118 protein-coding genes and 1 tRNA gene are annotated in these 105,770 nt (G+C 64.6%); 54 read left to right on the top strand and 65 right to left on the bottom strand.

The window, feature by feature from the left end:
- Window positions 1–253: 253 nt before the first annotated feature.
- From ACLGL5_RS29155 to ACLGL5_RS29125, 7 genes are all read left to right on the top strand, one after another.
- The gene (locus ACLGL5_RS29155) at window positions 254–688 is read left to right on the top strand and encodes an EF-hand domain-containing protein (protein ID WP_019859406.1); all 435 of its coding nucleotides are present in this window, start codon (window positions 254–256) and stop codon (window positions 686–688) included.
- A gap of 40 nt (window positions 689–728) precedes the next feature.
- Window positions 729–1,112 (top strand): hypothetical protein, encoded by a 384-nt coding sequence (locus ACLGL5_RS29150; protein ID WP_038648036.1) that lies wholly within the window; start codon window positions 729–731, stop codon window positions 1,110–1,112.
- A gap of 91 nt (window positions 1,113–1,203) precedes the next feature.
- On the top strand, window positions 1,204–1,800 hold the full coding sequence (locus ACLGL5_RS29145; RefSeq protein ID WP_069092614.1) for an RNA polymerase sigma factor: 597 nt from the start codon (window positions 1,204–1,206) through the stop codon (window positions 1,798–1,800).
- Window positions 1,797–2,228: a hypothetical protein gene (locus ACLGL5_RS29140; RefSeq protein ID WP_038648032.1), complete on the top strand. Its 432-nt coding sequence runs from the start codon at window positions 1,797–1,799 to the stop codon at window positions 2,226–2,228. The genes ACLGL5_RS29145 and ACLGL5_RS29140 overlap by 4 nt, the downstream gene beginning before the upstream one ends.
- 29 nt (window positions 2,229–2,257) lie before the next feature.
- Window positions 2,258–2,626 carry a periplasmic heavy metal sensor gene (locus ACLGL5_RS29135; RefSeq protein WP_236951998.1) on the top strand — a complete coding sequence of 123 codons (369 nt, stop codon included), beginning with the start codon at window positions 2,258–2,260 and terminating at the stop codon, window positions 2,624–2,626.
- A gap of 81 nt (window positions 2,627–2,707) precedes the next feature.
- Window positions 2,708–3,868, top strand: a complete 1,161-nt coding sequence (locus ACLGL5_RS29130; protein ID WP_069092613.1) for a hypothetical protein — start codon at window positions 2,708–2,710, stop codon at window positions 3,866–3,868.
- The gene (locus tag ACLGL5_RS29125; RefSeq protein ID WP_064981865.1) at window positions 3,861–4,619 is read left to right on the top strand and encodes an ATP-binding cassette domain-containing protein; all 759 of its coding nucleotides are present in this window, start codon (window positions 3,861–3,863) and stop codon (window positions 4,617–4,619) included. Before ACLGL5_RS29130 ends, ACLGL5_RS29125 begins: the two co-directional genes overlap by 8 nt.
- A gap of 63 nt (window positions 4,620–4,682) precedes the next feature.
- On the opposite strand, the gene ACLGL5_RS29120 is transcribed toward ACLGL5_RS29125, so the two are convergent.
- From ACLGL5_RS29120 to ACLGL5_RS29110, 3 genes are all read right to left on the bottom strand, one after another.
- On the bottom strand, window positions 4,683–5,687 hold the full coding sequence (locus ACLGL5_RS29120; protein ID WP_069092612.1) for a zinc-dependent alcohol dehydrogenase family protein: 1,005 nt from the start codon (window positions 5,685–5,687) through the stop codon (window positions 4,683–4,685).
- 45 nt (window positions 5,688–5,732) lie between these two features.
- On the bottom strand, window positions 5,733–6,005 hold the full coding sequence (locus ACLGL5_RS29115) for a hypothetical protein (RefSeq protein WP_064981861.1): 273 nt from the start codon (window positions 6,003–6,005) through the stop codon (window positions 5,733–5,735).
- Between the two features lie 96 nt (window positions 6,006–6,101).
- The gene (locus tag ACLGL5_RS29110) at window positions 6,102–6,851 is read right to left on the bottom strand and encodes a DUF899 domain-containing protein (RefSeq protein WP_010910518.1); all 750 of its coding nucleotides are present in this window, start codon (window positions 6,849–6,851) and stop codon (window positions 6,102–6,104) included.
- 387 nt (window positions 6,852–7,238) lie between these two features.
- Here ACLGL5_RS29110 and ACLGL5_RS29105 point away from each other — a divergent pair, with 387 nt between their 5' ends.
- The 3 genes from ACLGL5_RS29105 to ACLGL5_RS29095 all read left to right on the top strand — a co-directional run bounded on the left by ACLGL5_RS29105 (window position 7,239) and on the right by ACLGL5_RS29095 (window position 10,251).
- Window positions 7,239–8,459, top strand: coding sequence for a helix-turn-helix domain-containing protein (locus ACLGL5_RS29105; RefSeq protein ID WP_069092611.1), 1,221 nt, complete (start codon window positions 7,239–7,241; stop codon window positions 8,457–8,459).
- Window positions 8,460–8,647: 188 nt separating this feature from the next.
- Window positions 8,648–9,280 carry a Vgb family protein gene (locus ACLGL5_RS29100; protein WP_019859397.1) on the top strand — a complete coding sequence of 211 codons (633 nt, stop codon included), beginning with the start codon at window positions 8,648–8,650 and terminating at the stop codon, window positions 9,278–9,280.
- A gap of 140 nt (window positions 9,281–9,420) precedes the next feature.
- The gene (locus ACLGL5_RS29095) at window positions 9,421–10,251 is read left to right on the top strand and encodes an aldo/keto reductase (protein ID WP_069092610.1); all 831 of its coding nucleotides are present in this window, start codon (window positions 9,421–9,423) and stop codon (window positions 10,249–10,251) included.
- 481 nt (window positions 10,252–10,732) lie between these two features.
- Here the strand turns inward: ACLGL5_RS29095 and ACLGL5_RS29090 are convergent, their stop codons facing one another.
- Entirely contained in the window at window positions 10,733–11,041 is a 309-nt protein-coding gene (locus ACLGL5_RS29090; protein ID WP_019859393.1) for a hypothetical protein, read from the bottom strand.
- A 167-nt stretch (window positions 11,042–11,208) separates the two neighbouring features.
- Here ACLGL5_RS29090 and ACLGL5_RS29085 point away from each other — a divergent pair, with 167 nt between their 5' ends.
- Both ACLGL5_RS29085 and ACLGL5_RS29080 read left to right on the top strand, forming a co-directional pair.
- A complete protein-coding gene (locus tag ACLGL5_RS29085; RefSeq protein WP_069093470.1) occupies window positions 11,209–11,862 on the top strand; it encodes a glutathione S-transferase family protein in 654 nt (217 codons plus the stop codon).
- 311 nt (window positions 11,863–12,173) lie between these two features.
- Window positions 12,174–13,676 (top strand): helicase HerA domain-containing protein, encoded by a 1,503-nt coding sequence (locus ACLGL5_RS29080; RefSeq protein WP_069092609.1) that lies wholly within the window; start codon window positions 12,174–12,176, stop codon window positions 13,674–13,676.
- A 50-nt stretch (window positions 13,677–13,726) separates the two neighbouring features.
- On the opposite strand, the gene ACLGL5_RS29075 is transcribed toward ACLGL5_RS29080, so the two are convergent.
- Window positions 13,727–14,362, bottom strand: a complete 636-nt coding sequence (locus tag ACLGL5_RS29075; RefSeq protein WP_069092608.1) for a class I SAM-dependent methyltransferase — start codon at window positions 14,360–14,362, stop codon at window positions 13,727–13,729.
- 190 nt (window positions 14,363–14,552) lie between these two features.
- Between ACLGL5_RS29075 and ACLGL5_RS29070 the strand changes: the two genes are divergently transcribed.
- Window positions 14,553–16,085, top strand: a complete 1,533-nt coding sequence (locus ACLGL5_RS29070) for a bifunctional AfsR/SARP family transcriptional regulator/alpha/beta hydrolase (protein ID WP_069092607.1) — start codon at window positions 14,553–14,555, stop codon at window positions 16,083–16,085.
- 283 nt (window positions 16,086–16,368) lie between these two features.
- Here the strand turns inward: ACLGL5_RS29070 and ACLGL5_RS29065 are convergent, their stop codons facing one another.
- The 9 genes from ACLGL5_RS29065 to ACLGL5_RS29025 form a co-directional block, all read right to left on the bottom strand.
- Complete coding sequence (locus ACLGL5_RS29065) at window positions 16,369–17,241, bottom strand: hypothetical protein (protein WP_069092606.1); 873 nt, start codon at window positions 17,239–17,241, stop codon at window positions 16,369–16,371.
- A 248-nt stretch (window positions 17,242–17,489) separates the two neighbouring features.
- Complete coding sequence (locus tag ACLGL5_RS29060; protein WP_069092605.1) at window positions 17,490–18,476, bottom strand: ABC transporter permease; 987 nt, start codon at window positions 18,474–18,476, stop codon at window positions 17,490–17,492.
- Window positions 18,477–18,722: 246 nt separating this feature from the next.
- Window positions 18,723–19,694, bottom strand: a complete 972-nt coding sequence (locus ACLGL5_RS29055; RefSeq protein WP_019859386.1) for an ABC transporter permease — start codon at window positions 19,692–19,694, stop codon at window positions 18,723–18,725.
- Window positions 19,691–21,232 (bottom strand): sugar ABC transporter ATP-binding protein, encoded by a 1,542-nt coding sequence (locus ACLGL5_RS29050; protein WP_038648003.1) that lies wholly within the window; start codon window positions 21,230–21,232, stop codon window positions 19,691–19,693. Before ACLGL5_RS29050 ends, ACLGL5_RS29055 begins: the two co-directional genes overlap by 4 nt.
- A gap of 239 nt (window positions 21,233–21,471) precedes the next feature.
- The gene (locus ACLGL5_RS29045; protein ID WP_027047068.1) at window positions 21,472–22,506 is read right to left on the bottom strand and encodes an ABC transporter substrate-binding protein; all 1,035 of its coding nucleotides are present in this window, start codon (window positions 22,504–22,506) and stop codon (window positions 21,472–21,474) included.
- A 119-nt stretch (window positions 22,507–22,625) separates the two neighbouring features.
- A complete protein-coding gene (locus tag ACLGL5_RS29040) occupies window positions 22,626–23,540 on the bottom strand; it encodes a sugar phosphate isomerase/epimerase family protein (protein WP_019859383.1) in 915 nt (304 codons plus the stop codon).
- Between the two features lie 44 nt (window positions 23,541–23,584).
- Entirely contained in the window at window positions 23,585–25,120 is a 1,536-nt protein-coding gene (locus ACLGL5_RS29035; protein WP_069092604.1) for a mannitol dehydrogenase family protein, read from the bottom strand.
- Window positions 25,117–25,899 carry an SDR family oxidoreductase gene (locus ACLGL5_RS29030; RefSeq protein ID WP_038647996.1) on the bottom strand — a complete coding sequence of 261 codons (783 nt, stop codon included), beginning with the start codon at window positions 25,897–25,899 and terminating at the stop codon, window positions 25,117–25,119. Before ACLGL5_RS29030 ends, ACLGL5_RS29035 begins: the two co-directional genes overlap by 4 nt.
- 78 nt (window positions 25,900–25,977) lie before the next feature.
- Window positions 25,978–26,871 (bottom strand): MurR/RpiR family transcriptional regulator, encoded by an 894-nt coding sequence (locus ACLGL5_RS29025; RefSeq protein WP_064981839.1) that lies wholly within the window; start codon window positions 26,869–26,871, stop codon window positions 25,978–25,980.
- Window positions 26,872–27,137: 266 nt separating this feature from the next.
- Here ACLGL5_RS29025 and ACLGL5_RS29020 point away from each other — a divergent pair, with 266 nt between their 5' ends.
- A complete protein-coding gene (locus ACLGL5_RS29020; RefSeq protein ID WP_069092603.1) occupies window positions 27,138–28,325 on the top strand; it encodes a Gfo/Idh/MocA family protein in 1,188 nt (395 codons plus the stop codon).
- Between the two features lie 48 nt (window positions 28,326–28,373).
- Here ACLGL5_RS29020 and ACLGL5_RS29015 read toward each other — a convergent pair whose 3' ends face one another.
- Window positions 28,374–28,844, bottom strand: coding sequence for an NUDIX hydrolase (locus tag ACLGL5_RS29015; protein WP_027047067.1), 471 nt, complete (start codon window positions 28,842–28,844; stop codon window positions 28,374–28,376).
- A 186-nt stretch (window positions 28,845–29,030) separates the two neighbouring features.
- Between ACLGL5_RS29015 and ACLGL5_RS29010 the strand changes: the two genes are divergently transcribed.
- Window positions 29,031–29,561 (top strand): sterol desaturase family protein, encoded by a 531-nt coding sequence (locus ACLGL5_RS29010; RefSeq protein WP_019859376.1) that lies wholly within the window; start codon window positions 29,031–29,033, stop codon window positions 29,559–29,561.
- Between the two features lie 18 nt (window positions 29,562–29,579).
- Here ACLGL5_RS29010 and rsgA read toward each other — a convergent pair whose 3' ends face one another.
- Complete coding sequence (rsgA, locus tag ACLGL5_RS29005; protein ID WP_245307180.1) at window positions 29,580–30,602, bottom strand: ribosome small subunit-dependent GTPase A; 1,023 nt, start codon at window positions 30,600–30,602, stop codon at window positions 29,580–29,582.
- Here rsgA and ACLGL5_RS29000 point away from each other — a divergent pair.
- Window positions 30,492–31,136, top strand: coding sequence for an excalibur calcium-binding domain-containing protein (locus tag ACLGL5_RS29000; RefSeq protein WP_245307178.1), 645 nt, complete (start codon window positions 30,492–30,494; stop codon window positions 31,134–31,136). The two genes, rsgA and ACLGL5_RS29000, sit on opposite strands and share 111 nt — an antisense overlap.
- A 1-nt stretch (window position 31,137) precedes the next feature.
- On the opposite strand, the gene dinB is transcribed toward ACLGL5_RS29000, so the two are convergent.
- Window positions 31,138–32,385, bottom strand: a complete 1,248-nt coding sequence (dinB, locus tag ACLGL5_RS28995) for a DNA polymerase IV (RefSeq protein WP_069092600.1) — start codon at window positions 32,383–32,385, stop codon at window positions 31,138–31,140.
- A gap of 207 nt (window positions 32,386–32,592) precedes the next feature.
- Between dinB and ACLGL5_RS28990 the strand changes: the two genes are divergently transcribed.
- Entirely contained in the window at window positions 32,593–33,303 is a 711-nt protein-coding gene (locus ACLGL5_RS28990; protein ID WP_027047066.1) for a DUF899 domain-containing protein, read from the top strand.
- 65 nt (window positions 33,304–33,368) lie between these two features.
- Here the strand turns inward: ACLGL5_RS28990 and ACLGL5_RS28985 are convergent, their stop codons facing one another.
- Window positions 33,369–33,791 (bottom strand): winged helix-turn-helix transcriptional regulator, encoded by a 423-nt coding sequence (locus ACLGL5_RS28985; protein WP_064981832.1) that lies wholly within the window; start codon window positions 33,789–33,791, stop codon window positions 33,369–33,371.
- A 111-nt stretch (window positions 33,792–33,902) separates the two neighbouring features.
- Here ACLGL5_RS28985 and ACLGL5_RS28980 point away from each other — a divergent pair, with 111 nt between their 5' ends.
- From ACLGL5_RS28980 to ACLGL5_RS28965, 4 genes are all read left to right on the top strand, one after another.
- Window positions 33,903–34,490: a dihydrofolate reductase family protein gene (locus ACLGL5_RS28980; RefSeq protein ID WP_069092599.1), complete on the top strand. Its 588-nt coding sequence runs from the start codon at window positions 33,903–33,905 to the stop codon at window positions 34,488–34,490.
- A 122-nt stretch (window positions 34,491–34,612) separates the two neighbouring features.
- Window positions 34,613–35,494 carry an SDR family oxidoreductase gene (locus ACLGL5_RS28975; protein WP_069092598.1) on the top strand — a complete coding sequence of 294 codons (882 nt, stop codon included), beginning with the start codon at window positions 34,613–34,615 and terminating at the stop codon, window positions 35,492–35,494.
- A gap of 105 nt (window positions 35,495–35,599) precedes the next feature.
- A complete protein-coding gene (locus ACLGL5_RS28970; RefSeq protein ID WP_019859366.1) occupies window positions 35,600–36,553 on the top strand; it encodes an alpha/beta hydrolase in 954 nt (317 codons plus the stop codon).
- An 88-nt stretch (window positions 36,554–36,641) separates the two neighbouring features.
- Window positions 36,642–37,634 carry a sigma-70 family RNA polymerase sigma factor gene (locus ACLGL5_RS28965; protein WP_019859365.1) on the top strand — a complete coding sequence of 331 codons (993 nt, stop codon included), beginning with the start codon at window positions 36,642–36,644 and terminating at the stop codon, window positions 37,632–37,634.
- On the opposite strand, the gene ACLGL5_RS28960 is transcribed toward ACLGL5_RS28965, so the two are convergent.
- From ACLGL5_RS28960 to ada, 4 genes are all read right to left on the bottom strand, one after another.
- On the bottom strand, window positions 37,619–38,362 hold the full coding sequence (locus ACLGL5_RS28960) for a 2OG-Fe(II) oxygenase (protein ID WP_069092597.1): 744 nt from the start codon (window positions 38,360–38,362) through the stop codon (window positions 37,619–37,621). The two genes, ACLGL5_RS28965 and ACLGL5_RS28960, sit on opposite strands and share 16 nt — an antisense overlap.
- Complete coding sequence (locus ACLGL5_RS28955) at window positions 38,359–38,913, bottom strand: methylated-DNA--[protein]-cysteine S-methyltransferase (RefSeq protein WP_069092596.1); 555 nt, start codon at window positions 38,911–38,913, stop codon at window positions 38,359–38,361. The genes ACLGL5_RS28960 and ACLGL5_RS28955 overlap by 4 nt, the downstream gene beginning before the upstream one ends.
- A 119-nt stretch (window positions 38,914–39,032) precedes the next feature.
- A complete protein-coding gene (locus tag ACLGL5_RS28950; RefSeq protein ID WP_069092595.1) occupies window positions 39,033–39,251 on the bottom strand; it encodes a hypothetical protein in 219 nt (72 codons plus the stop codon).
- 9 nt (window positions 39,252–39,260) lie between these two features.
- Complete coding sequence (gene ada, locus ACLGL5_RS28945; protein WP_069092594.1) at window positions 39,261–40,388, bottom strand: bifunctional DNA-binding transcriptional regulator/O6-methylguanine-DNA methyltransferase Ada; 1,128 nt, start codon at window positions 40,386–40,388, stop codon at window positions 39,261–39,263.
- A gap of 85 nt (window positions 40,389–40,473) precedes the next feature.
- Here ada and ACLGL5_RS28940 point away from each other — a divergent pair, with 85 nt between their 5' ends.
- A complete protein-coding gene (locus tag ACLGL5_RS28940) occupies window positions 40,474–40,695 on the top strand; it encodes a transcriptional regulator (RefSeq protein ID WP_494372816.1) in 222 nt (73 codons plus the stop codon).
- 31 nt (window positions 40,696–40,726) lie between these two features.
- On the opposite strand, the gene ACLGL5_RS28935 is transcribed toward ACLGL5_RS28940, so the two are convergent.
- Window positions 40,727–41,419 carry a winged helix-turn-helix transcriptional regulator gene (locus tag ACLGL5_RS28935; protein ID WP_019859358.1) on the bottom strand — a complete coding sequence of 231 codons (693 nt, stop codon included), beginning with the start codon at window positions 41,417–41,419 and terminating at the stop codon, window positions 40,727–40,729.
- A gap of 177 nt (window positions 41,420–41,596) precedes the next feature.
- On the opposite strand from ACLGL5_RS28935, the gene ACLGL5_RS28930 reads away from it, so the two are divergent.
- Both ACLGL5_RS28930 and ACLGL5_RS28925 read left to right on the top strand, forming a co-directional pair.
- A complete protein-coding gene (locus ACLGL5_RS28930; RefSeq protein ID WP_027047064.1) occupies window positions 41,597–41,923 on the top strand; it encodes a DUF1330 domain-containing protein in 327 nt (108 codons plus the stop codon).
- 121 nt (window positions 41,924–42,044) lie between these two features.
- On the top strand, window positions 42,045–42,581 hold the full coding sequence (locus ACLGL5_RS28925) for a hypothetical protein (protein ID WP_171903303.1): 537 nt from the start codon (window positions 42,045–42,047) through the stop codon (window positions 42,579–42,581).
- A gap of 81 nt (window positions 42,582–42,662) precedes the next feature.
- On the opposite strand, the gene ACLGL5_RS28920 is transcribed toward ACLGL5_RS28925, so the two are convergent.
- Together ACLGL5_RS28920 and ACLGL5_RS28915 are read right to left on the bottom strand one after the other, a co-directional pair.
- The gene (locus tag ACLGL5_RS28920) at window positions 42,663–43,733 is read right to left on the bottom strand and encodes a phosphatase PAP2 family protein (RefSeq protein WP_069092593.1); all 1,071 of its coding nucleotides are present in this window, start codon (window positions 43,731–43,733) and stop codon (window positions 42,663–42,665) included.
- Window positions 43,734–43,998: 265 nt separating this feature from the next.
- On the bottom strand, window positions 43,999–44,448 hold the full coding sequence (locus ACLGL5_RS28915) for an ester cyclase (protein WP_069092592.1): 450 nt from the start codon (window positions 44,446–44,448) through the stop codon (window positions 43,999–44,001).
- 233 nt (window positions 44,449–44,681) lie between these two features.
- Between ACLGL5_RS28915 and ACLGL5_RS28910 the strand changes: the two genes are divergently transcribed.
- The gene (locus tag ACLGL5_RS28910) at window positions 44,682–46,781 is read left to right on the top strand and encodes an EAL domain-containing protein (RefSeq protein ID WP_069092591.1); all 2,100 of its coding nucleotides are present in this window, start codon (window positions 44,682–44,684) and stop codon (window positions 46,779–46,781) included.
- On the opposite strand, the gene ACLGL5_RS28905 is transcribed toward ACLGL5_RS28910, so the two are convergent.
- A complete protein-coding gene (locus ACLGL5_RS28905; RefSeq protein ID WP_019859353.1) occupies window positions 46,782–46,973 on the bottom strand; it encodes a hypothetical protein in 192 nt (63 codons plus the stop codon). It lies immediately after the preceding gene.
- A gap of 190 nt (window positions 46,974–47,163) precedes the next feature.
- On the opposite strand from ACLGL5_RS28905, the gene ACLGL5_RS28900 reads away from it, so the two are divergent.
- Window positions 47,164–47,889 carry a 3-keto-5-aminohexanoate cleavage protein gene (locus ACLGL5_RS28900; protein WP_019859352.1) on the top strand — a complete coding sequence of 242 codons (726 nt, stop codon included), beginning with the start codon at window positions 47,164–47,166 and terminating at the stop codon, window positions 47,887–47,889.
- A gap of 13 nt (window positions 47,890–47,902) precedes the next feature.
- Here the strand turns inward: ACLGL5_RS28900 and ACLGL5_RS28895 are convergent, their stop codons facing one another.
- Complete coding sequence (locus tag ACLGL5_RS28895; RefSeq protein ID WP_083246807.1) at window positions 47,903–49,423, bottom strand: AMP-binding protein; 1,521 nt, start codon at window positions 49,421–49,423, stop codon at window positions 47,903–47,905.
- Between the two features lie 45 nt (window positions 49,424–49,468).
- Window positions 49,469–50,284, bottom strand: a complete 816-nt coding sequence (locus ACLGL5_RS28890) for a p-hydroxycinnamoyl CoA hydratase/lyase (protein WP_069092590.1) — start codon at window positions 50,282–50,284, stop codon at window positions 49,469–49,471.
- A 140-nt stretch (window positions 50,285–50,424) separates the two neighbouring features.
- Here ACLGL5_RS28890 and ACLGL5_RS28885 point away from each other — a divergent pair, with 140 nt between their 5' ends.
- Window positions 50,425–50,889 (top strand): MarR family winged helix-turn-helix transcriptional regulator, encoded by a 465-nt coding sequence (locus ACLGL5_RS28885; protein ID WP_069092589.1) that lies wholly within the window; start codon window positions 50,425–50,427, stop codon window positions 50,887–50,889.
- Between the two features lie 3 nt (window positions 50,890–50,892).
- On the opposite strand, the gene ACLGL5_RS28880 is transcribed toward ACLGL5_RS28885, so the two are convergent.
- The 3 genes from ACLGL5_RS28880 to ACLGL5_RS28870 form a co-directional block, all read right to left on the bottom strand.
- On the bottom strand, window positions 50,893–51,576 hold the full coding sequence (locus ACLGL5_RS28880) for a YoaK family protein (RefSeq protein ID WP_069092588.1): 684 nt from the start codon (window positions 51,574–51,576) through the stop codon (window positions 50,893–50,895).
- Window positions 51,573–52,706, bottom strand: a complete 1,134-nt coding sequence (locus ACLGL5_RS28875; protein ID WP_069092587.1) for an NAD(P)/FAD-dependent oxidoreductase — start codon at window positions 52,704–52,706, stop codon at window positions 51,573–51,575. The genes ACLGL5_RS28880 and ACLGL5_RS28875 overlap by 4 nt, the downstream gene beginning before the upstream one ends.
- A 147-nt stretch (window positions 52,707–52,853) precedes the next feature.
- Window positions 52,854–53,849 (bottom strand): ornithine cyclodeaminase family protein, encoded by a 996-nt coding sequence (locus tag ACLGL5_RS28870; RefSeq protein WP_069092586.1) that lies wholly within the window; start codon window positions 53,847–53,849, stop codon window positions 52,854–52,856.
- 131 nt (window positions 53,850–53,980) lie between these two features.
- Between ACLGL5_RS28870 and ACLGL5_RS28865 the strand changes: the two genes are divergently transcribed.
- Window positions 53,981–54,442 (top strand): Lrp/AsnC ligand binding domain-containing protein, encoded by a 462-nt coding sequence (locus ACLGL5_RS28865; protein ID WP_019859344.1) that lies wholly within the window; start codon window positions 53,981–53,983, stop codon window positions 54,440–54,442.
- 91 nt (window positions 54,443–54,533) lie between these two features.
- On the opposite strand, the gene ACLGL5_RS28860 is transcribed toward ACLGL5_RS28865, so the two are convergent.
- Together ACLGL5_RS28860 and gcvA are read right to left on the bottom strand one after the other, a co-directional pair.
- Complete coding sequence (locus ACLGL5_RS28860) at window positions 54,534–55,043, bottom strand: DUF2867 domain-containing protein (protein ID WP_064981809.1); 510 nt, start codon at window positions 55,041–55,043, stop codon at window positions 54,534–54,536.
- 187 nt (window positions 55,044–55,230) lie between these two features.
- Window positions 55,231–56,130 carry a transcriptional regulator GcvA gene (gcvA, locus tag ACLGL5_RS28855; protein ID WP_069092585.1) on the bottom strand — a complete coding sequence of 300 codons (900 nt, stop codon included), beginning with the start codon at window positions 56,128–56,130 and terminating at the stop codon, window positions 55,231–55,233.
- A gap of 127 nt (window positions 56,131–56,257) precedes the next feature.
- Here gcvA and ACLGL5_RS28850 point away from each other — a divergent pair, with 127 nt between their 5' ends.
- Both ACLGL5_RS28850 and add read left to right on the top strand, forming a co-directional pair.
- On the top strand, window positions 56,258–56,962 hold the full coding sequence (locus ACLGL5_RS28850; protein ID WP_069092584.1) for an SDR family oxidoreductase: 705 nt from the start codon (window positions 56,258–56,260) through the stop codon (window positions 56,960–56,962).
- 112 nt (window positions 56,963–57,074) lie between these two features.
- On the top strand, window positions 57,075–58,067 hold the full coding sequence (gene add, locus ACLGL5_RS28845; RefSeq protein WP_069092583.1) for an adenosine deaminase: 993 nt from the start codon (window positions 57,075–57,077) through the stop codon (window positions 58,065–58,067).
- A gap of 39 nt (window positions 58,068–58,106) precedes the next feature.
- Here add and ACLGL5_RS28840 read toward each other — a convergent pair whose 3' ends face one another.
- From ACLGL5_RS28840 to ACLGL5_RS28830, 3 genes are all read right to left on the bottom strand, one after another.
- The gene (locus ACLGL5_RS28840) at window positions 58,107–60,542 is read right to left on the bottom strand and encodes a putative bifunctional diguanylate cyclase/phosphodiesterase (RefSeq protein WP_038647957.1); all 2,436 of its coding nucleotides are present in this window, start codon (window positions 60,540–60,542) and stop codon (window positions 58,107–58,109) included.
- A 162-nt stretch (window positions 60,543–60,704) separates the two neighbouring features.
- Window positions 60,705–61,985, bottom strand: a complete 1,281-nt coding sequence (locus ACLGL5_RS28835; RefSeq protein WP_069093467.1) for a cytochrome-c peroxidase — start codon at window positions 61,983–61,985, stop codon at window positions 60,705–60,707.
- A gap of 67 nt (window positions 61,986–62,052) precedes the next feature.
- Window positions 62,053–62,535: an Lrp/AsnC family transcriptional regulator gene (locus tag ACLGL5_RS28830; protein ID WP_069092582.1), complete on the bottom strand. Its 483-nt coding sequence runs from the start codon at window positions 62,533–62,535 to the stop codon at window positions 62,053–62,055.
- 109 nt (window positions 62,536–62,644) lie between these two features.
- Here ACLGL5_RS28830 and ACLGL5_RS28825 point away from each other — a divergent pair, with 109 nt between their 5' ends.
- Complete coding sequence (locus ACLGL5_RS28825; RefSeq protein ID WP_069092581.1) at window positions 62,645–63,178, top strand: RBBP9/YdeN family alpha/beta hydrolase; 534 nt, start codon at window positions 62,645–62,647, stop codon at window positions 63,176–63,178.
- 10 nt (window positions 63,179–63,188) lie between these two features.
- Here the strand turns inward: ACLGL5_RS28825 and ACLGL5_RS28820 are convergent, their stop codons facing one another.
- Window positions 63,189–63,782, bottom strand: a complete 594-nt coding sequence (locus tag ACLGL5_RS28820; RefSeq protein ID WP_069092580.1) for a DUF922 domain-containing Zn-dependent protease — start codon at window positions 63,780–63,782, stop codon at window positions 63,189–63,191.
- A 106-nt stretch (window positions 63,783–63,888) separates the two neighbouring features.
- Here ACLGL5_RS28820 and ACLGL5_RS28815 point away from each other — a divergent pair, with 106 nt between their 5' ends.
- Window positions 63,889–64,386, top strand: coding sequence for a hypothetical protein (locus ACLGL5_RS28815; protein ID WP_019859335.1), 498 nt, complete (start codon window positions 63,889–63,891; stop codon window positions 64,384–64,386).
- A 4-nt stretch (window positions 64,387–64,390) separates the two neighbouring features.
- Here ACLGL5_RS28815 and pdxR read toward each other — a convergent pair whose 3' ends face one another.
- Window positions 64,391–65,833 (bottom strand): MocR-like pyridoxine biosynthesis transcription factor PdxR, encoded by a 1,443-nt coding sequence (gene pdxR / locus ACLGL5_RS28810; RefSeq protein ID WP_069092579.1) that lies wholly within the window; start codon window positions 65,831–65,833, stop codon window positions 64,391–64,393.
- Window positions 65,834–65,838: 5 nt separating this feature from the next.
- Here pdxR and ACLGL5_RS28805 point away from each other — a divergent pair, with 5 nt between their 5' ends.
- From ACLGL5_RS28805 to ACLGL5_RS28795, 3 genes are all read left to right on the top strand, one after another.
- Window positions 65,839–66,594: a pyridoxamine 5'-phosphate oxidase family protein gene (locus ACLGL5_RS28805; protein ID WP_069092578.1), complete on the top strand. Its 756-nt coding sequence runs from the start codon at window positions 65,839–65,841 to the stop codon at window positions 66,592–66,594.
- 200 nt (window positions 66,595–66,794) lie between these two features.
- On the top strand, window positions 66,795–67,247 hold the full coding sequence (locus ACLGL5_RS28800) for a GNAT family N-acetyltransferase (RefSeq protein WP_069092577.1): 453 nt from the start codon (window positions 66,795–66,797) through the stop codon (window positions 67,245–67,247).
- Between the two features lie 171 nt (window positions 67,248–67,418).
- Entirely contained in the window at window positions 67,419–68,606 is a 1,188-nt protein-coding gene (locus ACLGL5_RS28795; RefSeq protein ID WP_069093466.1) for an aminotransferase-like domain-containing protein, read from the top strand.
- Between the two features lie 23 nt (window positions 68,607–68,629).
- On the opposite strand, the gene ACLGL5_RS28790 is transcribed toward ACLGL5_RS28795, so the two are convergent.
- Window positions 68,630–68,884, bottom strand: coding sequence for a hypothetical protein (locus ACLGL5_RS28790; protein ID WP_236952002.1), 255 nt, complete (start codon window positions 68,882–68,884; stop codon window positions 68,630–68,632).
- A 334-nt stretch (window positions 68,885–69,218) separates the two neighbouring features.
- Here ACLGL5_RS28790 and ACLGL5_RS28785 point away from each other — a divergent pair, with 334 nt between their 5' ends.
- Complete coding sequence (locus ACLGL5_RS28785; protein WP_069092576.1) at window positions 69,219–69,647, top strand: VOC family protein; 429 nt, start codon at window positions 69,219–69,221, stop codon at window positions 69,645–69,647.
- A 36-nt stretch (window positions 69,648–69,683) separates the two neighbouring features.
- On the opposite strand, the gene ACLGL5_RS28780 is transcribed toward ACLGL5_RS28785, so the two are convergent.
- Both ACLGL5_RS28780 and ACLGL5_RS28775 read right to left on the bottom strand, forming a co-directional pair.
- A complete protein-coding gene (locus ACLGL5_RS28780) occupies window positions 69,684–70,205 on the bottom strand; it encodes a hypothetical protein (RefSeq protein ID WP_069092575.1) in 522 nt (173 codons plus the stop codon).
- A 38-nt stretch (window positions 70,206–70,243) separates the two neighbouring features.
- Window positions 70,244–70,810, bottom strand: coding sequence for an RNA polymerase sigma factor (locus tag ACLGL5_RS28775; protein ID WP_069092574.1), 567 nt, complete (start codon window positions 70,808–70,810; stop codon window positions 70,244–70,246).
- 163 nt (window positions 70,811–70,973) lie between these two features.
- Here ACLGL5_RS28775 and ACLGL5_RS28770 point away from each other — a divergent pair, with 163 nt between their 5' ends.
- The 3 genes from ACLGL5_RS28770 to ACLGL5_RS28760 all read left to right on the top strand — a co-directional run bounded on the left by ACLGL5_RS28770 (window position 70,974) and on the right by ACLGL5_RS28760 (window position 74,867).
- Entirely contained in the window at window positions 70,974–71,591 is a 618-nt protein-coding gene (locus tag ACLGL5_RS28770) for a cysteine peptidase family C39 domain-containing protein (protein WP_064981792.1), read from the top strand.
- Between the two features lie 16 nt (window positions 71,592–71,607).
- The gene (locus tag ACLGL5_RS28765; protein ID WP_064981789.1) at window positions 71,608–72,681 is read left to right on the top strand and encodes a D-alanine--D-alanine ligase family protein; all 1,074 of its coding nucleotides are present in this window, start codon (window positions 71,608–71,610) and stop codon (window positions 72,679–72,681) included.
- 209 nt (window positions 72,682–72,890) lie between these two features.
- Window positions 72,891–74,867, top strand: coding sequence for an AI-2E family transporter (locus tag ACLGL5_RS28760; RefSeq protein WP_069092573.1), 1,977 nt, complete (start codon window positions 72,891–72,893; stop codon window positions 74,865–74,867).
- A gap of 102 nt (window positions 74,868–74,969) precedes the next feature.
- Here the strand turns inward: ACLGL5_RS28760 and ACLGL5_RS28755 are convergent, their stop codons facing one another.
- Window positions 74,970–76,454: a hypothetical protein gene (locus ACLGL5_RS28755; RefSeq protein WP_494372815.1), complete on the bottom strand. Its 1,485-nt coding sequence runs from the start codon at window positions 76,452–76,454 to the stop codon at window positions 74,970–74,972.
- A 276-nt stretch (window positions 76,455–76,730) separates the two neighbouring features.
- Here ACLGL5_RS28755 and ACLGL5_RS28750 point away from each other — a divergent pair, with 276 nt between their 5' ends.
- Window positions 76,731–77,627: an aminoglycoside phosphotransferase family protein gene (locus ACLGL5_RS28750; protein WP_171903302.1), complete on the top strand. Its 897-nt coding sequence runs from the start codon at window positions 76,731–76,733 to the stop codon at window positions 77,625–77,627.
- Window positions 77,628–77,754: 127 nt separating this feature from the next.
- On the opposite strand, the gene ACLGL5_RS28745 is transcribed toward ACLGL5_RS28750, so the two are convergent.
- Together ACLGL5_RS28745 and ACLGL5_RS28740 are read right to left on the bottom strand one after the other, a co-directional pair.
- A complete protein-coding gene (locus tag ACLGL5_RS28745) occupies window positions 77,755–79,971 on the bottom strand; it encodes a glycosyltransferase family protein (protein WP_494372814.1) in 2,217 nt (738 codons plus the stop codon).
- A complete protein-coding gene (locus tag ACLGL5_RS28740; RefSeq protein WP_069092571.1) occupies window positions 79,968–80,423 on the bottom strand; it encodes a hypothetical protein in 456 nt (151 codons plus the stop codon). The genes ACLGL5_RS28745 and ACLGL5_RS28740 overlap by 4 nt, the downstream gene beginning before the upstream one ends.
- A 333-nt stretch (window positions 80,424–80,756) precedes the next feature.
- Here ACLGL5_RS28740 and ACLGL5_RS28735 point away from each other — a divergent pair, with 333 nt between their 5' ends.
- Window positions 80,757–81,002 carry a hypothetical protein gene (locus tag ACLGL5_RS28735; RefSeq protein ID WP_069092570.1) on the top strand — a complete coding sequence of 82 codons (246 nt, stop codon included), beginning with the start codon at window positions 80,757–80,759 and terminating at the stop codon, window positions 81,000–81,002.
- 90 nt (window positions 81,003–81,092) lie between these two features.
- Here the strand turns inward: ACLGL5_RS28735 and ACLGL5_RS28730 are convergent, their stop codons facing one another.
- Window positions 81,093–83,240 carry a caspase family protein gene (locus tag ACLGL5_RS28730; protein ID WP_064981967.1) on the bottom strand — a complete coding sequence of 716 codons (2,148 nt, stop codon included), beginning with the start codon at window positions 83,238–83,240 and terminating at the stop codon, window positions 81,093–81,095.
- 95 nt (window positions 83,241–83,335) lie between these two features.
- Window positions 83,336–83,500: a hypothetical protein gene (locus ACLGL5_RS28725; protein ID WP_019859315.1), complete on the bottom strand. Its 165-nt coding sequence runs from the start codon at window positions 83,498–83,500 to the stop codon at window positions 83,336–83,338.
- Between the two features lie 176 nt (window positions 83,501–83,676).
- On the opposite strand from ACLGL5_RS28725, the gene ACLGL5_RS28720 reads away from it, so the two are divergent.
- Window positions 83,677–83,907, top strand: a complete 231-nt coding sequence (locus tag ACLGL5_RS28720; RefSeq protein ID WP_069092569.1) for a hypothetical protein — start codon at window positions 83,677–83,679, stop codon at window positions 83,905–83,907.
- A gap of 155 nt (window positions 83,908–84,062) precedes the next feature.
- On the opposite strand, the gene ACLGL5_RS28715 is transcribed toward ACLGL5_RS28720, so the two are convergent.
- From ACLGL5_RS28715 to ACLGL5_RS28705, 3 genes are all read right to left on the bottom strand, one after another.
- A complete protein-coding gene (locus tag ACLGL5_RS28715) occupies window positions 84,063–85,013 on the bottom strand; it encodes a DUF1236 domain-containing protein (RefSeq protein ID WP_494372813.1) in 951 nt (316 codons plus the stop codon).
- A gap of 62 nt (window positions 85,014–85,075) precedes the next feature.
- Window positions 85,076–86,080, bottom strand: coding sequence for an aldo/keto reductase (locus tag ACLGL5_RS28710; protein ID WP_069092567.1), 1,005 nt, complete (start codon window positions 86,078–86,080; stop codon window positions 85,076–85,078).
- Window positions 86,081–86,266: 186 nt separating this feature from the next.
- Window positions 86,267–86,551, bottom strand: a complete 285-nt coding sequence (locus ACLGL5_RS28705) for a hypothetical protein (protein ID WP_223217711.1) — start codon at window positions 86,549–86,551, stop codon at window positions 86,267–86,269.
- A 291-nt stretch (window positions 86,552–86,842) separates the two neighbouring features.
- Between ACLGL5_RS28705 and ACLGL5_RS28700 the strand changes: the two genes are divergently transcribed.
- Together ACLGL5_RS28700 and ACLGL5_RS28695 are read left to right on the top strand one after the other, a co-directional pair.
- Window positions 86,843–87,082 (top strand): hypothetical protein, encoded by a 240-nt coding sequence (locus ACLGL5_RS28700; RefSeq protein ID WP_069092566.1) that lies wholly within the window; start codon window positions 86,843–86,845, stop codon window positions 87,080–87,082.
- 78 nt (window positions 87,083–87,160) lie between these two features.
- Window positions 87,161–88,333: a sensor histidine kinase gene (locus tag ACLGL5_RS28695; RefSeq protein WP_069092565.1), complete on the top strand. Its 1,173-nt coding sequence runs from the start codon at window positions 87,161–87,163 to the stop codon at window positions 88,331–88,333.
- 183 nt (window positions 88,334–88,516) lie between these two features.
- On the opposite strand, the gene ACLGL5_RS28690 is transcribed toward ACLGL5_RS28695, so the two are convergent.
- The 5 genes from ACLGL5_RS28690 to ACLGL5_RS28670 all read right to left on the bottom strand — a co-directional run bounded on the left by ACLGL5_RS28690 (window position 88,517) and on the right by ACLGL5_RS28670 (window position 91,541).
- The gene (locus tag ACLGL5_RS28690) at window positions 88,517–88,750 is read right to left on the bottom strand and encodes a DUF378 domain-containing protein (protein WP_019859308.1); all 234 of its coding nucleotides are present in this window, start codon (window positions 88,748–88,750) and stop codon (window positions 88,517–88,519) included.
- Between the two features lie 119 nt (window positions 88,751–88,869).
- Window positions 88,870–89,115 (bottom strand): DUF982 domain-containing protein, encoded by a 246-nt coding sequence (locus tag ACLGL5_RS28685; RefSeq protein WP_069093464.1) that lies wholly within the window; start codon window positions 89,113–89,115, stop codon window positions 88,870–88,872.
- Window positions 89,116–90,247: 1,132 nt separating this feature from the next.
- Window positions 90,248–90,321, bottom strand: a tRNA-Gln gene (locus tag ACLGL5_RS28680).
- A 37-nt stretch (window positions 90,322–90,358) separates the two neighbouring features.
- The gene (locus ACLGL5_RS28675; RefSeq protein WP_064981965.1) at window positions 90,359–90,655 is read right to left on the bottom strand and encodes a hypothetical protein; all 297 of its coding nucleotides are present in this window, start codon (window positions 90,653–90,655) and stop codon (window positions 90,359–90,361) included.
- A gap of 403 nt (window positions 90,656–91,058) precedes the next feature.
- On the bottom strand, window positions 91,059–91,541 hold the full coding sequence (locus ACLGL5_RS28670) for a pyridoxamine 5'-phosphate oxidase family protein (RefSeq protein WP_019859304.1): 483 nt from the start codon (window positions 91,539–91,541) through the stop codon (window positions 91,059–91,061).
- Window positions 91,542–91,697: 156 nt separating this feature from the next.
- Between ACLGL5_RS28670 and ACLGL5_RS28665 the strand changes: the two genes are divergently transcribed.
- The gene (locus tag ACLGL5_RS28665; protein ID WP_069092564.1) at window positions 91,698–92,234 is read left to right on the top strand and encodes an MgtC/SapB family protein; all 537 of its coding nucleotides are present in this window, start codon (window positions 91,698–91,700) and stop codon (window positions 92,232–92,234) included.
- Here ACLGL5_RS28665 and ACLGL5_RS28660 read toward each other — a convergent pair.
- Window positions 92,231–93,133, bottom strand: coding sequence for an alpha/beta fold hydrolase (locus ACLGL5_RS28660; RefSeq protein WP_069092563.1), 903 nt, complete (start codon window positions 93,131–93,133; stop codon window positions 92,231–92,233). The two genes, ACLGL5_RS28665 and ACLGL5_RS28660, sit on opposite strands and share 4 nt — an antisense overlap.
- A 159-nt stretch (window positions 93,134–93,292) precedes the next feature.
- Between ACLGL5_RS28660 and ACLGL5_RS28655 the strand changes: the two genes are divergently transcribed.
- Both ACLGL5_RS28655 and ACLGL5_RS28650 read left to right on the top strand, forming a co-directional pair.
- Complete coding sequence (locus ACLGL5_RS28655; protein ID WP_038647916.1) at window positions 93,293–93,592, top strand: hypothetical protein; 300 nt, start codon at window positions 93,293–93,295, stop codon at window positions 93,590–93,592.
- A gap of 91 nt (window positions 93,593–93,683) precedes the next feature.
- On the top strand, window positions 93,684–93,821 hold the full coding sequence (locus tag ACLGL5_RS28650) for a hypothetical protein (protein WP_019859300.1): 138 nt from the start codon (window positions 93,684–93,686) through the stop codon (window positions 93,819–93,821).
- Window positions 93,822–93,871: 50 nt separating this feature from the next.
- Here ACLGL5_RS28650 and ACLGL5_RS28645 read toward each other — a convergent pair whose 3' ends face one another.
- The 4 genes from ACLGL5_RS28645 to ACLGL5_RS28630 all read right to left on the bottom strand — a co-directional run bounded on the left by ACLGL5_RS28645 (window position 93,872) and on the right by ACLGL5_RS28630 (window position 95,338).
- Window positions 93,872–94,117 (bottom strand): DUF982 domain-containing protein, encoded by a 246-nt coding sequence (locus tag ACLGL5_RS28645; RefSeq protein WP_019859298.1) that lies wholly within the window; start codon window positions 94,115–94,117, stop codon window positions 93,872–93,874.
- A gap of 29 nt (window positions 94,118–94,146) precedes the next feature.
- Window positions 94,147–94,383, bottom strand: a complete 237-nt coding sequence (locus ACLGL5_RS28640) for a DUF982 domain-containing protein (RefSeq protein ID WP_019859297.1) — start codon at window positions 94,381–94,383, stop codon at window positions 94,147–94,149.
- Between the two features lie 116 nt (window positions 94,384–94,499).
- Complete coding sequence (locus ACLGL5_RS28635; protein ID WP_019859296.1) at window positions 94,500–94,955, bottom strand: GFA family protein; 456 nt, start codon at window positions 94,953–94,955, stop codon at window positions 94,500–94,502.
- A 203-nt stretch (window positions 94,956–95,158) separates the two neighbouring features.
- On the bottom strand, window positions 95,159–95,338 hold the full coding sequence (locus ACLGL5_RS28630; RefSeq protein ID WP_010910426.1) for a DUF3606 domain-containing protein: 180 nt from the start codon (window positions 95,336–95,338) through the stop codon (window positions 95,159–95,161).
- Between the two features lie 834 nt (window positions 95,339–96,172).
- Between ACLGL5_RS28630 and ACLGL5_RS28625 the strand changes: the two genes are divergently transcribed.
- Window positions 96,173–97,132, top strand: coding sequence for a prohibitin family protein (locus ACLGL5_RS28625; RefSeq protein ID WP_081295932.1), 960 nt, complete (start codon window positions 96,173–96,175; stop codon window positions 97,130–97,132).
- 55 nt (window positions 97,133–97,187) lie between these two features.
- On the opposite strand, the gene ACLGL5_RS28620 is transcribed toward ACLGL5_RS28625, so the two are convergent.
- Window positions 97,188–97,556 carry a VOC family protein gene (locus ACLGL5_RS28620; RefSeq protein WP_027047052.1) on the bottom strand — a complete coding sequence of 123 codons (369 nt, stop codon included), beginning with the start codon at window positions 97,554–97,556 and terminating at the stop codon, window positions 97,188–97,190.
- A 226-nt stretch (window positions 97,557–97,782) separates the two neighbouring features.
- On the opposite strand from ACLGL5_RS28620, the gene ACLGL5_RS28615 reads away from it, so the two are divergent.
- Entirely contained in the window at window positions 97,783–98,208 is a 426-nt protein-coding gene (locus ACLGL5_RS28615) for a DoxX family protein (RefSeq protein WP_038647909.1), read from the top strand.
- Window positions 98,209–98,240: 32 nt separating this feature from the next.
- Here ACLGL5_RS28615 and ACLGL5_RS28610 read toward each other — a convergent pair whose 3' ends face one another.
- The 3 genes from ACLGL5_RS28610 to ACLGL5_RS28600 form a co-directional block, all read right to left on the bottom strand.
- The gene (locus tag ACLGL5_RS28610) at window positions 98,241–98,993 is read right to left on the bottom strand and encodes a hypothetical protein (protein WP_141700953.1); all 753 of its coding nucleotides are present in this window, start codon (window positions 98,991–98,993) and stop codon (window positions 98,241–98,243) included.
- Between the two features lie 259 nt (window positions 98,994–99,252).
- Window positions 99,253–99,558, bottom strand: a complete 306-nt coding sequence (locus tag ACLGL5_RS28605; protein ID WP_019859293.1) for a hypothetical protein — start codon at window positions 99,556–99,558, stop codon at window positions 99,253–99,255.
- A gap of 115 nt (window positions 99,559–99,673) precedes the next feature.
- Window positions 99,674–99,943 (bottom strand): hypothetical protein, encoded by a 270-nt coding sequence (locus ACLGL5_RS28600; protein ID WP_019859292.1) that lies wholly within the window; start codon window positions 99,941–99,943, stop codon window positions 99,674–99,676.
- 330 nt (window positions 99,944–100,273) lie between these two features.
- On the opposite strand from ACLGL5_RS28600, the gene ACLGL5_RS28595 reads away from it, so the two are divergent.
- The 4 genes from ACLGL5_RS28595 to ACLGL5_RS28580 all read left to right on the top strand — a co-directional run bounded on the left by ACLGL5_RS28595 (window position 100,274) and on the right by ACLGL5_RS28580 (window position 102,947).
- Window positions 100,274–100,651, top strand: a complete 378-nt coding sequence (locus ACLGL5_RS28595) for a hypothetical protein (RefSeq protein ID WP_069092561.1) — start codon at window positions 100,274–100,276, stop codon at window positions 100,649–100,651.
- Between the two features lie 4 nt (window positions 100,652–100,655).
- Complete coding sequence (locus tag ACLGL5_RS28590; RefSeq protein ID WP_069092560.1) at window positions 100,656–101,051, top strand: hypothetical protein; 396 nt, start codon at window positions 100,656–100,658, stop codon at window positions 101,049–101,051.
- Complete coding sequence (locus tag ACLGL5_RS28585) at window positions 100,939–101,703, top strand: terminase large subunit domain-containing protein (RefSeq protein ID WP_069092559.1); 765 nt, start codon at window positions 100,939–100,941, stop codon at window positions 101,701–101,703. The genes ACLGL5_RS28590 and ACLGL5_RS28585 overlap by 113 nt, the downstream gene beginning before the upstream one ends.
- Window positions 101,704–102,011: 308 nt before the next feature.
- Window positions 102,012–102,947 (top strand): IS110 family RNA-guided transposase, encoded by a 936-nt coding sequence (locus ACLGL5_RS28580; RefSeq protein WP_010910050.1) that lies wholly within the window; start codon window positions 102,012–102,014, stop codon window positions 102,945–102,947.
- A 402-nt stretch (window positions 102,948–103,349) separates the two neighbouring features.
- Here ACLGL5_RS28580 and ACLGL5_RS28575 read toward each other — a convergent pair whose 3' ends face one another.
- The gene (locus ACLGL5_RS28575) at window positions 103,350–103,586 is read right to left on the bottom strand and encodes a Y4oE-related protein (RefSeq protein ID WP_095203861.1); all 237 of its coding nucleotides are present in this window, start codon (window positions 103,584–103,586) and stop codon (window positions 103,350–103,352) included.
- 812 nt (window positions 103,587–104,398) lie between these two features.
- Here ACLGL5_RS28575 and ACLGL5_RS28570 point away from each other — a divergent pair.
- Window positions 104,399–104,869, top strand: a complete 471-nt coding sequence (locus ACLGL5_RS28570) for a GNAT family N-acetyltransferase (RefSeq protein WP_069092558.1) — start codon at window positions 104,399–104,401, stop codon at window positions 104,867–104,869.
- A 99-nt stretch (window positions 104,870–104,968) separates the two neighbouring features.
- Here the strand turns inward: ACLGL5_RS28570 and ACLGL5_RS28565 are convergent, their stop codons facing one another.
- On the bottom strand, window positions 104,969–105,676 hold the full coding sequence (locus ACLGL5_RS28565) for a hypothetical protein (protein WP_019859283.1): 708 nt from the start codon (window positions 105,674–105,676) through the stop codon (window positions 104,969–104,971).
- Window positions 105,677–105,770 lie beyond the last annotated feature (94 nt).

Genomic DNA, 105,770 nt, shown 5'->3' with positions numbered 1-105,770 from the left:
TGGTCTCCGCATTGGGTCGGATGGTCCGCCGCGGACCGTCCTTGCAGAGCCTTCTACGCAGGCCCTTTTGTGCTCCTACGCGCGATCGGGAGATTTTTCTCGAGATGCTGCGGGCGCAACTGCCGAGCGATGCCGCGACGCAGATTGGCGCGTTCGAAAAGAATCTCCCGTGTCGAGCGTAGGGTCCGGCCCGGTGCTGCGTATCGGTCAGCAGTCGCCCCCCCCGCGACCCGACCACGAAAGGATCATCATCATGAAACGTTCAGCACTCATTGCGGCCTTGCTTGTCGGACTTGTGCCGCTCCGCGCGGCGCAGGCACAAGACATGCCGGGCCAGCGCATCCTGCAACGCATCGATACCAATGGCGACGGCGCCATCTCCAAGGACGAGATGACGGCCGCCCGCGAGCGGCTGTTCAGGCGGCTCGACCGCAATGGCGACGGCGTCATCGACGAGAAGGAGATCGACAGCGCCCGCCAGGCGATCGAGGATCGCGCCGAGGTGGCGCAGGCGCGGCTCGGCAATCGCTGGCGCCGCCTCGACACGAATGGCGACGGCAAGGTGTCGCAACAGGAATTTGCCAGCAGCATGCCGTTGTTCGACCTCATTGATCGCAACGGTGACGGCAGGCTTTCCGCGGACGAGATCGCAACCATCCGCAAGCTGATAGCCGAGCGTGCCAACTAATCGGCAGCGATCATTCCCTTTACAAAACAAGGAGTACGACATGTTGTTTTCAGTAAAGATTCCGGCGCTCTGTATCGGCGCGGTGCTTGCCTGGTCGGCCGCTTCGCCGGCCTCGGCCGAGGAGTGGCGGCGTCCGACCGCGCATGGCGGCGAGATCAGCCGCAGCGTGACCCGGGACGGCAATGTCTATACCGGCTCGACCACCCGCACCGGGGCCAATGGCGGTGCCTACACATCGAGCTCCAAATGCATTGGTGGCGTTGTTGATCGCTGCGCCAGAAGCTATTCTGGCACCGGCCCGAATGGGCAGACCTTCTCCGGCAAGCGTGTATCGGCGGCGGGGCCGTTTCGAGGCCGTTCGGCAGGTAGCTTCACCGGTCCTAACGGCAAGACCGTCTACGGCATTCGCCGCTGGCGCCGCTGACATCTGGTGATGGATTTGAGCCCGAAATTCGTTTCTGCGCCGATCCGGATCGATGCGAGGTTCGGACTCGCCATCGAAGTCTTGCCAACCGGTGGCCGCCACCGTGCAGCATGACCAGCCCAGAGGCGACGACGAGCTTCTGGCCCGCATCGCCGGGGGCAACCAAAGCGCGCTGTCCGAGCTCATCGCTCGCCATGGCCGCGGGTTGCGAATGTTCGCGGCGCGTTATCTCGGCAATGCCGGCGACGCCGAGGATGTGGCGCAGGAGGTGTTCGTGACCGTCTGGAAACAGGCCGCGCGGTTTGATCCGGCCAAGGGGCGGGCTTCGACCTGGCTCTACCGGATCACCGCCAACCGATGCATTGACCAGCGTCGACGTAGGGCGCTACGCAGCTTCATCGGGCTGGACGACATAAGGGATGAGGTCGCCGCGCCGGAGGCGGACGCCGAGGCGACGACCGCGGCGCGGCAGGAACTGGCGATCGTCCGCGACGGGCTCTCGCGCCTGCCGGAACGGCAGCGCATGGCGGTACTGCTGAGAGCCGTCGGCGACCTCGACATCGCGGCGATCGCCGAGGTGATGGGCGGCAGCATCGGCTCGGCCGAGCAATTGCTGGTGCGCGGACGGCGTGCGCTCAGGGATCATTTGGCAATGGCGGCCGTGAGCCGCGAAAGGGAGTCCTCATGACACGGGACGAATTCGAACGACACAGCCTGCGCTTTGGCGCTGCGGTCGAGACATGGCCGGCGCCTTTCCGCCAGCAGGCGCTGGCGCTGCTGGCGGCCGAGCGCAAGGACGACCCGGATGCCGCGCTCGATCGTCTCGTGCTCGAAGCGGCGCTGACCGATGGCGACGACCAGGCACTGGCGCGCAAGGTGCTGGCCCGTATCGAAGCCGGCTCGGCACGCCCGTCTCTCTTGCCGCGCCTGCTCTTCAGTCCGGCCGGGTTCGCGGCCTGCGTCGCTGCCGTGCTGGTGGCGGCAACGTTGGCAGGCTACCAGGTGGCGCGGCTACAGGATGATCCGTCCGATACGGAGCTTCTGGCGCTGGCGTCCGGTTCGTCGCTGGCCGATGGCGGTATCGCGGCCGACGCGGAAGGGGAGGGCTCGCTTTGAAGCGTCCCTGGATATGGACGGCGACGCTGGTGCTGCTCGCCCTTTCGCTCGCCGTCAACTTCTTCCTGGTCGGTTATGCCATGCACGGGTTGCGCCAGGGCGCGGCGGCGCGCGTACTGTTGTCGGAAATTGCCAGCAGCTATCCGCCCGAGGTGAGGAAGGAGTTCCGCGGCATTCTGCGCGACAACCGCTCGCGCACCTTCCAGGCGTTGCGCGACTTGCGCAGTGCTCGCGCCAATCTGGCGGCGGCACAAACCGCCAAACCCTTTGATGAAGCGGCGGTGAAGGACGCGATGGCGGCGGTGCGCAGCGCAACGACCAACCTTCAGGCGACCATGCAGGATTATCTCCTGACCGCGCTGAAGAACGTTAACGCCAAGCCCGCCGCGGGAGGCTAAGCCGCGACGGCCCTACTGACGGCACAATCGTCGCCGACCTATGTCGATGTCCAACCGGCTTGCGATCGCAAAGATGGAACAATGCGGCACGACAGGCTTGTCCTGACCCTGATTTGGCGCGAGCTCTCGGCTGGCCTGCGCTCGATGCGCCGACGCGATCTCGTTTGGATCGTCGCTGGCGGTGGGGCGTTGCTCGCCTACGCCATTGCCGACATCGTCGTCGCCTTGCATGCGGTATCCGCCACCCTGCGTCAGGCGCAGGCGCTGTGGGCGGTCGGCTTGCCGGGGGTGCTTCTTTGCCTTGGCGGCTTCGCCGGCAGCGCGATCGCAAGACTTTGCCTGTCGCGCGCCTTCGCGCCGTTCCTGAAAGCATTGCCTCTTTCACTCATGGAGCGCCGGCGCATGGCGGCCGTGGCGGCATGTGCGCTGGGCGTTCCCCTTGCCTTCATCGCGGCGGCGGCCGTGGGCCTTGGGTGTTTCGTCATCGCAAAACCACTGGCGCCGGCCTGGGGTCTCGGTGCCGTGATGCTGTTTGGCGCCGGCTTTGGCGCGGCGGCGGTGCTGCGCCTGCGGAGCGCTCGCGACCTGGTCCTCAGCGATAGTGCCGATCCGGTGAGCGATCCGGGCGGGCGCAAGCCTTGGCTCGGCGCCTTCGATCGTTCGACGCCGGCCTGGCTCTCAAGCTGGGCCTGGGGCCTGCCCGCCGGGCGCGTAAGGCTTTCATGGCGGCTGGCGGGGGCAGCCATCCTGTTCGGCCTCGCGGCAGTCGTTGCCGGCTCCATCAGCCTTGCCCGCCATGATGCCGTGCCGGCGGCGATGGCCGGGCTGACCGGCGGCCTTCTGGTGTTCATGTTGAGCGCGCGGTTCCATCCACTCGGCTCGCCGGTGCTGCGCACGGCTCCGCTCGGCTTCGTCAGGGCCTGGCTGCGCCTGGCGCGGCTGCCGCTGCAATTGTCGCTCGCCTTCTTCCTCCTGCCGGCGGGAGCCGCCCTGGCGGCGGAACCGTCGGCCTGGGCGATGCCGCTCGCCAGCGGCTTCTGGCTGCTGGCGCTGAACGGCGCCTATGCGGTGTTTGCCGCCTATTTCATGACCGCGCCGTTCGTCGCGGCGCTGAGCTTCCTCAGCGCCATCGCCTACGCCAGCTACGAGACGCTCGAATATGGGCGCACGGTGCTGATCGGTTTTGCCGCCCTTGTGCTGTTTCTGTGGCACCAGGCGCAACGGAGATATCGCCATGGATAGCAGCATCGATCCTGCCGAAATCCTCGCGGTTCGCGGGCTCAGCGCCGGCTATGCTGGCCGCGCGGTCGTCAGCGGCATCGACCTGTCGCTCGACAGGGGCGACATCCTCGGCCTGCTCGGCGCCAACGGTTCGGGCAAGTCCACCTTGCTCAGGGCCATCACCGGCCAGATTCGGCCGCTCGGGGGGACCGTGGCGATCGATGGCGCCGACCTTGTCAGGGCACCGGAACGCGCCAAGTCAGGCTTCGGCCTTGCCGTGGATCCATTCGACCTGCCGGCGGCGCTGAGCGGGCGGCAATATCTCCAACTCGTCGCCTCGATCCGCGGCTGCGCCGAAGACGACTGGCCTGGCGTCGATGTCACTGATCGGCTTGGGCTCAATCGCTGGATCGAACGGCCGATAGCCGAATATTCGCTCGGCACGCGGGCCAAGATCGCCATTGCCGCGGCCCTGCTCGGCACGCCACCGCTACTGATCCTCGATGAGTCCCTGAACGGCCTCGATCCGCTTGCCGCCTTCGAGGTGAAGCGCATCATCCTGGCCCTGGCTTCCAATGGCCGCCATGCCGTCATCATCTCCACCCATGTCGTGGAAGCAGTGCCGGGCCTGTGCAACCGCGCCATCCTCCTGGCCGATGGCCGCATGGCACGCGCGTGGCACGCAAGGCAACTGGCCGAGGCCGGCCAGATGCCCGGCGCCTTCGAAGCCGAAGTCATGCAGGCGCTGGCGGTCCAGGCGGCCGATGGGTGATGGCACGTCGCGCCTGGACGGCTGAAACCCAGGCGTTTCGCAACGGCTGCGGTCACGCAGGGCTCAAACCTCCAGGCAGACCTTGCCGAAATGCTTCCGCGCTGCGTAGTGCGTGAAGGCGGCGGCTATCTCGCGCAGCGGGAAGCGACGGTCGATGACGGGCTTGATGCGATTGACGTCTATGGCGCGGATCATGTCCTCCTGGTCCGCCCGGCTGCCGATCGAAATGCCGCTGATGCGGATCTGGTTCGAGAATATGGCCGGGATCGAGACATCTGCCGCAAAGCCGGTCAGCACGCCAATCAGGGCGATGTGGCCGCCTGTCCGGCAGGCGCTTATGGATTGCGCCAGCGTGGCGGGGCCGCCGACTTCGATCACGTGATCGACGCCGCGGCCATCCGTCAGCTCCCGAACCTTGCGGCTCCAGTCCGGCACGGCCTTGTAGTTGATGACGGCGTCGGCGCCGAGGCGGCTCAGCCGCTCCAGCTTTTCCTCGTCGGAGGAGGTGGCGATGACCCGGGCGCCGGCGGCCTTGGCGAATTGCAGCGCAAACAACGACACGCTGCCGGTGCCCAGAACCAGCACCGTGTCGCCGGGCCTGACCTTGCCGGATACGACCAGGCCTCGCCAGGCGGTGACGCCGGTGCAGGTCAGCGCCGCGGCTTCCCCGTGCGTATAGCCCGCGGGAGCTTTGGTGAAGGCCTGCGCGGGCATGCAGACATATTCGCTGGCGAAGCCGTCGAAACTCTCTCCTGGAATGTCGCGCCTGGTGGCGGGCGTCATGTCGCCGTCAAGCCACCGGGGATAGAAGACACTGACGACGCTGTCGCCGGGCTTGAGCGCATCGACTTTGCTGCCGACGGCGATCACTTCACCCGCACCGTCGGACAGCGGCACGCGGCGGTCGGCCAGCTTTGTCTTGCCCTGCACCGCGAAATCGTCGCGCATGTTCAACGAGCAGGCGCGGATCCTGACCATCACGTCGCCGGGTCCCGGCTGCGGCGGATCTTCCTCGACCAGGTCGAGCCTGTCCAAGCCACCTGGCGCTCTCAGCCTGACAAGCCTCATTGTCTTCTCCGATGTGTGGGGATGTTTGATGCAGGCGCGCCGGCTCTATCGGACCTGGCGGCCGGAAATCACCCGCAGCCAGGGTGCCAGATGAAAGGCGCTCATCAAGAGATACATGGCCGGCATCCCGGTCAAAGACGGGCCGGTCAGCGGGGAGGCGCCCATGCACAGCATGGCCGCGTCGCCGCCTTGCAGGCAGGACAGCAGGGCCATCAGGGCGAAGGTGGGCGCCGCGGCGAGGCAGAGCCAGTCGGCGACGCCAAGGGTGGTGGTGCTTTCACGGGTCGCGCTGGCGGTGCTTATGTGGGTATCGCTCATGATCTTAATTCCTTGATGGTCGCGGTCCTTCAGGATTTGGGCTCCTCTCCCTCGCCAAGAGCGAGGGAGAGGAGCGCTTTCCTGTCCAGTCCCTGCTTACTCACCCTTATCCCTGAAGGCGGCTTCGCCGGCGGCGGCCACTTCGGCCCATTTCTTGTCCGCCCCGGCTTCGTAATTGTCGTGCCAGTTCCACCAGCTGTAGAGCGGGGTCTGGGGATAGCCTTCGGGCGAATCCTCCCAGATCTCCTGGCGGCCGAGCGGGGTAGCGTCGAGATAGCTCCAGACCGTGCCCATCTGCTCGTCGCCGCGGCTGTTGATGAGATAGGTGCGGAAGACGCGGTCGCCGTCATGGATGAAGACGTTGTGGCCGTGCCACTCGTCGACGCCGAAATCCTTGTCGAAGCTGTCGGTGATCGTGTACCAGGGCATCTCCCAGCCCATCCGCGCCTTCAGCCTGACAATGTCGGCCTGCGGTGCCCGTGAGGCGTAGGCCAGCGTGGTGTTGCGGGCGTTGAGATGGGCGAGGTGGCCGACCTGGTCGGCGCCGAGTGAGCAGCCGCGGCAGGCATGATCGGGCCAGCCATAGACGCCCGGCTCGAAGAAGGCGCGGTAGACGATCAGCTGGCGGCGGCCTTCGAACAGGTCGAGCAGGCTTGCCTTGCCGTTGGGGCCTTCGAATACATAGGCCTTGTCCACTTCCATCCACGGCATGCGCCGGCGTTCGGCGGCGAGCGCGTCCTTGGCGCGCAGCGTCGCCTTCTCCTTCACCAGCATCTTTTCGCGGGCGGCGTCCCATTCCTGCCGCGAAACGATCGGTGGGGTCTTCATCGTCATGTGCTTGGTCATTGGTCTTCTCCTTTGTCAGTCATGGTGCCGTCGCGGGCCGTGATCGCCTTGGGATCCAGGCTAGAGCGATGAGGCTGGGTGAGGTGAGTTACATCTGCGACGGGATTTGAATCATCCGGCACGGCGCAGCAGGGGTGGCGGGGGCGTGCGGTGTGTTCGAGATTGTCGGTTGCAGGCATTTTCAACTATCCCTAATGAGATGCTTACTATTAATACCTGAGATGCTCAGGCTAACGAGTGCCGGAATTGGCGTCAACGGTGCCGATGGCGGCCTCAGCCACATGGCTAGGTCTCCATCGGGCCAACGCCGCTTGCTGACCGGCGGTGGTGATTTAAGTTAGGGCGCAAACGTGCCGGGGTGGGAGTTACAAGTGTGACGGGATTTGAATGGACTCGTTGATCACCGCGGCGGCGCTGGCGCTGGCGGCGGGTGATCCGCTCGGGGCGCTCGACCGCGTCGCCCTGCGCGAGGACGCGCCGGCGCTGGCGCTGCGCGGCATCGCCATGGCGCAGCTCGGCGACTTCGATCGCGCCAAGCTTCTGTTGCGGCGGGCCGCGCGCGCCTTCAGCCCGAAAGAGGCTGTCGCGCGCGCCAGATGCGTCGTCGCCGAGGCCGAGATCGCGCTGGTCTCGCGTGATTTGGGCTGGCCGGCCAAGGCGCTCGACGCGGCGCGCACGACGCTGGAAAAGCATGGCGACCGGCTGAACGCGGCGCATGCCGGACACCTCAAGGTGCGGCGCCTGCTGCTGATCGGCCGGCTCGATGAGGCCGAGCATGTGCTGGCCGGGCTCGACCCGACGCCGCTGCCACCGGCCGCGCGGGCCGCGCATGAGCTTGCCGTCGCCGGCATCGCCATGCGGCGGCTCAGGACCCGGCCGGCGCGCGCGGCGCTGGAATGGGCACGCAACGCCGCCCGCCAGGCCGGCATTCCAGGCCTTATGGCCGAGGTGGCCACCGCATCCCTGGCGCTGGAAACGCCGGCGGCGCGGCTGATCACGCAAGGCAGGGAGCAGCCGCTGCTGCTCGAAGAGGTCGAGGCGCTGCAGGCATCGCCGGCGCTGGTCGTCGATGCCTTTCGCTACACCGTGCGCGCCGGGGACCGAACAGTCTCGCTGGCGAGCCGGCCGGTGCTGTTCGCGCTGGCGCGCGCACTCGCTGAAGCCTGGCCCGGGGATGTGTCGCGAGAGGAGCTCGTGGCGCGGGCCTTTGGCGGCAAGCATGCCGATGAATCGCACCGCGCCCGGCTGCGCGTCGAGATCGGCCGGCTGCGCGCCGAGCTTGCAGCACTTGCCGACATCAGCGCCACCAAGCGCGGTTTCACGCTGGCGCCGCGCCTGGCGCGCGCGGTGATGGTGCTGGCGCGGCCGATCGAGGAACGCCACGCCGCCGTGCTGGCCTTGCTGGCCGACGGCGAAGCCTGGTCGAGCTCGGCGCTGGCGCTGGCGCTCGGAACCGGCCAGCGCAGCGTGCAGCGGGCGCTGGAGCCGCTCGCCGAGGCCGGCAAGGTGCAGTCTTTCGGCCATGGCCGGGCGCGCCGCTGGATGACGCCGCCGGTGGCCGGATTCACGACCACCTTGTTACTCCCGGCGCCGCTGCCAAACGGCTAAGGTGTGGCGATATTCAGGTGAGGCCGGTCTGCAAACGGCGGCTTCCTGCGCTTCCGGTGCTCACGTACGAAAAGTACGCTCCGCTCCGGTTCTCGGAAGCCACCATTTTCGACTCGGCCTGACCTGAATCTCGACACACCTAAATCCCGTAACGTAGATCAGCGGATGACGACCACGAGGATCAAGACATGAAGCATTCACCGGCCGAAATCCTGCGCGAATACGGACCCTTTCCCGGCGTGGAGCGGATACATGGGGTGAGCTTCGACGGCGAGAACGTCTGGTTTGCCTCGGGCGACAGGCTGAACGCCTTCGATCCGCAAAGCGGGCAGACGCTGCGTTCGATCGATGTCGCCGCACACGCCGGCACCGCCTTTGACGGCCGGCATTTCTTCCAGCTCGCCAATGATCGCATCCAGAAGATCGATCCCGATACGGGCGCGGTGCTCGCCACGATCCCGGCGCCCGGCGGCGGCCGTGACTCCGGGCTGACCTGGGCCGAAGGCACGCTGTGGGTGGGGCAGTACCGCGAGCGCAAGATCCACCAGATCGACCCCGAGACCGGAAAAATCCTGCGCAGCATCGAATCCAGCCGCTTCGTCACCGGTGTGACCTGGGTGGATGGCGAATTGTGGCACGCCACCTGGGAGGGCGACGAGAGCGATCTGCGCCGCGTAGACCCGAGAACCGGCAAGCTTCTGGAGAGGCTCGACATGCCGGCCGGCATGAGCGTCTCGGGGCTGGAATCCGACGGCGCCGACCGCCTGTTCTGCGGCAGCACATCCACTCCGGTGGTGCGGGCGGTGCGCCGGCCGAAATGAGCCGGTTCCCCTGACGAAGACATCAAGTCTGTGAAGTCGCCGGCGAATTTGTCCGCCGGCGACTGGTCGTCGTCCCGGCACGTGCCTAGATAGGCTGGGTCGGGCGACCGCCCGGACATTTCTTCGCAAAGGATCCGACCATGCCAGAACTGATGACGTTGAACGACGGCACCGCCATTCCCCAGCTAGGCCTTGGCGTGTGGCAGGTCGATCACGGCATCACCGCCGATGTGGTGGGCTGGGCGATCAAGGCCGGCTACCGGCTGATCGACACCGCGCAGGGCTACCGGAACGAGGAAGGCGTCGGCGAGGCGATCCGCGCCGCCGATGTGCCGAGAAGCGAGCTGTACATCACCTCGAAGCTGCGCAACGGCGCGCATGAGCGCGACGCGGCGCTCCGCGCTTTCGACGACACGATGGAAAAACTCGGCATCGAGCAGCTTGACCTGTTCCTGATCCACTGGCCGGTGCCCAGCCGCGACAAATATGTCGAGGCCTGGAAGACCCTGATCGAGCTGAAGCAGGCCGGCCGCATCAAGTCGATCGGCGTTTCGAATTTCAACAGGGATCATCTGGAACGCATCATCGGCGAGACCGGCGTGGTTCCGGTGGCCAACCAGATCGAGCTGCATCCGCGCTTCCAGCAGCGCGCGCTCAGGGAATTTCATGCCGGGCATGACATCCAAACGGAGAGCTGGAGCCCGCTCGGCAGCGGCCGGCTGCTCGGCGACCCGACGATCGCGGGCATTGCAGCGAAGCATGGCAAGTCCGCCGCGCAGGCGATCATCCGCTGGCATCTCCAGCAAGGGCTGATCGTCATCCCCAAATCGATCCACCAGGACCGCATCGCGGCCAATTTCGACGTCTTCGACTTCGAACTGGACACGCAGGACCTGAAGACGATCGCGGGCATGGATTCGGCCGACGGACGGGATGGACCGAACCCGGCGACGGCGGCGTTTTTGTTTTGAGGTCAGGCTCTTGCCAAAGCAGCAGTGCTAATAAGGGCGCGCCGACGGCAAAACTGCCGATCTCCCCCTTGTGGGGGAGATGCCCGGCAGGGCAGAGGGGGGGCGCTGGCCCGCCGGCCTCTCAGGATCTGGTTCCTCGCCCCCGCGAAGCGGGGGGAGAGGTGGCCGCGAAGCGGTCGGAGAGGGGGCCTTCGTAAGGCGCTGGCACTCCTGCCGGAGCATTCCAGCACAGGTCAGCGCCATTCCGCTATCCGTCTCGGCTTCGCCGAGCCACCTCTCCCCACTTCGTGGGGCGAGGAACCCAAGCTGGACTTCTGTCCTGCCGGACGTTCGTCGTTCAGAAAGCCAAGCGATTGGCTTTCTGTCCGCTACGCGGACCACTCCTCAACCCCCACGAGGGGGGAGATCGGCGGCTTCACCGTCCGCGCTCGCTAAATTCCGACCCATCCTAGGGGACAGATCGGCCGCTTACGCCTTTGCGCTAAATCCCAGACCCGTCCAGTTGTTGCGCGTCGTCGCCTTCCCAGGGGGCGGGCATCGAGCCGCCGCGGCTGAGGTTGGCCGAGGGCATGGGCATCCAGCATTTCAGCTCGGGTTCGGCATATTCGACGACGCGGCCGGGCGAGGAATCCGATGCGCGCCAGCCTTCACCGGCGAACTGGTCGCCGCGCGACCAGTAGGCGAGGTCGACTTCCGCCGGCCCCTGTTCGGAGGGTCGGACCGTGACCAGGATCCGGCTGCCGTCCTTGGGTGCCGTCGACATGTGGCGCCACCGTTCGGGCTCGTCCATCGCAATTCCTCCTGCCTTGGTGCGAGATGAAGTGTCGCCTTGCCATCGATGGTGGTCAACCCACACTTTGTCGGATTGCACCTGCCGGGCGCGTCCTTGGTCTGGCATGTTCGCCAGGACCAGGAGTGACACTCATGAATGACAAGGTCGAGCCGAAGCCGGGCGGAATGAAACTCTATTTCAGCCGCAACCCCAATCCGCGCCTGGCGGTCGCGGTGGCGCGTCATCTCAAGGCGCAGGTGACTTTCGAATTCGCCTCACCCTTTGCGCCGGGGCAAGCGGAGCGATTCAGGCCGCTCAATCCCAATCTCTCCATTCCTATCCTGGCATGGCCTGGCGGCAGCCTGTGGGAGGCCGACGCCATCGCCTGCCGGCTGTCGCGCGCGGCGCGTTCCGATTTCTGGCGCACCGGCGAGGACGAGCCCGAGATGATTCGCTGGCTGAGCTGGGGCAAGGAGAATTTCATGCGCGCCTGCGACACCGTGCATTTCGAGCGCGGCACCAAGCAGCGCTATGGCATCGGGCCGATCGACGAGGACAAGGTCAGGGAAGGGCTGGAAGAGTTCCACAAGGGGGCCGCGATCCTGGAGGCGGAACTGGCCGACCGGCAATGGCTGGTCGGAACGTCGCTTTCCTATGCCGATTTCCGCATGGCGGCCTTCCTGCCCTTCAACGATGTCGCCGGCCTGCCGCTCGGCGACTATCCCGCGCTCATCAGCTGGTATCGCCGGCTCGAAGCCATCGAGGCCTGGCGCGACCCGTTCAAGGGGCTGGGTGCACCGCCCCTGGCACCGGTGCCGAGGCAAGCCGCGGCGCTGTAACGGGTAGGCTGACGACCGGCGCATACAGAAACGAAACTTGAAGACGCCGGCCGCCATTTGGGGCGTTGGGGTGCATCTCGTTGGGGCGCGATGCAAGGTCAGGCTAAACGGATGGCCGGCCTCCGCAACCGCAACGCCGGCGCATGGTGAATAACAGGTTACTATCCACAGGGCCGGCTGACGGCGGCCCTTCCTGCTGACCCTTCCCTCACAACTGTGCGCAACAGCCGGCCGCCGGCCATCGGTGCTCGACGGGCCGCGCCTGGGTTGCTAAGCCCCATGCCGCGCAGGAGACCTTTTTGAGTCGAGACATGACCGTTGCGATCGAGATGGGACACACCACGGCGGGCGCCCCAGCGAACCTCGATCTCGAGGAACTGCTGGCGACCCGCCTTCTGGTGCAGGGCAATTCGGGCTCCGGCAAGTCGCATCTGTTGCGCCGCCTGCTCGAGCAGAGCGCGCCCTGGGTGCAGCAGACCATCGTCGATCCCGAAGGCGACTTCGTCTCGCTCGGCGAGCGCTACGGCCATCTGGTGATCGATGCCGAGGAGCACACCGAGCGCGGCCTGCAGGCGGCCGGCGAGCGGGCGCGCATCCACCGTGTCTCCACCGTGCTCAACCTCGAAGGGCTCGACGCCGAAAACCAGATGCGGCGCGCCGCCGCCTTCCTCGGCGGGCTGTTCGAGGTTGCCCGCGACCACTGGTACCCGATGCTGGTGGTGGTCGACGAGGCGCAGCTGTTCGCGCCGGCGGTGGCCGGCGAGGTTTCCGACGAGGCGCGCAAGCTCTCGCTCGGCGCCATGACCAACCTGATGTGCCGCGGCCGCAAACGCGGGCTCGCCGGCATCATCGCCACGCAGCGTCTGGCCAAGCTCGCCAAGAATGTCGCGGCCGAAGCCTCCAATTTCCTCATGGGCCGCACCTTCCTCGACATCGACATGGCGCGTGCCGCCGACCTCTTGGGCATGGAGCGGCGCCAGGCGGAAGCCTTCCGCGATCTGGAGCGCGGGCAGTTCATGGCGCTGGGGCCGGCGCTGTCGCGGCGGCCGCTCGGCCTGCGCATCGGCCCGACCGACACCAGCCCGCGCAACGGCACGCCGCGGCTGATGGCGATGCCGGAGGCGGCGCTCGAGGATGCCCGCGCGATCATCCTGGCGGCGCCGCCGCCCGAGACGGTGCGCACGCCGCGCCGGGTGGCGTCACCCGACCTGCTCGACCAGCTGATGGCGGCAAAGTCGGCGGCGCTGGAAATCCGCCCCGAACCGGCGGAACCGCAAATCAGCGCCGAGGACCTGGCGGAGCGGCGCGAGCGGGTCGACCGCGTGCTGCGCGCCATCCTGGCGCAGCCCGATGCGGGTTTTCGCGTCATTGGCGTGCTCTACCAGGAATTCGTGGTGCGCTGCCGCATCGAGGGCCTTGCCTCGGTGGTGCCGGACCTCGCCGAATTCCGCCGCATGCTGACGCGCGCCCGCGCCGGGCTCGGTTCCGAGACGACGCAGGACGATGCGTGGCGGGACGTTTCCGTGCGCGCCTCGCTGCTGCCCGACGACATGCAGGGCGTGTTCATGATGATCGCGCGCGCGGCCAAGGAGGGCTGGCCGTGCCCGAGCGACGCCGCGATCGCGCGCGCCTATGGTTCGCACTCGCTGCGCCGCGCCCGCCGCCTGCTGACCTATATCGAGGAGCAGGGCCTGATCGTCTGCCAGCTCGACGGCACGGGAAGGCGCACCGTGACGCTGGTCGAACTCGCCTGGGCCACGGCCCCCGGCGACCCCAATGCCGAGGAGGCGGAGCAGGGGAGCCTGGCGCTGTGAGGGTGACTATGACGCGTGCGACTCCTGGTGAGGCGCCCGGCGAAGACCGGTCAGCCCGCCGCCGCAATGCCGGCGTGGTGGCTGCCCAGCTGCCATAGGGGCAGGGGGAAGCGGCCGTGCTGCACTTCGAGCAGGCGAAAACCCGCCCCGCCGATCAGGCGCAGCGGATCGCGGTTGAGGTGGCAGCCGCCTGCGATCGATCCCCACAGCCGGTTCAGCCGCTGCTGCCAGCGGCGGCAGCGCGGGCCTTCGGCCTGGCCGTGCTCGATGAAGATCAGCCGGCCGGTCGGCTTCAGGACGCGGCGGATTTCGCTGAGCGCCGCCTCAGGGTCCGGAATGGTGCAGAAGGCATAGGTGACGACCACCGTGTCGGCGATGCCGTCGGCCAAAGGCAGGCTTTCGCCTCCGGCGCGGATGCATTCGACGGCGAAGGGCATGGCGCGGCTCTTGGGTGCTGCGAGGCCAAGCATGGTGCCATCGGGGTCGACGCCGACCAGCCGCTCCACCTTGGCGGCGTCGTAATAGGGCAGGTTGAGGCCCGAGCCGAAGCCGACCTCGACGACGACACCTTCGGCCCTCGGTATGACGCGCCTGCGCATTTGCGTGAAGGCGCCGGCCGAACAGCCGGCATGGACGAAATAGGGCGCGACGCAGCGCGCGTACCAGGAGAGGCAGGTCTGGCACATGGCTCAGCCTCCATGTCTGGTGTTGGCGCCTAAGGTAAGCCGTTCTGGCGTGCGATGGCTTGATGTATTGACCGGTGACATTTCTCGCTCCAAGGGAGTTGATCGGGCCGGATCGGCGCGATTTCGCGGGGATGGATAGAAGGCCGGCGTCCCCTCAACGTCCTCTCCTTGCGCGGCCGCGTGCGGATCGATGGAGCTGATACAACTCAGGCTTCTGGGTTTTCCGGAGTTCCGGCTGGACGGGCGGCGGATAGAGCTCGCCTTGCGCAAGGCGGCCGCGCTCGTCATCTACCTGGCCGAGGCCGGCGGACCGGTGGCGCGCGACGTCGCCGCCACGCTGCTGTGGCCCGAGGCCGACGCGCAAGCCGCACGCGCCCGCCTGCGGCGCACGCTCTTCAAGATCCGCGTCGCCTTCGGCGAGGAGATCATATCAGCCAGCGCGGCATCGCTCAGCCTGCGCCCGGCAGTCGAGGCCGACGCCATCGCCTTCGACCATGCCTGCGACGCCGGGCGTCTCGACGAGGCCGCCGGCCTCTACACCAGCGACTATCTCGCCGGCTTCGCGCTACCTGATTGTCCCGAATTCGAGGAATGGGTGTTCTTCCGGCGCGAGGCCTTGCGCAGCCGGCTGATGCAGGCGCTGGAGCGGCTGGTGGAAGCCAGGATCGCCGGGGGCGCTGCGCGGACTGCCGTGCTGCACGCGACGCGCCTCGTTGCCCTCGACCCTTTGAGCGAAAGCGCGCACCGCCATCTGATCCGCGCCCATCTGGCGGCCGGCGACCGGGCGGCGGCCGAGCGCCAGGGCGAGACCTGCGTGCGGCTGCTGCGCGACGAACTCGGCGTGGCGCCGGATCCGGCGACGCTGGCTCTGCTACGTGCAAGCGATGCCGAAGCGGAGATGCCGAGAACCCACTATGTCGCCGTGGACGGCATCCACATCGCCTACCAGACCATAGGCAGCGGCCCGGCCGATATCGTGCTGGTTCCGGGCTTCATCTCGCATGTCGAGCGGATCTGGGAAGACAGGAGCTGCCGCGCCTGGCTCAGCGCCGTGTCACGGCTCGGCCGGCTGATCCTGTTCGACCGGCGCGGCATGGGCCTGTCCGACCGCGTCGGCGCCCGCCCGACCGTCGAGGCGACCGCGCGCGACATATTGGCTGTCATGGATGCGGCCGGCAGCCGCAAAGCCGTGCTGGTCGGCGCCTCGGAGGGCGGGCCGGGCTGCATCCGCTTTGCCGTCGACCACCCCGACCGCCTGACCGGCCTGGTCCTGTGGGGCTCGCTCGCCAAGGGCAGCCGCGCGCCTGACTACCCCTTCGCGCTCACCTCGGCGCAGTACGACCTCTGGCAACAGCGCCTGCTTGCCGGCTGGGGCGGCCCGGCGGAAATCGAAACCTTCGCGCCGAGCGTCGCCCAAGACCGCCAGGCGCGCGCCTGGTGGGCCGGCCTGCTCCGGGCCGCCTCCAGCCCCGGCGCCGTTGCCGGCCTGCTGCAGGCGCTGCGCGACGCCGACGTGCGTCCGCTGCTGTCAAAAGTCTCGGCCAGGACGCTTGTGCTGCACCGCAGGGGTGACCGGGCCGTGAGGGTCGAGGCGGGGCGGTATCTGGCCGCGAAGATTGCGGGGGCGCGGTTTGTCGAGGTGGAGGGGGAGGACCACTGGTTCTGGGTGGGCGAGCAGGGGGCGCTGCTGGAGGGAATTGGGGGGATGGTAAGGGGTGGGTGATTAGCCGATGAGGCATGTAAAAGTGCACTGTCACCGTAGATTCAAAGTGCACTGTCACCGTAATTCGCCAATGATGGGTGTTGCCGGCGATGACGCCCGCCGCCACCGAAGGCAGCACCAGGGGTTCGGCGAGTGATAGGGACGGGCCTTGATCAGGCCGATAGGAGCAGTCCGCCGACGAGCAGGCTCGAGGTGACGTGGAGCGCCGTAACGGCCTGCCAGTATTTCACGCCGGACGGCGGGTCTCGTGCTCAACGCCGGGGAAGCCGCCGACGCGCGGCGTTCAGAATGCCTTGAACGTATCCCTGGAGGTCAACATCACTTGGCCGTTGAATGAGATCGAGAAATCACCAAGCTGGTACTGGCCCTGGCCGTTCTTGACCAGAATGGCGCCATCGACCTTGTTGGAGCCGCTCTCGACGCTTCTGACGATCCTGTCGACGTAGCGAAGGCTGCTCCTGGCGGAAAGCATGTCGTTCTTGGCCACCTGTTGCGCCAGACGTTGCAGCTTCGGGTCGTCGCCGACACTTTGCATGCGCTCCTCAACTGCCTTGGGGGTCAGACGCGCGAGCGTGTCGTTCAGAGCCGGCAACGCCTTTTGCAGGCTAAACAAGGCATCGGATGCCATCCTGGTGGCGTCGCCATAGTTCAGGCCCTGGTTGGCAATCGTCTTGTTGCCCTGCGCCTGCGGGCTGCGGTCGGCGGCGGCCTCCATCTCGTCCTGGACGGCCCACATATAGGCATGTTCGTCCATGGCCATCACCGTCTCCCGCGTCTCGCCGGCAGGGATGAAGTGGCGCTCGACGGTGGAGTCCTTATGCTGGCGGTCCGCCTCGACCATCGAGGCGATGAAGCGCGTATACTCGGCATAGAGCTCGCCATAATTGGCCTTGCCGGCATGCATGTAGGGGTCGTCCGCCGTGGTGGTGGAGGAGGCGGACGAAGTCGCCGGCACATTGGATGCCTGGCCGAAGCTGCCGAACAGATCGTATTCGGTGCCATCCTCGTCGCCGGTTGCGCCCGGACGAATGACCGGGGCCTCGGTCCGCAACGCCGTGCCCGCTTTGGCGAATGTCTGCTGGCTGGAGCCAACAAGGCCGCTCCTGGCCGACAGCAGCTTCTGTATCGTAACGGTGAGGTCGGAACTGATCTGCATCGAGCAATCCTTGAATGCCTTGCCTGCAATTCGCAGAATGAAGCATGGCCGTTAAGCAAGGGTTGAAAGTGAGTGCCGGAAGGAAATAGTTATTCTGACACCAGTAGCGCTCGCCAAATATAATTCAACGACAACTAATATAATTGGCAAATCCGCTGAAGCGACGATTTTCTGGAAGCTGATTGTATTGCGACGAGATCTGGACGCGTGCAGGCGATAAATTCATGGCCTGCCGCTCAACGTCCTTGTCACCGCTCCTCCACGATCCGCAGATACGCCGCCGTCACGAACAGCACGATCAGCCCGAACAGGATCCGCCTCGCTCCCTCCGGCATCTGCAGGATCGTCAGCAGCGTCGTCAGCACGGTCAGGATCAAGGCGCCGACGATGGTGCCGGTGTAGCCGCCGCGGCCGCCGAAGATGGAGGTGCCGCCGATGACGGCGGCGGCGACCGAGGGCAGGACGAGCGGCTCGGCGAGCGACAGCGATGGGGCCTTGATCAGGCCGATATAGAGCAGGCCGGTGATGCCGGCGAGCAGGCTGGAAGTGACGTAGAGCGCCGTGATGACCTGCCAGTATTGTACGCCCGACAGACGCGTCGCGTGCTCATTGTCGCCGACGGCGTAGAGCAGGCGGCCGAAGCCGGTGCGGGCGAGCGTGAAGACGATCAGTGCCGCCAGCGGCACGAACAGCAGCAGGGCGTTGGGAAAGCCTGATGTGACGCCGGTACCGAGCCAGGCGAGGAAGTCGGGGATTTTCGCGCCCGACGCGATCACCGTGCGCTGGTAGACCTGCAGGCAGCCTGTGCCGATCAGGCTGGTGCCCAGCGTCATGATCAGCGGGTGGACGCGGAAGACGCCGACGCCGATGCCGTTGACCAGGCCGATCAGCACCGCCGGCATCATCGCCAGCAGGAAGGCGATAGCCGGGTCCTGGTTGACGATCTGCGTGGCCATGATGAAGGCGCTCATCGTCGCCACCGTGCCGACCGACAGGTCGATGCCGCCGGTCAGCATGGTCATGGTCTGGCAGCCGGCGAGGATCGCCAGCGGAATGGCGAATTTGATGGTGTTGGCGATCCAGCGCTCGTTGACGATGCCGGGGCGCAGGATCTGCAGGATCACCACCAGGATGACGAGCAGGATGATCAGCGGGACGAGCGGCCGGTCGGCCATGAAGCGTTTTATGCGGCGGCCGAGGGGGACGGGGGGAGGCGTAATCGCGGTGGTGCTCATGGGGTGGGTCCGGTTCGCGATGGGGTGATGTTCTGCGAGGCTAGCGCCCTACGGCGCCCCCCTCTGGCCTGCCGGCCATCTCCCCCACGGGTGGGGAGATCGGCTGTTGTCGCGGCTTTCGCCAATCTCCAACGTTGCTGAGAAGAGTGGGGCGCCAAAGCTGCTGATCTCCCCCCTCGCGGGGGAGATGTCCGGCAGGACAGAGGGGTGCGTCGTAGGGCGCAGCGCTTCATTTCATACCCACCCTCATTGCCGCCCCCGCATCGTAATAAACGCCCCGAACATCACCACGGCCACCATGATGGCGCCTTCGATGATGGCGGTGACGTTGGGGTCGATGGCGAGCAGGGTGAGGTCGGTGCGCACCAGGCGCAGCACGAAGACGGCGACGATGGGGCCGAGCAGGCCGCCCTTGCCGCCGCCGAGCGCCACGCCGCCCAGCACCACGGCGGCAACGCTGGCCAGGAGATAGGGGCCGGGGATGGGCGCGCCGATGCCGGTGCTCATGGTCAGCGCCAAGCCGCCAAAGGCGGCGAACAGGCCCGACAGCGCATAGGCGATGATGCGGGTGCGCTTGACCGGCACGCCTGAGCGGAACGCCGCCAGCTCGCTCGAGCCGATGGCATAGATGGACAGGCCAAGGCGCGAGCGCCTGAGCGGTATCCATATCACGCAGAGGCAGACGATCAGCACCAGCAGTGCCTTCGGGACCCAGGCGTCGATGGCGTCGGGCAGGCCCGGGATCGGCACGGTGCCCGAGATCAGCGCCTTCAGCCATTCGGCGGCGGCGCCGCCCGGCGCGTCGAGCACCAGCAGGGCGGCGCCCTGCAGCACGAACAGCATGGCGAGCGTGACGACGATGTCGGGCACGCGTGTGACGACGATCAAGAGGCCGTTGAGCGCGCCGAGGACGAGACCCATGGCGAGCACGAAGGGCACCACGAACAGCGCGTATTCCTCGCTAGCGCCCGCCATCATCGAGGCGGCGGTGACGCTGGTCAGCGCCATCATGGCGGCGACCGACAGGTCGATGCCGCCGGCGATGACCACCACCGTCTGCGCCGCGACGGCGAAGGCATAGGGCAGCACGGCCCGCGCCAGCGAGCCGAAATCGCCGCTGCCATAGCCGGGCTGGATGATCCTGGTGGCGATGAACAGCACGATGAGCAGGGCGAACAGGCCGATGACCCAGCCCTGGCGGCGTAGGAAATGGCTCATGGCGCCGTCCCCGAAGACGGGGACTGAGGATCGGCCAATATACCGATATCGGCCTTGGCGCCGCGCGGCAGGCCGTAGGCGGCGCGCATCAGTGCCGGCTCGTCGGCCTCCTCCACGGCGAAAATGTCGACGAGACGGCCGCCGAAGATGACGATGACGCGGTCGCAGACGCGCTGCACCTCTTCCAGTTCCGAGGTGTAGAACAGCACCGACTTGCCGTGGCCGGCGAGCTCGCGCAGCAGCTTGTAGATCTCCTGCTTGGTGCCGACATCGATGCCGCGCGTCGGGTCGAAGCACAGGATGGTGCGGGCATCCGCCGCGATCCAGCGGGCGATCGTCACCTTCTGCTGGTTGCCGCCGGACAGGCGCTGCACCTCGCCCTGCGCGCGTGTGTCGATCTGCAGGCGCTCGATGGCGCTGAGCACCTTGGCGCGCTCGCGGCGCATGGGGATCGGGCCCCAATTGCGCAGCGCGGCACTAAAGGGCAGCGCGATGTTTTCACGCACCGAGCGCTGCATGGCGAGCGCCTCGGAACGGTCGCCCGGCACATAGGCGATGCCCGAGCGGATGGCGTCGATCGGGTGCGAAAACTTCACTGGGCTGCCATCGACCTCGATCGTGCCGCCCGAGGGGCGGATCGAGCCGGCAAGGGCTGCGAACAATTCGTCCTGGCCCTGGCCTTCGAGCGCCACGACGCCGGCGACTTCGCCATCCCTGAGATCGAAGGAGACGTCGTTGAGCTTGGCGCCGACGCGCAGATTGTGCACGGAGAGCCGCGGCCGGGCAGGGGTGGGTGCCGCCTTCTCGGCGGCGCTGCGGGCGGCGACATGGGTTTTCACGATGCGGGTGCCGAGCATCAGCTCGACGATCTTTTCCTCGACGCCGGGCACGATGTCGACGACGCCGACGGTCTCGCCGTCGCGCAGCACGGTGGCGCGGTCGCACAGCGCCGAGATCTCGACGAAGCGGTGCGAGATGAAGATGACGGCGCGACCGGCATCGCCCTGGCGGCGCACCACTTCCAGCACTTTTTCGGCAAGGTTGGCGGGCAGCGCCGCCGTCATCTCGTCGAGCAGCAGCACGTCGGGCTCGACGGCGAGCGCACGGGCGAGGTCGAGCACGCGCAGCACGGCCAGCGGGATGTCGCGCGCGGTGTCGCGCAGGTCGAGGTCCGCAATGCCGAGCTCGCGCACCCAGGCGCGGAACGGCTCGACCGGCGTGCCGGTCAGCCGCAGATTGGACAGAACGTCGAGATCGGGGATCAGCGACGGCTCCTGGTAGACGGGCAGCAGGCCCGCGCGGCGGGCGGCGGCGGGCGAGCGTATGTCGCGCGCCTCGCCCCGGATCAGGATGCGTCCGGCATTGGCCGATATCGCGCCGGTCAGGATCTTCACCAGCGTCGACTTGCCGGCGCCATTGGCGCCCATCAGCGCATGCACTTCGCCCGGCAGGACGGAGAGCGACGCGTTGCGAAGGGCGGCAACCGCGCCGTAGTTCTTGGCGACGCCAGTGGCGTCGAGGAGGGGGCTTTGCGGCAACGGGTTTGTTGTCAAAATGTGTTGTTCTCGATCTCTGCGGCGGTGCGGCAAGTCGGCCGAAGGCGGCGACTTTCCTTCCCCCCTTGTGGGGGAAGGTGGATCGGCGCGTAGCGCCGAGACGGATGAGGGGTGTTCCAGCGGAGTGAGACGTCGGCATTCCCTGGAGCACCCCTCATCCGACCTCGCTTCGCGAGGCCACCTTCTCCCACAAGGGGAGAAGGAAGAAGCGCGTCCAGCCCTTACTCGCCCGGCCCCTTGCAGGCGACGATCTGGTCCTTCGTGTAGGTCGTCCAGTCCGGGATCGAGATCGAGACCGGCCATTCGGGGCTGAGCGACGGGTCGGCGGCAGCCTTCAGCTTGGCCTTGCCTTCCTCGGTGGCGTTTTCCCAGAGCTGCGGCTGCACCAGAACGGTCTGCTGTGCCGGCTTCTTGCCGTCGAGGATCTGCAGCGCCAGCGTCACGCCCGCGCCGCCGATCGAGCCGGGGTTGGTGACGGCAGCGCCGACGAGGCCCTTTACCGAGCTCAGCTGGCCGACGAAGCCGGCATTGTCGGCACCGACGATCGGCACCAGCGGCGCCTGCGATTCCACCAGCGCGTCGACGATGACGTTGTCGATGCCGGAGGTCCAGATGCCGTTGATCGGCGTTCCCGTCGACAGGAAGGAGAGGATCTGCTGCTTGGCCTGGTCTTGCTGCCAGCCGGTGAAGACTTCCTGCGCCACCTTCACGTCGGGGAATTCGGCCAGCGCCTTCTTGAAGCCTTTGTCGCGGTCGGAGTCAGCCGAAGCGCCGGCGGCGCCGCGCATGTAAAACACCTCGCCCTTGCCGCCCATCTGCTGGAACAGCCATTTGGCGCCGAGATAGGCATATTCCTCCTGGTTGTTGGAGATGATGTAGGCCGACGGCTCGGTGACCGCCTGGTCGACGGCAACGACGACGATGCCGGCCTTGGTGGCTTCCTCCAGGCCCGCCTTGATGCCGGCCGGATCGGCCGGGTTGACGACGATGGCGTCGACCTTGGCGCTGATCAGGTTGCGGATGTCTTCCAACTGGCCGGCGGCATCGGTGTTGCGGTGGGCGATGTTGAGTTTTGCCACCTCGCCGGAAGCCAGCGCCTGCGCCTTCATGGCGCAGACCATCTCCTCGCGCCAGCCATTGCCCTGCACGGTGTTGGAAATGCCGATCGTGTATTTGCCGGCGGCCGACGAGACGCCCATTGAGGCCAGCAAGGCAGCGCCCGCAAGGAGCGGGACCATGGTCAGGATTTTCTTCATTTCAGACTTCCTCCACATTGTTTTTCAGTTTCAATTCCAAGTCGTTGAGGCATGCCGTTCAGAAAGAGAGTCAGGCGGCTCAACTCGTTGTTCTCCGCATGTCGTTACCGGCATGCTTTTCACTTGACGTAGGGCCGCAGAACGTCGCGGGCGAGCAGAAAACCCCGCTTCACCTGCTCGTCGCTGCCTTCAAACCGCCTGTCCTCATGTTCGATGATGACCGATCCGTCATAGCCGGCGCGGTAGAGGCCGGAGAAGAAGCCGCTCCAGTCGACATCGCCCAGCCCCGGCATGCGCGGCACCTGCCAGCCTATCCCGGCCGAGAGGATTCCGCGCTCGTACAAACCATCATGATCAATCATCAAATCCTTGGCGTGGACATGCAGCATGTAGGGGCCGAATTCCCTGATGAAGCGGGCCTGGTCGATCATCTGCCAGACCAGGTGCGAGGGGTCGAAATTCATGCCGATATCGCCGCCCCAGGTCTCCAGGATGCGGCGCCAGACCTGCGGCGAATAGGCGATGTTGTGCCCGCCCGGCCATTCGTCATAGCTGAAGATCATCGGGCAATTCTCGAAGGCAAGCTTGATGCCATGGCCGCGCGCAAAAGCGACGATTTCGGGCCAGACTTTCAGCGCGTCCTGCCAGTTGACGTCGACGGTCTTGGACGCATCGCCGCCGCAGAAGGTGTTGACCACGGGCACGCCCATATTGGCGGCCAGCACGATCACCTTCTTCAGATGGCCGATCACCGCCTCGCGATGCGCGGCGTCGGGATGCAGCGGATTGGGATAGTAGCCGAGGCCTGAGATGGTCAGGTGCCTTTCCGCCAGCGAGGCGGTGATTTCTTTCGCCTTTGCGGGCGAGGTGGAGGCCGCGTCGATATGGCTGGTACCGGCATAGCGCCGCGTCGCACCGGAGGTTTTCGGCCAGCAGGCGATTTCCAGCGCCTCGAAGCCGGCAGAGCTGGCCCAGGCGGCGACATCGGCAAGCGGCGTCTCCGCGAAGGGTGCGGTGAGCAGTCCAAGTTTCATAGTGCCTCCCCTGGCCGTGTCTTCACGGTCGATGTTTATAATGCCTATTGTTTGGATCGTTTCAACCTTGCGGCCTCATCATGTTCGAGACTGTGCCGGACAGCCACCATCGGATCGTCCGAAAGCAGCTCGCCCAGCGCCGAAGTCACGGCCGCGCGAAACGCAGCGTTCGCGGCAAGGCCAGGGTCGAAGATCGTGTCGATGGCAAGGATGGCCGAAGCCAGAGCCGGTGCATCGCGGCCAGTGGCGTCGGCGATCTTGGCGACTTTGCCGGCATAGGGATCCGACACCGGCCAGCGTTTGCCGAAGCGGTCCGAGGCCTGGATCAGATAGGCCATCCAGCCGGAGACCGGCACCGACAGCAAGCCGATGGAGGCGCCCTGGCGCAGCCGGTCGCGGATCGGGTTGAGCAGGCGTTGCACGATCTTCTGCGAGCCATCGGTGGCGATCTGGTGGTTGCGGTGGCGGATCGCGGTGTTCTTCAGCCGGCCGAGGCTCTGCTCGACATAGGCCGGTGGATCCATGCCGGGCACCGGCATCAGCGTCGGCAGCGTCTGCTCGACCAGCATGCGCCTGATGAAGGCCGACAGCAGCGGGTCGGCGATGGCATCCGATGTATGCTCCAGCCCGGCCAGCACGCCGAGCGTGGCGAGCGTCGTCTGGGCGCCGTTCAACACCCGCATCTTGAGATGCTCGAACGGCGTGACGTCGTCGACGAAGGTCGCGCCGACCAGGTCCCAGCGCGGCACGCGGCCGGCGAATTTCTGCTCGATCACCCATTGCCGGAACGGCTCGCCGACGGCGACGGCGGCGTCGCGGTAGCCGAACCATTGCTCGACACTGTCGAGATCATCCTGCGTCACCGCCGGCGCGATGCGGTCGACCATGGCCGACGGGAAGGCGGCATTGGCCGCGATCCAGTCGGCAAGGCCATTGCCGCGCCGTTCGGCAAAGCTCCGCACGACGGTTTCCAGGATGACGCCGTTGGCCGGGATGTTGTCGCAGGAGAGCAGCGTCAGGGGCCGGCCATGCGTGGCCCGGCGCAGCTCCAGCGCCCGCGCGAGGATGCCGGGCACGCTGCGCGGCGCATGAGGTTTGGCGAGATCATGGACGATGTCGGGATGATCGAGATCGAGCGCGCCGCTCGACGGGATGTGGCAATAGCCTTTCTCCGTCACGGTCATCGTCACCAGTTCGATATCGCGCGAGGACAGCACCGTGAGTGCCGGTGCGGCACTTGCCTGGCTGTCCACCACCTTCACGATGCTGCCGATGACGCGAGCCTCGATATGGCTGTTTTCGCGAATCAGCCTTGTGTAGAGCCCGCTCTGCCGGCCGAGCGTGTCGGCAAGGGTGGGCGGACGGATATTGATGCCGACAACGCCCCAGCGGTCGAACTGGCGCGCCAGCAAATCATCGGTGTATTCGGCCTGGTGGCAGCGGTGGAACGCGCCGACGCCGAGATGCGCCATGCCAGGCGCAAGAGTTGCCCGGTCATATCCAGGCGTCCGGACAGCGGCCGGAAGCTGATCCAGCAAGGCCGGCCCGAGCGTTTCCGGCGCTGTCGAAGCGGCGTTCACCGGTTCGCCCCGATCACCGACTGCTCCTGGTCGATCACGGCGCCGGTCATCGGCCCGGCCGCGTCGGAAAGCAGGAAGACGGCAAGGTTGGCGATATCGTCCGGCTTGAGCAGCCTGCCGAAAGGCTGCGCGGCATTGGCGGCGTCGAGCCAGCCCGGACCGTGGCCCAGCGTCTCGGCCTGCATCACGCGTTCGGCCGGCGTGTCGGTCCAGCCGACATTGATGCCGTTGACGCGGATGCGGTCGAAACGGTGGGCGTTGGCGGCGTTCTTGGTCAGCGTCGCAAGCGCACCCTTGGTGGCGGAATAGACGGCGAGTTCGGGGGAGCCGCAATGGGCGTTGATCGACAGGATGTTGACGATGGCGCCGGGCTCCCCGCGCTTCCTCATGTCGGCAATCGCCGCCTGCATCAGGAAGAACGGCGCGCGCGCATTGACGGCGAACAGCGAAGCCCAGTCGTCGAGGCTGGCATCGAGGAAGGAAGCGCGGTCGGTCAGGCCGGCGGCGTTGACGAGGCCATCGATGCGGCCGAAGCGGTCGATGCAGGCCTGCGCCAGCAGGACAGGGGCCTGCGGGTCTCCAAGGTCGGCGGCGACGAAGACGGTCGGCGTCCCGATGGCCGACAGTTCCGCCGCCACGGCGTCGCCGCGCTTGCCGTCGCGTCCGGTGATCAGCAGCCCGCCGGCGCCGGCGTGCGCCAGCGCCTCGGCGATGGCGCGGCCGATGCCTTGCGTCGCGCCGGTGACCAGCACGACCTTACCTTGGAGATGAAGCTCCATTCCTCCTCCCGGAACAAAGTTTCTATTTTTTAAAATATGGAACGGCAATTCCCGATAGTCAATTGTGCCAGCAGCGCCTCATGCGCCGCGTTTTGCCGCGACGCCTTGGACCAGCGCCATGCCGACCGCCAGAGACGCCGCCAGCGAGCGGAAGCCGGCGAAGTCGGACTCCACGACTTCCAGCCAACTGTCCGACAAAGCGATCAGCGGGCTGAAGGTGCTGTCGGTGATGGTGACGATGCGGGCCTTGCGTTCATGCGCCACCGCGACAAGGTCGGGCGTGATCGAATTGTAGGGGCTGAAGGAAACGGCCAGCACGGCATCTCGGCCGCCGATGCAGCCGACCTGGTCGAGCGCGGAGGAGCCGACATTGTCGACCAGCACATTGCGCACGCCTTGCTGCGACAAGGTCAGCGACAGATAGGCGGTGACCGGGAAGGCGCGCTTGGAGCCGATGACATAGATCAGCTCGGCCGCCGCCAGCAGCGTCACCATCTTCTCGAAGCTCTCGACGTCGAAGCCGGTCTCGATGCGGCCGAGCGAGGCCTGCGAGGCGCCGACCATGCCGCGCAGGAAATGCATGGCGGCGTTGGGTTCGACCTCGGCGCGCGGCTCGCCGCGCGCTTCCGGCCAGGAGCCCTTTACGTGTTCCTTGAACAGGCCCTGGAAATCGGAAAAGCCGGAATAGCCGAAGATCTGGGCAAAGCGCACCAGCGTCGAGGGCTGCACGCCCGCCTGTGCCGCCACCTGGGCGATGGTGCCGAGTGCGACATCGCTCGGATGCTGCCACATGAAGATCGCCACCTGGCGCAGCCGCTTGGGAAAATGCACGGTGCCGGAGGAGAGCACAGCGCGCAGTTCCTCATAGGTCTGCGGCTTGATGTAGCCCAACGCCGCCAGCGAGCGCCCGCGCTTGCGCGTCGCCGCCTCGTCGGCATGAGATCGTCCCGAAGATTTGCCCGCCCCACTCATGATCGCAGGCTAGCGTGGCACAATCGTATTACAATACGGAAATTGGAAATTGTGTTCGAAAGTGTTAGGCCTCACCGTCGTCATCCTAGGGCGAAGCAGGAGCGAAGCTCCGTCGCGGAGACCCTAGGATCCATGCCGTGACGGAAGGGAAAATTCCGCACCGTCGCAACGCCTTGAAGTCACGGCATGGATCCTGGGGACTGCGCCGCGTCGCTGCGCTCCTTGCTCCGCCCCAGGATGACGAAGTGATAGGTGGAGGAGAAAACATGGTCTACGCAACATCGGATGGGTCGGCGGGCAAGCGCCTGAGGGTCGGCATGGTCGGCGGCGGCCGCAATGCCTTCATCGGCGCCGTGCATCGGCTGGCCATGCGCCTCGACGACCAGATCGTGCTGGTGGCCGGTGCGCTGTCCTCCGACCCGGAGAACGCCGCCGCCTCGGCCGCCGAGATCGGCATCGCGCCGGAGCGCAGCTATGCCGATTATCACGCCATGGCGCTGGCGGAAGCCGGGCGCCCTGATGGCATCGAGGCGGTCGTCATCGTCACGCCCAACCATCTGCACGCACCGATTGCCACCGCCTTCCTCGAGGCGGGCATCGATGTGATCTGCGACAAGCCGCTGTCGACGACGCTCAGCGACGCCGAGGCGCTGGTGACGCTGGCGCGCGCCAAAAAACGCCGCTTCGTCGTGACGCTGAACAACACCGCCTACGCCATGGTCCGGCAGGCGCGCGAAATGGTGATGGCGGGCGAACTCGGGCGGATCGTGTCGGTGCATGGCGCCTACATCCAGGACTGGCTGACCAAGCCGATCGACGCCGAGGGCCAGAAGCAGGCGGAATGGCGCACCGATCCGGCGCGGGCAGGGCAGTCGGCGGTGCTGGCCGATATCGGCGTGCATGCCTTCAATCTGGCGAGCTATATTTCGGGTCGTGAGGCCGAGGCGGTGTCGGCGGACCTGTTCACCGCGGTGCCCGGACGCCGGCTCGACGACAATGCGCATGTCATGGTGCGCTGGGCTGATGGAGCACGCGGCACGATCCTGGCCAGCCAGACATCGCCCGGCCACTACAATGATCTGTCCGTGCGCATCTATGGCGACAAAGCCGGGCTCGAATGGTCGGGCGGGCGGCCGGAGGAACTGCGCTTCTCGCGCTATGGCGAGGAAACCCGCACGCTGGTGCGCGGCGGCCATGGTTCGACCGAAGAAAGCCGGCGCGTCTCGCGCATGCCGGCGGCGCATCCGGAAGGCTATATCGAGGCCTTCGCCAATTTCTACCGCGACGCCGCCGACATCATCCGCGCGCATCGCTCCGGTGGCGTGCTCGATGCCGCGCGTGCGGCGCGGGTGCCGGACGTTGTCGATGGCGCGCGTGGCGTGAAGTTCGTCGCGGCGGCGGTGGAGTCGAATGCGGCGGGTGGCGCGTGGACTGCGGCGCGGTTTGCGGGGTGACAGCCGATCTCCCCTACGAAGGGAGATTGGCAGCTTTGCCGCCGGCAATCACCCGATCCCCAGCCGCTTCGCCAGATCCGACAGCATCGGGCGCTGGCCCTGCAGAAGTTTTACCTCCGCCTCCGGCAGGCTGAACCAGCCGGCCCTGTCGACCTCCGGAAATTCTTTCATCGACCCAGATCGCGGCGGCCATTCCATGGTGAAGCTGTTGCTCTTGATCGTGGCGACATCGATCTCGGTGCTAGCCTCGACCGACCAGGCAATGACGATCTTGCCGCCCGGTTGCTTGTAGTCGCCGAGGCGCGCGAAGGGGCCGTCGATTGTGATGCCGAGCTCTTCCCCGGTCTCGCGTTGCGCTGCCGCCAGTTCGTCCTCGTCCTCGTCGACGAGGCCTTTCGGGATCGACCAGGCGCCGTCGTCCTTCTTTGCCCAGAACGGGCCGCCCGGGTGAACCAGAAGCACCTGGATATCCCCATCGTTTCGACGATAAATCAGCAGGCCCGCACTGCGTTTTGCCATTTTTGCATGTCCGTTTGCGGCGCCGGTGCAGGCCCGCCGATTCTTCGAGTCGATCATGCGTGCTGAACTTGCACCGGGAAATTGCGACGCTATGTCAGATGCATCTGCATTGCACCTCATCCGCGAGTTCGGCAATCTGATAGCATCGATTCTGGGGCGGCGTCGAAATCAGTTGGGGCGTCCGGAATGCAACTCGGTCTGATCGGCTACTACAGCGATTTCGTGGTCTATCCGCTGGTGATCGCCCTTCTGGGCGTGGCCGGGCTGATCGAGGCCGGGGAGGAGAGTGCGCCGGACTGGATCGGCACGGTGGTGATCTGTCTCGGCCTTTGGACGTTGATCGAATACGTCCTGCACCGCTTCGTCCTGCATCATGTTCCCTACATCAGGGATCTGCACGACCGTCATCACGTCGAAGAGCGCAGTCCGGTGGGCACGCCGACCTGGCTCAGCCTGGGCGTGCATGCGTTGATCGCGCTGCCCATCTGGTTGCTCTCGGATTTCGCGACCGCCAGCGCGGTCGGCTGCGGGCTGATGCTGGGCTATCTCTGGTACATCAGCGTCCACCACATGATCCACCACTGGCATCCCGCCCATCCCAGCTATCTCTACACGCTCAAGCGCCGCCACGCGGTGCATCACCATATCGACGACAACGCCAATTTCGGCGTGACGTCGCTTTTCTGGGATCGGGTTTTCGGCACGGCCCGGCTTTGAGGGCAGTAGAGCAGCCGTTCAACGTCGCTTGCCGCGGCCGGCGGGTGACTTGGCGCCGCGAGGTCCCGTCTGAACCGGCGTGTTGTTCTGGTTTTCGTCGGACAGTTTGCGCCAGCGGGCCAGGCGCTCCGGATCGAGCGTGCCGGCCTTCGACGCTGCCTGCACCGCGCAGCCCGGCTCGTGCATATGCGTGCAGTCGCGGAACTTGCACAGCGGCGCCAACTCGGTGATTTCGGCGAACAGCGTGTCGATGCCGTAGGCGACGTCGCTGACCTGCAGCGTGCGCATGCCCGGCGTGTCGATCACCCAGCCGCCACCGGCAATGGCATGCAGCGACCGCGCCGTGGTGGTGTGGCGTCCCTTGGCGTCGTGTTCGCGAATGGCGCCGGTCTGCTGCGGTGATTGCTGCGCGGATCCGGCCAACGTGTTGACCAGTGTCGATTTGCCGACGCCGGAGGAACCGATCAGCGCCACCGTCTGCCCCGCGCCGCACCAGGCCGCGAGTGCGCCCGCGGCGTCCGCGATGCGCGGGTTCAGCGTCACCACGGCCAATCCGCGCTGCAGCGCGGCGGCTTGCTTCCGGTACGCCTCGGCGTCCTCAGCCGTATCGGCCTTGGTCAACAGGATCACAGGCGTCGTTCCGGCCTCGTTGGCCAGCGCCAGATAGCGTTCGAGCCGGGCGATGTTGAAGTCGGCATTGCAGGACGTGACGATGAACAGCGTGTCGACATTGGCGGCGGCCAGCTGTGGCCCCCTGCCGCCCTGGACGCGGCGTTCCAGAACCGTCTTGCGGGTCAGGCGACGCCGCAGAAGGTGACTGTGCGGCTCGACCAGCACCCAGTCGCCGACGGCGTAGTCGCCGGTGGTGGCCTGCGGCGCCAGGGACAGGTCGGTTTGTCCCGTCTGCGACAGGCCGCTCAGCCGGTCTCGATGGACCATGGCAATGCGGGTCGGGATGAGGTCTGCATCGCCCGGTTCAAGCTGGTCGCCGAAAAATTCCGACCATCCAAGGCCGGCAAGGGAGGGGGAAGAGGCCGTCACGGCTTCGACCAAGGGCACGGCGTCGCTGACATCGGACAGTATTCCCGGCAGGATGGGAGAGGCGCGGACCTCTCGGGATGGGCGATCCGCCCGTCCCGCTGTATGGGCGGCACGGCGGGGTTTGGCAAGCGTTGCCGGTTGTCGCAACAGCCCGGTGAAGATAGATTTGTGTCGGGGTCTGAAGCAGGGGGCGCGCCGGGAATGCTTCTGCCATTCTTGCATTGGCCTGCAACTCGTCGCCACGGCAGGCTGAAATATCTGGCTCTTTTCGCGCCGTTCATCCTCTTGTCCGGCTACATCGCCTATGGCTTTGTCGGCATCCAGATTGACTCGCCGCTCGCCGCCTTAAGGCACTTTGCCGCGTTCCCCAACTGTGCGGCCGCCCGCGCCATCGGGCTTGCTCCCGCGCGCAGGGGACAGCCGGGCTATTGGCCGACGCATGATGCCGACAAGGACGGGATCGCCTGTGAGCCTTGGCATGGGGGAAGCGGCAGCGGCGTCAGCGTGCATCGCTATTGGCGGACCGGCAGATAGCTCACAGTTCCTTTTCCGCCAGTTCCCTGAATTCGTCGGGCACGGAGCGCGCCGCTTCCAGCGCCACCGTGCCGTAGCCGACGGCCTGCTTGCCGAAGCGTTCGCGGATCTTGTCGATGGCGCGGTCGGCGCCGAAGCGGGCGAGGCCTTTTTTGCTGCCGGGCCGGCGCTTCTCGTCGGCGAGGCCAAGCGGCAGGTCGAGCTGCAGTTCCGCGCTTTCCTCCAGATGCGAGACCGAGATCGCCAGCAGCGAGATGGTCTTTTCGCGTGAATGGTCGGCGAGCACGCCGCGCACAAGGTCGCCGGCGATCTCGGCCAGCATGGTGGTCGCCGAGATAGGCTGATCCAGCGTGATCGAACGCGTGACGGCGCTGAGATCGGCAAAGCGCACGCGCACCGTCACCGTGCGGCCCGGCCGCGCCTTGGCGCGTAGCCGGCTGGCGACGCGGTCGGCCAGATGCAGCAGCGTCGGCACGATCACCTGCGCCACGGCAGGCTTTTGCCCAAGCGCCGATTGCGCGCCGGCCGAGTGTGCCCGGCGCCCGGTCTCCAGTTTCCGCGGATCGCGGTTCCATGCGAGAGCGGCGAGCTTTTCGCCGGCGGCGGGACCGAGCAGCCGCGTCAGCGCGCCGCTATGCGTCCTGGCCAGCTCGCCGATGGTCTCGATGCCGATTTCGGCCAGCCGCGCCTTGGTCGCCGGACCGACGCCCCACATCAACGAGACCGGCAAATCGTGCAGGAAGGCCAGTTCGTTGCCGGGGTCGACCACCACCAGCCCGTCGGGCTTGGCGACCTGCGAGGCGATCTTGGCCAGATGCTTGGTGCGGGCGACGCCGATCGAGATCGGCAGGCCGAGTTCGGCCCGTACGCGGCGGCGGATCGCCGTGGCGATCTCTTGCGGCTGCCCGAACAGATGCGTGCAGCCGGCGACATCGGCGAAGGCCTCGTCGATGGAAATGCGCTCGACCACCGGCGTGAAATCGTCGAGCACCTTGATCGCCGCGTCGCCCAGCCGCTGGTAGTGGCTGAAATTGCCGCCAACGAAGATCAGTTGCGGGCAAAGCTCGCGCGCCTTGCGCCCCGGCATGCCGCCGCGCACGCCGAAGGCGCGCGCTTCATAGGAGGCGGCGAGCACCACGCCGCCGCCGACCGCGATCGGCTTGCCGCGTAGCGACGGGTCGAGCAGCTGCTCGACCGAGGCATAGAAGGCATCGAGATCGGCATGCAGGATGGTGGCTGTCGTTTCCATCCGGCTGCATATCCGCGGTTGCTGATGGATCGGAACAAATAGAGAACATAACATGTACATCTGTCAAGCGGCATGTCCGTGTCCGGCTGTATCGCCTGCTATCTTCCCGCGAAAATTGCGCGGCCCATGTCGGATCGCGGTTTTCAACTACGTCTTCAAGACGGGCAACGAGGCTGTCAGCATGCCTGAATGCGGAAGGAGCACGACATGACCGACCACATCATCGCGCCTTACTCGGACTGGTTTGAAGCGCACAAATCGCATCTCGCAAAGGAGAAGGCGTTGACCCGACAGCGTCAACAACTCGCGGCGGAGCGGCGCGCGCTGCCGTGGCTGCGCATCGACAAGCTCTACGAGTTCGATACGACCCAGGGCAGGAAATCGCTGGCCGATCTCTTCGGGGGTCGCAGCCAGTTGATCATTTATCACTTCATGTTTCCGCCCAATGCGGACTATCGCTGCACCGGCTGTTCATTCCTTTGCGACCACATCGACGCCGCCAACCAGCATCTCAGGCATCACGACGTCTCCCTGGTCGTCTGCGCGCGCGCTCCCCTGGCCGAGCTCATGGATTTCAAGGCGCGGATGAATTGGCAGTTCGATTGGGTTTCGTCATTCGGCAGCGATTTCAATTTCGACTTCCAGGTGTCGTTCACCGAGGACCAGATCAAGTCGGGCAAGGTGCTGTTCAATTTCGAAGAGGTCGCGATGAAAGGCAGGGATCGCGGCGGCGCGACCGTTTTCTACAGGGATGACGATGGCACGATCTACTGCACTTTCCAGGTGCGGAGCCGGGGCGGCGAGAACCTGATCGGGACCTATAGCTATCTCGACCTCACTCCCATCGGCCGCAATGAAAACGGGCCGTCACATACGCTGGGCGATTGGGTTCGCCTTCACGACGAGTATGATGGCTGACGATCCGTTATCGCCGCGCGGTTGGGGCGCCTCGGCCTCGCGGCATCCTTCAAGAGTTTCGGCGATCATGTGTTCGCCAGATGTTCGGCCCGCAGCGCCGCCTTCATCCGTTCCAGCGCCGGCTCGCCGCCGGCCGCCAGTTCGTCGGCGGTGCGGGCGAGCTGATCGTCGGCCTTGCGGTGCTTGCTGCCCCACGCGCCGAGCGTGGCCAGCACCGGCAACAGGTCGATGCCGGCTTCCGTCAGCCGGTAGATCGCCTTCAGCCCGTGGCTCGGATCGTCGCTGCGGGTGAGGATGCCTTCGTCCTGTAGGGTCTGCAGCCGCTCGGCCAGCGTGCGCGAGGAGATGCCTTCATCCGATTGCAGGAATTCGCGAAAATGCGTTTTCCCGGCGAAGACCAGATCGCGGATGATGAGCAGCGTCCAACGGTCGCCGAGCAGTTCCAGCGACAGGCTGATGGGGCAGCCGGACCTTTCGCGCGTCGACATGTCTATGGTTCCATTTTTAAATCACTTTACTCTTGACACCATTTTTGCCTTGCGTCAATGGTTCCAAAAGTAAAGCAATTTTCTTTGAGCCGGACAGACGAGGAGACGTCGATGAAGAAGCTTATCTTGCAGATGCAGATCTCGGTCGACGGTTTTGTCGGCGCCAATGACGACCATCGCTGGCAGCTCTGGGAATGGGGCGACGACATCGGCTGGGACGAGGAGCTGAAGCAGGATTTCAACACAGTCTTCGCCGGCATCGACACCATCCTGCTCAGCCGCAAGATGGCCGAGGAGGGCTATCTCAGCCATTGGGGCAATGCGGCGAAGAAGTTTCCACGCGATCCGTTCTACGCCTTCGCCCGGCGCGTCGTGGAGGTCCGGAAGGTGGTGCCGAGCGACAGGTTGAAAACCTCGCGCTGGGAGCGCACGGCGGTGGTGAGCGGCGACCTGCCGCGTGAGGTCGAGGCGCTGAAGGGAGGCGAGGGCGGCGACATCATCGTCTTCGGCGGCGCCGGCTTTGCCTCGTCGCTGATCGCGGCCGGACTGGTCGACGAGTTCCAGCTGTTCATCAATCCGGCCGTGCTGGGTGCCGGCCGCCGCATCTTCGACCAGGGCGGTTTTCGTAACCTCCGGCTGCTCGGCTCGAAAGCCTATGCCTGCGGCATGGTGGTCAACCGCTACGCCCCGGCGCGGTGAGGGGGCACGGCGAAGGTTCCCGTCAAAAGACTGTGTGGGCAGAATCCTTTGCCCTCGTCTCTTCGTCTTCAAGGTGCGGTCGCCGGTGGGGCGGCCGCCTCAATCCAGACGGAGAGATGACGATGATCCTGGTGACGGGTGCCACGGGGCTGAACGGCAAGGCGATCGTGCACGAGTTCGCGCGGCAGGGGCATGAGGTGAGGGCGCTGGTGCGCGATGCGGACCGGGCGTCAGTGGCGGGGCTCGGCGGCCTTGTCGGCGTCGAACTGGTCGAGGGCGACATGCGCCTGGCGGACACGCTGGGCGCGGCACTCGACGGCATCGACCGCGTGCTGATGATTTCGACCGCCGCCGACGACATGACGGAAACGCAGTGCCGTTTCATCGATGCCTGCGGCCGGGCCGGCGTCGCGCATGTGGTGAAGTTCTCCGGCGCCGAATCCAACATCGGCTACGATGCGACGAGGTTCCGCTTCACCCGCATGCATGAGGAGGTCGAACGCTATCTGGAGGGGGCCGGCATGGCATGGACGCATCTGCGCCCCAGCCAGTTCATGCAGGTCTACCTGCGCGATGCACCGACCATTGCCGCCGAGGGCGCCTTCTATCTCGCGCTCGGCGAGACCGAACTGTCGCCGGTCGATGTCGAGGATATCGCCAAGGTGGCCTTCCGGCTGCTGCGCGATGGCGGCCATGAAGGCGAGAGTCTCGATATGACCGGGCCGCAGGCGCTGACGATGAGCGATATCGCCGCACTGATATCGCAGGCGATCGGCAAGCCGGTTCGCTATGTCGATGTCAGCCCCGCAGAGCGGCGGCGCAACCTGCTGGCCAGCGGCGTCCCGGCCGGCTTTGCCGATGCGCTGGACGAACAACTGGCCGAGCGGCTGCGACGGCCGAAATCGCGGGTGCATCTGGTGACGCACGACATGTTCGGTGTGCGGCCGACTCCGTTCGTCGAATTCGCCCAACGCCACGCCGCGATGTTTCGGGGTGAGGGCTAGCCGGGGCGGAAAATCGTCCGCGGCGACGTATCCTTTTTGTCGGCCCATCCGTCTCTGCTTCTCGAAAGGTCGCGCGGTCCGCGATCCGTAACCCAGGAGAGCATCATGGCGAGCATCGAGAGCGAAGCAAACAGGAACCACTACGCGGCGATCGGCGCCAATGCCGGCAAAATGAGCCCGCAGGCGTTCGTCGAGTTCAACGATGCCAGTTGGACGGCGCTGACCGGCGAACCCGGCGGCGTCGACTATGTCGAGGTGGATGCCGGCGGCGTGCCTGCGCTATGGGTCGTGCCGAAGGGCGCGGACGAGCGGCGGGTGCTGTTTTATGCGCATGGCGGCGGCTTCGTCGGCGGCTCGATCTACACCCATCGCAAGCTGGTCGGCCATCTGGCCAAGGCCGTCGGCTGCCGGGCCTTGCTCTATGGCTATCCGCTGGCCGACCAGGCCAAGTATCCGGCCCAGCTCGAGGCGGCGATGACAGCCTGGGACTGGCTCATAGACCAGGACTTCGACACCAGGCGGATCGCGCTTGCCGCGGATTCCTGCGGCGCGGTGCTGACCTATGGCGTCCTGCAGCGGCTGCGCGCGCGGGAGCGGCCGCTGCCGGCCGCCACGCTGATCATCTCCGGCTGGTTCGACATGGCGCTGACCGCCACCAGTTACGAAACCAACCGTGAAAAGGATCCCTTCTTCGCCAAGGGAGGCGTCGACTGGCTGGTGACCAACTTCATCGGCGACTACGATCGGCTCGATCCGGAGGTCAGCCCGCTCTATGCCGATTTGAGTGGCTTTCCGCCGGTCTTCCTGCAGGCCGGCGCCGACGAGACGCTGGTCGACGAAAGCCGCATGTTCGCCGAGCGCGCGCGGCAGGCAGGCGTCGAGACGCGCCTCGACGTCTTCGACGACATGCTGCACTCCTTCCAGATGATGGCCGGCCGGGCGCCGGAGGCCGACGACGCGATCGGCCGCCTCGCCGCCTGGGTGCGGCCGAGGCTCGGGCTGCCGGATGCCGGTGACAATGCCGTCAGCGGCAAGGTCGCCGGCGGCAAGGCGGCGTAGGCATGAGAGGGCCGATCGGGTCGCACTTCGGGCTTGTGGATGCGCAGCGCTTGCGCAATGCTGCGGTGACGCTGAGCGACGTGCCGCGATGAACCAGCAGATCCGCAATTCCCCTGAGACGAGGCAAGGCATCGAGCCGCGCCTCGACCCCGAAGGCCTGTTCGACCTGCGCTACAGGGCGTTCCTGGAGACGGTCTCGCATTTGCGCGTCCGTCTGCACCGCTATTGCGCGCGCATGACCGGCTCGGCCCTCGATGGCGAGGACATCATGCAGGAGGCGCTGTTCGAGGCCTATCGCAAGATCGGGCTGCTCGACGACACACAGGCGCTGCGGCCGTGGCTGTTCCGCATCGCACATAACAAGTGCATCGACTTCATCCGCACCCGCCGCACGCGGCTCAAGGCCGAAGCTGGCTATGCCAGCGATGAGATCGTGCTGCCGGTCGAACCCGCCGGTGCGGGCGCCGGCCGCGCCATCGAAAGGCTGGTGGTGCACCTGCCGCCGAAGGAGCGCGCCTGCGTGCTGCTCAAGGATGTCTTCGACCATTCGCTGGAGGAGATTGCCGGCCTGGTCGGTTCGACATCGGGGGGCGTCAAGTCGGCACTCAATCGCGGCCGGGCCAAGCTCGCCGCCTTGCCGGCGCAACCGGTCGCGGCGCCGGCGCACGATCCCGAACTGGAGCGGCTGCTTGGCCGCTATGTCGAGCTCTTCAATGCCAGGGACTGGGACGGGGTGCGGGCGCTGACCAGCGCCGACGCCCAGTTGCGGGTTTCGGACTGCTACAACGGCCTGCTCTCCGACTCGCCCTATTTCGTCGAGTATGAGCGCGGCGAGCCCTGGCGCATGCGGCCAGATACGATCGAAGGGGAGGCCGTGCTGGTCGTCGACAGGCTGCATGGCGAGGTCTGGCGGCCAGCCTATTTCGTGCGCGTCCACGCCGACGGCGGCGTCATCGACCGCATTGCCGACTATTATGCCTGCCCGTGGATCCTGGAGATGGTCTTCGGCGACGCGGAACGAGGCGGCGCTTTCCCTTCTCCACAAGGGGGGAAGGTAAGAAACGCTCACTTCGCATCGTGAAAAATGATGCCGACCGTGTGGCGCATGCCTGAGCGCAGGCGGCTGACACCGTGGCGCAGGTTGACGCGGTAGTTGCCCTTGGTTCCCTGCACCGGCCGGTTGTGGACGGCGAAGGCCACGGCGTCGCCCTGGCGCAAGGGCACCACCTCGACCCGGCTCTGCATGCGCGGCCGCTGCTCGGTCAGTGCGAATTCACCGCCGGTGAAATCTTCGCCCGGCTCGGAAAGCAGGATCGCCACCTGCAGGGGAAAGGCGAGGTCGCCATAGAGATCCTGGTGCAGGCAGTTGAAGTCGCCGGGGACATATTGCAGCAAAAGCGGCGTCGGCCTGACCTGGCCCGCGGCGTGGCACTGGTCGAGAAATTCGGCATGCGTGGCGGGGTAGCGCAGGGGGATCGCCATGCGCTCGTTCCAGCGGTTGGCGACCTCGGCCAGCCTGGGATAGAGCGCGCTGCGCAGGCCGCCGACGAGGTCGGGCAAGGGATAGCGGAAGTAGCGGTATTCGCCCTTGCCGAAACCGTGCCTGGCCATGTGGATGTGGCTGCGGAAATGCTCTTCCTTGATGTAGAGGCCGGCGATCTGCCGGCACTCCTCAGGCGAGAGCAGTTTTTGCATCACCGCGCAGCCGAAGCCGTCGAGCTCGGCGGCCAGCGCTGGCCAGTCGTAAATGGCGACGCGTGTTTCGGCGGCTTCCACCGCCGCTGTGGCAACCTTGGCATGGGCGTTCATATCGCGGCCTCCTTGTCGAGCAGAGCGCGCTTGCGTTCGATGCCCCAGCGGTAGCCCGACAGCGTGCCGTCGGCGCGGACCACGCGGTGGCAGGGAATGCCGAGCGCGATGGCGTTGGCGGCGCAGGCGGTCGCCACGGCGCGCGCGCCGTACGGCTGGCCAAGGCGCCGGGCAAGCGCGGTGTAGGTGATGGTGGCGCCGCAAGGGATGGCGCGCAGCACCTCCCACACCCTTTGCTGGAATGGCGTGCCGTGGCGTATGTCGAACGGCAGGTCGAGGCCGGCGCCCGGCGTTTCGATGAAGCGGGCAATCGCGGCGAGATCATCGTGGAGGGCACCCTTGTCTTCGACCAGCACCTTGCCGGGAAAGCGGTCGGCGAGGTCCTGCTCCAGCGCGTCGGCGTCCGAGCCGATCAGGATGGCGCAGACGCCGATCGCGCTGCGCGCCGCGAGGATCTTGCCGATCGCGGATTGGCCGACGGCGTAGGCGATGGCGTCGAGGGTGGCAGCGTTGCTGGCTGTCGCGGGCATGTGGGTTTGCATCGGGTTCATTGTCTTCACTCCTGTGTCTGTGGCTGAACCCTAGCTGTGTGCCTTGCGTCCCTCACTCCGATGCTTGCTTTCAAATTCAAATTGCCGCGTTCGAGGATAAGAACGCGAAGGTAAGCGCTTCAGGCAACACGCGTGACGGACACCTCACCCAGCACGAACACCTCCCCACTCAGCAGCCGCAGCTCAACCTCGCCACTCGCAGTGCGGCTCCATACTGCCTTACCATCATCGACCAGTTCGCCGATGGCGGCCAAGACCTGTGTCTTCGCGTCTATGGCAGCACCGTTGGCGATCTCGATGTTCGCACCGGCGGCGGAAGGCCTTGCCATCGTGCGCATCGCCGGTCGTCACGCCCGCGAAGACCAGTAGGCCCGGTCGGCGGCCTTCGCCGACCCGTGGGCCTCGCGGTCGAGCAGCGCGCGCTTGCGCTCGGCGCCCCAGGCGTAGCCGGACAGCGCGCCGTCCTTGCGGATCACGCGGTGGCAGGGAATCGCGACCGCATGGGCGTTGGCGGCGCAGGCGGCGGCGATGGCGCGGGTTGCCTTGGGAGCGCCGATGCGCTCGGCGATCTCTGCATAGGAAACCGTGTTGCCGACCGGTATGTCCTGCAAGGCCTGCCAGACGCGCTGCTGGAAGGCGGTGCCGCGCACGTCGAGCGGCAGGTCGAGGCCGAGCTGTGGGGCCTCGACGAAGCCGACGACGCGGGCGACCAGCGCCTCGTAGTCTTGGTCGCCGCCGATCAGCCGCGCCTTGGGGAAACGGTCCTGCAGGTCGCGCACCAGCGTGTCCGGATCGTCGCCGAGCAGCATCGAGGCGACGCCCTTGCGGCTCGACGCGACCAGTATGGCGCCGAGCGAGGTCTCGCCGACGGCAAAGCGTATGTCCTCATTGGCGCCGCCCGCACGATAGCGCGTCGGCGTCATGCCGAGCATGCCGGTGGATTTCTCGTAGAAGCGCCCGCTCGAATTGAAGCCGGCATCGTAGATCGCCACTGTGACGCTGGCGCCGTCTTCCAGGCCCTGGCGGACCCGGGCGGCACGGTGTGCGGCGGCATAGTCCTTCGGCGTCAGCCCGGTGATTGCCTTGAAGACGCGGTGGAAATAGCCGGCGCTGCGGCCGGCGGCATCAGCCAGCTCGGCGAGCGAGGGCTCTTCCTCGCTCTGTTCGATCCTGCGGCAGGCATCGGCGACCATCGCGGCATTGCCGGCCTCGAGCGAAGGGCCATCCGGGCTGCAGCGCCGGCAGGCGCGAAAGCCGGTCGCCTTCGCCCGAGCCAGCGTGTCGTGCAGTTGCACGTTGACGGGATTGGCGCGCCGCGACGGGCAGGAGGGCCGGCAGTAGACGCCGGTCGTCGCCACCGAATACCAGAATTGTCCGTCCGCCGATTTGTCGCGCGCCACGATGCGCGCCCAGCGCGGGTCGTCGGTGACCGGCAGCGGCGTGGATTTCAGGTCTTTGGCGAGAGTGATGAACATGCCGCATTGGAGCCGCTGGAAGCCGGCCCCGCCACCCGTTTCCTGCCAACAAAGAATATGACAAGATCGACCCGGAGGAGGTGCGATGGAAAACATTCGATCCCTTAAGACCGAAGCCGATTACGATTGGGCGATCGTCGAAATCACAAGATATTTCGATAACGAGCCGGAGGTCGGCTCGCTCGATGGTGACCGCTTCGATGTTCTCGCGACCCTGATCGAGACATATGAGAACAAGCGCTACCTGATTGAGGCATCCGATCCCGATGACGGGTCGCGTCCAGCCGGATTCAAAAACTCGCTGTAAGCCTTTGTTTTCGCGGCATGGACCGGTTCTCCTACGCTGCCCGCTTGGGCTCCACCGCGAACGGGCTGAGCCCGAGCCAGGTCTGCATTTTCTTGCCGATAGCCTGGTCGCCGGTCAGGGAAACCTTCGCGCCGGCCTTCTCGACGGTCAGCAACCCCATCCAGATTGCCGTCATCGTGTGCAGGTCCGTCGCGACGTAAAGGTCGACATCAAAGCCCGGATCGTACCAGCACAAATCGACCTCGCCGTGCTTTTCGACGATCAGCCACCATGAGCGTTTGGACGCCGGCAGATCCTGATACAGAAATTGTATCACCGTGCGTCCTTCAGGGAGCGGCGAGGGGTTAAGATTGCGCCGCATGTCCCACATCAGCAGCGACGGATCGAGGTTCTTGAGCGACAGCCGGGACTCGACCCATTTCTGCCCCCAGAACCCCATGGCTTCGACGACGGGGCGCAAATCGCGGCCGGCCTCGGTCAGCCGGTAGTCGAAGATGCCTTTCTCGCCCGGCACCTCCTTGCGCTCGACGATCCCCGCCAGCTCGAGCTCCTTCAACCGTTGCGACAGAAGGGTCGGCGACATTTTGGGGACACCGCGGCGCAAATCGTTGAAGCGGGTCGAACCCGCCACCAATTCGCGCATCAGCACCATCGTCCAGCGGGTGCACAGCACCTCGGCGGCCATCGATAGCGGGCAGAACTGCTTGTATCCGTGCTGGGTCATGATAGGTGCTCCTCCCTCGAAGCTCGGCCGAACATTAGGCCCTCATGAATGAAGCGGCCAGTACGGAAACTGTACCACCCCAGTACAGATCGCGGACTGGTTGACGACTGCCATGCCATGCGAGCCCTTTGACCGGTTGCACGGGATACCCCTGTGCGCCGCAACCAGGAGACGACCATGACTGCCTACGTTATCGCGGACATCAAGATGAACGACCCGAAATGGGTGCCGGCCTACGCGGCCTCGGTGCACGACATCGTCCACAAGCATGGCGGCAAATATCTGTCGCGCAGCGGGAATGTGAAGACGCTTGAAGGCAAGCCGCTCGAGACCACGCTGATCGCCCTGATGGCGTTCCCGTCGGAAGCGGCGGCGCGCGCCTTCACCAACGATCCGGCCTATGCGCCTTTCGTTTCGGCGCGCCGGGGCGGCAGCGACAGCCGCTTCCAGCTGATCGACGATACCGATCTGGCCGGAACGATCCCGTATCTGCCGAAGGGATGATCCTCCCCGGCATTCCTCTCAGCGATTTCGGGATCTCCAAGCAACAACAGCCACAGCGCTTGCCTGCCGGGCCTCCGTATTTCCGGCGGCCGGCCAGCTGTGCTTTTTCAAGAAGAATGGAATGGACATGATGTCAAATCTTCGCAACAGGCTCGTCATGGCGGGGGCCATGCTGGCAGTCTGCGCCACCTTCGCACAGGCGCATCAGGAAGCGGCCAGCACCGAGACGGATTCGAATCCGCTGGCCGAGAAGGTACGGGCGGCCAGCAGCCGGTTCCTCGACGTCAAGGCGGCGACGGCCGAGGGCTACGCGCCCATTCCCTGCGCCAGCGGCATCAGCGGCGGCGCCATGGGCATCCACTACGTCAACGGCCAGTATCTGAAGGACGACAAGATCGACATCGCCCGTCCCGAGGCCGTGATGTACGAGCCGATGGCCGATGGTACGCTGAAGCTGGTGGCGGTCGAATACATCACCTCGAAGGGGCCGGCGTCACTGGAAGGCCAGCTGTTCAACTTCAACAGCGCCCCCAATCGCTATGGCCTGGGTGAATTCTACGAGCTGCATGTCTGGGCCTGGAAGGGCAACCCGACCGGCACGTTCGCCGACATGAACCCGAAAGTGTCGTGCGAACACACGATGGCGCCGAGCCAGTAGCCGGCAAGGTCAGGCGGCGCCAATGCCGTCTGGCCTTCCGAAAGGCGGTGGGGTTGTTCGCCCGGCCTCAGCCAGGCCCGGTCATTGCGGCGCCGGTTCGGGCAGAGGCAGGCGCATCCCGATGGTGTCGCGGCTCGTCCGCGGCAGAACGAAACGGCCGGTCAGGTACCAGATCACGGACACGACAAGGATCGAAAGGTAGCCGTCCACGGCATAATGCCAACCTGTGTAGACCGAGCCGAACAGGATGAGCGCCGCGAAAGACCAGCCGGCGACGGCCCAGCGGCGGCCGAAACCGCTCAGGAAGAACGCGTTGAGCGTGACGAAGGCGACATGCATGCTTGGCATGGCGGAGATGCCGCCGCCCAGATCGGGGCGGCCGCTTGTGTAGGCTGTGAGCAGATAGCTGGCATACATACGGACCGGCGCGGCGTAGCCGTTCCGCGCCAGGGCGGTCCGCAATCCGGCAAACCGGTCGCCGCCGTAGAACTGGTCGTGAAATATCGGGCCGGCGGAAGACAGCGCCATGGCCAGAACGGTGCCGCACAGGATCGTGGTCAGCGCGAGCGCCCAGAGATAACGCAGACGCGCTGCCGGGCTGTTCCAGAAGGCGACGAACAGCAAGGTGCCGAACCATTGCACGTGCCAGCCATATCCGTAAGCGATGAAGATGACAGCCGAAATGGATTCGGGAACGACGCGATGCGCCCATGTCCAGGGATCGGCGCCATGCAGCCCAACATCGAGCTCCACCAGCATGCGGTCGGCATAGAATGGCACGATGTCGGGGATGGCGATCTTGAAGGCGGTAAAGGCGGTTATGCCGAGAAAGGACAGGAGGATCACCGGTGCGGCGCCAAGCCAGCGCTGCCTGAGCATGTCGAGCATGAACCGTGTCGGGCTATGCCTGGCAAATGTCAGCGCCATGACGCCGAGGCCGGCGGCAAGAAGCGTCGGCAGGAAGAAGACGAATGGCTCCGCGTAGGATTGCGCCAGGTGCATATACCGGCCCGGCTGCAGGCAAAGCGCGGCCAGGGAATAGGCCAGGCACAATGCGGTCAGCAGCCAGCCGCTCCTGGTCGCGGCGATGTCCAGGTCAAAAACGCCAAGCGGGCGGCGTTCGCCGTTCCGCTGCGCGGTGTGCGCACTCATTGAGGAAACCCGCCAACTGCCCAAGCATTAACAGGGGTATTTCGTCGATGAAGTATTACTATTCGATTACACTTTGGGGTGGATAAAAAATACAAATATTGAATGCTTATATTTCTTCCCTTTCCGTCAAGGATTCGTTGACGAAGATGTCATCGTTGAATGCAGAAGTAGTGTCTGCGCCGGAGCGGTTTCCAAACCCGAAAGGTTGCCGGGCTTCGGCCGCAGTCGAAGCGGGCCATCGCCTGGTCGGCGATGGCCCTGCGGATCAGGCGGCCCTGATCAGGCCGAGCTGGGTCAGCGCCGCGACGCCGTCGTCGAGGCCGATCTCCTCAACGATCCTGCCGTCGATCACCTTCAGCACCGTGGTGCCGGTGAAGCGCATGGCGTGGCCGGTGGCGGCGGGCAGCGAACCGGCGAGGAAATCGCCGAAAGCCGGGCCGGTATGCGTGCCGCCGCCCTCCCACTGGCCGACGACAAAATCGCCCTCGGCGATGAGATCGGCGGTGGCCCAGAAGTTGAGATCCGGGAAGGCGGCGCGGAAATCGGTCATGAAGGCCTTGATGTCGTCGCGGCCCCGGCGTGGCTCATGCAGCGAATATTTGAGCAGCATGTCGGGCGCGGCGATGTCGTCGACGACGGACAGATCGCAGGTTTCACCCCAGAAGTCGGTGAACCATCTGACGACGACGGCCTTGTTGTCTTCCTGTTTGGTCATTGGGAGCGTCCTTTCGTGTTTTGCTGGGTCATCCGCGTACCAGTGTCGCTGATGACCTGAGCCATCCCTAGGACCATCGGGGGAGCGCAAAACTCCGGTTCTTGCCGGCCAATCGAAAGACGAGGCGCCACGAAATATTGCAGGCGGGAAGGCATGCCTGCCGGGTCCCGGTAACTGTTTCTTCTCTGGTTTTGTCGCAGATTGCCCGCGGGTGGAGCAGGCGAAAACAGACGATGGCGCGTCAGGGCAAGAAAAGTCGCAATGGAGCGTTCTGGGCCAAGGCCCTGGAGCGGGCCCATCTTGGCGTCTGGGATTGGGATCTTCGCACCGGCGACTGCTTCTATTCGCCGACCTGGGCGCGAATGCTGGGCTACGAGGAAGATGAACTCGCCAACACCAGCGATCTGTGGCTGCAGCTCACCCATCCCGACGACCGCGAGCGGGCGCTGGCCAGCGGCGACCGCCACATTGCCGGGCTGACCGATGCCATCGAGACCGAACTTCGGCTGAAGCACAAGCAGGGCCACTGGGTGTGGGTGCTCGACCGCGGCGGCATCGTCGAACGCGGCGCCGATGGGCGGCCGCTGCGGCTGATGGGCGTGCAGACCGATATTTCGAAGCAGAAGGCGGCCGAGGCCGCGCTCGAACAGGTCACCATGCGCTTCCGCCTGGCACTCGCCGCCAGCGGCACCGGAATCTGGCACCACGACATCGCCACCCACAAGAGCTATTGGGATGCTCGCACCAGGGACATATTCGGGCTCGTTGCCGACACCGACGAGGTGACGGCCGACCTTTGGCACAGCTTTCTGCACCCGGACGACAAGGAAGCCACCGAGCAGGCGCATTTGCCGCCTCCGGGCTCGGACGCGGTCACCGCCTGGCAATACCGCATCATCAAGCGTGACGGTGAGATCCGCCATGTCGAATCGCTGGTGCGCTTCGTCGCAGCCGCGGGTGCCGCCGGCCAGGTCCTCGGCACGGTGCGCGACATCACCGAGGACAAGCTGCGCGAACAGGAGCTTGCGTTCGCCGCCCGCCACGATGCGCTGACCGGCCTGTGGAACCGCGCCGCCTTCGACAGGCTGCTGGCCGACCACATCGCCGCGGGCGTGCCGCTGGCGGTGTTCTACGTCGATCTCGACTACTTCAAGGCGCTCAACGACTTCGCCGGCCACGCCGCAGGCGATCTGGCGCTGAAGAGCGTGTCGGCGGGGATTAGCCGCTGCCTGCCGCCATCGGCGCATGCGGCGCGGCTCGGCGGCGACGAGTTCGCCCTGCTGGTGCCCCATTGCGATCCCGCGCAGGCCGAGCGGCTGGCCGGAGCCATACTGGCGGCCGTGCGCGGCGCCGATCTCGGCCTTGCCGCGACCGCGCGGCGGCTCGCGGCGAGCATCGGCATCGCCATTGTCGACGACCGGGCGACCACGGTCGCCGATGCGCTGGCCTGCGCCGACGATGCCTGCTACGCGGCCAAGGCCGCCGGGCGCGATCGCTTCGCGGTGTTTTCGGCCGAGGCCGCCACCGGCGGCCTCAACGCGGCGCGGCTCGCCGCCGACACGGTCGACGCCATGGAGGACGGCCGGCTGAAACTGTTCGGCCAGGAGATCCACCGGCTGGGCCGGCCTTGGCAGGAGACCCGCCATGTCGAGGTGCTGGCGCGGCTCGCCGGACGCGGCGGCAAACTCATCCCGCCCAGCGAATTTATCCCGGCGGCGGAGCGCTTCGGCATCGCCGCCAGGCTCGATCGCTGGATCATCCGCACCGCGCTGTCGCGGCATGGCGCGGCGATGAAGTCCGGCGCGATCACGCTCGGCTTCAACCTGTCGGCGCAGACACTGAGCGATCCCGGACTGTGGGATTTCGTCGACAGCATCATCGAGGAGACCGGGGCGCCGCATTCCGGCATCGGCTTCGAGATCACCGAAACCGCCGCCGTCACCAATTTCGACGCCGCCGAGACGTTCGTGCGCAAGGCGCGCGAGCGGCGCTGCAAGGTCAGCCTCGACGATTTCGGCGCCGGCATGAGCTCGTTCGAATATCTCAGGCGCTTTCCGGTCGATGCCATCAAGATCGACGGTTCCTTCATCGAGCACATCGCCGAGAGCCGCTTCGACCGCGAGATCGTCTCGGCCATATCAGGCATTGCCCGCAGCGTCGGCTGCGCCGTCGTGGCCGAGAAGATCGAGCAAGCCGAGACGCTCGACATCCTGCAGGCGATGGGCGTCGATTTCGGCCAGGGTTTCCTGCTGCACCGGCCCGAGCCGCTGGAGCAGATCGTCGCGCGCGCCACCGGGACGGCAAGCGCGGCGCCGGCCCGCAAGGCGTCCTAGTCAGATTTGCCGCACCATCGCTTGCGGAAATTCCAGCACGCCGGTCTCGGGCCGCCTATGCTGGGCTTCCGCCACCGTCTCGATCAGGAGGTCGAGGGCCTCGCATGCCGAGCGGCTCGTCTCATCATTGCCGCGCAGATAATGATAAGCGCGTTCGAGATGGATGCGGGCGGCTGAAAAATCGCTGGTCAATGGTTCCCTCCATGATCCCGCCCTAATTTATCTTGGCCGCTCCGGCGGAATGTGGGGTAAATATCCACAGGCGGGTTTTATTCAAATGCCGAGGAATCATGGCCGCGCTGTCAGGAGAGACAGCGCGCAACGCTTTGCCCTGCCTTGTCGTGCGTCTAGACTGCGGCCTCCCTTGTCCGAGGTGACATTGATGATCGTCCAGGCCTGCATCAACGGCGCGCGTCCGCGCGACTTTCACCCGAAGCTGCCGCTGACGGCGCAGGCCATGGCCAGCGATGCCGCTGCCTGCGTCGCGGCCGGTGCCGCCGAGCTGCACATCCATCCGCGCGGCGCCGATGGGCGTGAAAGCCTGGCCGCTGTCGATGCGACGGTGCTGGCCGTGCGCCGGGCCTGCCCGGGCACGCTGGTCGGCGTGTCGACCGGCGCCTGGATCGAGAACGATGTCGCGCGCACCCGCGCGGCGGTCGCCGGCTGGCGCGAGTTGCCCGACTACGCCTCGGTCAATCTCTCCGAGGCCGACGCACCCGCCGTGATGGATCTGCTGCGCCAGCGGGGCGTCGGCATCGAGGCCGGGCTCGCCACGATGGAAGACGCCGAGCGGTTCGTGGCGCTCACCGACCACGATCGGGTGCTGCGCATCCTGATCGAGATCGACATGCCGGACCTCGCCGCAGCACTCGCCGAGGCAAGCGGCATCGCCGCCGTGCTCGAACGCGCCGAAATGCGGCGGCCGATCCTGCTGCATGGCGTCGACGCCACCGTCTGGCCGTTCGTCGAACTGGCGCGCCAAAAGCGCTGGTCGACGAGGGTCGGGCTGGAAGACGGCAAGACGCTGGCCGATGGAACCGTGGCCAAGGACAATGCGGAAATCGTCGCGGCTGCGGTGGCGGTTTTCCGCTCGGCGTCCGCCGGCTGAACCGCGGTCTGCCTCAGCTCTGCCGGTGGACCGGTGCTGTCCACGCGCGCAAAATGTGCTTCTGGATCTTGCCGGATGCGGTGCGCGGCAGCGTATCGGTGAGCAGGAACTCTTTCGGCACCTTGAAGCGGGCGATGCGGGCGCCGCAATGGTTGGCCAGATCGGCCGGGTCGACCACGCATCCGGGTTTCACCACCACGAAGGCGCGCCCGACTTCGCCCCAGCGCGCGTCGGCGATGCCGATCACGGCGGCTTCGGCGATGCCGGGATGGTCGAGCAAGACGGTTTCGATTTCGACGGGATAGACGTTCTCGCCGCCCGAAATGAACATGTCCTTGCCGCGGTCGACGAGGGTGACGAAACCTTCCTCGTCACGCCGCGCGATGTCGCCGGTGCGGAACCAGCCATCGGCGGTGAAGGCGCGCTCCGTCTCTTCGGGGCGGTTCCAGTAGCCGGGCGTGATCGAGGGGCCGGACAGCCATATCTCGCCGGGCTCGCCGGCCGCAACGTCGCGGCCATCGTCGTCGACGAGGCGCAGTCCGATCGTCGGCGCCGGCAGGCCGGCCGAGCCTGCCTTGCCGGCGATGCGGTCGGCCTCGACCGGCATGCCAAGCACCGTGCCTGCCTCGGTCATGCCGAAGCCGTCGGCCATGCGCACACCCTGGGCCAGCCACCAGCGGATGTCCGTGGCCGGATTTGGCGCGCCGCCGGTGAAGATGGCGGTGAGCGAGGTCCAGCGCGCCGGCGTGAAGTCGGGGTGTTCACGCAGCATCCTGGCCATCTGCGGCACGCAGAAATAATGGGTGACGCCAAGGGTGGGATCGGCGAGGCGGCGATTGGTGGCGCCGGCATCGAAGCCGGGCGAGATCAGCACGGTGCCACCCTGAAGCAGCGTCGGACGCAGGCTGGTGAGGAGGCCGATGACATGGAACATCGGCGCGTCGCAGAGGAAGATGCTGGCATTGCCGACGCGGCCCAGCACGCCGAAATTGACAGCCGTGGCAAAGGCATTGCGCTCGGTGACGATGACGCCCTTTGGCCGGCCCGACGTGCCCGATGTGTAGAGGATGATCGAGGGCGCATCGTCGGCGGGCAAGGGACGGCGCGGCGCCGGCGTCTCCGCCTCGACCGCCACCGCGAAGGCGGCGACATCGACAGGGATGCAGCGCCCGGGCAATGCCGCCTGCGGGACGGCGTCATGCAACAGCAGCGCCGGATCGCAATCGGCAAGGATCGCCTGCTGTTCGGCACTTGCAAGGCGCCAGTTGACCGGCACGAAGATGGCGCCGAGCCGCATTGAGGCCTGCTGCAGGATCAGGAGGTCGGCGCTGTTGCGGGCCAGCGTGGCGATCCGTTGCCCGGGCTTGACGCCGTAGCCGGTTTCGAGAACGCGCACAGTGCGCTGGATGGCCTCGTCAAGCGCGGCATAGGTCCAGCGCCGGCCGGAGGCCAGGTCGACGCAGCCAACACGGCTTGGCTGCGCGCCGGCATGCAGGGCCACCGGGTCTGAAGTCGTCAAGGCCGGCATGCGCATCTCCTCCCAGATTGCGTCGATGGCTCGCGTCGTTGGCTTGTCGCGTCATCTGGCCTTGTCGTAAGTGCTGAGGCCCGGCTTGTAGCTCTTCTCGTCGATGAACTGGCGGATGCCTTCCTTGCGGCCCTCATTGTCGTGCGAATTGGCCGCCTCCTGGGCGCGGACCAGATAGTCCTCGGCATTGTCATAGGTCATTTCGCCGACGCGGCGGATGGCGTCCTTGGTGGCCTTCAGCGCGATCGGGTTCTTCTTCAGAAGGATGTTGGCGACCTCGGTGACCCGCGCCTTCAACCGCGCCAGCGGCAGGCTTTCATTGACCAGCTTCCAGGCGGCGGCCTTCCTGCCATCGATGAGTTCGCCGGTCAGCGCGTGGTACATGGCATCGCGCATCGACAGCAGGTCGACCACCACCTTGGTGGCGCCGCCGCCGGGCAGGATGCCCCAGTTGATCTCGGACAGAGCGAACTGCGCCTCGTCGGCGGCAAAGGCGAGGTCGCAGGCGAAGAGCGGGCCATAGCCGCCGCCAAAACACCAGCCATTGACCATGGCGATGGTCGGCTTGCCGTACCAGCGCAGGCGCCGCCACCAGCCATAGGCTTCGGATTGCGCCTTGCGGATGGCGCCGAGCCCCTTGGCTTCGGTCTCGCGGAAATACTCCTTGAGGTCCATGCCCGCCGACCAGGCGCTGCCTTCGCCCGACAGCACGAGCACACCGACATCGGCGCGATACTCGAGTTCGTCGAGAACCTCCATCATGCGTCGGTTGAGCGCCGGGTTCATGCAATTGCGCTTGTCCGGTCGGTTGAAGCGCACCCAGGCGATGCCGTTCTCGACGTCGAAGGCCACGGTTTCGTCGGTCATGGTCGGTCTCCTCCCGCTCCATCACAGTCATGGGCAATTGCTATAGTCATGGAAATTGCTATGGAGCATAGCGATCTCAATTGCTATGTCGCATAGTCTTTTTCGCTTGACAAGAGCCGGCGTCGCGGCGATCGGTTGGCATGGACGAAACCCAGCCTCACACCGGGCCAGAAATGATGCCCGACGACGCGCTCGATGCGCAGGTCGGCTACAATCTCAAGCGTGCCTCGGCTTTCGCGCTCAATGATTTCGCGGTCGAACTGACCGAAGCGGGCCTGCGCCCGGTCACCTATGGCATGCTGGCGCTGATCGACGAGCGGCCTGGCATCCGCGCCGCGGAACTGTGCCGTCTTCTCGGCATGAAGAGTGCCAACACGGCGCCGCTGCTTGCCGAACTGGAAGAGCGCGGGCTGGTCGAGCGCGACGACCATGCCGAGGACAGGCGCGTGCGGATGCTGACCCTGACGCCGGCGGCCAGACAGGCCATGCCTGGCTGGCGGCGACAGGTTCGCCGGCACGAGGACAGGTTCCTGCAAAGGCTGACGAAGAAGGAGCGGGCGACGCTGCTGCGCCTGCTGCGCCTGATCTGGACGGAGGAAGGGTGAGGGCTAGTTGGCTTCCTCGTCCGGCGCGGAAAGCCGCAGCATCAGGGCGAGCAGTGCGATCACCGGCGGAACGATAAAACACCATACATTGGCGTAGGCATAGCCGAGGGCGGCGGCCGCGCAGCCGGCGGCGAAGACGGCGACCGCCGCCGCCATGCGCCGCAGGCGGGCAATGAGCGCCGGGCGAGCCTCCGGGGCCGTGCCGCCGACGAGGTCGGCGAGATCGATCATGATCTGGGTGGTGGTGCCGGTCATCAGCGTCGAGGGCGGGGCGGCCGCCAGGTGGACCCGGTGCACCGCGTTCTGGATCGCCATGGCGGCGACCAGCACCATGCCGGTTACGATGGCGGCCGCGCTGTCGCCGCTGGCAAAGGGGCCAAAGCGGATCGCCAACGCGGCGCCGATGACAAGCAGCGCCAGTTTGGTTCCTAACAGGACCCCGAGCGCCTGATGTCCGCGCCGGCGCAAATGCTCGCCGGCCAGCCGGGTCAGGATGACGACGATGCAGAACACCGGCAGCGCCAGCAGCTTTGCCAGAACGCCCGAAATGCCGAGCACAAGGGAAGCGCCGAGGGTGACGAAATTCCCCGTCACATGCGCGGTGAACAGGCCCTGCAGCGCCAGGAAGCCGGCCGTGTCGACATAGCCGCCATTGAGGCTCAGCAGCAGCGGCAGTGTGGGCTTCATGGCGCCGTCGCCGGAACCAGGAAGCGGTCGGGCGCCAGCGCCGCGGCGGTGACGCCGAGTGCCGTGACATCCTCCGGCAGGGGCTCGCCGCGCATCAGCGCCGCGCTCAGCCTGGCCAGGGTCAGCGACACCTGGAAACCATAGCCGCCCTGGCCGCCGAGCCAGAAGAAGCCGGGCAGGCGCGGGTCGAAGCCGGCGACCGGCGTGCGGTCCGGCGCGAAGGTGCGCAGGCCCGCCCATGGCGTCGACGGACGGCCGATGCGCATCGTCGTCGCCTGCTCGATGCGGTCGACGGCGATCGCGACATCGATATCTTCCGGCCAGGCGTCGCAAGGCTCGGAATCGGTCTCGTCGGCGAGCGAGCCGATCAGCCTGCCGGCGTCGGGCTTGAAGTAGAACTGTTCGTGCAAGTCGACCACCAGCGGCCAACTGGCGATGTCGGTGCCGGCGGGCGGATCGAACAGGAAGGCGGTGCGTCGCTTGGGCTGGAAGCCGAGGCCGGAAAGCCCCGCCAGGCCAGCGACGACATCGACCCAGGCGCCGGCGGCGTTGACGACGATGTCGGCTGGATAGACACCGGCGCTCGTTTCCACGCGGAGGCCGCCGCCGTCTTGCGAGATGGCGCGCACCTCCTCGCCGGTACGGATTGTGCCGCCGCCGGCCTTCAGCGCCGAGGCGCAGGCCGCCAGCATCTTGCCGGTGTCGATATCCACGGCGTCCGGCTCATAGGCGCCGCCGCAAGTGGCTTCGGCGGCAATGGCGGGAACCAGCGCGTGGAGTTCGGCCGACGACAGGCGGCGCACGCTGGGCACCAGTGCCTGCAATTCATCGGCCAGCTTGTCGATCGCGGCGCCGTCGCCAGCCCAGCCGACATGCAGCGCGCCGCGCCGATGGGCGATGAAGCCGCCTTCGACGATTGCCTGCCGGCTGGCCAGCGTCAGCGCCCGCACCAGCCGGTTGCCGTAGGTCTCGGTGAACAAAGCGGCGGAGCGGCCGCTGGCGTGATAGCCAAGATGCGGCTCGCGCTCGAGGACGGTGACTTCAGCCCAATCCCGCAAGGCCGCCGCAAGCGACAGGCCGGCAATGCCACCACCGATGACGACGATTTTTTGGGGAGGATTCGACTGCATCCAGCAGTCGTAAAAATGATTTCGTATCCAGTCAAACGGCGCGACCTTCCCTCGGTCGTTTGCGCAGCCATTTCTTCCCGTTCCAAGGGGAGAAATGGCCGGCAGGGCAGTGAGGGCAGCGCTGGCTCCGCTGATCGGCAACGTCCTCTACAAGGCCACAGCCCGCCCCAATCCTCGACGAACCGCCTCGCGATAAGCAAGGTCGGCCGCCACCAGGTCCTCCATGGCAACACCCATGGCCTTGTAGACGGTGATCTGGTCGGCGCTGGTCCTTCCCGGCCGCAGCCCAAGCAGCATCTCGCCAAGCTCGGTTCCGGTTTGCGGATCGATGCCATCGAGTTCGCAAGAGCCGACCGGGGTAGGGGCGAAGGCGTCCCTGGTCTCGACGAACAGGCTGGCCCGGCCGACAAGCTCGACCGGCAGTTCGCCGCCGGGCGGGGCGACGCCCACCGACGAGACATGCGTGCCGGGCCGCAGCCATTCGGTGGCGATCACCGGCTGGTAGGAATGCGTGGCCAGGCACACGACATCCGACGAGCGCACCGCGGCCTCCAGATCGCTGACGGCGACGACGCCCGGATGCAGCGCTGCCAGTGCCTGCGCGTCCGCGAACTCCTTCGAGGCGACGCGGATTTCGGCAAAATCCCGCACCAGCGGCAAAAGGTGCAAGTGCTGGCCGGCCTGCACGCCGGCGCCGACCACCGTTGCCACCCTGGCGTCGCGGCGGGCCAGTTCCCGCACCGAGAGCACGGCCGAGCCGGAGGTGCGCACGGCGGTGATATAGGTGCCGTCCATGACGCAGACCGGCATGCCCGTTTGCGGGTCGAACAGGTGGATGGTGGCGAGATGGCTGGGGATCGCGCGGGCGATGTTGCCTTCGAAGACGTTGACGATCTTCACCGTCAGATGCATGCCCGCCATCCAGGCCGGCATCGCCAGCGAATAGCCGGCTTGCGGAATGTCGAGCTGTGGCCGCGCCGGATTGACGATCTCGCCGCGGGACAATGCCTTGAAGCCCTCCGCCAACGCATCGAGAAGCCGGCGCAGGTCGATGCATGTTTTCACCTCGCCTTCGCTCAGGATGAGCACAGCTGTGTCGCCCTTGGTCTGAGCACTGCGGGTGGTCGGTGTGGCTGATATCATGGGATTTACCTTGGTCGGGTTGCGTTGCCCGCCAACGGTATTGCCACTCGACAGCGTGATGAAATATGCTGTTTTCGCGATTTTTGCGTGATAATCGCGCTATCCGTGGCTGGAAAGTGTGAATTCAAAAAATGGACGATCTCGACCGTATCGACCGCTCGCTGTTGCGCTTGCTGCAGGAGGATGGCCGTCGCACGACGCTCGATCTGGCCCGCCGCGTCGGCCTGTCGCCGACCGGGGCGGCGCAACGCATCAAGCGGCTGTTCGCCGAAGGCTTCATCCGGGCGGTGCGGGCCGTTCTCGACCCGGCCCGGATCGGGCAGGCACAACTCGTCTTCATCGAGGTGCGGCTCGATCATACGGCGCCGCATGTCTTCGACCGCTTCGCCGAGGCGGTTGTGCGGGCGCCCGAGATCATCGAATGCCACATGGTGGTCGGCGGCTTCGACTATCTGGTCAAGGCGCGCATCGCCGATATGGCGATGTTCCAGGATTTCCTGCAGCGGGTGATCCTGCCGCTGCCCGGCGTCAGGGAGACGCATACCTACGCCTCGATCGCCAATGTGAAGCCGGACGCGCTGCTTCCGATCTAGGACGCGGACTCGCTAGCGCCGAGCCGTAGCCTGGACGCTATACGCCCGAAAGCAGACGTACCGAATTTGGTCCAGCCGGCGGCGCGCGACCTCACAGCTCAGATGGCCAGCCCGATCGCTCGGCTCGACGCAAAGACGATTTTACGATCAGGCGATGGAAAGGCGCAATTCCCGCGATATAGGCCCGCCCTCCCAAATGATTGAAGGTCACGACCGTTGTTGCGACAAGTCGACGGCGCAAAGCGGACTCTTCAACCAAAACGGACAAACGGAAGTCGAGATGGCGATCGTCCTCGCCAAGAATAATCTCGTGACGCCGCCGATCGTAGACCCGAAAGAAATCGATCCTGTCGGTCGCAACGTCATCGCGCAACGCAGACGATGTCTTGAGACCAAACCCCGCAACCAAAGTGTCCCTTAGAGCTATTAGCCAGCCAACCCACCGCGCCTGACCCATAAGCATGTGGGCGGCGAGGCGCTCGGCGTCGCCGGTCGCATTGCTTGGCAGATCGATCGCGAATGCGTCAGCGAAGCCTGCCTCGGCGTAGAGCGGCCTAAGCGCGGAATGTTGCGGCAAATCGACTCGAGCAACGCGCGTCAAAGATGTTCCGCCCCGGACTGAATGGAAGCGAAGAGGTGGTGCGTTCCAATAGCACGAAAGGGCTCTCCATCAAACGTGTCGAGGAACTTCTGCTGATGACCCTTTCGCGACCTCGGGCAACGTCCGCTCTTCCGCAGCTTGGGGGTGAGCGGACATAAGTCGGCAAGCCGCTTGATGAGTACACGCCCTAGACCAGCGGCCGTTCCCCCGCATCCAGCAGCCATTGCCGCACGGCCTGTGTCGGTTCGGGATGGCGCTGCTTTCTCGGCATGACGACATAAAAATCCTGCGTGCCGCGCATTTCGCCGCTGACCGGCTGGACCAGGCGGCCGGCGGCGAGATCGGCTGCGACGAGGAAGCGGCTGGCCAGCGCTATGCCCTGGCCGGCGATGGCCGCGTCGATGGCGAGGCTGGTCTGGTTGAAGCGCATGCGCTTGAGCTCGGCCGTCATCTTCAGGCCGACCGCCTTTTCCATGAATTCCGGCCACAGATTGTGCGCGTCGTGCAGCAGCACGTGATGCTGGATTTCGGCCGCCGGGATTTCGGCGGTCCCGATAGGCAGCAGGGCCGGGCTGCAGATTGCGATGATCTGCTGGGGAAACAACAGGTCGACGATCAGGCCGGCGCCGAAGGGCGGGCGGCCTTGCCGCACCGCGACGTCGACGCCGTCGGCCTGGAAGCTCGACAGGCTCTCGCTGGCCAGCACGCGCAGGTCGACCAGCGGATTGTCGGCCATGAAATCCTGCAGCCTGGGGATCAGCCATTTGGTGGCGAAACTCGGCGTCACGCTGATCGTCAGACGTGCGGGTTCGGGGCGCAACAGCTGGGTTGCCTCCGAGATCAGGTCGAAGGCGCGGCGGATGTTGGGCACATAGGCGCGGCCCTGATCGGTCAGCGCCAGGCCGCGCGGCAGCCGCTCGAACAGTTTCGCGCCGAGATGGGTCTCCAGGCCGCGAATGTGCTGGGCTACCGCACCTTGCGTGACGTTCAACTCCTCGGCGGCGATGCGGAAGTTGAGATGGCGCGCCGAGGCCTCGAAGGCGCGCAGCGCATTCAGCGGCGGCAGGCTGAGGAAGGCTTCGGGCATGCAGGAGTTTTTCTACTGGTTGATTTCAGGCATTCTGGTTCGAATCGGGTGATAAAACCAGTTATATCACCGTCCAAATACCGAAAACACCGGTTGCGGTGCCTGCCAACCCTGAGAGGAAAATCCGATGAGTGTAGAAAAAGTGGCTGTTGTCGTGGCCGGTGGCAGCGGCATGGGAGCGGCGGCGGCCAAGCGCCTGGCGGCGGATGGGTTCAAGGTCGCCATTCTCTCATCCTCGGGCAAGGGCGAGGCCCTGGCCAAGGAGTTGGGCGGGCTCGGCGTCACCGGCTCCAACCAATCGAATGACGATCTGCAGCGCCTCGCCGACCTGACGCTGGAGCGTTTTGGCCGCATCGACGTTCTGGTCAACAGCGGCGGCCACGGGCCGCGCGCGCCGATCCTGGAGATCACGGACGAGCAGTGGCGCACCGGCATGGATGTCTATCTGATGAACGTCATCCGGCCGGTGCGCATCATGGCGCCGCACATGATCAAGCAGAAGGGCGGGGCGATCATCAACATCTCGACGGCCTGGGTGGCCGAGCCGAACGCAATGTTCCCGACGTCCGCCGTGTTCCGCGCCGGAGTGACCGCCTACACCAAGATCTTCGCCAACACTTACGCACCGGACAATGTGCGCATGAACAATGTGCTGCCGGGCTGGATCGACAGCCTGCCGACCGTCGAAGAACGCCGCGACAACGTGCCGATGCAGCGCTACGGCACATCAGAGGAGGTCGCCGCGACGATTGCGTTCCTGGCTTCGGAGGGGGCGGGCTATATCACCGGCCAGAACATCCGCGTGGATGGGGGTGTTATAAGGGCGTTGTGAGGCTTCGGAGCTCGCCACTCTCGCGGCCCATGCGCAATTCTTTCAATCATTTCTTGAAATCGGTACCAGCCATTTCATGGTTTGATGATTCCTGCCAAGAGGGGAGACGTCATTGACCGACTTCATCGGATTGCCGAAAGCCGAAGTGCACATCCACATCGAGGGCTGCTTCGAGGCCGACGATGTGATCGCGAACTGCGAGCAAGCCGGCATTCCGCTACGCGCGCCGCGCGACAGGCTGTTCGAAGCCCATGACCTCAAGAGCTTTCTCGAAATGCTCGACTGGTTGTGCGGGACTTTTCGTACCCGCGAGCAGCTCGCCACCACGGCCTACAAGTTCGCGCAGCGCATGGGCCGGAGCGGCGTGCGCTACGCCGACGCCATCGTCAACCCGACGCACTGGCCGCACTGGCACAAGGACGTTGCGGGGATGATCGACGCGTTCGATGCGGGTTTCGCGGCCGCCGAACAGGATGGTCACCCGCCGGTCGGGCTTTGCGTCAGCCTGCTTCGCACCCAGTCGGCGGCGGAATCACTCGAGCTGGTGGCGTTGCTGAGCAGGATCAGGCACAGGCGTGTCGTCGGCCTGTCGATCGACGGCAACGAAGCGGCCGCCGGCCGTACCGGCCCACGCTTTGCCGAGGCGTTTCGCCGGGCCGGCGCGGCGGGTTTGCGGCGCACCGTTCATGCCGGCGAGTCGAGCGGCCCGGAAGGGGTTCGCGACGCCATCGAATTGCTGGGCGCCGACCGCATCGACCATGGGGTGCGGGCGATCGAGGACCCGGAACTCGTCGACTTGCTGGCGCAGAGGCAGATTCCCCTGGGTGTCTGTCCGGTCTCCAATCTGGCGCTCGGCGTCTATCCCTCGCTTGCGCAACATCCGATCGATGCCTTGCGCAAGGCCGGTGTCCCGGTTTCGATCAACACCGACGACCCGTCGCTGCTCGACACCACGCTCGAAGCCTCCTACGCCGCCTGCGCCGAGACCTTCGGCTGGGACGACGAAACCATCCGCCATCTCGCCGCGACATCGGTGCAGGCGAGCTACGCCGATCCGGCGCTGAAGGCGCGGATCCTGACCGATCTGGCGGCCTGGCGGAGGTAGCGGCCGCTGCCGATTTTCGCCATCATGCCGTCTGGCTGATTACGCGGTCAGGGCTTCCGGCTGGTCGAATAGCGCATGAAGCTCGGAGACCGGCATAGGGCGGCCAAAATACCAGCCCTGGACATCCGTGCAGCCATTCTCCTTGACCAGCCTGTACTGGTCCTCTGTCTCGACGCCTTCGGCGGTCGTCGTCATGCCAAGCGTGGTGCCGAGTTCGGCGACGGCCTTGACGATCGCTCGGCTTTCGCTGCTCTCGCACATCAGGCTGACGAAGCTGCGGTCGATCTTGATGCGGTTGAACGGGAACGACCTGAGATAGCTCAGCGAGGAGTAGCCGGTGCCGAAATCGTCCATGGCTATGGAGATGCCGAGGTCGCGCAGACTGTACAGCGTGTTCAGCGTGTTTTCGTTGTTCGCCAACAGCACCGACTCGGTGATCTCCAGTTCGAGCCGTGACGGCAGCAGGCCTGAAGCCGCGAGCGCCGCGGCAACCTGAAGCGACAGCCCCTGCTGCTTGAACTGGGCCGGCGAAAGATTGACCGCGACCTTGACGGGCAGGGGCCATTTCACGGCGTCGGCGCAGGCACGCCGCATGATCCACTCGCCAAGCGCGTCGATGGCGCCTGTCTCCTCGGCCAATTGGATGAACTCCGACGGCGGCAGCAGGCCGAGGCGCGGATGGTTCCATCTTACCAGCGCTTCGAAGCCGGTGAGCTGCGAGGTCTTTGCATCGTGCAGCGGTTGATAATGCAGGACGAACTGTTCTTTCTTCACGCCGAGCGCCAGTTCGGACTCGAGCTGGCGCCGCTCTTGCAGCCTTGCGTCCATTCCCGGCTCGAACGACCTGCAGGTCCCGCGCCCCTCCATCTTTGCCTTGTACAAGGCAAGGTCGGCATTGCGGATAAGGGTTTCCGAACTTTGCCCGTCGTCGGGGAAGACGGCGATGCCGATGCTGCCGCCGATGTTGATCTTGTGGCCCTGGATGGAGAATTCGTCGGACAGGGCATGAATGACACGGCTTGCCAGCACGCCGGCCTCGTCGTCGCCGTCGAGCAGGAGCTGAAGGATGACGAACTCGTCCCCGCCAATTCTGGCGACCATGGCGGTTTCGCCGGCATGGTGTTTCAACCGCTTCGCCACCGCGCCGAGAAGCTCATCGCCGACCGGATGGCCGAGCGTGTCGTTGACCGGCTTGAAACGGTCGAGATCGACGCAATGGACGGCCAGCTTCTCGTCGTCCCTGAGGCTTCGCAATGCCTCGTCCATCGTGTCGGCCAGGAGGCCTCGGTTGGGCAGGCCGGTGAGAATGTCATGCGTGGCCAGGTGCTGGATCTGGGCGGTGCGCTGCTCGACCCGACGCTCAAGGGTCTCGGCGGCCTCGACCTGCATCGTCATCGTGCGCCCGATAGCGTACCAGCATGCCAGCGCCAGCAGCGTGACCAACGCGACCGCCGCATAACCGGCCAGTTCGAATTCCCGTACGGACTGGACGTCCATGTTGTTGTCGAACCGGCTGTTGGGGAAACCGGCCCAAAGACGCCATGCGCTCCTGGGATCGTTGAGCGAGAGCGGGATGACTTCGGAATAGATCAGATTGGGGTCGGCCGCCGTGAAGGCCCGTGAATCCGCCGCCAGGGCCGTCGACATCTTGTGCTGGTCGGATTCAAAACCGTAGCCTGAATTGACGATGACATAGTCGCTGCCCGGCAACAGTTTCCGCAGCGCCGAGGTGAGCATGATCGCCGAGACGGAGCCGCGCAGGCTGCCATCCTGGCCGAAGACCGGGACCGAAAGGATGAAGCCTGAGCGATCGGCGTCATTGCCGGTATGGATGAAATCGGTGTTGTCGCAGGTGATGAGCTCCTTCGTGCCGATGATCGGCACGTTCAACCCGTCGATGGCGCTCGAATTCGGATAGTTCGTCTTCAGCCAGGCGAGCTGTTTGGCCAGCTCATGGTATTCGTAGGTCTCGATCTCCTCCGGCGGGCGGGTCAGTGCATTCTCGTCCAGCTTCGCCTGTTTGTCGCTGCCGGCGGCATCGGATCTCGCCTTGGCGTTCACGATCAACTGGTCGAACTGGAGGATCGGCTCCTCGAGCTTGCCGGTCGCGGCATCGAAGCGGTCCGGGCTGAAATCCACCGGCAGGAAGTAAACCTCGGAAATGGAGACGTTGTTGGCGAGGTTGTTGTAGATCTGCTGGATCGTCGCGCGGCCCTCATCGCCAAGGTTCGTGCCATGCCGGTCGAGGTTGCGCACGCTCGGCAGATAACTCAGGGTGCGCACATTCTCGTAGACGGCCCGCAAGGCGTCTTCGACGGTCTTGGCCGTCGCTCTGGAAGCTGCCTGGGAGTTCTCGACATAGCGCTCCTTGGCCAGCGCGAAGTTTCGCTGGGCATCGATATGCAACGCCGCCAGCGTCGCCGCCCCGGTCAACAGGATCACAACAAATCCGGCCGCTCGCCTGAATGCGTTCATCTGCGTCCCACCATCGAGTGACGAGGAATACCGCAAGGCGGTTTAGGAAGCGCTAATGGGATGTGTCTTTCTTTACCGGTCCCAGGCGTTGCGGCGCATCGGATCCGGTAGATCGAGGCACCTTCTTTTCACCGGCGAACAGGCCAAACCGGGTAGGGCGGTTCAGTTCGCTGGCCCCGCCTGCTGGTCGGCGTCGGTAAGCGTGCCCAGGAAGGCGACGATGTCGTCGATTTCGGCATCGGTCAGCGCCGGTTTGTCGCCGGGCTTTTTGCCGTTGAAGGGCGGATCCTGATTCAAGTTTCCCCAGTAAGCCTTTGGCAGGTCGTCATATTTCCTGACCGTGCCGTCGGCATTCCTGGGATACCAATGGCCCGGATCGGTGTCGCGGCTGGCATAGAAGGCGACCGCGTCGCGCAGCGTGTGCAAGGCGCCATTGTGGAAGAAGCTCTTGCGCAGCGCGACGTTGCGCAGGGTCGGCGTCTTGAACAGGCCGCAATACTCAGTCCGTCCCTTGAAATCGGTGCGCAGCGGGCCGCACAGGCCGAGATCGGCATAGGCGGGGTCGGCATTGGCGGGAAGCGCCGCGTTGCGCGGCACGGCGATAGCGATCAGGCCGAAGTCGGTGAATTGCGGCGGCTCGCCGTCATTGGCCGGTTCGCTCAAGTGGCAACTGGCGCAATTGCCCTTGGTCTCGTCCTCGAACAGCGCGCGGCCGCGCAATTCCTGCGCCGTCAGCTCAGCCTTGCCGGCGAGGAAGGCGTCGTAGCGGCTGGAATAGGGGTAGAATTCAGCAGCGCTCTGCTCGAACGTGCCGAGCGCCTCGGCGGCGGCGTCGAAGGCATCGCTCGCGTGGTCGAACACGTCGTCGCCGAAGGCCGCCTTGAACTCATCGGCATAGGCGGCCTTGCGCAAGGCGGCGGCGACGGCGGCCTCATCCTTGTTGGCCATCTCGAAGGGCGAGAGCAGGGGGATTTTCGCCTGGTCCTTGCCATGGTCGGCGCGGCCGTCCCAGGTCAGGCCGCCGGTCGGACCATTGTCGACGCTCTCGTCGCCCTCGTCCTCGGAATCGTAGAAATGCTCGGTGAAAGAGGGCGCCGCCTGGAGATAGCGCAGCGACGGCACGGCGCGCACGCCCGGCCGGTCGAGGTTTGGCCCGCCCATTTGGACCGGCTCGGCCGACGCTGGACCGAAGGCATGGCGCGGGTCATGACAGGACGAGCAGGCCTGCTTGCCGGAAGCAGAGAGAGCGGGGTCGAAGAACATTTTGCGGCCAAGGGCGGTCAGCGCTTGCGCCCGGGCAAAGGCGTCGGCGCGCGATAGCGGGCCGGGGTGGACACTGCCTGTTCCGGCGCGAACAAGGGTTGCCGGCAAAGCGATGGCAAGGCCGAACAACGATGCGGCCGCAGCCGCGATCATCAGGCGTTTGCCTCGTCCTGTCGTCATGAGTTCCAGGTCCATTTCGCTCAGCAGTTAGGTTCGCACTGCAACGGATTGATGACTGGTTCGGCCCTCACGAAACCGTGTTCGCGCGGATCAGCTCGCGGCCGATCGGCTTCGGCGTCTCGCTGCGCAGCACCAGCGCCGTGGTGACCGCGCCATGGCGCGCCACGGCGTCGACGATGGTTTCAAGGTGGGCGGGCGAGGGCACGACCACTTTCAGGATGAAGCAATCCTCGCCGGTCAGCCGGTGCACCTCGGTAATCTCGGGCATTTCGGCAAACTGCTTCAGGCAGGGGCGGATGTGCTCATGCGTGGTGCGCACGCGGATGATGGCCATCATGCCGAGGCCAAGGGTGGCCGGGTCGATCACCGCGGTGTAGCCGGCAATGACGCCGCGCTCCTCCAGCCGCTTGACCCGCTCGGAGGTTGCCGGCTGCGACAGGCCGACCCGTCGGCCGAGCTCCGATATGCCGATGCGGCCATTCTCCTGCATGGCCTCGATGATGGCGATGTCGGTCGGGTCGAGCGGCGCGCGCTCATCGCTGGTCCTCATGGTGTCACTTTGAATCCATCGGCAAGGACATGATCTTTCCGATGATTTCCCATTCCCGGTGCCAATTCAAGACGCCACCATGCACCATCATCGATAGGAGCAAGGCGACATGACACATTTCATCATCCTGCCGGGGAGCGGCGGTTCCGGCCCGGCGCATTGGCAATCGCGGTGGGAAGACGCCAATCCGGCGATGCGGCGCTTCCGGCCCTCAAGCTGGGACCTGCCCGGTTTCACCGACTGGCTGGCGGCTCTGGAGGCCGCGGTGATCGCCGCGCCCGAGCCGCCGGTGCTGGTCGCGCACAGCCTGTCCTGCCTGCTTATCGCGCACTGGCAGAAGATTTCGCAAAGGCCCGTGAAGGCGGCCTTGCTGGTCGGCGTTCCCGATCCGGCGTCGGCGGTCTTTCCCGAATACGGTATGGCTTTCGCCAAACTTCCCGAGGGCAAGCTGCGCTTTGCCTCGCTTGTGGTGACCAGCACCAACGACCCCTATGGTTCGGCGGAGTATGCCGAGGCGCGGGCGACGCAATGGGGCAGCCGCCTGGCCGTGATCGGGCCGTTCGGCCACATCAATGCCGAAAGCGGACTGGGCGACTGGCCGGAAGGTTTTGCGCTTCTCGACGGGCTGGTGTCCGAGGCTTGAAGGTGGTGGCTCAGCCGCCATTCACCAAAGCGAGGATAAGCTTCTGCAGATTGCCGCCCGGGCCGAGTTCGACGCGGTCGAAATCGCGGCTGGCCTGGCGCTGCGCCTGCGAGAGTGCGGACAGGCGCTTGGTCATCTCGCTCCGGATCTTGCTGCATTTGGGGTCGTCGGCAACCGTCAGGCCGACGGTCGCCGCCTCGATCTTGCGCACCATGTCGACAATGGTGGCGCCATGCACCTTTTCATGGGCACTGACGCCGGCGAGAAAAAACTCCCAGTTCTTCTGGATGGCCGGCGGCAGCGGCGCGGAGGGGCTGGGCAAGGTGTAGGTGATGATCAATTTCGGCTTCGCCGACACCAGCACGCAGGCGCCGGCCCGTGCCTGATAGTCCCTGGTCCAGGTCAGCTTGAAATTGGTGTGGGCGATAGCGCGGGCGACGCCGACATTCGGCCCGTTCTCGCCGATCGAACGATAGAGTTCCGGCCCGGACTGACCCGAAATGGCGTAGGTTTCGACCTTCTCGACCGGCTTCCATTGTGCGTGGGCGGTGACCGGCAAGGCCACCAGGGCGACCAGCAGAAGACACAGACGAACTCTCGACACAACGCTCTCCAAACCCGGACCACACGACCTTGCCGCAACGGGCAATGTCACGGGATCGCTTTTCCTATATGCTGCCGGCGGGTGCTGCAATTATCAGGGGGAAGTCATGAAGGCTGGATATCTTGTCGTCGCCGGTGCCGTGGCCGCATTGCAGGCCGCGCAGCCGGCGTTTGCCGCGTCGTGCAGCGGCTGGAGCGCGAAGATGGAGGAAGACGAGGGCGGCAGCGTGCTGACCGCTTCGGTCTGCGGCGGCCCGAAGGGCGACGCGTATCTGATGCTGGCCTGTTTCGACAAGCCGGTGCTGAGCTACGACCTCGGTACCAGCGGCCAGCAGCTGGAGCCTGGCATCAGCGGCGCGTTCGACTTCAAGGCCGACGGGAAGACGGTGACCAAAACGCTGCAGTTGGAGGCCATGTACAATTACTTCGTAGTGGACCTGGAGAAAGCCGATCCGCTGCTCGATCTGTTGCGTGGGAAGGGCGATGTGTCTGTCGGTTCGGCCAAGTATGGTTCGAACAGTTTTGCGCTAAAGGGTTCGAAGGGGGCCATCGGCAAGGTGCTGGCGCAGTGCGGGAAGGCGAAGCCTGCCGCTGATGCGGATTGAGCGGCTACCGCATCACCCCACCCAACCGTACCGCCGCCGCCCTCAATTCCTCATCCGAGAATCCGGAAAACCCCAGCACCAGCCCGTGCTTCGGCGCGCCGTCGATGAACATCGCGGACAATGCCCGTGCGCCAACGCCCACCGCCTTTGCTGCTTCGACAATGGCCGTGTCCGGCCCGTTGCCCCTTAACATCGCCATCAGATGCAGCCCCTGCTCGGGCGCCGTCACATCGAGCCTGTCGCCGCAATGCGCCTGCAGGCCCGCGGCCAGCACGTCGCGCGCGGCTTGCACGCGGCGGCGCAAGCGCCTGAGATGGGCGGCGAAGTGGCCTTCGTTCAACAGGTCGGTCAGCGCGCCCTCGGCCAGCGTCGAGGGGTAACGGTCGGAGCGCGCCCTGATCGCCATGACCGCATCGAGCAACGGCTCCGGCACCACGACATAGCCGATGCGCAGGCCGGGGAAGAGCACTTTGGAGAAGGTCCCGAGATAGGCGACGCGGTTCGCGCCATCCATGCCTTGCAGCGAGGTCAGTGGCGGGCCGGCATAGCGGAACTCGCTGTCGTAATCGTCCTCGATGATCCAGGCATCGTTGCGCCGCGCCCAGTCGAGCAAGGCAAGCCGCCGGCGCATCGTCATCGTCACGCCGAGCGGATATTGATGCGAGGGCGTGACATAGGCCGCGCGCGCCTTTGGGCATAGACGTTCGCCGATCTCGGGATCGAGCCCTTCGCTATCGACCGGCACGGCGACAATCCTGGCGCCGCTGCCGGCCAGCACGGCGTGCGCCATGGGATAGCAGGGATTTTCCAGCCACACGGCGTCGCCGGGGCGAAGTGCCGCGCGCACCAGAAGATCGAGCCCTTGCTGCGTGCCCGAGGTCAGCAGAATCTGGCCGGCGTCGCAGCGCACGCCGCGCGCGGTCCTGAGATAAGTGGCAATCGCGGTGCGCAGCGCGATGCCGCCGCGCGGATCGCCATAGCGGAAATGCTCGGGGCCGGGGCGGGCGAGGTGGCGCGACAGCAGGATGCGGAACACATCAAGCGTGCGCGGGTCGGATACCGCCACGCCAAGGCCGCAAGGCAGCGACGTCGCGGCGTCGATCTCCGGCGGGCGCGCCTTGACCAGCATTGTCGGCAAATACGGCACGTCGGGAGCGACGAAGGTGCCGGCGCCGACCTTGGCCACGGCAAAGCCTTCCGAGATCAGCATTTCGAAACAGGCGACCGCCGCCGAGCGCGACAGGCCGAAGCGCTTTGCAAGGTCGCGGGTGGTCGGCAGCTTTGCGCCGGCAGCCAGCGCGCCGGTCTCGATCAGCCGCCGCAGCGCGGCGTAAAGCTCGCGGCTGCGCGGTCCGTCCCCGGGCAGAACCGGGATCAGCGCCGACCAATCCGGCGGATTGGTCTGATTTTTGTTTCTGTGATTGGTTCTTTTCTCGACCAATGCCATGGCGCATGGTTGGCAGACAACAGCCGAGGATGCAAGCCGTGAACGACGTTGCCGCCAGCTTTCCGACCACCAGCCGCAACCGGGTCAAGCGCCTGCATGAGCGCGGCAGCTACGACCATGCGGCCGTCTTCGCGGTGCTGGATGCCGGGCTGCTGTGCCACGTCGCCTACACCTTCGACGGCCAGCCCTATTGCACGCCGACCATCCACTGGCGCGAGGGTGACATGCTCTACTGGCACGGCTCGTCGGCCAGCCGCATGCTGCGCCAATTGCGCGGCGGTACGCCGGCCTGTCTCACCGTGTCGCATCTCGACGGGCTGGTGCTGGCGCGCACCGGCTTCAACCATTCGGCCAACTACCGCTCGGCGATGTGCTTCGGCACCGCGCGGATTGTTGATGAGCCGGAAGAGAAGATGAAGGCGCTGGCCGGCGTCGTCGACCGCTTCTACCCCGGCCGCAGCGAAACCTTGCGGCCCATCTCGGCGCAGGAAGCCAAGGCGACCATGGTCATCGGCATGCGCATCGAGGAGGCATCGGCCAAAGTGCGCGCCAAGGGCGTCGCCGACGACGAGGAGGATTATGGTCACCCGGTGTGGGCCGGGATCATCCCGGTGCGGACCGTGATCGGCGCGGCCGAGCCGTGTCCGAGGCTGCTGCCCGGCATCGAGCGGCCGGGGAATCTGGCTGGGTATGCAGAAGGAGAAGGGCTGGACGCGGCGTTGATGCAGGCGCAGGCGGTGTATGAGGGCGAGGTTAGTTAGCACCTCTTCCTTCCCCCCTTGTGGGGAAGGTGGATCGGCGCGCAGCGCCGAGACGGATGAGGGGTGTTCCAGCGGAGTGAGACGTCGGCGTTCCCTGGAACACCCCTCATCCGACCTCGCTTCGCTCGGCCACCTTCTCCCACAAGGGGAGAAGGGAGAGCTCACTTGCCGCCGCCACCGCCTCGCGCTATCCCGGCGCCATGATCACCTTCCGCAAGGCGCAAGCTTCCGACCTGCCGGCAATCGTCGCGATGCTCGCCGACGATCCACTGGGCGCTGCTCGCGAGGATGCCTCCTTGCCGCTGGCCCAGGGCTATCTCAAAGCTTTTGCCGCGATCGATGCCGACCCCAACCAACTGCTGGCGGTGGCAGTGGACGGGGCCGAGGTGATCGGTACGTTGCAGATCACCTTTCTTGCCGGGCTGTCGCGCAAGGGCGCCTGGCGCGGGCAGATCGAGGCGGTTCGTGTCGCCGGCCATCGGCGCTCGGGCGGCATCGGCCGGCTGATGCTCGAATGGGCGATCGATCAGTGTCGGTCGCGCGGCTGCAGCCTTGTGCAGCTCACAACCGACAAGGGGCGGGCGGACGCGCACCGTTTCTATGAAGACCTTGGCTTCACCGCCAGCCATATTGGTTACAAGAAGAGCCTCTAGATGCAACTCCGTTCCGCCCCGGCGGCGACTGGCGTATAGCGGCAGGCTTTCAGGCACTATTCAAATTGCCTGACAAAGCGGATATAGGTCAGCTACATTGACCTATATGAAAATCGTCTGGGGAGGCGTGACTTGACCCTTTTGAACCTGTTGGCTTCGCGCTCGTCGCGCATGAAGGCCTCCGAAATCCGCGAGCTGCTGAAGCTGCTCGACCAGCCCGACATCATCTCCTTCGCCGGCGGCATTCCCGATCCGGCGCTGTTTCCGGCCGATGCCATCCGCGATGCCTATGCCGAGGTGCTGGGCGGCGCGGAGGCAGGGGCGGCGCTGCAATACCAGGTGTCGGAAGGTTATTTGCCGCTGCGGCGCTGGATCGCCGGGCAGATGGGCAAGCTCGGCGTCGCCTGCGACGAGGCCAACATCTTCATCACCTCCGGCTCGCAGCAGGCGCTGGATTATCTGGGCAAGCTGTTCCTGTCGCCGGGCGACACCGCGCTGGTGACATGGCCGACCTATCTCGGCGCGCTGCAGGCCTTCAACGCCTATGAGCCGCGCTATGACCGTCTGCGGCCGGAAGGCGGCAACATGACGCCGGACGCCTATCGCGCTGCGGCCGCCGCCCCCACCGGTTCTTCAAGAGGGGGCGGCAAGGTCAAGTTCGCCTATCTGGTGCCCGACTTCGCCAACCCGACCGGCAATACACTCGATCGAAAGCAGCGCGAGGCGGTGCTCGACCTCGCTGGCGAACTCGACATCGCCATCATCGAGGACGCCGCCTATCGCGCGCTGCGCTATGATGGCGAGGGCGTGCCGCCGATCCTGGCGCTCGATTGCTCGCGCTCTGGCTCTATCGACAAGGCGCGCACGCTCTATTGCGGCTCGTTCTCGAAAATCCTGTCGCCGGGCATGCGCGTCGGCTGGGTGTGCGCGCCGCGTCATGTGGTGGAAAAGCTGGTGCTGATGAAGCAGGCTTCCGACCTGCACAGCCCGTCGATCAACCAGCTGGTCATGCACCGCGTCGCCGAATCCGTGTTCGACGGCCAGGTCGACAAACTCATCGGCGCCTATCGCCAGCGCCGCGACGGCCTGCTCGGCGCGCTCGAAGCCAACATGCCGAAGGGCGTGACCTGGAGCCGGCCGGAAGGCGGCATGTTCGTCTGGGCGACGCTGCCGGAAGGGTCGGACGCCACCGAGCTTTTGGCTCGGTCGGTGAAGGAGGCGCGCGTCGCCTTCGTGCCCGGCAATGCTTTTTACGCCGACGGCACCGGACGCAACACGCTGCGGCTGTCCTTCACGCTGGCCGACCAGCGCGCCGTGACCGAGGGCATTCCAAGGCTGGCGGCGCTGCTGAAGGGGTAGGCCGGTCAGAGAAGGCGGCATTCCTATGCCGTCACGGTGACCAGATGCTTGAGTATCGCAAGCCTGGTGCGCGCCAGTCTGCGGAGCGGTTTTTCAAAGCGTTCCTCGCCGGCCTCGCCGACGAAGATCAATGTCATGAAGTCGAGCATGAACTCGTCTATTGCCGTGTCGACCGCCTGCGACTTGCCCTTGAAGCGTCGCAGCAAGGCGTTTGCTTCCTCGACGTCGCCAACCCCAGCGCTGTCGATAAGCGCTTCCAGTCTCTGAAAACAGTCCAATCGATGTCCCTCCCGCCGCGCCACGAAACTCCGGTTTGATCGGAAAGTTCCCGTCAGGAGAATTTCTCCCGAAAAAAGATCTGCGTGGAACCTCTTTAGCCGACAGGTGTTCCTAGGTGTCTGACCCCCGCAGACATCCGAAGGCCTTTTCAACGAGGCTTTCCAAAGCCCGCCGGTTTCCCCCTCTCCGGCGGGCTTTTCATTTGCAAAGGACCGAAGGGCGGGATTTTCGGCGACGACGCCGGAAGGCAGCGCCTGTCAGTAGCCTGCGCCCGCCCGCATTGACGGCGCCCCAAGCGAATTTAGATTTGGAACATTGCGAGGAGGAATTTTCGTGGAAACCCAGGAACTGCATCGCGGCCGGCTCATCGACCACATCCAGATGGTGGTGAGGGATCTCGCCGCCAGCCGGCGTTTCTACGAGGCGGTCTTGCAGGTGCTCGGCGTGCCGATCGGCGGGACCGGCGAGGATTATTTCTGGTCCGATGAGCTGTTCATCTCCAGCGCCGACAGCCGGGCAGCACTGGGAAAGCTCACCGGCCGTCACCATCTGGCCTTCCAGGCCAGGGACCACGCGATGGTCGATGCCTTCTACAAGGCCGGGCTGGCGGCCGGCGGCACGGACAATGGCGCGCCGGGCGAGCGGCCCTATCATCCCGGCTATTACGCCGCCTTCCTGCTCGACCCCGACGGGAATAACATCGAGGCCGTCCATCACGGTGCGCACGCGCGCAGCGCCGCTTCGGTGAAGATCACCTTCTAGAGACGGTGCACGAACGGCGCGGCTCGCGAAGCATCCTCATTCCCGCAGGGCACGCATTTCCGTTTCAATCCGTCGAGCCGCACGGCGGTTCAGGATGATGACCAAAACAAGGAAGGCAAAGGTCGACCCGCCTCCGACCAGCGCGAAGATCGGGCGCGCGGGATTTGTCGTCCATGATCCGAGATAGATCATGACGAACCCCGGCACTATTGGCCCGACATACCAAAGCCAGGCGGATCTCAGCAGGTCGCGCTCATGAGCCAAGCGCTGTTGCAGATGGCCCATTCCACTTGTCGCAAGATCGAATCCGGCACGTGTGCTCTTGCGGTAGATATTCAAGCCCACCAACAGGAGGCCGAGCACCAGCGTTGCAAATCCTGACGCCATGATCCAATCCGCCGACGAGTCGGCTGCCAGGAATGTCACTGCACTGGTGACGAGCAGAAAGGCGGCGGCCATGCCTCCGGAGACATATTCCAAAGTGTTGCGGCGCTTGGTGGTTCGGCTCAAAGCGGCATGTCGCGCCTTGATGTCTTCGAGATTTATGGCCGAGGTCATAACAGGTTGTTCCTTCCAGGAAGATTGTGACCGGTTAATCATCGTACTGCCTCCAGAACGACCTGGCCGGCCAGAACGCGCTTGATGCGGCTGATACGCGTCGCCACCGCGCCGGCCGAGAGACCGGAAACCTCCGCGATGGTCGCGGCATCCTCCTCCTCCAGGTAGAGGATCATCACCTGCCGATCGATCGGCTGCAGGCGGTGGAGCATTGTGTGGATCCGGGCCAGCGCAAGCCGGTCGGATACCTCCGTCTCCGGGGAGGGATTCGGGTCAGCGGCGATCTCCGCCGCCGGGTGATCGAGGCCGATCATTCCTTTCAGGCGTCGGGCTCGCCCGATATGATCGGCAGCGACATTGTGTGCCACACGGTAGACCCAGGTGCGCAGCGAGCAGCGCTCATCGAAAGACGTCAGGCTGCGCCAGACCTGCAGATGGATATCCTGCAACAGGTCCTGCCGCTCGATAGGGTTTGCTTCGTATCCAACTGCCAGACGAGCCAACGCGGGACCTAGCTGATCCACCGCCTGGATGTAGAGCCGGTCGACATCCGGTGGCGCGGCCGCTTCGGCACCGCCCCTCTCGTTTTGGTAAAGCATGGTCATGTCAAGGTAGTCGTACCTAAACGAAATTTCTTACAGACCAACCGAAGACTGCGCCGAACCTTCGACGCACTGGCGCACCAGCACCAATTCGAAGCACTGACCAGGTGGCCTTCCTTTTGTCCGACATCCTCGATACGAGATGGAAACCCAGCCGCGGAGTTCCATGGATACATCGCCCGAAACCGTGCCGTTTTTCAGCCAGTGGGAAACGCCTGACATGACGCTGGCCGTGCTCGCCGATGGCGCTGATGTGGCGCTGCGGCGCGATCCGCTGTGGCGGGGGTCGGGAGCGGAAACACCAGACGAATATGCGGTCTGGGCCGCCAACATTTGCGGCATGGCGTGCCTGAAAATGATCCTGGCGACGCGCGGCGAGATCGTGCCGACGATCGACTTGGCGAGACGCTGCACCCGATATGGCGGCTATGTCGTCAACGAAGGCTCGATCAGGGGCCTGATCTACGCGCCCTTCGTCACTTTCGTGAAGGCGGAGTTCGGCCTGGAGGCGCAGGTGATGACCAATGTCGCGACGTCGGACATTCCGGCGATCCTCGCCCGCTCACGCTTCTTCATCGCCTCGGTCAGCAGTTCGATCCGCTGGCCCGAGCGCGAGCCGCCGTCGAAGGGCGGCCATCTGGTGCTGGTGACGGCGGCGTCGGATGATGGTTTTCGCTTCCACAACCCATCCGGCCATACCAGCGCCACACAGGCCAACGCAGTGTTATCGCCAGCCGATTTCGATCGTTTCTTTGCCAATCGCGGCATTGCCGTCACCATTTGATTTCTAAGGGGTTTCAATGACTGAAAAGACCAGGGTCGCCATCCTCTATGGCGGGCGCTCGGCCGAGCATGACGTGTCGCGGCTGTCGGCGGCCAATGTGCTGAAGGCGATCGACCGGACGCGCTACCAGGTGGTGCCGATCGCCATTTCCAGGGATGGCAGATGGCGGCTGCAGCCTTCGTCCGAGGCCGGCGCCGACGGGGCAGGGGCTCCGGTGTCTGAGGATGGCGTGGAGGTAGCCCTGCTGCCAGGCGGCAAGGGCCGGCTGGTGGCTCTCACCGAGAGCGGCGAACAGCCTGACCCTGTCGATGTCGTCTTTCCCGTGCTGCATGGGCCGTTCGGCGAGGACGGTTCGGTGCAAGGCTATGCCGAGGTTGCCGATGTCGCCTATGTCGGCTGCGGCGTCCTGGCTTCCGCCGCCGCCATGGACAAGGATGTCGCCAAGCGGCTGCTACGCGAGGCAGGGCTTGCCGTTGCCCGCTCGGTCACCGTGCGACGCGGCGATGTCGGTTCGTTCCAGGAGATTGCCGGGGCGCTTGGGCTGCCCTTCTTCGCCAAGCCGGCGCGCCAGGGCTCGTCCTTCGGGGTGAGCAAGGTGCATGACAGGGATGGCTTCGAACAGGCCGTCGAAACGGCTTTGCGCTATGACAGCAAGGCGCTGATCGAAGAGTTCGTCGACGGCCGCGAGATCGAGTGTTCGGTGCTGGAGCGGGCCGACGGTTCGCTGACGGTTTCGCCGCCCGGCGAGATCATTCCGGCCGACAAGCATGGGTTCTACACCTACGAAGCGAAGTATTTCGACGCCGACGGCGCGCTGGTCAAGGTGCCCGCCGATGTCCCGGCGGATGTCGTTGCCAGGACGAGCGAGATGGCCGCGCGGGCTTTCCGGGCGCTCGGCTGCGAGGCCATGGCGCGCGTCGACTTCTTCCTGCGCGCCGACGGTTCGCTGCTGGTCAACGAGGTTAACACGCTGCCCGGCTTCACCGACATCTCGATGTACGCCAAGGCGCTGGCGGCGATCGGCATCGGCTACAGCCAGGTGATCGACGTGCTGATCGAGCACGCGCTGGCCAGGCATGCGGCGCGCTGATCGGCTCTGTTCAGCGTCACGCCACGCTTGCCGCCGGCCTTGGCCCGAGAATCCCGATGGGCGGATAAAGGCACTTCTCTCCATTGTCTCGGCCGTAGGGAACATACTGACCCGCCCGGAATTGAAGGGTAACCAGCGGTCTGCCGGCAAATGTTGCACGCCGGCTCAATATGTCAGACCATGGCCGCTGGCAGGGGGAGAGACATCAAGTGGTGGCCAATCGTCGAAACGGGACGGCGTCCGAGGCGCATGGGCTGGACGATATTCTTGCGGCTGCCGCGCCCCATCCGCGAACCGCGTTGCCCAATGTGGCCACCACCGTCACAACGGTGGCGGCGCTGTATTTCGGCCGCGAGGTGTTCCTGCCGATCGCGATCGCCCTGCTTTTGACGTTCGCGCTGGCGCCGTTTGTCTCGGCGCTCAAACGGGTCGGCATTCCCCGCATCGCCGCCGTCATCGCCAGCGTGCTCAGCGCCTTCGCGGCACTTGCCTTGTTCAGCTTCGTCGTCGCCACGCAGGTCAGCGAACTGGCGCAGAACATTCCGGTCTACCAGACCAACATCCTGGCCAAGATCCGCTCGCTCAAGGAAACCGGCGTCGGCGGCGGTATCATCGCCAGATTGAGCAGCGTGGTCGAGCGTGTCGGCCAGGAGATCGACCGGCAGGACGCCACATTGCCGGCCGCCACCGCGGACAAGCCGCCGCGCGAGCCGGTGCCGGTCGAGATCGTGGCGCGCGAAAGGCCGCTCGAAGTCCTGCAGAACATCGTCGGCCCGCTGATCAGTCCGCTCGGATCGGCGGGTCTGATCATCGTCGTCGTCATCTTCATGCTGCTCGAACGGGAGGATTTGCGCGACCGCTTCATCAGGCTTGTCGGCTATGGTGACCTTCACCGCACCACCGAGGCGCTTCAGGATGCAGCCAAGCGGGTGGGCCGCTACCTGCTCATGCAACTGGTCGTCAACATCGTCTACGCCATACCGATTGCGATCGGGCTGTGGATCCTCGGCATTCCCAATGCGCTGTTGTGGGGGATGCTGGCGCTGGCATTGCGGTTCGTTCCCTATATCGGTCCGGCCATCGGCATGCTTTTGCCGCTGTTCCTGGCACTGGCCGTGGCGCCCGGCTGGTCGCTGGTGTTGTGGACTGCTGCCCTGTTCGTGGTGATGGAACTGGTCACCGGCAATGTAGTCGAGCCCTGGTTGTACGGCTCGCGAACCGGACTGTCGCCGTTGGCGATCATCGTTGCTGCCATCTTCTGGACGTGGCTGTGGGGGCCGCTCGGCCTCGTTCTGTCGACGCCGCTCACCGTCTGCCTCGTGGTGCTGGGCAGGCACGTGCCGCAGTTTGAATTCCTCGACGTGCTGTTCGGCAACGAGCCGGTGCTGGAACCGCATGCTCGGCTCTACCAGCGGCTGCTGGCCGGCGACCCGGACGAGGCCACCGATCATGCCGAGGAAATGCTCGAGGAGAAATATCTGGTCGAATTCTACGACAAGGTGGCCATTCCGGCCCTGCTGCTGGGTGAGCGCGACCGTGTGCGCGGCGTCATGGGCGACCTGCAGCGACGGCAGGTGGCGGCCAGTGCGCTCGCGCTGGTGGCCAATCTCGAAGACGATGCCAAGGAGGAAGCGGCCGAGGACGAAAGCCCGGAAGCGGGCGAGCCCGGCGATGCCGCCGACGAGGACGAGGCCGAACTGCCCGACGGCACCGGCATGTCGCTGCTTTGCGCCGGCGGGCGCGGCGAGCTCGACGATGCCGCCGCGGCGATGCTGGCGCAGGTGCTGGAGGTCCAGGGGGCGACCGCGTCGAAGGCGGGTTTTGCCGACATGGAACCGGCCAGCATTCGCCGCCTGGAGCTCGAGACCATCGACACAGTGGTGGTCGGCTTCCTCAACCGCGATTCCGTCAAGCACGCCCGCTTCCTGGTCCGCCGGCTGAAGCGGGCGAAGGCGGCACTACGGGTGGGCATCGTGTTCTGGTCGGAGGCCGGCAACGGGGACAAGGAAGCCGCCGACAAGCTCGCCCAGGACATCAACGCGGATTTCGTCGCCCACGGCATGGTCGACGCGGTGACAGGCGCGCTGTCGAACGAGCCGCCGGTGGCGCTGAAACTCGTCGCCAAACGGCGCATGCGCCGGCCGCGCGCCGCGCCAAGGAAGGTGCCGGCCGCGGCGGCAAGCTAGGGGTGAAAACCGATAGTAGCGAGCGCGCTGGTTCGGCCCAGGCGGACCCTGCCGGCAAAGACGCTCACAACGGCTTTGCGCGGCATCCCGTCGCTCAGCGGATCATATTCCGGCGATCGGCAGCTCGACCGTGACATTCGGCCGGCGCAACGACCTTTCGCAGCCGCGTATCGGGATGCCTTTCACCGAAAACGTCCGCCGCAAGGTCCCGTCCGACTTCAGAAGCCGATATTCCGATCTCAGTTGCGCATCGCGGCTGAAGCCAAGCGGACTGCTCGGGTCCGGCTTGACGATACTGCGAGTTTCATCCTGGTAGTCGGCGATCCCTTCAAGGAGCGCCTTGATTGTCGCGGCAATCTCCGTGCGATCCTCGGGGCGCTCGATCACGGCATCCAGCAGTTCGCCAAGCTTGCGCAACGGCACCTGACGGTCCTGGTTCGCATCGCCATTGCGATAGGCAATCTCGACATCGACCAGGCTGAGAACGGAAACGAACTCTTCCTTGAGCAGGAAAATTCCGACATTCACAGGCTGCGCCGTCGGGTTATGCGCCGTCTTTTCCCTGACGCTCTCGGTTTGCTCGTCAGTCTGGGTGTCCTCTCTCCCGGTTTCTATGCTCTGCTTGCGGGAACGGTTCGTCTCGGACACTTGGGAATTGATGGCGGATGTGGTCGATTCCGCAAAATCCTGTCGAACCTCATTGGTCGATCCGCGCGCATGAACCCGGGCGTCCGCGCTGCCTCCGCCGATTTCGACCGAAGCCTCCCCATGGAAACTCCCTTCGAATCCATAATCATAGTTGTTCGTGCCGGACCTTTTGTCGGCGGTATCCTTGAGCTGCTTGTTGAAATTATCTTTCGCTTCCCGGTCCTGACTGTCCAACACGGTGGAGGTCAGCTCGTTGCTCGTCGATGTTCTCTTCTTGATGATCACCTTGTAGGTCATCGAGCCGCCGGGCGACAGGCTGATGGAGTCGACCAGATCATCCCGTGCCAGGTCTCCGCGAAAGCTAGCAAGCTGATATTGCTCGACCAGGAAGAGCTGTGGCCGAAGGTCCTCCGGCGCGGGTATGCCGCCCTGCGTAAACGGAACACGCGCCTCCCTGAGCTTCGCCTGAAGCGGAGCCAGCGACATTTGAAAGAAATTGGCCTGGAGAGCCATGTAATTCTGAATCATGCCCGGCTTGATCACTGGAGGTTGTTGGCCAATGACAGCCGGAGGCATGGGGACATTGAGGCCGGGCAGGTCGACGGTTTCTCTGAACGCGGCTGAAGCGCGGAAGATTGCTGGCATCGAAAACCCGAATGGGGTTGTGTCCGGGCCCGGTTCGAATCCGAGCAGCAGGAAGGCCTTCAGCAGTCCGTTCTCGGTCTTCAGGTCTACCGGCGGGATGCCCATCGGATCGGGATTCGGTGCCGCGTTACCGCCCGAGAATCCCACGAAAACATCTCGTTTCAGGCCGAGCGAGATGAACACCGGCTCCGGCCGGAAAGGTACGGAATCCTCGGGGTTGACTTGCACCGATACACTCGGGCCGAGTTGCGTTTCGGCTGCGCCTGGGTCAATTGTCGTTTGCTCGTTTGGCATGTTCCGTCGCCCCTCCTGTTAACGGGATTCACAAAGCTGCAAAGTTAAATAAACTCGAACATATCTTGTGGGCATATCGATGCGCCTCTGAGACAATATGCCGTGGACTCTTTATACTATATCAGCTGCATTCTTGTCGCCTGTTTCCTCCGAGTGACCTGCTGGCGATGATAGAAGGGCGATTGGAATCTGATCGACACCTGCTTCAACCTTGACGTCAGCTACTGTAGGTCGGTGCTTTTGCCCTCGATGCCGAGCTCGGCAGGATGAGAACTCATGATGCATGACGATCAGGTGGATATCGACATCGATATCGCCCGCCAGATGATCCGCGATCAGTTTCCCCAGTATCGTCATGAGGACGTCACCTCGGTCGGATCGTCGGGAACCGTCAACGCCATCTTTCGCATTGGCTCAAAGAGCGCTGCGCGGTTCCCGCTGCGGGCGATGAAGCCGACCGAATGCGCCGATATGCTTCGATCGGAGGCCGCCGCCATGGTCGAGATTGGACAGCATTGCCTGTTTCCTACGCCGCAACCGATTGGGCTCGGCGAGCCCAGTCCTCGATATCCAATGCCATGGGCAGTGCAAACGTGGATCGAAGGCGAGGTTGCCACGCCGAACGGGCTCAGTGGATCGGCGATTTTCGCCCTCGACCTTGCAAGCCTCGTGGCGTCGTTGCGCCAGGCGGACACACGGGGCCGACGCTTCGACGGGCAAGGACGTGGCGGACATCTCCCCGATCATGACGATTGGATGGCTGTCTGCTTTGAAAACAGCGAGGGCCTTCTCGATGTGGCTCGACTGCGCGATCTGTGGGCCCGGTTGCGGGAGTTGCCCGCCGCTGAGCCCGTCGTGATGAGCCACAAGGACCTTATCCCGCCAAACCTTCTCGTGCAGGGCGAGCGTCTTGTCGGCGTGCTTGATGGTGGCAGTTTCGGGCCGGCCGATCCGTCGCTGGATCTGGCGGTCGCGTGGCATCTTCTCGACCGCGAGCGAAGGGCGACCTTTCGGAGCGGCCTTCAAGTCGAGGACCTCTTATGGAAGCGCGGTGCTGCCTGGGCGTTCCAGCAGGCCATGGGCCTCGTCTGGTATTACCGTCGCACCAACCCCGCCATGAGTGCGCTGGGGCGCAGCACGCTGTCTCGCATTCTCGACAATCCTGACATCTGAACTCTGGCTGCCGGCGCGCGCCGGGCACGCCGCGGCGATGCTGGCGCAGGCGCTGGAGGTCCGGGGGGCGACCGCGTCGAAGGCTGGCTTGTTTCAAGAGTGCCGTTCCTCGGTGCAGCGCTACACATCAGCTATCCTTGGAGATGTCCCAGTCAGTTCGGACCATCCTGGCATGGTCTTCGATATAGTTCGCGATGACGTCAGCGCCGTTGGTCCAGGGGACCGCCTCGCAGCGCGCCGCCGTTCCTTCGCGCTCGGTGGGGTCGAGCAGCTGTTCGATGAAGCGGTCGACATGCGGAAGGTCATGGTCGCGGCGCATCAGCAGGCCAAAACCGCCAAGCTCTGCCCAGCGGGCGCGGTTGAGCTGCAGGTCCATCTCGTCGCTCTCGTTGGGCACGAACAAGGTCGGCACCGCGCCAAGGATGTTCTCATGGAACGTGTTGTAGCCAGGCGCGACGACCGCGGCGTCGAATGCGCGGCTGTAGTTGAAACTCGGGAACAGCTCGACGATGCGATGCCTCGGCCCGACCGGCTCGTCCGACTCGAAATCGGCGCGGATCGGCGAGCGGATGTCCAGCACCAGCGTATCGGGACGGTCAAGCACGGCCTTGATAACGCCGTTGCGGACGCCGCGCATGTCGAAATTGCTGCCGGAGCCGAGTTGCAGGGCGACGACGGTCATGCCATCGGGTATTTCGAGGAAGTTGCGCGCGGCGGCCCTGTCCAGGCGCTGATTTGGCTCCAGCAACAACACTGGCGGAACCAACAGAACCTTATCGCGCACTTCCGACGTGGGGCCGTGATCGAATTCATCGGCCAGTTCGCCGGGCTCTATAACAGCGTCGAAAGCGTCCGCCATCTCAAGGAACGGGCGGTGCGATTCCCGCCACATCGGTCGACGGACCCAGATCGAGAACAGGTTGCGGTCCATGGCCAGGGCTGCGACGACACCGTCGAAGACAGCTGTGGCGTCATAGGCAAATACCGCTGGACGCAGATGACTGATCAGGTCGAACAGTTCTTCGGCAAGCACGTCGTTCCAGTCCACGGGCGCGGCATCGATGCCGCGGTGATGGGTCAGGAAGTGTGCGTGATAACCCTCCTCGGCTGCAATTTTCATGGCGTAGGACATTGTCGCAAAAACGGGCTTCAGCCCTCGCGGCAGTCGCTGCGCGACAGCCAGCTGCTGCGCGAGATGCCCCATTCCGATGCCGTTGGACGATGCAAACAGCACCTGACGTATCGGCAAAGGCTGGATCGTCGACGCCCGCACGGCCGCCGCATCCCGCGGTTTGGAAATGTTGAACAGCCTCTCAAGGCGTTGCGGGAAAAGCTCTGCGGAATGGTGGCGGGCAACGAACTCCCTGGCCAAGGCCGATTGCCGCGCGTAGGCATCCGCGTCGGTGATGAATTTGCCGATGACGCCCTCGACATCTCTCGGCGCCGCATAGACTGCCGCGTCACCGAACAATGGCTGGAAGTGCGCGGGGAGAATCGTGACGAGCCCTACCGCCAGCGCTTCGAGGATCGTGCGGCCAAAAGCCTCCGACCAGGAATTGCTGTGGTAGTAGACATAGAAATCGAGCCCTTGGAGAAACCCGGCAATGCCGGTCCATGCAAAGGGCAGTATTTCCCAGTTTGCCGGCAGCGGACCATAGAGTTCCCTAAGGAAGGGACCGCCGCCCAGGATCCTGATGCTGTAGCGGGCTGCGTCGGCAGGATAGATACGCAGCGCGTCGGCGGGTCTGCTCGGCCATTTCAATTTGTCCGGGCGGGCATGGCGGCCGATGATGACCGGATTGTGCGGCGGGCCGTCCGGCCTGCGAGGCCAGTCGTCGAGATCGATCAGATTGGTCCAGTTTTCAGGCAGGAGTTCCGCGCCCGCAGGCAAATGACGGGGCAAGGCATCGCGAACGACGGCGCTGACGGTGGCGAGCCAAACCTTGACGCCAAACGCCCAACGGCAATTGCTTACGATGCGCGCGAGGTCGTACTGCAGCTTGCCCCGCCGGTCGACCATGGGATGATGGAGAACCATGACCATGCGTTCGGTCCGGATGCCGGTCCGCCTGGTGAAGCGGTTGGACATTATCGCCGGATGGTGCACCAGGACGAGGTCGGCGTCGACCTTCGTGTCCGGGTCGATCCGTTCTGTCGCGCCGCCATCAATCAGTGCCCGCAAGTCGGGATGCATAGGGTAGGGGTTACGCAGCAATGGTCCCTTCACGGCCAGCAAGCCTGTCTTGAAACCCGCGCGGGCGGCCGCTCGGATTTCCACGGCGAGCGCGGTGGAGGTGCCGCCTTCGAAGCGGACATCAGCGACAAACAGAATGTCCAGCCTCATGATCTGGGCATGTCCGGGGCGTTGCGGACGGATGCCGTCGGTGCCGCCGCCAGGAAACTATCGATAGTCGTGCCGTAAGCCAGGACACGGCGAGGCCGCCATTTTGCAAGAAGGAGCCCCCAGTGCTCCCGCAAATAAGCCTGCCAAGGCATGTCGGCTGCGTGCAGCCGTTGCTCAACCAATGGAGGCAGATACTCGAAAATCACACCGTGACGGCGGAATATCGTGAAGTCCGAATTGTCGGTCAGATAGATGAGCCGGTCGCTCTTTCCTGAGAGCTTGCGCTTGGTCGTAACAATGATTTCTTCGAGAAGGTCAGGATCGACACCTAAAGTCGTAACGATAATTGCCGAAATTTCCTCTTTGGATTTGTATACATAAATATTCCCCGGACCTTCATCTCCCGGATCCTGCTTATCCTTTCGAAGGAAGAGTTCCTTGAGCTTTCTCATCTGGATGGCGCTCACATGAGGGATGCAGGAATCTACCAATGGCGATTTGTATGTGTCAAACGTTCAGGTCGATGCGCCGCGCCGTGTGATGCCGACGCATTGTCGTTGAGCTGCAACCTGCACGGCCATGGCGAGAAAGCCCCGCAACGGCGGCACACTCCGGTTACATGCCGTCGTCAAACTCGGTGGGCAGTCCGTCAGTAAGCAGGACTGGCACACTCGCCTGCGTTCCCCTTGACTATAGGGCAGTAGGCGTATTTTCTTGTTACGGCGTGACGTTGAAAGTCCTGATGCGATGCCGCGGCCGTTTTGGTCGAGGCTGGAGCGACGCAAATGGCAAGATTGCTGCTGGCAAAGATGGCTTCGGCCGCCGCCTTGGTTTCGACCTCAGTCATGCTGAGCGGATGCTGGACGATTGCAGGAAGGCCCATCCTCTGCGATTTCGGTTTTTCGCTGAAGGATGGACGGTGCGCCAAGGTCACCAAGGTCACCAAGGTCACCAAGGTCACCAAGGTCACCAAGGTAAGTACGCCTCAACCCGACAAATCGAGTTCGAAGCGCGGCGATTCCCACTATTGATCCGCCGCCTTGTTCGCCACCAACTACCAGCGCGGTCTTTGGTTTCTGATAACGCAATCATCTCGAATATCGCGCAACGTCTATCACGCGTTACGGACCATTCTGTTTGATATATAGTTCAACTTCTCCGTCTATTTCTTTTCGAGTCGCGGGGTCTATTTTTTTGGCTATCTCCGCCTTCGCCTGTTCTCCCTGATCGGCCCGAAGCCTCGCGGCGAGCGAGGCGTCGAAGTAGGCTCGGCGCAGGTCAGGCTTGCCGGTGAATAGCCCGTCGCGATGCCCCCAGGCGAGACGGACGTAGGCGTACTCATTTCCCCGGTTTGCGGAAAGCTCAAGGAGGGTCAAGGCGCGGCGAGGATCGGCAGCCAGCTTGCGGTCGCCTTTCAGATACAGCTGCGCCATAAAATACGGTGCGTACCTGTTGCCCATGTCGTTTGCGCGCTGCAACAGTTCGAGTCCTCGTGGCACGTCCTTTTTCACGCCTTCGCCCGCGAGATACGCCTGTCCCAGATTAGCCATCGCATCGATCTGGCCGGTATCGGCCGCTGCTGAATACAAGGAGGCCGCCTGGACATAGTCTTGCTTCACACCAGTGCCGAGGCGGTAAGCGTCGCCGAGCGCCGTGATCGCATTCGCCCAGCCACTTGATGCGGCCAGGCGATACCAAAGAACGCCTTCCTGCGGCAGCTTTGGTACGCCTTGGCCAGCAATATAGGCGGAGCCGATATCGGTCCTGGCTCTGAGATTGCCAAGCGCAGCGGCCCGAACGTAAAAGTCGAACGCGCGGCCGTAGTCGATCTCCCGCCCCATGCCGACGCGCGCCATGTAGCCCATATTGATGAGCGCGGCGCTGTATTGCTGATTGCCGGCCAATTCGTAAAAATGCTCGGCCCAGCTGTAGCGCCTGGCAATTTCCAGAACACGGCCGAACTGGAACTGCAGGCGCGGGTTGTTGATGTCGGCCGCCAGTGCAAAAGCGCAAGCGCGCAACGCGTCCCGAACATTGACGAGCCCGTTGGTGACACCAGGCACGGCGCGCTGTGGATCGTTGGGATCGGCGGCGTAGAGATCGCAATCCGTCACCATCGTCCGCATGCCGCGCTGCGTGTCGGGCAGGTTGCTCGGCCAAATACGAAAGGTCTCGCTGACGGCGCGCTCGCCGGCCTGCTGGAACACGAACTCCTCGCTCAACGCCTTGTCACTCGCCTCGACCGGCGCCACCGCCGCGATCGAGCTGGAGACCAAATTGCCGTTGACATAGAGTCCGCGCTTGGTCAACGCAGCCACCTTGAAGCGGCTCTTCTCCGTCGCCTCGGCCGCGTAGCGGCTATTGGGAAAGACCTTCACGAAGCGCTCGAAGTCCTCCGGATTCTGGCTGTCGCTGATGAAGGACCATAACACCTCATCGATAGTCAGGCCGCCATTCGCTTCGGCGGCGTGCTCGGCTTGCGCAACCTGCTTGCCGGCGTCGCCCTGCCGGAAGACGAATTTCGTTTCGATCGAGCCGGTGATCCAGGGAATTTGTGAGCCGGCTGTCGCCTGGCGAACGTCGCCCCGCACCGTGCGGAACGTGTCGTACACATCGAGATTGGGCATGAGCAGGGCGTTGGCGAGCGCCGACGAATAGGGGCTGTTGATGCCCGTCCCGTCATAGGCGACCTCACCGGCGCTGGTGGCAAAGGCGACCAGCACCTGGCCGCTGCCGGCCTCCGTGTAGGCGAGGCCTTGCTGCAACCCCTTCTCCTTGGCAACCGGATTGTTGCGGCAGGCATCGAGGATGAAGACTTTCACGCCGACCGGATCGTTCTTCACGATGTCGATCAGATCGTTGAGCCTCATGGCGTCGGCCGCGACGTCCTTGGCCGACGAGATCCGGGTATCGACGGGGAGCAGCAGGTTCTGGCCGTTATACTGCAGGGCATGGCCGGCGTAATAGAAGACCGCCATGTCGGCGCCTATGAGATGCGCGCGTATCGCGTCGTTCAGGTCTTTCTCCGCCGATTTCTTGACATCGTAAAAGAGCAGGACGTCGAATTTGAGCTCGGTCAAGGTATTGGCGATGAGCTTGGCGTCGTTGCGGGGATTGGTCAGCGGGGCAAACGGATATTCGCTGTTGCCGACGACAATGGCCGCACGCCGCTCGGCGTGGGCCTGGGCGAGCCAGAGCGTGCTGAACGTGGCCAGGAACGCGAGCAGGAGGCCCTGCCTCAAATAGCTGGAAAAGCTCTTCCGCAACATGCCTTCACCGCCATTTCCAGAGGGAAGCATCCGGCTGATCATAACCCAAGCAACGGCAAAATTCCAACGGCCACAGGCGCTGCGCATCGTCGGCGTCAGAACCTCATGTACAGCGAGGGCTTCAGATCAGGCGGGAAAAACCCATCGGCGCTGATGTCGGCGAGGCGCGCCGGGCCGAAAATGTTCCGATATTCGGAAGTGAGTTTGACGATCGACGGCAAGCGCTCGCCCATGACATCAGCGCGGATTTTGTCGCGCATGGCATGGTGGACGCCGTGACGGGCGCACGCCGAACGAGCCGTCGTTGGCGCTGAAGTTCGTCGCCAACGGCGCCGGACGCAGCGGTGGGGCAGGGTTAATTCGAGCCCGCCGGAACACAATGTTCAGCCAACGCGTTTCACGATCCAGCAAGGGACATTCTTATTGGAGGCTGAACATGCGCAGCTTCGAACTGGTCGATCTGCTTTACGTGGTCGAGACCTGCAAGCACGATCGCGTGGTCGGAAATTTTGTCTCGATGGCTGAAGGGGTGGAAGAGTTGCGGGTTCTGACCGGCGATTTCGTGTCGCCGGACGACGTGGTGGCAAACGCCCTTTCCACTGTAGCGCTTGCACGAGGCTGCTCAGTCTTGTTCGATGAACAGGCAGGGGCTGAAATCCAGCTTTGATGTCCTGACGGCCAAATCCTGGCGGCATTGCCCAGCTCTGGTTGCATGACGCGGAAACCCATTCTGCAGTCGTTCGGCCACGGTCAATTCATCGGCAGGTTTCATAGAACGCCCGCCACCTGGATGTGGCGGGCGTTTCAGAGCGAGCGCCCAAGTCAGGTCAGGATAAGGACGATCTTCAACGTATCCGGATCGACGATGACGATCCGACCGTCGGCCATTACGAAATACTCGTAGCTTTCGTAGGCCGGTACGATCTTGACGATGCGCGCCGGCAGACGATGCAGCCGGATCTTGTGCCGGGGAACCTCGACGCCGACAGTAATGTCGAAATCGATATTGGAGACCGGCTCGACCCGGGTCTCCTTGATGACCTGGGTGATCTGGGTTTTCTGTTCGACAGTTACATTGCTGATGGAAGCAGTCGACCCCTGATCAGTCTGTGTCGAGGCCTTGCCCTGGGCCTGCTGATCGGTGGTAGCATTTGCCTTGCCCTCGGCCTGCTGATCCGTCTGGACCTTGGCCTTGCCCTGGGCCTGCTTATCGGTGGTAGCATTCGCCTTGCCCTCGGCCTGCTGGTCCGTCTGGACCTTGGCCTTGCCCTGGGCCTGCTGATCGGTGGTCGCGTTTGCCTTGCCCTGGGCCTGCTGGTCCGTCTGGACCTTGGCTTTGCCCTGAGCCTGCTCGTCGGTCTTGAGCTTGGCTTTGCCCTGAGCCTGCTGGTCAGTCTGGACCTTGGCCTTGCCCTGGGCCTGCTCGCCCATCTTCATCTTCGAGCCTTTTTGACAGTTGGCCGCAGCGGCCGCGCAATTGGCGTCACCGCCCGACTGGGTTTCAGCCGGCTGTGTCTGAGCAATCGCGGCACCGCATCCGATGCCGAGCGCGAGCATGCTGGTGATCAGAATTTGCTTCATGGGAGATCTCCTCGAAAGCATCAGTCCCTTCGCGGGGTAAACCTCAACGAAAAAACTTCGTTCCCGGCGAATTGGCAAAATCGACAGGCGGAAATCTCGGGAGACAGGGGGACGATCACATTCAGGGATGCTGTCGATGAGATCCTTTTCGCGGAACTTCTTACGGAGCGACCGTTCATGGACGGCTGGCAATCGTCCGCATCAGCCGATGGGTGATGATTGCCGCCGGGCCCTTGCCGCGCGATCGAGACGAGCTATCGATCCACCATCGCCATGCCGCGCTCGCCGTAGCGCGGGCCGGAGATTTTTCCCGGCGCCAGCGCCTCGTCCAGCGCGGACATTTCGGCGGCGTCGAGTTTCAGCGAGGCGGCGGCGACGTTCTCCTCCAGATATTTTCTGCGCTTGGTGCCGGGGATCGGCACGATATCGACAGCGAAATCGCTGCCTTTGCCGAGCAGCCAGGCTAGCGCGATCTGTCCTGGCTTGACGCCCCGGGCGGCCGCGATGTCGCGCACCGTGCCGGCCGCCTCGACATTGGCGTCGTAGTTCTCGCCCTGGTAGCGCGGGTCGTTGCGGCGATAGTCGCCTTCCGGATAATCCTCGGCGCGCTTGACATCACCGGTGAGGAAGCCGCGGCCGAGCGGCGAGAAGGGCACCAGGCCAATGCCGAGTTCCTTGAGCAGCGGGATGATCTCCGGCTCCAGATTGCGCTCCCATAGCGAATATTCACTCTGCAGCGCCGAGACAGGAAGGACGGCATGCGCCCGGCGGATGTTGGCGCTACCGGCCTCCGACAGGCCGAAAAAGCGCACCTTGCCCTCGGCCACAAGCTTGCCGACTGCGCCGGCGACATCCTCCATCGGCACATCAGGGTCGACGCGGTGCTGGTAGAGCAGGTCGATATGGTCGGTGGCGAGCCGGCCGAGCGAGGCTTCCACAACGTCACGGATATGCTCGGGCCGGCTATCGACGCCGCTGAGCTGCTTGCCGTTTTCGATGCGGAAGCCGAATTTGGTGGCGATCGTCACCTGGTCGCGCTTGCCCTTCAGCGCCCGGCCGAGCAATGCCTCGTTGGTGTGCGGGCCATAGACCTCGGCGGTATCCAGGAAGGTGCAGCCAAGTTCGATGGCGCGGTGCAGCGTGGCGATGGACTCGGCCTCGTCGGCCGGGCCGTAGGACTGGCTCATGCCCATGCAGCCGAGGCCGATGGCCGAGACTTTCAATCCCTGGCTGCCGAGCTTTCGTGTCGCGAGGGTCATGGCTGCGCTGCTCCGTTTGGGGTTTGCAGCACCATATAGAGCGTGTGCTCGGTTGCCATAGGTGTCCAGCGCCACCTCAACCGACTGTGATCAAGGGTGCCAGGCACCGTGCAGGCTCGGACCGGAGCCATCCGTTCACATGTTGGAAGCGACGCCACGACCGGAGGGCGCCGCGTCGGAGCGGCATCACTGGATCGAGGCTGGCTGCGAAAGGATGAGGGGGCTGATCACTGGTTCATCACCCTCGACGCCGTTTCCAGACAGCACCAACCCGCTGCCCAAGGTGTCGAATTCGATTGCCGCTCCAAGCATTTGGGCAGCCTGCAAAACCAGGTATTCAACATCCTCGAGCGCGACATTCTCGGCCAGATTCATGACCCTGACCTGCTCGGCCGTCACCGTAATGTTGACGATGCCGGCCGTCTTGAACGCCTTCTCGACCGCTGAATTGACGTCATCGCGCAGGCGCATGGAGTAATCGTACCGCATCGAAACCTCCCAAAGGGAACGGTTTTCTGTTCAGATTGGAGCATGCGCCCGGGGTGTCGGCCTGGCAAGTAAAATCTGTGAAATATACAAATAAAATCAGTTGGTTAGTGAAATTACAGGAATGCGTATCAGACGTTCGATGAGCATCATGCGTTTGATGTGCGGAGGGCTCACTGGCCGGCCTTGACGCGTAATGGGTGTTACCATAATTATAAGCTGAATGAGTTAGATACTAACTCACCGTATTTTTAGTCCTGAGCGAGGAGCGCGCACATGGCTGAACTGGAACGCCCGGAACGGCTGCAGATCATGCTCACCACGGACGAATTGGCGGCGCTGGAAAACTGGCGCTTCGAAAAGCGCATGCCGAGCCGCTCGGCAGCGGTCAGGGAGCTGCTGCGGCGCGGTCTTTCCTCGGATGGGTTCCTGATGGCCGAGCAGGGTGTCAAGTCGCAGGAGTTCGGCGTGCTGCCCGACGGCGACGGCGAGACGAGCGATCGGCCTTCGGAGTGAAGCTTGCTTCATCCGTGGCGCGCCGCCTATGTGAATTGCGTCCGGGGAGATTGTCTTGATCCGCTTGCGCGCTACCTCATGCCAATGAGCGAAATCGTGGCGGCGACGGCAACAAACAACGAAAAACAGAGCGCGACCGCCGACGCACGCCTCGCGGCCATCGTCGATTCCTCTTTCGATGCCATCATCAGCAAGGATTTGACCAGCATCATCACGAGCTGGAACCTGGCGGCTGAACGCATGTTCGGCTACACCGCCGAGGAAGCCGTCGGCCAGTCGATCCTCATGCTCATTCCCGATCACCTCAAGAGCGAGGAGACCGAGATCATCAGCAGGGTTCGCGGTGGCCACCGCGTGGCGAGTTATGAGACGACGCGAAGGCGCAAGGACGGCGCGCTTATCTCCGTCTCGCTCACGGTTTCGCCGATCAAGAACGCCAATGGCGAGATCGTCGGCGCCTCCAAGATCGCCCGCGACATTTCCGCCGCAAAGGAGAGCGAGCGCCGCATCAGGCTTTTGATGCGGGAGGTCAACCATCGCGTCAAGAACCAGTTCGCGGTCATCCTGTCGATGGTCAGGGAGACGAGCAAGCGCTCGAGCGACCCGCGGGAGTTCGAGGAACTGATCCGCGCCCGCATCATGGCGCTGTCGCGTTCGCATGATCTGCTCGTCACCTCGGAGTGGGCCGGCGCCAGCCTGTTCGACCTGATCCAGGAACATCTGAAGCCTTTCGGCCGCGAGGAGCAGATCCTGCTCTCCGGCCCGGTCCTGACGCTGCAGTCGAATGCGGTACAGAATCTCGGCATGGCTTTCCACGAGCTTGGCACGAATTCCTCCAAATATGGCGCGCTGGGCAGTGAAGACGGCCAGGTCGAGATCACCTGGACAATCGGCTCAAGCGCCCAAGGCTCCGGCACCCAGGACTTGGGTGCCAAGGACTTGGGTGCCAAGGACTTGGGTGCCAAAGACTTGGGCAGGAGTGTCGGTGCATCGGGCGGACGCGACTTCCAGCTGCTCTGGACCGAGACTTCCACGCCTCGCCCGGACGACAAGGGGGACGAGAGTGCGCGCAAGGGGTTCGGCACCGTCGTCCTGCAGCGGGTGGCGCCGCAGTCGCTGGGCGGTTCGGCTCAACTGGAGCGCTCGCCCGGCCGTCTCAGCTGGCGCCTCAGTGCACCGCTGGCATCGATCATCGTGCCGCAAGCCGGCATCGAAGGCGACGACGGCGCCGCGCTGGGCTTCGGCATCTGAACGTCCCGTATGCCCCGTAAAAAGAGATTGGCGTCGTTTCTCCGTCCGGCAACGGTTGGATTTTGATTGCCACTGCGATCGCGGCATTGTTCAAGACCAGCGATAATCAGGCGATGGACACAGCCAGCCAAGGGCGTCGTGCCCAACCGGGGCGGCAGGTTTTCCGCCGCCCCGGCTTGCCGGTCACCGGTGATGCGGGAGATGCCTTTCGGCGTCGACTTCCCCAACGGTGAAGCTCTGGAAGCCCGGCATGAGCTGCCATATGGCTGCAAGGCCTATGATCAGATAGGCCAGGCGGGCCAGCATGGCGCCCCCAAGGACCGTGCCGATTACGTCATAGCCGGTCACACCCATGGACAGCCAGTTGAGACCGCCGAGGATGATGAGGGCGAGCGTGACGAGGTTCATGATGCGCATAAACGCCTCCTGATGTTGCCTGACAAAAAGACGCCTGCAAAAAAACGCCTGCCGTTTCAAACGGTTCCCTCGATCACGAAATTGTGAACGAGGGTTGCGATCCGTGAATGGGGCGCGGGCTACTCGACCAGTATATGCGCCTCGCGCGCGGCCTCGATCAGAGCCTCCCTGGCGATATCGGGAGGCACGTCGCCGCTTGTCGCTCGGCGGCAGGCGCGCAGCGCGGACTGATGTTTCAGGCTGCCGGCGTCGCGCCAATGTGTCGTCAGCAATTCGATGGCCTGCTGTGTATTGGACAGGTGGCGGGTGGCGCCGGCCACACCGACCGAAACCACCACCGGCTTGGAGAACCATCCAGGGTGCATTGGAACCTCGACAAGGTTGCCGGCGAAAACGCGCATGTCGGCGCAAGGTTTCACCGGTTCCAATCACTGTCGCGTGAGGCTGGGCACTGCTGTGGCGACATCTTCGAATGTTGGCTCGGGGATACGCACGAGGCGCGAGACCTGAAGGTCCTGCGGGCTTTCTCGATCGAAGCGGAACGCGTTCCCCGATCCGTTGGCACTGCCTGGAAAATGGCGTCGTTAGCGCACTGGAAAGCACGCGTGGTAACTGTTGATTCAACCATTGCTGGTATTTTATATGGGTGTGGTGGCGGCTCCGGCAGTGCAACGGGGGCCGGGTTGCCGGAGCCGCCTACGCGGTCCGGTTGGGGTTTGACCGCGCTGTTCCAAAATAGGACAGCGCGGTCAACGATTCGTTAAAATCCAAAATAGCTAATTAAGTCCCTGCTAATTGAGTGGCGATTTTGCCGCGACGGGAAACCGGCATTCGATCGAAGATGAATGACGGGCTGATGGAACATTAGTCGTTTCTAATTGTTTGTGTTTGTCGGCAGGGCGGGGGCATCTCTGCCGAAGATCGGGCTTCCGATCGGCCCGCGCGCCTCTGGCCGAGAGCGCGGGCTTTCATCGTTAGGGCGGCCCGGTACACCTCTGGTTGGGGAAAGCAGCGCACCGGGCCTAACCGGCCTGGGGCGGCTGCCGGCTGGCCATATATGCGGCACGACCAATTCAACTGAAGCATTCAAATGAAGGAGATGTATATCGCGATTGGATAAAGTAACGGAACGTCCAATGGACGATACCGGAACCAAAGCGGTTACATCAGACCTTTGCGCGAGGGCCATGGGACCTTGGTCCCCATGGGAAAAGCCCGCCACGGGAGCGACCCGCAGCGGGCTTTCGCAGTGGCTACATCCCGAAGGAATCGACCGCTTGTGATTGCACTGTGAACCACGTGGCCGCGTTAGCCTATGGTGTGATCGCGGAAGGCAGGCTTGGGGCTCGGTTGCAAACACGGTGGGATGTGCCCGCTCGATTGCCGCCGAGACACCGGGGAAGGCGGCTTTGCGTTCTTGTCCGGGGCCATGTCCATCCCTCATGCGGTGGATGTTCGACAGAAGGAAGGTCCAGAAGCCAGCGATCTGATTGTGGCTGGTTCCCGCTCATGGGCTCGAACCACGATTCACGCCTTCAAAGGGCGCTGTCCTACCATTAGACGAAGCGGGAGAAGCTCGGATGCTTATGCCGTCAAGACGGCGAGGCGTCAATTCGGGAAGTTGTCGACCGGCTCTTCGCAGCGATAGACCGGGCAGTGCCCGTCGCGCGCCGGGATATAGGCCGACATCGGCACTTCCGGCCAATCGCATTCATTGCCGAACTGCCTGACATAGCGGTCATAGGTGTTCGGTCCCGTGGTCAGCACCACGGCGCGACGGCTCTGGATCATGGCCCGGATGTCGGCACAACTCATGCCTCGGCTGTCGGGGCGAGCCTCGGCTGCAGCGGTCGCGGCGAGCAAGGCGCCCAAGGACATCAACAGGACAGGAAGGCGAGCGGGCATGACGGCTTCTCTTTGGTTCAGGATGCTGCATTGTCCCATAAAACCCGGGATGTGTCCGCCGGTTCCGCGACGGGCCGCGCATTGCGCGGGAAAGACGCGGTGGCCGCCCACGCAACCAAATCAGGCATCGCGCATTGCTGGTCATGGATGGCAGGAAGCCTTACGAAACGCCGCAATGGTGGCCCGGAAACGAGGGCCGCGAAGCTATGTGCTGTTCCTTCTGCGGCGGCCGAGACCACCGCTTCGAGGAGTGCCCGCAAAGGGCCGATCCGCCTGCCACGCAGCATCAGCACGATAGCGGCCACTCTCGGCCTACCCGACGCGGCTAGAACTTTTCCGTCAGTCAAACCTACCGCACGATGCAATGCAGGCCGCACCGCGGGCGCGACCTGCGCTGTCGGAGCTACATTCTGACCTTGCCGCTATCGCCAATCTCCGGACGGCTGTCGCTGACTGCCGCCGCCAGCATCTTCACATAACTGACCACGGTGCCGGGACTGTCCCAGTACTGAGCATCCTTTGGGGTGATCTTGAGTACGCGGATCGCCGGATCGTCAGCGCTGTCCCACCAGGCCTTGGCCGGTGTCGACCACAATTCCTTGATCTTGGCCCGGTCATTGGAGACTTCCGCCTGTCCGCTGACGGAGACGTATTTCTGTCCACCGGAATCGGCAAAGGCCAAGGCGACATTAGGCTCCGCCTCGATCTCATCATCCTTGTGGCTATCGACGTCGGTGAGGAAGTAAACGGCGTTCTCCCCCCGCACGACATGCGCCGCCATCGGTCGCGAGCGGATGTCGTCGCCTTCGCGGGTGGCCAACATGCAGAAGCCTATCTTATCCATCAGCTTCCAGACACGGTCGAGGTCGTTTTTCTCAATGGCCATCAGTTTCCTCCTGGTTCAAAGGTCGAGAACGCAACTCCGTCCGCTTGGCAAGGTTCCCTGTCGCGGATCGAAGACGGCAGGTTCCACCCGCTCGCCTCGTGGACGGAACTCCCGCACGTCGTCCACGTTGTGCACTCCAGATATTCAGAGGGAATCATGGAACAACTCGTCGAGGAATTCGGCCATCCGAGCTACACCTCGTTCCCGGTCATTGCCGCGCGTTTGCTGCTCGCGGCGCTTTACGGCGCGGTGATCGGCTTCGAGCGCGAATGGCGCAACCGTCCCGCCGGGCTGCGCACCCACATCCTGATCTGCGTGGCCGCTGCCACCTTCGGCATCCTCACCATCGAGATTGTCCATGCGCCAATGTTCGCGCAGGACTCCGTCAAGGTCGATCCGATCCGTGTGGTCGAGGCGGTGACTGCCGGCGTTGCCTTTCTCGCCGCCGGGTCAATCCTGTTTTCGCGTGGAGAGGTGCACGGGCTGACTACGGGCGCCGGGATGTGGCTCGCCGGCGCGATCGGCGTCGCATGCGGTCTCGGCCTGTGGCAAGTGGCCGGTCTTGCCACGCTGATCGTGCTGGTCGTCGCGGGGCTGGTCTATCGGCTCGGTCCCCGCCCGCAAGACATAAAAGGGGATCGCGGTGCGCCGTCTCCTCGCTCGGGCGATAGTGCAGGCAAGGTCGACCACTAGGCGCGATTTGGTTCGCCGAAGAAATTCGCCAATGCCCGGGCGGTTTGTTGCCACGCCTCCTCGGGGAAGAAATGGCCGCCGGGCATGGCTTGGCCGCGGACATCATCGGCCCAGCCTCGCCAAAGAGCCAGCGGCCCGCCTTCGCCCGCGTACCAGTCGGCAAGCGCGCCTTGCCCGCTCCACAGCGCCAGCACCGGACAGCGGATACGCCGGCCGGCGGCCTTGTCGGCATGGTCGTGCTCGCGGTCGAGCGTCGCCGCCGCGCGGTATTCCTCGCAGATGGCGTGGATGTGGGCGGGATCGCGCAAGGCATCGACATAGGCCTGGCGCACCTCGGGCGGAAATGCCGACGGCGACGATCCCCAGCCGCCGAGCGCGTTGTCAACGACCGCCTCGGCGGCTCCCGCCAGCATCAATTCCGGCAAGGGCTCGGGCTGCGCCAGCAGCGACCAGGGCCAGTAGCCCTGCGCCAGTCTGGCGTCGGCCCGATCCCAGGCGTCGGCCGTTGCGACGATGTCCAGCACCGCGAGCTTTTCAACGCGGCCTGGATGATCGAGTGCCATGCGGTAGGCGACCCGCCCACCGCGATCATGGCCGGCGACCATGAAGCTGCCGAAGCCGAGTTTGGCCATCAGGGCAGCCATGTCGGCGGCCATGGCCCGTTTGGCGTAAGGGGCATGAGCGCTGTCGGACGAAGGGCACGCGCTGGCGCCGTAGCCGCGCAGGTCGGCGCAGATGACGGTAAACCGCTCGGCCAATTCAGGCGCCACGTCGCGCCACATCAGATGGGTCTGCGGAAAACCGTGCAGGAGCAGCAGCGCCGGACCGTTGCCCGCACGGCGGATAAATATGCCGGCCTCGCCGGTATCAATCTCCATCGACTGAAAGTTACCGAACATGGTGGTGCCTCCTTGCCGGCAACGGCCGGAGGCCGGATTTGGTTGCTTGCGGTCGCTCGGTGTCCACCGTTGTTCGCCAACCTTTCGCGCGGTTGGGCGTTGTCCCTGCGAGGAAGGCTGCCGCGGGCGGCCGTCAAAAAAAAGCAAAAGGAGGCTCGGATGAAACCTCTGGTTATCGCGTCGCTGATGCTGGCCCTGGCCGCGCCGGCGGCGGCACAGATGGATCAGCAGCAGGGCACCGACAACCCGGCCCCGCAGGCCGACAAATGCCGGGTCCAGCCCGATCAAGGCAAGCAGCAGCCAGGTGGCGGCAATCTGAGCGAAAAGCTCAATGATTGCGGCGGGGTGCTGAAGCCGCCGGCCACAGGCGACCAGGGCATGGCCACGCCGGCGCCCGACGTAGGCAAGACACCGGTGATCAAGCCGGGCGAAGTGCCGGCCCAGCCGCCCGCCAAGTAGAAAGCTTGGCTGGTGGCGTTATTTCCGCAAGACGGAACCTCGTATCCGACGAAACGTTTCTTTCAGGAATTCAATTTGAAAGGACGGGGCCTTGAGAGATATTGCCAGCACAGCCACGTTTATTGCCTCTATCGCCATCGTCATCGTCCTGATGCTGATGGCGCCGAAGAGTTTTGGGTTCGAGACCTCTCATCCGATCGTGGATGGCGATCTGCCCACGCAAAAATAGGGATCGGCATCAACAGAGAAGCAGGCGAGGGCATCGCCTGCTTTCTTGGGTTAGCGGACCAGCACGCCGGCATGGTCGCACAGCGCCGTGAAGGCTTCCTGCGCCTGTGCCGCGCCGTCCTTGTCTTCCAGGGCCGCCTCGATCTTTTCGCGTGCGGCCTGGTAGAAAGGACCGCGGCTGGCATGCGGCCAGTCGATGAGGATTTCACTGGCGTCCTGCAGGGTCGCCACCTCACGGATCGTGTCCGAGCCGTGCGGCTTGATCCGCACCGGTGTCGACAGCATCATTTCGGCCATTGTTTTTCCCACCTCCGGTTTTCCCGCTGTTATTGAAGGATGCGAGCTTCGCGCGCTGCGTCGATCATCGCCCGCATCGCCTTTTCCGGCGGCGTCCAGCCATCCAGCGCATCGCGGCAACTGCGCAGCGCCGCCCGGTATCGCCGGCCCTGGCCGGCCGGCCAGTCGCCGAGGCATTCCAGGCCCTCCCAGGCGCTACGCACGACGCGTTCACGCTCGGGGGAGAATTTTAGGCGGATTGGTCGGGGGAACATCTTGTCGTTCAACTGAAGTCTCCGTGCATGTCGCCCGACAGTGACCGCGGATGTGGGACAACGGTACTTTGAGGGGCGCCGGATAACGCCGTCGACAAGGGAGGGTTCCAGGCCCGAAAGATCAATTTTCAGTCGTGCGCGACGGCGTCGGACAAAGGTCGCGGTGGCGGCGGAGCGGCGTCTTCCGGCGCTGGCCCATCAAGGGGCCGGTCGTGCTCGAACTGTTCGGTGCCGGGCAAGGCATGCAGCCAGGTCTCGCGGCGGCTGATCCACAATTCATATTGCGGCTCCAGGTCGGTCGGCGCGACGTCGAGGCTGCCGAGCATCACCTCGACTTCATCGTCGCCGATCCAGGCGACGCGGCCCCCGCAGGTCGGGCAGAAGCTGCGCGTGCCGTAAGAGGCGACTTCGCCCGATGTCTCGAAGGCGTCGCGCGGCCAGATGGCGAAGGCCGAATAGGCCGAGCCGCTGGCCTTGCGGCAGTCCTTGCAGTGGCAAAGGCCGACGCGTGTTGGCTGGCCGGTGACGACGAAATGCACGCCGCCGCACAGGCAACTGCCGGTTCTGCGTGTAGTGTCGGACATGATCGCGGCCCTCCCTCGGTCTGGCTTTCGTCAGTCTGGCACGCCGGGGGCCGGGCGGAACAGATGCTCGCCATTTCGTTGGTCAGAAACCGGGAAAAAATCCGGTTCATCGTACCGCCGAACAGGTTGGTGCTACCAACCCGTTCGATGTGGCCCGCAGCATCCTTCAACGCAATGCCGGCGAAATGGTTGCGGCTCGCTGCCTAGCCGCGCGCGGCCATGTGGTTGTCGAGCTTCTTGCGCGACGGGCCGTAGCGCTTGATGATGGTCTGGGCTTCGCTCTGCGGGATGCCGTATTTGCGCGCGAAGGCGGCGACCTCATAGGTCTCCTCGCTCGAAACCAGCTTGCGGTCCTGCTTGATCTTCGTTTTGTCGTCGGGCATTGCGTGCCTCGCTTTCTGTCAGCCGCACGGTCGCGGAACACCAGTATATAGGATGCCGCGATCCGACATAACAGCGATCGGCGCTGCTGGTTCCATGGCAGACGGCGGACAGAAGCCTGCCGGACGCGGATCGCAGGCTGTCAGGCCGGGGCGGGGCCAGCGGCATGGGGATCGGCCTTGCCGCATTCGGCGCAAGGCGCGCTGGCGCCGGGACAGCCGCGCTGATGCGTGCCGGCGGGACAGCAAAGCCCGTTGGAGCTTGTCCAGCGTGGGCATTGGAAAACCTGCCCGGTGCCGCCACAGCCATTACACTCGAGGACCGGTGACCGGACCAGATAGGACCCCGTCCTGAACCTGACGCTCGCGCCCAAAACTTACCCCCCAAATGGATGCACCGGACATGCCTGTACATTAGCCATGTCTACAATATCACTTTGCCGGTTACGGACAAGTTTCAGGATCGCAAATTGTTGTTGAACGTTGGCGCCAAGGGCCTGGCGCGTCGGCCTCGGTCAGCGTTCAGTCTGGCGGCGAGACGCGGCCTGGCCGCGATCCCAGCCGGCGGCCTCGACCTTGTCGAGCAGCGGGTCGACATGGGGAGCATCTCCCGCCAATCCTGGCAGCAACCATCGCCGGATGCCGCGGCGCGGCGATAGTCATCGCTTTTGGCCATGGTCAATTCCCCCCTGGCCGGGGAGGATGATGCTATCAGCTGGCAACCGAAAATAATCCGATTTTACTGGCGCGGACGGCCGCGGCACTCCACATCTCAGCAATCTTGCCGGCATGATTCCGTGCAATCCTGGGATCGGGCAATGACAACGGGGGTTGGCAATGACTGACACGCAAGGGAATTCGAACCGTGCCCAACTGCACGGTGCCGTCGGGTCGCGCTCGATCGGCAGCGGCATTGTCGCACTGGCAATCGTGTTGGCGCTGGTCGGTGCCGTCATGGGGTCCTGGTACACGATCGACCAGGGCGACCGCGGCGTGCTGTTGACCAATGGCGCATTGAGTTCGGTCGTCGATCCCGGCCTGCATTTCAAACTGCCCTGGCTGCAGCGGGTCGAGAAGATCAGCCTGCGCCAGCAGGTGTTGAAATGGGGCTGCGAGAACCAGAGCGATTGCGGCAATTTGCCGGCCATGCAGGCTTATTCGCGTGACCAGCAGCCGGCCGACATGCGCGTCACCGTCAATTTCCACGTGCCGGAGGCGGAGGTCTCCAACGTCTACACCAATTACGGGTCGATCGAAGCGCTGGCCGACCGGGTCATCGCCCGCAAGGCACCGCAGGAGATCAAGACGGTGTTCGGCCAGTACGACGCCGTGTCGGTGATCCAGAACCGCGCCAAGTTCAACAAGGATGTCGCCGACGCCATCTCGTCCGTGACGGACGGCCCGGTGATGATCGACAGCGTCCAGGTCGAAAACATCGACTTTTCAGACGCCTATGAGCAGGCGGTCGAGGCAAGGATGACGGCGCAGGTGGAAGTGCAGAAGCAGGAACAGAACCTGCAGCAGGAAAAGATCAAGGCCGACATCGCGGTCACCCAGGCCAAGGGCCGTGCCGACAGCGTGAAGGCGGAAGCCGAGGCCAGCGCCTACAAGACCAAGATCGAAGGCGAGGCGACCGCCGAAGCGATCAAGGCGCGCGCCGCCGCCCTCGCCAACAATCCGCTGCTGGTCGAATTGACCAAGGCCGAGAAGTGGGACGGGCAGTTACCGAAGTCGATGATCCCCGGATCGACGGTGCCGTTCCTCGAACTCAGCACGCCGGCGCCGGTGGCGAACTAGGTCCAGGCGAGGCAACGAAGGGCCAAATGATCATCCCGCGGGCTTCGGGAGGGAATCATGCCCTTGGTTCAAAAAGCTCGACCACGTTGCCGGACGGGTCCTCGCAAAGGATCTGGCGGCCGCCGGGGCCGTCGACGATCTCGTTGCGGAACGGCACGCCGGCATCGCGCATCCGGGCGGCGAGCGCCGGCAGGTCCTGCACCTCGATCACGATGCGGTTCCAGCCGCCCGGCTGCGGCGTACGGCCATCGGGCATCGGTCTTGCCGCCGACGCCATCGGGCCGGCGAGCCAGAACGTCAGGTCGTCGCGCTTGAGGATGGCCATCGCCGGACCGAACTGCTGCCGCAGCGCGAACCCCAGATGGCTGGTGTAAAATTCTATCGCCAACTCGACATCGCTGACGAGATACCGGACCGTCGCCATTGCTGGCTCTCCTCGCAAACTGATCAAGCCCCCCTGTTGAGGGTAGCTTTCGAGGCAGCCCGCGGCAAGGTTGCAGCCCGGCGACGGCCTCCTGTCGGCAAGCGCCGGACCGGTGCCGACGTCCGTCGCGGCAGCGTTTGCGGACAAAAAATTCCGGGCCGGTGTCGGAACTGCACGGCGTCGCTCGTCCTTGGGTCGATATCCATTGCAACCCTGGAGAGACAGCATGTCGGACTTCACCCAATCGCCGTGGCAGACCGCGGCCGTTCTCATTGCCCGCCTGATCTTCGCCGCCGTCTTCCTGATGGCGGTGACCTTCAAATTCATGGGCATGGGTGCCACCGCAGGCTTCATCGCAGCCGCCGGCTTTCCGTTTCCGCTGTTCCTGGCATGGTGCGCGGCGATCCTGGAGGTGGCGCTGGTGCTGTGCTTCCTGAGCGGCGCCTTCTTTACACAGGCAGCGCTGATAGCCGCCGCCTATGTGCTGTTCCTCGGCTTCGCCTTCCACGGGCCCAGCCACTGGGCCGGCAACCAGGCCGAGTTCGGCTTCTTCGTCGACCATTTTTCGTTCATGGCCGGACTGCTGTTTGCCGCCGTGCATGGCCCGGGCAGGGTACTGGCGCTGAACCTGGGCTGGCCGGGCAGGGCATGAGCAGGCCTGGCCTCACAGCTTGTCGTTGTTTGTCAGGTTCGAAAGGACAGCAAGGACTTATCCGCCATCCGGCGTGCAGCCGGTTGTGCCCTGAGGTACGAGCGTGACAAAACGACTGATGTCATCACGATTTGATAGGCGCCGATCATGGCGCCTATGACAGGCAGGATAAAAGACGCGGGGCTTGAATCCTCTGGATCGATGCCCAGCAGAGAGGCCAGCAACATCAATATCGCTACGAACAATACCGTAAGCAAGCCGAACGAGATCAGCAGACGCGGGAACGCATAGCCGAACACTTTGGAGCCGCGTTGGCCGGCAACTGCAAGCGTTTGGTCATCATCGGCAATGACCGCAGGCAACATGGTGCCCCATTTCGCGAACGCGGCGATGCCGGAAAGAACCCAGACCAGGAGTGCTGCCAGCATGGCGACGGATGGACGGATGCCGCCGATGACCATGACGATCCCAAACGCAAGTGGACCTATCGCGCCGAGGAAGCCGAGCAACAGGCAACGCTTCACGAAAGTGAAGAATGCCTTGGGCCGTTCCTTCAGCCAATCGGATACCTGGTCGGGATCAAGCTGTGTCAGAACGGCGATGTGAGCAGGAATCGCCAAGAAGCTCGAAACCATTACACCGACGAAGATTGAAGCTCCGGAGTTGATGTGTATGAACCTGTTGAGCAACGCTAGTCCACCGGCCAAGAAGACGTATCCGACAACCCATTTCCAGTTGCGGATATAAACTTCGAGCGAAGCCGCCCAAATATTGTCCTCGACCAACACCCCGTCTCCCATCTTCGCCCGACTTGCAATCAGTATCGCTGCCGCGTTGCGGTTTTCTTAATTGCATAGGGCCAATTTTCATCTTATCGACGTCGAGATCGCCAAAGAATTCGGCACTAAAATTGGGGAGAGTCAAAGCGTGCCGCAGGCGCGCAACGAATATGATCGGCGCTCTAAAATAGTGTGTGAAACAGCGGGAGCACAATTCTTGCAACGCAAATAGCGTAACTATTTCAATCGCCCCTGCGTGATGTCATCACATCTGATCGTTGTAGGGTTCCTTCATCTGGCCGACCATGCGGGCCAGTTTCGAGAAGGACGGCATGTCGGCTTCCGGCTGGCACTGGTTGGCGAGTTCCAGCAGCCGGATCGGAAAATTGACGGCGTCGCGGCTCGACGCCGACATGCCGTTGGACCGCTCCTCGCCGGTTTCGCTGGCCTCGGCCTTGCGCAGCGCGATATCGATCTCCTCCGAAGTCAGCACCCCCTTGCGAACCAGGACGTGGTTGATCGAGGCGACGGCCATCAGCAGGCCTTCGAGTTGCAGATTGGCGACGTTCATGGTGTTCCCTCCATTGACCAAAGAGGAAACGCGCCAGCGGCGTTTCCGATCCGAAGCCAGGCGCGGAGCCGGTTTCAACCGCGATGCCGGGCAGGCGCTGGCTCGTGCTACCGGCCTATTCCTGCGTCAGGCGCTCGCCATATTCGCGCCACACCGCCTTGACCTCGAGGCTGCCGAGGCGCGGGATCGACGGATCGCCGCAGGTGATGGCGACGGCGCTGATGTCGTAGTTGGGGTAGGCGTTGGCGACGAAGCGGATCGCGTCGCCAAGCGAGTTCACGCGGATCATCGGATCAGCCTGACCCTGACCGGTGCTGCGCACACCGGAAACCGTGGCTGGAGCATGCCGCATCCTGAAGACGGATGCCATGGCTGGCCTGTCCATCGTCCTCTCCTACAAGGCCGTACGACGCGAATCATTCCATGAGCTTCTTCTGATGGTCCCACAGCTGCCGGCTGATGAAAAGCCGGCTAGCCAATGCGGGCATCAGTGGCGCAGAGCTTGACCGAGTGGGAGGGCTTTTGATGGTATAGGAATTTTTTCCTTGACCGGGTGAGGGCAGCCATGCTACATATTTGCCCATGGTGCTGATTTGCGCCAACGACCCGCCCGCCGAGGCGGGTTTTGTGTTTCTGCCCCCCTTTCTGTGACGGCGCTGTGGCTGCCTATTTGAACGCTGGCGGGCCGTAGAGCGCGACCTTTGCGAGCAATCCAATGACCCAACGCTACGCCACGATCATCACCGACGATGACGGCCGCGAAATCGTCAGCGCCATCGGCGCGTTTGAGGGTGCGGCGCCACGCCCGCGTCTGGGCCGGATCGAGCCGGTGGCATCCGGCGTGCTGATCGGCATGGTGCGGGATGCTGGCGGCGGCTTTTCTTTCGAGCTACCGGGCGTCGGCGCCAACGCGGTGTCGCTTGCCATGGCGCGGCTCAAAGCCCGGGCCGCCGCGCCAAAACCTTCCGCGATCGCAAAATCCAAGCGGACAAAGCGGACGAAGAAGAAAGCCGTCCGATCGAGGAATCCGGCCGGATCAATGCCGAAGGCAAGAAAGGCGGCCAACAATGCCGCTGCGAAGGCGATGGGCTAGGCCGATGGCTGACGAAGCCGACGCCAGGCCGGTGCGCCGCACGACAAAGCCGGCAAGGCGCAGGCCTGCCGCCAAAGCTGCCTTGGCGCCGACGCCCCGCGCGAAGCGGACGAAGAAGACGCTGGGCGGTGATTTCCTGGCCGCCGTGCGGGCCGATTTCCGCGCGCATGGCGCCGGCGTCATTGCCGAGGTGCGGGCCGACAAGCCCGACCAGTATCTGAAGATCGTGCTGTCCGTCTTGCCCAGGGATTTCGATGTTGCCATCAACCAACTGGACGCCTGGAGCGATGAAGAGATCCGCAGCCGTATCCGCAGCCTCGAAGCCGTCCTCAGGCCATTCCTCGAAGAGCCCGCCGCTCGCCGCGAAGACGGAGTATCTGGCGCTGCTGGCGGAACTTGACCGCCGAAGACGCCGCAACCTGCTGGCGGCCTACAAACCGTATCGGCGCCAGGCCGAGTTTCACGCGGCGGGAGTGCTCAACCGCGAAAGGCTGTTCATGGCCGGCAACCAGCTCGGCAAGACCAGGGCCGGGGGCGCCGAATGGGCCATGCATCTGACCGGCCGCTATCCCGCGTGGTGGCAAGGCAAGGTTTTCGACACGCCCGTGCGGCTGTGGGCCGCCGGCGTGACCGGCGAGGGCACGCGCGACAACCCGCAGCGCGTGCTCGTCGGCCCGCCGCAGCAGCAGGCGGCCTGGGGCACCGGCATGATCCCGGCGGACGCTATTCGTCAGACCATCATGGGCCGCGGCGCGCCGGGCGCGCTCGACAGCGTGGTGGTGCGCCATGGCGGCGGCGGCGATGTCCAGGCCGGTGAGAGCGTGCTGTCGTTCAAGAGCTTCGAGAAGGGCCGCGAGAAATGGCAGGGCGAGACGCTGCACGGCGTCTGGTTCGACGAGGAGCCGCCGCTCGACATCTATTCCGAAGGCCTGACCCGCACCAACGCCACCGGCGGGATAACGATCGTCACCTTCACACCGCTGCTGGGCATGAGCGACGTGGTGTTGTTGTTCCTGTCGGCGGGGGAGGTGGAGAGGATGGGGAAGGGGTGAGAAGCGGTCCGCGCAGGCCTTCCCTTCTCCCCTTGCGGGAGAAGGTGGCCGAGCGAAGCTCGGTCGGATGAGGGGTGTTCCAGCTTGGCGCCGCCGCGCTCCGTCACACACCCCTTGTATCTGCACGGAGGAGACTTTGTGCGATGGAAGCGACTGAGCCTCGAACCGGACGGCCATCCGATTCGAGGCTTGGCGAAGTCGCCCGACACCCCTGCGGCTACAACCGTGGATGAGCCTGGGATCTTCGTCTTCGTCACGCACGACCGAATAGTCGCTTGGCTCCAATCGCACGCACAAGGCAGGTTACCGTGAACACGACCCTCTGTGGAATAGATATTTCGAAGGACTGGCTCGACGCCCATATCGAGCCGATGGGAGCGGCAAACCGCTTCGCCAACGATGCGGCAGGCATCGCCGATCTGGCCGCCTGGTGTCAGAACCATGATGTCGAACTCGTCATCATGGAGGCCAGTGGCGGCTACGAACGGCTGGCCTTCCTGCTCTTGTGGGAGATGGGCCAACCCTGCGGCATGGCCAACGCGAGGAGCGTTCGCTACTTCGCCGAGGCAATGGGTTTCCTGGAGAAGACCGACAGAATCGATGCCGCCGTGATTGCCCGTTATGGTGCCGTCAAGCGGCTCAAGCCGACGCCGCCGCCGAGCGCGGCCCAGCAGCGGCTCAAGGCGCTGGTTGCGCGGCTTTCCCAGGTGGGAGGAGATCTCACCATTCAAAAGCAGCGCAAGAGCACCGCCGACGCCGAAACTATCGCCAGCCTCGATGAAGTGATCGCGCTGCTTGCGCGCCAGAGCCGCAGGCTCGAAGGTGAGATCGCCACGCTCATCGATGACGATCCGCTGTGGGCATGCCTCGACCGAGCCTTCCGCTCGCTCAAGGGTGTTGCCTCTCGCACCGTGGCGCGGCTGATGGCGCAGTTGCCGGAGATCGGCATCCTCTCCAACAAGGCCATCGCCAAGTTGGCCGGCCTGGCGCCGATCGCCAATGACAGTGGCAAGCGCAGCGGTCGAAGACCAGTGCGCGGCGGTCGGGCAGGGCCGCGCGGCGTCCTCTTTCTCGTTGCCAGCATCGTTGCCAAATATGATCCGCATCTGGCAGCTTTCAAGCAACGGTTGCAGACTGCCGGAAAGGAGAAAATGGTCATCCGCATTGCGCTCGCCCGCAAGCTGCTCGTCATTCTCAATGCAAAAGCACGCGACGCGCGTAACGAATTCGCAAATGCAACTTGACACCTCAGATAGTCGCTCATCCGTCTCGGCGCTGCGCGCCGATCCACCTTCTCCCACAAGGGGAGAAGGAACGAGCCGCCGCGTGTCGCCCGAAAATCTCGCCTTAACAAAGTGATACGATTGACATCTCGCCGATTGATTCAGGCCGCCTCATGTCCCGTCACGTCACCTTCATGACCATCGACGATGCCTCCCATTATTCGCCCGACCAGCGCGCGGCGATCGTTGCCGCCTTTCGGATATTCTGTTCGAGCTGATCGTGCGGAAGTTCAGGCCGGCGACGGAAGACTGAAAGGCCGCGAAGCGGGCTTGGGTATTGCCGATGGTTGCTTCGTTATCTTCCCGGCAGGCTACACGGCGCGAACGCGCTGATGGCCGTGGCGGCCTCGATATATGTGCTTCTCAATGGAATCTGGTTTTGAAGACGCGAAAGACTTCACACCAGAGGCGGAAATCGGCCAGTCTCCCGGCGAAGTGTGCTTCCATGGCGCAGTAGGCCGCTGCGGTCTGCGCTTCAGGCCCATAGAGCTCGATTGCGGCAATGACCGCATCGTTAGGATCGGCAAAATCTGAAAGCCTGAGCGCCGCGCCATTGTCTGTCCGGAGCATCGAGCAACACCTTCTGTTCAGCGCCTTCAAGCCGCATATGTGGCGCAAATCATGCCTGCGGCCCAGCGGCTTGGTTGCTAGTGGGGACTGGCAGCGGAAGGCCACTGGGCCTGACCGGCAGGGCCTTAAGGATGGCAGCGCCGACTGGCAAAGATGTATGCACCCCCGCCCATATCAGCGAAACATGCGAACGAAGGAAGGGCACGGCGCGCTGGCTCCGGCCGGCGGGCTTTTCGACAGCTGCTCGCTCCTTGAAAACAGCGATTCAATCAGCCTCCGCTGAAATTGCTCCCAAAACGCCTTTGTTGGGGCGGAATGGAGCACCAATCGAATGATGCGCTGGCCTCCCGTATCGTTGCAAAATACATGGCCGGCATCGTTGGGGAAGCCGAACTGATTTCGCTCTCCATGCGGCCACGTTAACCCAAATCGCACGTGGATCGCATGTCGCCGGTATTCGGAACGGAAACAGGCTTCGCAGCTTCTATCTGAGCGAAGCTTGTTGAGGCAGGGCCTAATGTTCAGTGACAGGGAAACCCGATTATTAGAAGCAGGGCTGTTCATGGCGGTGCCGCTCTCGATCCTGATCGCGGTCTTGGTGGTTAGCCTTACGTTTGGCTGGTTTGGGTGACAGATTGCACGCGGCGGGGCGCGGTCCAGGAATAGCTCCAGGCCTTGCCCTGCGTCCGAGAATTCGCGCCTGACGGCTCGATCGAGCCAATGCCCGCCTCGGCTCACACCGGGGCGGGCTTTTTGCGTTTGTGGCGCCCGCCCGGCCACTGCTATATCGCGGTGCAAGGTTGCCGAGATCGCGGCGGCGTTGATCCAGCCCGGGGTTACGGATGCAGATTGAACGATATGACGGGGACCGCGAAATATTGCTGCCGCTGTTTGCCCTTGCCGACGATTCCCCCACGCAGGTTTCCAGCTATATCGACGACGGCGAAGTGCTTGTCGCGCGGGAGGGCAACAGGATCATCGGCCACGTGCAGCTCATCGACACAGGCGAGGGCGGTGTCTTCGAGCTCAAGAGCCTGGCGGTTCGTCCGGCAAGACAGAGCGAGGGCTTGGGGCGCGCCCTTGTCGCGGCGGCAGTCACCCGCTGCCGCGAGCGCCACGGCCGGCGCCTGATCGTGGCGACCGCGGCGGCCGATATCGGCAATTTGCGGTTTTACCAGAGACAGGGCTTTCGAATGTCTCGCATCGTGCAGGATGCGTTCGGGCCATCGACCGGTTATCCCGAAGGCTCGGTTGTGAACGGCATTCCGCTGCGCGACCAGGTGGTCTTCGAACGCGACCTCGGCGCGGATTGAGGTGAGGATCGTCCACCCCGCGCTCCAGATTCGGGACCGTCGCAAACCATCCAATAGCCCGCTCCGGTTCGCCGGGCGGGCTATTTTGCGTTTCTGGGCTTAGGCGAGGATGTTGACGGCGCGGGCGGCGACCAGTGCGATCGTCAGCAGCGATATCATCGACTCGGCCATCATCAAAAGCTTGGCCCGCTGCGACAGCGGCAAGGTGTCGGTCGGCGAAAACGCCGTCGCATTGGTGAAGGCGAGGAAGAAATAGTCGACGAAGCCAGGCAGCCAGTCGCGGATCTCGCGGTCGTTCAAGGTCATTTGCGGGAACAGGAAGTCGGAATGGGCGCGATTGACGAGGCCGCAGGTCGGCGGCCCGCCGCGGTCCGTGCTCCAGAACCACAAGGCAAAGACGATGACATTGGTGACCCAAATGTTGAGCGCGTCGATGAGCAGCGTCTGGCCGGTGGAGCCGGCATGGCCCGCCAGCAAGGCGCGCACCAGGAACACCAGCGAACCGCAATTCATGATGCTGACGACGCCGGTCATCACCAGCGCGGTCCTGCGGATGATGACGCGAAACCGGCCGACCAGATACCAGTGCTCCTCCTCGACCGCTTTCTGGCTGGCGACCTGTGTCCAGGCGGTGGCGACGGACAGGGGCACGAGCAGGGCGGCCTCCAGCGCCGGCGCCAGCCAGCGCGGGCCGAACGAAAGATCGTTGATCACTAGGAGCTGCAAACAAATGATGACGAGGACCGCCGCGCGTGCCAGCCAGAAGTCGAGCGCGCGATGGTGGATGACGGCATGCTGGTGACGCATCGAATATCCGGGATGTTCAGACAGGATCAAATGGGCGGCTGTTCTGCCGGGGGAGGGCAACGGAGCGCCGAAATTCCTGCCCAATCTTGGTCTT

The organism is Mesorhizobium sp. U510 (genome assembly GCF_059180695.1).
Note: the sequence above shows the minus strand (reverse complement) of the source record. Positions and strands in the feature narration are given on the sequence as shown.

What these genes read in the sequence shown, in the direction of transcription:
- ACLGL5_RS28740 (WP_069092571.1), bottom strand. Translation starts at nt 80,423, where the DNA reads ATGAGAAAGCTCAAGGAACTCTTCCTTCGAAAGGATAAGCAGGATCCG.
- ACLGL5_RS28645 (WP_019859298.1), bottom strand. Translation starts at nt 94,117, where the DNA reads ATGGCCGAAATGATGCTGTCGACACCGGTGCGGATCAAGCCGCACGGC.
- ACLGL5_RS28880 (WP_069092588.1), bottom strand. Translation starts at nt 51,576, where the DNA reads ATGAAGCCCACACTGCCGCTGCTGCTGAGCCTCAATGGCGGCTATGTC.
- ACLGL5_RS28870 (WP_069092586.1), bottom strand. Translation starts at nt 53,849, where the DNA reads ATGATATCAGCCACACCGACCACCCGCAGTGCTCAGACCAAGGGCGAC.
- ACLGL5_RS29025 (WP_064981839.1), bottom strand. Translation starts at nt 26,871, where the DNA reads ATGAGTGGGGCGGGCAAATCTTCGGGACGATCTCATGCCGACGAGGCG.
- ACLGL5_RS29000 (WP_245307178.1), top strand. Translation starts at nt 30,492, where the DNA reads ATGGACCATGGCAATGCGGGTCGGGATGAGGTCTGCATCGCCCGGTTC.
- ACLGL5_RS28990 (WP_027047066.1), top strand. Translation starts at nt 32,593, where the DNA reads ATGACCGACCACATCATCGCGCCTTACTCGGACTGGTTTGAAGCGCAC.
- ACLGL5_RS29065 (WP_069092606.1), bottom strand. Translation starts at nt 17,241, where the DNA reads ATGCAGATCAGTTCCGACCTCACCGTTACGATACAGAAGCTGCTGTCG.
- ACLGL5_RS28925 (WP_171903303.1), top strand. Translation starts at nt 42,045, where the DNA reads ATGGACATGATGTCAAATCTTCGCAACAGGCTCGTCATGGCGGGGGCC.
- ACLGL5_RS29020 (WP_069092603.1), top strand. Translation starts at nt 27,138, where the DNA reads ATGGTCTACGCAACATCGGATGGGTCGGCGGGCAAGCGCCTGAGGGTC.
- ACLGL5_RS28825 (WP_069092581.1), top strand. Translation starts at nt 62,645, where the DNA reads ATGACACATTTCATCATCCTGCCGGGGAGCGGCGGTTCCGGCCCGGCG.
- ACLGL5_RS28835 (WP_069093467.1), bottom strand. Translation starts at nt 61,985, where the DNA reads ATGACGACAGGACGAGGCAAACGCCTGATGATCGCGGCTGCGGCCGCA.
- ACLGL5_RS28890 (WP_069092590.1), bottom strand. Translation starts at nt 50,284, where the DNA reads ATGACCGACGAAACCGTGGCCTTCGACGTCGAGAACGGCATCGCCTGG.
- ACLGL5_RS28770 (WP_064981792.1), top strand. Translation starts at nt 70,974, where the DNA reads ATGGATACATCGCCCGAAACCGTGCCGTTTTTCAGCCAGTGGGAAACG.
- ACLGL5_RS29080 (WP_069092609.1), top strand. Translation starts at nt 12,174, where the DNA reads ATGACCGTTGCGATCGAGATGGGACACACCACGGCGGGCGCCCCAGCG.
- ACLGL5_RS28630 (WP_010910426.1), bottom strand. Translation starts at nt 95,338, where the DNA reads ATGCCCGACGACAAAACGAAGATCAAGCAGGACCGCAAGCTGGTTTCG.
- ACLGL5_RS29095 (WP_069092610.1), top strand. Translation starts at nt 9,421, where the DNA reads ATGCCAGAACTGATGACGTTGAACGACGGCACCGCCATTCCCCAGCTA.
- ACLGL5_RS28895 (WP_083246807.1), bottom strand. Translation starts at nt 49,423, where the DNA reads ATGCGCATGCCGGCCTTGACGACTTCAGACCCGGTGGCCCTGCATGCC.
- ACLGL5_RS28700 (WP_069092566.1), top strand. Translation starts at nt 86,843, where the DNA reads ATGGCTGAACTGGAACGCCCGGAACGGCTGCAGATCATGCTCACCACG.
- ACLGL5_RS28805 (WP_069092578.1), top strand. Translation starts at nt 65,839, where the DNA reads ATGGTTGGCAGACAACAGCCGAGGATGCAAGCCGTGAACGACGTTGCC.
- ACLGL5_RS28725 (WP_019859315.1), bottom strand. Translation starts at nt 83,500, where the DNA reads ATGCGCGACAAAATCCGCGCTGATGTCATGGGCGAGCGCTTGCCGTCG.
- ACLGL5_RS28765 (WP_064981789.1), top strand. Translation starts at nt 71,608, where the DNA reads ATGACTGAAAAGACCAGGGTCGCCATCCTCTATGGCGGGCGCTCGGCC.
- ACLGL5_RS28745 (WP_494372814.1), bottom strand. Translation starts at nt 79,971, where the DNA reads ATGAGGCTGGACATTCTGTTTGTCGCTGATGTCCGCTTCGAAGGCGGC.
- ACLGL5_RS28915 (WP_069092592.1), bottom strand. Translation starts at nt 44,448, where the DNA reads ATGACCAAACAGGAAGACAACAAGGCCGTCGTCGTCAGATGGTTCACC.
- ACLGL5_RS28670 (WP_019859304.1), bottom strand. Translation starts at nt 91,541, where the DNA reads ATGGCCATTGAGAAAAACGACCTCGACCGTGTCTGGAAGCTGATGGAT.
- ACLGL5_RS28800 (WP_069092577.1), top strand. Translation starts at nt 66,795, where the DNA reads ATGATCACCTTCCGCAAGGCGCAAGCTTCCGACCTGCCGGCAATCGTC.
- ACLGL5_RS28570 (WP_069092558.1), top strand. Translation starts at nt 104,399, where the DNA reads ATGCAGATTGAACGATATGACGGGGACCGCGAAATATTGCTGCCGCTG.
- ACLGL5_RS28615 (WP_038647909.1), top strand. Translation starts at nt 97,783, where the DNA reads ATGTCGGACTTCACCCAATCGCCGTGGCAGACCGCGGCCGTTCTCATT.
- ACLGL5_RS28960 (WP_069092597.1), bottom strand. Translation starts at nt 38,362, where the DNA reads ATGAACGCCCATGCCAAGGTTGCCACAGCGGCGGTGGAAGCCGCCGAA.
- ACLGL5_RS28955 (WP_069092596.1), bottom strand. Translation starts at nt 38,913, where the DNA reads ATGAACCCGATGCAAACCCACATGCCCGCGACAGCCAGCAACGCTGCC.
- ACLGL5_RS28605 (WP_019859293.1), bottom strand. Translation starts at nt 99,558, where the DNA reads ATGAACGTCGCCAATCTGCAACTCGAAGGCCTGCTGATGGCCGTCGCC.
- ACLGL5_RS29040 (WP_019859383.1), bottom strand. Translation starts at nt 23,540, where the DNA reads ATGAAACTTGGACTGCTCACCGCACCCTTCGCGGAGACGCCGCTTGCC.
- ACLGL5_RS28730 (WP_064981967.1), bottom strand. Translation starts at nt 83,240, where the DNA reads ATGTTGCGGAAGAGCTTTTCCAGCTATTTGAGGCAGGGCCTCCTGCTC.
- ACLGL5_RS28720 (WP_069092569.1), top strand. Translation starts at nt 83,677, where the DNA reads ATGCGCAGCTTCGAACTGGTCGATCTGCTTTACGTGGTCGAGACCTGC.
- ACLGL5_RS28920 (WP_069092593.1), bottom strand. Translation starts at nt 43,733, where the DNA reads ATGAGTGCGCACACCGCGCAGCGGAACGGCGAACGCCGCCCGCTTGGC.
- ACLGL5_RS28690 (WP_019859308.1), bottom strand. Translation starts at nt 88,750, where the DNA reads ATGCGCATCATGAACCTCGTCACGCTCGCCCTCATCATCCTCGGCGGT.
- ACLGL5_RS28620 (WP_027047052.1), bottom strand. Translation starts at nt 97,556, where the DNA reads ATGGCGACGGTCCGGTATCTCGTCAGCGATGTCGAGTTGGCGATAGAA.
- ACLGL5_RS28710 (WP_069092567.1), bottom strand. Translation starts at nt 86,080, where the DNA reads ATGACCCTCGCGACACGAAAGCTCGGCAGCCAGGGATTGAAAGTCTCG.
- ACLGL5_RS28695 (WP_069092565.1), top strand. Translation starts at nt 87,161, where the DNA reads ATGCCAATGAGCGAAATCGTGGCGGCGACGGCAACAAACAACGAAAAA.
- ACLGL5_RS28815 (WP_019859335.1), top strand. Translation starts at nt 63,889, where the DNA reads ATGAAGGCTGGATATCTTGTCGTCGCCGGTGCCGTGGCCGCATTGCAG.
- ACLGL5_RS28655 (WP_038647916.1), top strand. Translation starts at nt 93,293, where the DNA reads ATGAAACCTCTGGTTATCGCGTCGCTGATGCTGGCCCTGGCCGCGCCG.
- ACLGL5_RS29110 (WP_010910518.1), bottom strand. Translation starts at nt 6,851, where the DNA reads ATGACCAAGCACATGACGATGAAGACCCCACCGATCGTTTCGCGGCAG.
- ACLGL5_RS29115 (WP_064981861.1), bottom strand. Translation starts at nt 6,005, where the DNA reads ATGAGCGATACCCACATAAGCACCGCCAGCGCGACCCGTGAAAGCACC.
- ACLGL5_RS28970 (WP_019859366.1), top strand. Translation starts at nt 35,600, where the DNA reads ATGGCGAGCATCGAGAGCGAAGCAAACAGGAACCACTACGCGGCGATC.
- ACLGL5_RS28985 (WP_064981832.1), bottom strand. Translation starts at nt 33,791, where the DNA reads ATGTCGACGCGCGAAAGGTCCGGCTGCCCCATCAGCCTGTCGCTGGAA.
- ACLGL5_RS29090 (WP_019859393.1), bottom strand. Translation starts at nt 11,041, where the DNA reads ATGGACGAGCCCGAACGGTGGCGCCACATGTCGACGGCACCCAAGGAC.
- ACLGL5_RS28910 (WP_069092591.1), top strand. Translation starts at nt 44,682, where the DNA reads ATGGCGCGTCAGGGCAAGAAAAGTCGCAATGGAGCGTTCTGGGCCAAG.
- ACLGL5_RS29045 (WP_027047068.1), bottom strand. Translation starts at nt 22,506, where the DNA reads ATGAAGAAAATCCTGACCATGGTCCCGCTCCTTGCGGGCGCTGCCTTG.
- ACLGL5_RS29060 (WP_069092605.1), bottom strand. Translation starts at nt 18,476, where the DNA reads ATGAGCACCACCGCGATTACGCCTCCCCCCGTCCCCCTCGGCCGCCGC.
- ACLGL5_RS28935 (WP_019859358.1), bottom strand. Translation starts at nt 41,419, where the DNA reads ATGACCCAGCACGGATACAAGCAGTTCTGCCCGCTATCGATGGCCGCC.
- pdxR (WP_069092579.1), bottom strand. Translation starts at nt 65,833, where the DNA reads ATGGCATTGGTCGAGAAAAGAACCAATCACAGAAACAAAAATCAGACC.
- ACLGL5_RS28600 (WP_019859292.1), bottom strand. Translation starts at nt 99,943, where the DNA reads ATGGACAGGCCAGCCATGGCATCCGTCTTCAGGATGCGGCATGCTCCA.
- ACLGL5_RS28775 (WP_069092574.1), bottom strand. Translation starts at nt 70,810, where the DNA reads ATGACCATGCTTTACCAAAACGAGAGGGGCGGTGCCGAAGCGGCCGCG.
- ACLGL5_RS28975 (WP_069092598.1), top strand. Translation starts at nt 34,613, where the DNA reads ATGATCCTGGTGACGGGTGCCACGGGGCTGAACGGCAAGGCGATCGTG.
- ACLGL5_RS28930 (WP_027047064.1), top strand. Translation starts at nt 41,597, where the DNA reads ATGACTGCCTACGTTATCGCGGACATCAAGATGAACGACCCGAAATGG.
- ACLGL5_RS29120 (WP_069092612.1), bottom strand. Translation starts at nt 5,687, where the DNA reads ATGAGGCTTGTCAGGCTGAGAGCGCCAGGTGGCTTGGACAGGCTCGAC.
- ACLGL5_RS29125 (WP_064981865.1), top strand. Translation starts at nt 3,861, where the DNA reads ATGGATAGCAGCATCGATCCTGCCGAAATCCTCGCGGTTCGCGGGCTC.
- gcvA (WP_069092585.1), bottom strand. Translation starts at nt 56,130, where the DNA reads ATGCCCGAAGCCTTCCTCAGCCTGCCGCCGCTGAATGCGCTGCGCGCC.
- ACLGL5_RS28980 (WP_069092599.1), top strand. Translation starts at nt 33,903, where the DNA reads ATGAAGAAGCTTATCTTGCAGATGCAGATCTCGGTCGACGGTTTTGTC.
- ACLGL5_RS29015 (WP_027047067.1), bottom strand. Translation starts at nt 28,844, where the DNA reads ATGGCAAAACGCAGTGCGGGCCTGCTGATTTATCGTCGAAACGATGGG.
- ada (WP_069092594.1), bottom strand. Translation starts at nt 40,388, where the DNA reads ATGTTCATCACTCTCGCCAAAGACCTGAAATCCACGCCGCTGCCGGTC.
- ACLGL5_RS28705 (WP_223217711.1), bottom strand. Translation starts at nt 86,551, where the DNA reads ATGCGCCTGCGCGATGACGTCAATTCAGCGGTCGAGAAGGCGTTCAAG.
- ACLGL5_RS28685 (WP_069093464.1), bottom strand. Translation starts at nt 89,115, where the DNA reads ATGCACCCTGGATGGTTCTCCAAGCCGGTGGTGGTTTCGGTCGGTGTG.
- ACLGL5_RS28940 (WP_494372816.1), top strand. Translation starts at nt 40,474, where the DNA reads ATGGAAAACATTCGATCCCTTAAGACCGAAGCCGATTACGATTGGGCG.
- ACLGL5_RS28565 (WP_019859283.1), bottom strand. Translation starts at nt 105,676, where the DNA reads ATGCGTCACCAGCATGCCGTCATCCACCATCGCGCGCTCGACTTCTGG.
- ACLGL5_RS29010 (WP_019859376.1), top strand. Translation starts at nt 29,031, where the DNA reads ATGCAACTCGGTCTGATCGGCTACTACAGCGATTTCGTGGTCTATCCG.
- ACLGL5_RS28750 (WP_171903302.1), top strand. Translation starts at nt 76,731, where the DNA reads ATGATGCATGACGATCAGGTGGATATCGACATCGATATCGCCCGCCAG.
- ACLGL5_RS28840 (WP_038647957.1), bottom strand. Translation starts at nt 60,542, where the DNA reads ATGAACGCATTCAGGCGAGCGGCCGGATTTGTTGTGATCCTGTTGACC.
- ACLGL5_RS28665 (WP_069092564.1), top strand. Translation starts at nt 91,698, where the DNA reads ATGGAACAACTCGTCGAGGAATTCGGCCATCCGAGCTACACCTCGTTC.
- ACLGL5_RS28900 (WP_019859352.1), top strand. Translation starts at nt 47,164, where the DNA reads ATGATCGTCCAGGCCTGCATCAACGGCGCGCGTCCGCGCGACTTTCAC.
- ACLGL5_RS29085 (WP_069093470.1), top strand. Translation starts at nt 11,209, where the DNA reads ATGAAACTCTATTTCAGCCGCAACCCCAATCCGCGCCTGGCGGTCGCG.
- ACLGL5_RS28755 (WP_494372815.1), bottom strand. Translation starts at nt 76,454, where the DNA reads ATGCCAAACGAGCAAACGACAATTGACCCAGGCGCAGCCGAAACGCAA.
- ACLGL5_RS29140 (WP_038648032.1), top strand. Translation starts at nt 1,797, where the DNA reads ATGACACGGGACGAATTCGAACGACACAGCCTGCGCTTTGGCGCTGCG.
- ACLGL5_RS29155 (WP_019859406.1), top strand. Translation starts at nt 254, where the DNA reads ATGAAACGTTCAGCACTCATTGCGGCCTTGCTTGTCGGACTTGTGCCG.
- ACLGL5_RS28590 (WP_069092560.1), top strand. Translation starts at nt 100,656, where the DNA reads ATGGCTGACGAAGCCGACGCCAGGCCGGTGCGCCGCACGACAAAGCCG.
- ACLGL5_RS28635 (WP_019859296.1), bottom strand. Translation starts at nt 94,955, where the DNA reads ATGTCCGACACTACACGCAGAACCGGCAGTTGCCTGTGCGGCGGCGTG.
- ACLGL5_RS29105 (WP_069092611.1), top strand. Translation starts at nt 7,239, where the DNA reads ATGGACTCGTTGATCACCGCGGCGGCGCTGGCGCTGGCGGCGGGTGAT.
- ACLGL5_RS28780 (WP_069092575.1), bottom strand. Translation starts at nt 70,205, where the DNA reads ATGACCTCGGCCATAAATCTCGAAGACATCAAGGCGCGACATGCCGCT.
- ACLGL5_RS29055 (WP_019859386.1), bottom strand. Translation starts at nt 19,694, where the DNA reads ATGAGCCATTTCCTACGCCGCCAGGGCTGGGTCATCGGCCTGTTCGCC.
- ACLGL5_RS28675 (WP_064981965.1), bottom strand. Translation starts at nt 90,655, where the DNA reads ATGCCCGCTCGCCTTCCTGTCCTGTTGATGTCCTTGGGCGCCTTGCTC.
- ACLGL5_RS29150 (WP_038648036.1), top strand. Translation starts at nt 729, where the DNA reads ATGTTGTTTTCAGTAAAGATTCCGGCGCTCTGTATCGGCGCGGTGCTT.
- ACLGL5_RS28830 (WP_069092582.1), bottom strand. Translation starts at nt 62,535, where the DNA reads ATGAGGACCAGCGATGAGCGCGCGCCGCTCGACCCGACCGACATCGCC.
- ACLGL5_RS28950 (WP_069092595.1), bottom strand. Translation starts at nt 39,251, where the DNA reads ATGCGCACGATGGCAAGGCCTTCCGCCGCCGGTGCGAACATCGAGATC.
- ACLGL5_RS28875 (WP_069092587.1), bottom strand. Translation starts at nt 52,706, where the DNA reads ATGCAGTCGAATCCTCCCCAAAAAATCGTCGTCATCGGTGGTGGCATT.
- ACLGL5_RS28865 (WP_019859344.1), top strand. Translation starts at nt 53,981, where the DNA reads ATGGACGATCTCGACCGTATCGACCGCTCGCTGTTGCGCTTGCTGCAG.
- ACLGL5_RS28885 (WP_069092589.1), top strand. Translation starts at nt 50,425, where the DNA reads ATGGACGAAACCCAGCCTCACACCGGGCCAGAAATGATGCCCGACGAC.
- ACLGL5_RS28595 (WP_069092561.1), top strand. Translation starts at nt 100,274, where the DNA reads ATGACCCAACGCTACGCCACGATCATCACCGACGATGACGGCCGCGAA.
- ACLGL5_RS28965 (WP_019859365.1), top strand. Translation starts at nt 36,642, where the DNA reads ATGAACCAGCAGATCCGCAATTCCCCTGAGACGAGGCAAGGCATCGAG.
- ACLGL5_RS28850 (WP_069092584.1), top strand. Translation starts at nt 56,258, where the DNA reads ATGAGTGTAGAAAAAGTGGCTGTTGTCGTGGCCGGTGGCAGCGGCATG.
- ACLGL5_RS28660 (WP_069092563.1), bottom strand. Translation starts at nt 93,133, where the DNA reads ATGTTCGGTAACTTTCAGTCGATGGAGATTGATACCGGCGAGGCCGGC.
- ACLGL5_RS29130 (WP_069092613.1), top strand. Translation starts at nt 2,708, where the DNA reads ATGCGGCACGACAGGCTTGTCCTGACCCTGATTTGGCGCGAGCTCTCG.
- ACLGL5_RS28735 (WP_069092570.1), top strand. Translation starts at nt 80,757, where the DNA reads ATGGCAAGATTGCTGCTGGCAAAGATGGCTTCGGCCGCCGCCTTGGTT.
- ACLGL5_RS29070 (WP_069092607.1), top strand. Translation starts at nt 14,553, where the DNA reads ATGGAGCTGATACAACTCAGGCTTCTGGGTTTTCCGGAGTTCCGGCTG.
- ACLGL5_RS29030 (WP_038647996.1), bottom strand. Translation starts at nt 25,899, where the DNA reads ATGGAGCTTCATCTCCAAGGTAAGGTCGTGCTGGTCACCGGCGCGACG.
- ACLGL5_RS29100 (WP_019859397.1), top strand. Translation starts at nt 8,648, where the DNA reads ATGAAGCATTCACCGGCCGAAATCCTGCGCGAATACGGACCCTTTCCC.
- ACLGL5_RS28795 (WP_069093466.1), top strand. Translation starts at nt 67,419, where the DNA reads ATGAAGGCCTCCGAAATCCGCGAGCTGCTGAAGCTGCTCGACCAGCCC.
- ACLGL5_RS28585 (WP_069092559.1), top strand. Translation starts at nt 100,939, where the DNA reads ATGAAGAGATCCGCAGCCGTATCCGCAGCCTCGAAGCCGTCCTCAGGC.
- ACLGL5_RS29075 (WP_069092608.1), bottom strand. Translation starts at nt 14,362, where the DNA reads ATGTGCCAGACCTGCCTCTCCTGGTACGCGCGCTGCGTCGCGCCCTAT.
- dinB (WP_069092600.1), bottom strand. Translation starts at nt 32,385, where the DNA reads ATGGAAACGACAGCCACCATCCTGCATGCCGATCTCGATGCCTTCTAT.
- ACLGL5_RS28625 (WP_081295932.1), top strand. Translation starts at nt 96,173, where the DNA reads ATGACTGACACGCAAGGGAATTCGAACCGTGCCCAACTGCACGGTGCC.